The following is a 112,092-nucleotide window of genomic DNA, read 5'->3' on the forward strand; positions in this document are numbered from 1 at the left end:
GGTCAAGAGCGGTTCGACGCCGCCCTTGGTCTCGGTATACGCGGCGGCATAGGCGGACGAACCGAGGAAGGCGAATTCGATCTGGTTTGCCGCAAGCGCCTGGATCACGCCGTCATAGCTGCCGGCGGTGAAGATCTCGACATCGACGCCAAGCGTGCGCTTCAGGTAGTCCTTGAACGGCTGGTAACGGGCGAGGCGGTCCTTTTCGTTCTCGGCCGAGGTGACGCCGAAGCGGACGACCTTGTAGTCGGTCTTCCAGTCGGCGGCGATCGCGGGAACGGATACGAGGGCGAGAAGCGCGGTGGCGGCAAGAAATCGCATGGGTTTCTCCATTGGGGTAAGGGTCAGGCGTCAACCGCCGGGCGGATTGCCGTCGAGGTTACGGATTCGTTGAATTCGCCGAGATCGTCGCTGCCATAGATATCGCGGACGACCTCGCCGGTGAGTTGGTGGGCGCCGCCGTCGAAGATGACGCGACCGGCGCGCATGCCGATGATGCGGTCGCAATAGGCCCGCGCCGTATCCAGCGTGTGCAGGTTGACGAGGACGGTGATGCCGTCCTCGTTGTTGATCGAACGCAGCGCGTCCATCACGCGGGTCGCATTGCCGGGATCGAGGCTGGCGATGGGCTCATCTGCCAGGAGGATGCGGGGGTTCTGCACCAGGGCGCGGGCAATCGCCACGCGCTGCTGCTGTCCGCCAGAGAGCGTGCCCGCCTTCTGGAGCGCCTGGGGTGCGAGATCCAGGCGATCAAGTGCCCGGATCGCCAGTGCCCGTTCCGCATCGGTGAAATGCATGGCCATCGAGCTGGCGAAGCCATGTGCGGCAAGCCGGCCGACCAGCACATTGGTGAGGACGTCGAGGCGGTCGATCAGGTTGAACTGCTGGAAGATCATCGCGCACTGGCGCCGCCATTCGCGCAAGGACCGGCCCTTGAGCGCCGTAACTTCCTGGCCGCCAAAAGTGATGCGGCCATCGGTCGGTTCGACCAGTCGATTGACCAGCCGCAAAAGGCTGGATTTGCCCGCACCGGAGCGGCCGATGATCCCGACAAATTCGCCGGGACCGATGTCGAGGCTGACGCCGTCCACCGCGCGGGTGGAGCCAAAGCTGCGGCCAAGGCCGCTCAGGGTGAGATTGTGCTTTTCCATGGGGCCAATGCTGGCCCTCGTCTGTGACAGCGCGATATCATTCGAATGAATTTATTCTTGCGGATTTGTGACGCCGCCATGAAGCCAAGGAGACAGTGGTCGGGCCAAGGGTTACAGTGCGCCAGACAGGCGCCACAAGAAGGGCCGGCAGCTTTCGCCGCCGGCCCGAGCCTGGTCAGATGACGTGCGATCAGGCCGCACGGGTGCGGGTGATCGATCCGTCGGAATAGATCTTGCCGCCACTGCGGATCGTCGCGCGCACATGGCCGATTCCGCTGTCGTCGGCGATGACGAAATCGGCCTGTTTGCCAAGCGCGATCTCTCCTCGATCCGACAGACCGAGTGCTTTTGCAGGGTTGAGCGTTGCAAGGCGGGTGGCACCGGCAAGACCGGCCTGATCGGCCTTTGCCAGTTCCAGGATCGCCGGCAGGATCGCAGACGGGTGATAGTCGGAAGCGAGGATATCCAGCACGCCCTCGGCATGCGCCTGCCGTGCAGAAAGGTTGCCGGAATAGGACTGCCCGCGCAACGCATTCGGCGCACCCATGGCCGTCGCGAGCCCTCTGGCGCGGGCTTCGCACGCGGCTTCCAGCGTCACCGGAAATTCGCTGATTGCGGCACCCAGATCCTGCATCAGCGCGACCTTTGCGGGCGTGTCATCGTCGTGGCTGGCAAGCGCCACGCCATGGGCACGGCAGGTTTCGGAGATCGCGCTCAAAGTTTGCGCCATGATTTCGGCGGGCTGGGTGCGCTCCTCGATACGCTTGGCGATCGACTGGGAAGCTTCCTCCCGGCTCAGACCCCGCTCGCGGACCATCTTTTCGACATGCCGTTCTATGTCGCGGTACTGGCCCTGTCCGGGTGTGTGGTCGGTCAGCGAGATCAGGTCCACCGCACCTTCGGCAATGAGTGCCTCGATAACGCTCAAGGCCTTCGGAAAGGTGATCTCGAAGCGGGCGTGAACCCGGTGATCGACAAGCAGTTGCGGCCCCATCGATTTCAGCGCGCGGATGATGGCGCTGGTGTGCTCGTAGCTGCGCAGATGGCCGTAGGTGGAGGAGGGGCTGAAGGAAACGGCCGCATAGGCGGTCGTGATGCCGGCCACCGCCAGCCGCCGATCGAGGTCGCGCAGGCCCAGTTCCAGGGGCATCGGCACATTCGGCCGCGGCTCCACCTCGCGCTCCACCATGTCACCATGCATGTCAACGAAGCCGGGAAGAAGCAGAAGGCCATCGCCGAAGAGTTCGGCGCCGACCACCGGCGTATCGGCAATCTCCGCTATTTTGCCGGCCTCGACCCGGATGGAGCCGCGCTCGATGACGCGGTCTGCCAGTACGACGCGAAAATCAGATATCCACATGGCCGTCTATCTCCTCGGCTTTCAGTTCAATGTCGCGGTCGACGAGGCCTGCCACGTCGCCGGGATGATGGAAGACGCCGATCATGGCAACACCTAGTGCCTTCAGATCGGCAAGCCGGCGCACCAGCGCGGCGCGGGCATTGACGTCGAGCGAGGCTGTCGGCTCGTCGAGCAGCAGCAGGCGTTGCGGCAGGATCAGCGCACGGGCCAGGTTCACCTTCTGTTGTTCGCCACCGGAAAAGGTGGTGGGGTAGGCGCGCCAGAGATCACGTTTGACGCCGAATGCTTCGAGCCAGCGGCGCGCTTCGTTCAGCGCCTCTGCCGGTGCAATGCCTGCCTGACGGAGCGGTTCGGCAACGATGTCTTCAGCTGCGACGCGCGGGCGAGCGATGAGGAACTGCGTGACGAAACCGATCTCGCGGCGTCTGAGCAGGGCGATATCGACATCGGCTGCGCAGGCGAGATCGATCCGCCCCTCTGCCGTGTGATACCAGACATGGCCGGAGCGCGGCAGATAGCTGCGATAGAGCGTGCGCAGCAGCGTCGATTTGCCCACACCATTCGCCCCCTTGAGGAGCAGGAACTCGCCGGCGTGAAGCGTGAAACCGATGCCGGAAAAGGCGTGCAGGCGCTGGTCCAGATGATGCATGTGAAAGGTCTTGGCGAGACCTTCGACTTCGAGAACGGGCTGCATCACCACCTCACAGTTTCGCGTGGACAAGTTGCTGGGTATATTCGTGCTGCGGGTCCTGGAAGACCTGGTCGACCAGCCCTTCCTCCACAACACGGCCGCGCCGCATGACCATAACCCGGTCCGCCATCGTTCGTATGACGCCAAGGTCATGGCTGACGATTACCATGGTGATCGCCCGGTCACGCTGCAGCCGTTTCAGGGTATCGAGCACCAGTGCCTGGACGCTGACGTCGAGACCGGTCGTCGGCTCATCCAGCAACAGAAGCGCGGGCTCGAGCGCGATGGCCTTGGCAAGCTGCACGCGCTGCTGCATGCCGCCCGAAAGCTCCATCGGCCGCGCATCCATGCGGGAAAGAGGGAATTCGGAAGCGTCGAGGGCCTCGCGCGCCCGTCCGCGCAGGGCCTCGAAACTGCGCTCGCCGGCAATCAGCAGCCGTTCCGCCACATTGCCGGAACTGGTATAGGTCATCAGCAGGCCGAGATGCGGGTTCTGATAGACGATCCCGATCCGGCGGGCGCAGAGCATGCGGCGCTCGAAGCGGTCAAGGTGAAAGAGATTGCCGCTCAGGCCCGGAAGGTCGAGCCTGTAGTCTCCGCTGTCGGGCGTATCCTCCAGGTTCATCATCCGCAGTAGCGTGGATTTTCCCGAGCCGCTCTCGCCCACGATACCCAGCACCTCGCCCGGATAGACCTTGGCCGACACATCCTGAAGGGCGACGACGTCGCCGTAGCGTTTGCCGATATCGGTCATCGAGAGCAGCGGCGGCGTGGTCATCAGCTGCGGCGGCAATTGCTGCAGGGAAGCAGCGGTCATGTGCGTGTCCTGAAGCGTCATGGGGTGAGCTTTCCATTCGTGTACCAGGTGTCGCCTGTCGCAACCGTCTCGCCCTCGGCGCGGCGGATCGCCTTGACGCCGAACTGGCTGTCCGACAGTTCGTGCGCCGACGTCCCGTCGTCCTTCGGGATCTCGTTCATGAAGTAGCCTTTCACACCGGAGCGGTCGCAGGTGAGGCTTGCGTGGTCCTCCACCTTGTAAGGCACGTCGGAGAAGACCAGCGGTTCCACGCGGGTAAACGGTGGCACGGCAAACAGCCGCTTCTCACGACCGGCGGAGAGGAAGGTGAGGTGCCGCGCCATGTGGAGCTTTGGTACGTCCCAGCGGGGGATCGGTGATGGTGTCATCACATGCCGACCATTGACCAGCGCCGGATAGGCGGCGCCCTGCATGATGCGGCCGGAGCGCACGATCTGCTCGTAGAGGGTCAGCCACAGCCGGCTGTAATCGGCATCTGCATGCATTTCGCGTGCCGTCGACATGTTGGGCTCCACCGGGCGCAACGGTTCCGGGTTTGGAACCTGCAGCACCAGGATCTGGTCGTCCCGCAGTTTTTCCTCGGGAATACGGTGACGGCTCTGTAGAATGGAGGCTTCCAGCGTATCCATCGTCTCGGAGGCGCCAGAGACGCGGGCGATGAAACGGCGGATCGAGGCGGCATTGACGCCGTCATCGGCGCCCTGATCAATGACCTTGATCGACGACGACGGCTTGATCAGTGTCAGCGTTACCTGCAATCCGCCGGTTCCCCAGCCTCGGGCGATGGGTACTTCGCGGCTGGCATAGGGCATTTGGCAGCCGGGAACCGCAATCGCCTTCAGCATCTTGCGACGCATTTCGCGTTTGGCGGACGCGTCGAGGAAGCCGTAGCTGAAGGCTTCCCATGGCCTGGTGAGGTTTGAAAGACTCATGCCGGCTCCTCCTGGCGCTGGATGGTTGAGGATGTGGCAGGCGCAGCCGTCCCGGCCTTGGCGTCGCGCAGCGCATCCAGCGAGGACTGGAAGGTGACGTAATGCGGCAGCTTGAAGTGGATGCAGAAGCCCGAGGCCTCTACCGGCTCTGTGTGGTAGAGGAAGAACTCCTCGTTGACCGGCGAGTTTTTTGGCGCGGCCGGCGCGTTAAGATCCAGCGTTGCGCCGGCAATAACCTTGACCTCGTTCCAACCGAGCGTCGCGCAGAAGCCGAGTTCGAGCTTGCCCGACTTCCCCTTGTTGGTGACCTCAGCTTGGGAAACTTTCACGCGCCCGGCAGAGAACACCGTGCCGCGCGGGTGGCGTACCCTTAGCTCTGCCTCGGCGAGGCGCAGTTCATTGACGGTCGGATGGGCATTGCCGTAACCGCGCATGGCCGAATAACCGAGCGCCAACACCCCGCCGGTATCGGCCCTTGCCAGGCTCTGCAGCGTATGCGCCCGCTTTGCGGGGAAAAGCAGCGGTTGCCGGGTCAGGTCCGGAATGTCTTCCGGGGCTACGGGCGTGGCGGAAACATCGGCAACCAATCCGACGGCCTTCTGCCAGGCCGCAAGAGACGGCTGATGGGCCGGCGCGGGACTGGCGGCGGGTTCCACCGGAGTTGGAACAAACGGCTGCCCCTCCAACACGCTGGTTGCCAGCAGGCGGTGGGAATAATCAAGCGTCGGACCTAGGATCTGACCACCCGGAATGTCCTTGAAGGCGGCAGAGATCCGCCGCACGGTAAACAGGCTCTCCTGCGTGACCGGCTCTGCGATCGCAAGCCGCGGCTGGGTGGTGCGCCAGGCGCGCAGCAAAAGAACCGTCTCGTACAGATCGCCGCCGGACTGTGCCAGCGCAAGCGCTGCCAGATCCGGCTCATAGAGCGAGGCTTCGCCCATCACCCGGTCGATCAGCCAGGGCAGCGCCTGGCGGATGGCCGCCACACGCTGTGCATCGATGTCGCCGAGACCGGCACGATAAAGCCTCTCGGACTGTTCTATGGCGCGCTCACCGCCACGGGTCGCCACATAGGCCATCACAGCACCTCAATCGTTGCGGATCGCGGCAGGCCGAGCACTCTGTCGCCGTCGATCAAGAAGAGTTCGAAGCCAATCGGATATTCGCAGCGGGCACTCCGGATCGTCCAGACTTCGTCCGGGATGCCGCCGATCCAGATCTCCACGGCGCCTTCGATGCCGGGGCCTGACAGCCGGAGACCCCGACCGCTTCCGATATCGGCTGGAGCGAAAACGGTTGCCCCTTCATCCGGATAGAGATGCGAACCGGTCGGCACGTCGCGCAGTGCAGCGAGACCGTCTGGCGTATCGAGCGCAAGGAAGGCGTGATCTGCCTCAGCCGCGGGCGTGAGATAGGCGCCGGTTGCGGCAATCCTTTCGGAGAGACTGTCATCACAGGCGAAGACCCGGCATTCCCGATCGACAAGGGTTTCTGCAAGCGCGTAAGGATCGCTACCCGGCAACGACCGGATCTCGCCAGGCCGCGCGAGCGCCCACATCAGGGCTTCATAGGTGGCGTTTGCGCGTGCCTCGGACAGATTTCGAACTGGCACGAAAAGATCAGGGTGCGTTTTGGGACTTTGGATCGTCATCAGAACGTCTCCATCTCGACGCGTGTCGCTTCAACTGCACGCAGACGCTGTTCGTCGGCCGTCAAAATGCGCGTAGCTTGCGCCTCGACGAAGTGCGCGAGACGCTCTTTGTCCGCTCCCGCCATCGCTGCGGCGTCGATCACGGCCATAGCCATGGCGCGCTCAAGATCGCGGCCGATGACCATGCCATAGCCTTCGGTCTCCCCGCCTTTGACCCGGATATGGGCTTCCGCGACAAGCACCTCACCGAGATGAAAATCGGTGCCGGCAACGGTGTCGCGCATGGGGAGCATGACAAGCCCGGTGCGGCTTTGAACCACTTCGATCTCGCCAAGCAGGGGAAGCACGTCCTCGGCGAAGGTCTTCAGCGCGCCGTCATCGGCACGCGCCAGAGTGTCGAGAAGATGGGCATGGCAAGGCATTCCAGTGTTGGCGACGCCGGTCATTTCATCAATCATCATTATTCCTTTCGCGGACCGAACCTAGTCGCGGGAGGACGGGGAGGGGTCTGGGTCGTCGAGGGTATCAAAACTGAACTGCACGCGGTCTCCGGCCCAGACTGCTTCCGAGTAACCGATCGCTCGGCCGTCGGCGGTTACGTCCGTCTTAGTCAGCACAATAACGGGATGATCGACATGCTGGCTGAGCAGTCTTGCCTCATCGGGTTCCGGCCGCCTTGTGAAGATGGTCGTGCGCTTGCGGAAATAGTCGGTAATCCCGTGATCGCGATAGATTTCAGTTACGGAGGTGCCCGCAGCGCGTCGGGCGCCGAGGTCGGCGAAAAGTGCCGCTTCGTGAAAGGCCATTCCCAGACTGATCGGCACTCCGTCCGCAAAGCCGCGGCGCATGATGCGGTGAACGAGCGTATCCTCGGCAAGACCAAGCGCCTGAGCCACCCTTGCCGGTGCCGGTATGATCTCGGCCGAAAGATGTTCGCCTGCGGGCGCAATACCCTGTTCCAGAAGGTTCTGGCGAAAGCGGGTGCGCCGGCTGATGTTATAGATGATGAGCGGCGCCGCTTCAACGAAGGTCCCACGTCCCTGCTCGACCCGGAGCTTGCCCTCCACCGCGAGAGAGGCAACAGCCCGCCGCACCGAATGCCGGCCAACACCAAATGCCACGCAGAGCTCCGGTTCTGTCGGCAGGCGCGCGCCAGGAGCAAGCTTGCCCGAGGTGATGTCGCCGGCCAAGCGGTCTCGAATGATCTGCCAACTGTCTCTTTGCATGCACGTCGTCCGATTCATTCGAATGAATCGTGTGTAGCGCATGCGTATGACGTGGCGATGACGCTATCGGGTTGAGAGCGTTCTGATCCAGCCTAAGTCGCTTCCAATTGGTTGTCTGGGGCGAAGGGAATCGCTTCAGGTTAATTTTCCGTCTGGGCTATGAGCTTTTGGAGGTATTCGTCATTCGGGTTGGCCTTTTTGCGCCTGACCTTGAGGCTGTGCTTGTCGTTCGGGTTTCGGACAAGGGCCATGGCTATGTGTTTGATGAGAGCCATGTTCTGCGGCCCTACCCCGGTTCGCAGGCGAGTTCAAATAGCTGGTTGGTCGCCTTGATATGACTGTTGCGGCGGCCGCTACGAAAACTTCAGCCGCGAAGACGACGTCAGGATCAAGATCAAATGGATCGGAGGAAAGGAGCGGTAAGGTGCAATTGCAGGCCTAGATGAAGTCACGCCGCCCTTGGGGCACAAGGAAAAGCAATGACGCTTCATATCGGAGAAATCCTCCATCGCCAGCAGTCCCGGATATTGATCGGAATTGCCGCAATGGGGTTGTTGGTCGGTGGCTTGCTGTACTGGTTTGCCCAGCCAGTGGAGGCTGGCTGGGTCTGGTCCGCAGCGACCGCACCTGTCCTGCTGGGATTGTTCGCCCAGATCGTCATCTCTCTGCGAAAGGGTGATATCGGGCTTGATATCGTGGCTGCGCTTTCGATGTCCGCAGCCTTGGCGTTTGGTGAACCCCTGGCGGCGAATGTCGTGGCAATGATGTATGCGGGCGGGCAGCTTCTCGAGGATTTTGCGCAGGGTCGGGCAAAGAGGGAGATGACGGCGCTGATGGGCCGCGTCGCGCAAACCGCCATGCGGTTTGCTGGTGACGCGCTGGAACAGGTGCCGATCGCTGATATCAAACCGGGAGACCGGCTTCTCATTCGCCAGGGTGATGTCCTGCCGGTCGATGGTCGCGTGGCAAGCGATGTTGCCGTACTCGATCTGTCGGCTCTCACGGGCGAATCTCTTCCGCAGACCATTCTGAAAGGCAGCGAAGCGCTGAGCGGTTCAGCCTCTGCCGGCGCTGCGTTCGAGCTTGTTGCAATCCGCCCGGCTGCCGAGAGCACGTATGCGGGCATCGTGCGACTGGTCGAGGCAGCTCAATCCGGCAAGGCGCCAATGGTGCGCATGGCAGACCGCTACGCGATCGGTTTTCTGGCGCTGACGGTCGCGATCGCTGCAATCACCTGGTTTCTCACGCAGGACACGATCCGCGTACTCTCCGTGCTTGTTGTCGCGACACCCTGTCCGCTTATCCTCGCCGTTCCGGTTGCGCTCATCTCGGGAATGTCGCGCACGGCCCGTATGGGGGTTCTGGTCAAGGGTGGTGGTGTGCTGGAGGCGCTGTCGCGGGTGCGGACCGTGATCCTCGATAAGACCGGAACAGTCACGCACGGGCAGGCGGTCATCACCGAGATCAGGACGCGCGCTGGCTTTGCAGAGGCGGATGTCCTCAAAGCCGCAGCCAGTCTCGATCAGGCATCGGGCCATGTCGTTGCAACGGCCCTGATCAAGGCCGCACAGGCAGGTGGGCTGATTCTGTCCGTCCCGGTTGCGGTGGTGGAAACACCCGGAACTGGTATCGAGGGACTTGTGGATGGTCGCCAGATCCTTGTTGGCGGGAATGGTTTCGTTGCGGGTAAGAGCGGCAATATTCGGGCGGATGATCTGCTGCAGGATATGGATCCTGCTGCGATGACCGTGGCGGTTGGCATCGATGGCAAGGTGGCAGGCATCATCGTGCTGCAGGATCAGGTCCGTGCCGACGCGAAGCCGATGTTGGATGAATTGCGACGGGCCGGGGTCCGGCGGCTGGTGCTGGCATCCGGGGACCGCAGTGACATCGCCTCGAAAGTGGGCAAGCAACTTGGCTTCGACCTCGTTCTGGGCGATCTGTCGCCGGACGCCAAGGTTGCCGCAGTGCGCAACGAGATCGTCAACGGCCCGGTCATGATGGTGGGGGACGGCGTCAACGATGCTCCGGCGCTTGCCGCCGCCGATGTTGGCGTTGCGATGGGCGCACACGGAACCGCTTCGTCCTCTGAAGCGGCCGGTGTGGTTCTGCTGGTGGATGAACTCGCGCCGCTGGTGAAGGCCATGGCGGTCGCGCGCCGCAGCCGTGCGATCGCCCTACAAAGTGTCGTAGCGGGTCTCGGACTATCGCTTTGCGCCATGGCGTTCGCCAGCCTCGGCTATCTGCCGCCGGTTCAGGGGGCGTTGACGCAGGAAGTGATCGACGTCGCGGTTATTCTGAACGCCTTGAGAGCGCTTCGATAGATATTGTTGTCCAAGACTGTGGGGCTATTGTACCGTTGCCCTGGTGTGATTTGTTGATCCCAATCGAGCGACACACCAACGGTTTGAATGCACTTGAGGCGTGGCAAGCTCAAAATTCGCACGGGAGCAGAGAGGAGATTTACAAGTCTCCGCGCCATCAGGCCCGAGACCGCAGCGATTCAGGTTTCGTGCGCCAGCGGGAGGAGCTGCTCGAGCTTTTTGGATTGCATTGAAATGGGATAGCAGTGAAAGAAGTAATCGCAGTCTGTGGCTGCGCTTTTTTTGCTCGATTTTGGGTGGTGGTAATCAAGGTGAGCCTCCCCACTGTGGCGGCTATTTCTACATGGCGCCTATACCGGACAGTCGGCAATCGTGAAGAGTTTCGGGCGCCGGCAGGCGTACGAAAGTCCCCGAGGAAGGAACCCGCGGACCACAGGCGGATGCTATGGAGATTTCGCTTTTCGGCTGAGGCGCGGGGTGGCGAGACTACAGCCAGGAAGTTGATCGATGGCTACGGACAGGCCGCTTGGTTTCGCACCCGTGCGTCTTTGACAGCCCGGCGCCCGGCTCGCCGCAACACTGTCGACGGCGTTGATCCCCACGGACGCATGTCGGTTTGTCGCCGGAGGCGTGATGCCTGCGGCTGAGGTTTTAGCCATTTCATGGCGGGTCATGAAGCTGCCTCCCGGGTCGTCTTTGTTGCTTGTGGTGGTCCTCGCGGTTGCTTCCAGCGTGCAAAAACCTCGACGACGATCATTCGCCCGCCACAGCAGAAGCATGGCGGGCGGAAGTCATCGTGTTCGCCTGGATCGGCCTCATCGGCAGGTGCGGCGACGTGCAGGAGTTCGCGCGCAAGCGCAAGGCTGGTCTTTCGGGCAGAGCCTGCGAGAAGGCCGTAGTGCCGGATGCGGTGGAAGCCGCGCGGCAAGACATGGAGCAGGAAGCGGCGGATGAACTCATCGACGGCGAGCGTCATGACCTGCTGCCGATCGCGACCGTCGCGACGGTAGTCTTTGTAGCGGAAGGTGACGCCAGTGTCGTTAAAGGCGATCAGTCGGCGGTTCGAGATTGCGACCCGATGGGTGTAGCGTGACAGGTAGGCGAGCACTGCTTCCGGTCCTGCGAAGGGCGCCTTGGCATAGACCACCCAGCGCTTTTTCCGAACTGGCGATAGATGTCGCAAGAAGGCCTGCCGCTCGGCGAGATGGGCAAGAGCACCGAAGAAGCCAAGCCGCCCGGCATCGTGCAGAGCGACCAGTCGGGCAAGGAACAATCGTCGGAACAGTTTGCCGAGTACCCGTACGGGAAGCAGGAAAGTCGGGCGCGATGATATCCATCGGCTTCCGTCTGGCGTGATCCCGCCACCCGGAACGATCATGTGAACATGCGGGTGATGCGTCATCGCCGATCCCCATGTGTGGAGCACGGCGGTGATGCCAATTCGCGCGCCGAGATGTTTGCGATCGGCCGCGATGGTCAGCATCGTCTCCGACGCCGCCTTGAACAGCAGGTCATAGACGAGCGCTTTGTTCTGGAACGCTATATCGGCAACCTCTGCAGGCAGCGTAAACACGACGTGGAAGTAGCCCACCGGAAGAAGATCGGCCTCACGTTCGGCGAGCCATGTTCGCGCAGCGGCACCCTGGCACTTCGGACAGTGCCGGTTGCGGCAGGAGTTGTAGGCGATCCGCCACTGGCCGCAATCCTCGCAGGCCTCGACGTGACCACCAAGGGCAGCGGTGCGGCAGTTCTCGATCGCCGACATTACCTTCAGTTGCGGCAGGCTCAGATGTCCTGCATGCGCGCGCCGATACGCAGCCCCGGCGACACGGAAGATGTCGGCGACCTCGATCGAGGCACGCAAGGCTCAACCGTCGGGGAAGGCTTCCTCCGGCTTGAACAGGCCGAGCTTGTCGAACGGGCTGGTAACCGTCCGAACAGTCTTGGTCGCCACCTTGGCGTAGAGGGCGGTGTTGTTGAGTTTTGCGTGTCCGAGAAGGACCTGGATGATCCTGATGTCTGTGCCGTCCTCCAGCAGGTGAGTGGCGAAGCTATGGCGCAACGTATGCGGTCCGACCCGCTTGGCAATGTCGGCGGCCCGTGCCGCTTCCACGACAACACGATAGAGCTGCCGCGTACTGATAGGCTTCATCGCGTGCTGTCCTGGGAATAACCAACCGTTGCGATGCATCACACCCTGCTGACGCCCCACCTTCCACCACTCGCGCAACAAGGTAAGCAGATCCTCAGAAAGCATGGCATTGCGATAGCGCCCGCCCTTGCCGCGCTCGACCCGCAGGACCATCCGCTCACTGTCGACATCGGTGACCTTCAGCATGGAGACCTCAGCGACACGAAGGCCGGCGCCATAGGCGACCGACAATGCGGCCTGATGCTTGAGGCAAGTGGTGGCATTGAGCAACCGGGCAACCTCGTCGCGGCTCAGTACCACAGGCAGGTTTCGAGGATGCGCCAGCCGGACAAGCCTGCGCGCCAGGTCCGGACGGTCGAGGGTCTGGGTAAAGAGGAAGCGCAACGCCGACACGATGCTGTTCATTGTCGGAACGGGTACGCCATCGTTCTGCTGCTCGATCTGGAACCGACGCAGATCATCGGCAGTCGCCGTGTCTGGTGACCGCCCGAGGAAGGCTGCGAGGCGTCCAATATCGCGAAGATAGTTGCGCTGCGTTTCGCGTGAGAAACGCCGCATGTTCATATCGTCGATCAACCGCTGGCGCAGCGGGCTGATAGGTGTGTCGAGATCGGGGTACTGCATGATCAGGCTCCTTTGTTGAAGAAGCTCGTCATGCTCTGCCCTTGCCGGGCGACGTTCAATCCAGGCGCCGACTCCAGCCTGCGCCCGCTACCTCAACCGCAGACGCCCTCCCGCGCAGCGGGTTCGTTCTCCGGCCCCATATAAGCCATTCCCGAGGGCAAGTAGTTGCCCCTATACTGAAATTCAACGCGAACTTATCGGCCAAATAACGGGGTCGGCGGTTCGATTCCGTTCAAGGCGTAGTAACGTCATTGAGGAATTCATAGCCAGTCCAGATTAAGCTCATGTAGAATTTCAAATACGGTCAGCAGAAACCGTTGAGCTTCAGGATCCTATGCGCCTCTATGGAAGCTCGCAGCTCTGCTTCGGCGTTGCGGTCTCCTTGATTGACGTCAGGATGGTACATCATGAGCCTTTGCTTGTAGCGCTGCTTGATTTCATCGGCAGCCGCATCCGATGGGAGACCAAGTGTTTCAAACGCCTTCGCTTCAAGAACCTTCAGCTTTCGGGTTTGAGCGGCGACCTTTTCGGTCTGACGTTGTGCGGCCGTCTTGCGGGCGTTCCAAACCTTGGCCGATCCGGAGCGCGCCGTGGAGGGAAGCGGCATCTCACGCGCTTGCGGTGCCTCGCTGCCACCAGTCGCACGTAGCCCAGTCGCTGCCTCTCTTTGATATCGGGCAACTTCAGGCGTCGAAAGGCTGGCCGAATAATTGTAGCCGCTATTGTATTGTTTCACATGCTCGAGGCAAAACTGGAGAAAGAGGCCTTCGGCCTCTTGCCCAACGGGAGCTCGATGGCTGCCGGTCTTGCCGCAACCTTCCCACTGACATTTAGGGCCACTGATGTCATTTCTGGTGACGGGTGCTTTACGCGTGGATCTTAGACCGACGAATATTTTGGTGTCTTTCATGATCGCGCCTGTATGGCGCCCCAGTTACGGAACCGCAAGACGCTCGGGGGGTATTCAAGCTATTATAACCCTTGCGGGAACGCTCAGTGGCTTGACAAGGGCCTTCCTTGACCGTTTAGCGGTATGTCAGGATGTTAAGTTTGAGCAAGATTTAACCCGATTTTCCATTTCGCGCTGTCCCACCAGATCCGGTGCGGTCGATTGTCCGGCAACAATTTTATCTTGCGCGAGCGGAACGCAACAAAATTGGAAAATGAATCAAACTGGCGCGAAAACCGGCACATAGACAGAGGGATTAGGTGTGTTTCCTTCGGCGTGCCTGGTTCGTTGACGCAATGGGGAACGATCTGCAGACCTGATCAGCAGGCAGGCTGGATTCGATTTTGCACAGGCCGATGTCGCAGACTGGTGCAGATTTCTTCGGTCAGGTGCTGGACGAAGGCTGTCTGTCCATGGCGCTTACTCTTCATCAAGGCGAGATCAATCCCCTTCAGCTCTGGAAGAGTTCTGTCGAACTCAACGATTTCCAAATCGTCGGGCACCGAGCATTGGGCAATTGCTGCGATCGCAAGACCCGCACGCACGGGAGAGAGGATGCCTGCCAAGCTGTGGCTGGTATAGGCAATGCGGTATTCCCGGTTAGCCGTCGCGCAGGCTTCAATTGCCTGCGTTCTCGTGACACATCCTGGCTGAAACACAGCAAGCGGTAGTGGCTGGGTGAGGTCGATCGGCTTTCCCTTTGCTTTCGCCCAAACGACCGGCTCCATTCGGACCACCTGTGAAACATCATCATGGGGTCGTCTGGTCACGACGGCGAGATCAATCTCGTGGCGCGCTATCCGTTCTGCAAGCTCCTCACTCGGCTCGCATGTTAATTCGACCTGAACCTGCGGGAAGCGCTGTCCGAACCGTTCGAGAATGTTGGGAAGCAGGGCGTAAGCATAGTCATCAGGTGCACCAAGCCGGACCGTTCCTGGTCCGTGTGCCTGAGCCATCTTCTGCCATAGCGTGTCATTTAGCTGAAGGATCGCCCTGGAGTGGACTAAAAGTTGCTCTCCTTTTTCTGTAAGGCGCTTCGTCCGACCATTGAATTCGAAGATCGGCGTGTGCTCGAACAAAGCTTCCAGACGCTTCATTTGCATGCTGACTGCGGACTTGGTGCGTCCTACTTTTTCTGCAGCGGCAGAGAAACTGCCGCTATCTGAAATTGCAACAAAGACTTGGAGCAGAAACGGATCGATATTGCGTAGGTTCGCCATCGGAATAGTTCATCCTAATTGACCTAACAGTTAAATAAAATTCTATTGTTCTTGTTAAGTCAAGGCGATAGCAATTCTATACACGGCTTGGGAAGCCGTGAAACATCAACCTGAAATCACAATGGACACAAGAAGCTGCTGCACGCTTGAACGCGACCAGCATCCGTTGGCGCGTGTCGCACACAACCAAGGGGATTATCCATGTCGAATAGCTTTCCTTTCAAGGCCAACGTCTTCAAGTCATTTCCTGCTGGTGATTTCTATCGGGCAAATGCCAAGAACTTCCCTGTGTTGAAGGGGCTTGCCGTTCAAGCCCTCGAGATCCAGCCGGGCGGCGTGCGCGAACCGCATATCCATCCCAACGCCAACCAGTTGGACTACTGCATCTCTGGAAAGGGGCTGGTCGGTATCGTTGGTCCGGAAGGTGAAACGCATTACCTCGAGCTCGATCCTGGCGACATTTCCTTCGTGCCGCAGGGATATCTGCACTGGATCGAAAACCTTGCCGACGAACCGCTCTCGTTCCTCGTCGTTCTTTCTCACGAAGAACCCCAGACCATCGAGTTCTCGGAGATGTTCTCCGGGGTGCCCAACGCGACGCTGGCCAAGATGTACGAGATCCCGGAAACGTCCTTCGACAAAATTCCGCAGCGGACGGTCGTCATCGGCGGCGCGCCGGTAAACGATCATCTGCGCGAAGCGGCTGAGTAACATCAATGCCTCAGCGGATCACGCCTATGCGTCTCAAAGATATTGCCTTGCTTTGCCTGGTTTCGTTCTTGTGGGGCTTCAACTTCATTGTGATCCGCTGGGGCCTCGACGAGTTCCCGCCCTTGCTGTTTTCGGCATTGCGCTTTACGGCCTGCGCCGCTCCAATCGCCCTTGGAATACCGAGGCCCAGGATCCCTTGGTCGGCATTGATTTTGCTCGGGATTACGCTTGGAATTATGGTTTTCGGTCTTCTTTACCTTGGTATCTATTTTGGTCTCGGTGCTGGCCTCGCTTCCGTACTGATGCAGACGCAAGTGTTTTTCACGGTCCTATTGGCATCCTTGTTCCTTGGCGAACACATTGACCGGCGGGGAATAGGCTGCATTTCGGGAGGTCTTGTGGGGATCTTGCTGATCGCGTTGGGTGGCGGTTCTTCCTTTACGGTCGTGGGATTTGCGCTCACGCTCGGGGGTGCATTCGCCTGGGGGATATCCAACATTCTGCTCAAGCGCCTGCCACCGGTCAATTCACTGCATCTGATGGTATGGCTAAGTCTCGTGCCGCCACTCCCGTTGTTTGTCGCATCAGCGTTTTTCGAGGGAAGTGACACCTTCATCGCTGCCCTTCGATCAATTTCTGCGGGCGGATTGGCGGCAATTTTATACACATCGGCCATCTCGACGATTTTCGCATATGGCGTTTGGGGCAGCATGTTGCGCAGGTACCGGACATCTCAGGTCTCGCAGTTCGCCCTATTGGTGCCGGTCGTCGGGCTGGTATCCGCCTGGTACTGTTTCGGAACGTCACCGACGGCGGTCCAAATGCTTGGGATTGTGGCCATTGTCTTCGCTCTTGGTGCAAATCAGCGCGCACGCCCAAGCGAGATGGGCGCTGTTTATCCATCAAGGCGATAGTGCAGCCTGATGTCACATGTAGAACTTCGGCTTTAGAAGAGGGGGGAATTCCAATGATCCAGCGACTAAATGATCGCCCTATCAATCTTTTTGGCATGGGGCTGAAACTACTCGCGCTGAGGCACAACGCGATCGATATCGGTGACGAGGCTTTGCACAAAGCCATTGAAGCCGCGATTGCTGAAGTTGACCATCTGCTTCTCGACCATATGGAGAAGTGCTCCAGCAAAGATGGAGCAGCTCGGGCATCTTAGGTTCTACCCCGGTTGACAGAGCAAGGCTGGATGCCGTCCCGCGGCCGCCATCAGGTCGGGTATTGTGCTTGATCACCTGCGTGGCGGCATGCGTCTCGCTGTTGGTTTCCACGCAGAACTGAGCCGGTTAGGCGGATAAGGGGCTGCGGATAAAAAGTTGGACAGCTTTATATGATCAGGCCGAGGCTTTTACGATATCGCATCATCTTGCCATTTATATACCCGGCCTGATTATCGTGGGTGTCCGTCAATATGGATGAATTCAACGACTTTCGACGAGCCTGGATCCATCCTTACCCCTGAGCCTGGGTTTGTCCGCAAGAAATCGGCGACGTCGTCTAAGGTGACGAAAGCAATCTTGGTCATATTAGAACCCTGCGGGTGACAAACGTATTTGCCCTTGTGCATTCCCCGTTTTGCCATTGCAGCACGTTGCACGACGAGGCCTCCGACGATTTTCTCAATACGTGTAACCATATTCTAATCCCTGTCGGCTCTTGGCGAACAAATTGTCTTGCTCATGGAACAGCAGCAATATTTGCTACCCCCGATAGACCTCCCATATTCGGGCCATGGAAACCCCATTTTGGAAGCCGGTCACGGTTCGCGAGTAGATCGAGCATGAACGCCTTCAATTCCTCCGCATTTTCAAATCCCAGCAAAACCTTGATCCGCTCAAAGTATTTTGCGGATTTTGCCCGGGCAAACATTTCGAGCGGCCCGCCGGAGCGCTCCGCGTAGAGGAGTGTTTCCGGCCACCAAGTCTGCCAGCCTTCCTGCTTACGGCTGCGAAGGAACAACACAAAATCCGCCGCCATTAGGTGGTGAAACGCAATTCCCGTGCCTCGGTTTCGGTCCTTGAGCATGTCAGCTCGCAGCGAATATCGGCGAAGCTCCAAGCGCTTATTGCGGAATTCGAGGGAGGAAAGATTCTCATCAATTATAGAGAAAGAGTGCATCGCTGACTCCTCGCGGAACCGATTATAACGATAGTACTCCGTGTTCACGAAATAGGCGGCGGCCTCGAACCGCTCAAAGCGTATGAAGGCGGCGATGCAATAAATGAACAGCTCATGGACAATGAAGCGATAGTTATCAAAGTCCCATTCGCTGTAGCTGGTGATGCTCTCAGGCACATTGTAATAGGGTAGGCACCGTTCGAAGAAGCGGTGGATGACTTCGGCCATTGCTTCTGACGGAATGTGTTGTGCGATCGCCATGAAGATATCGATCAGCTCATTCCTGTAGGGGGTGAAGTCGGCAATACTCTCAACTACAAGCTCATCAAAGGTATCGCGCGCGCTCCCTTCCGCCTTTAAACGGAAGTTCTCGAGACCGATGGTAATCGTCTCCAGATATTCCCCTACCAGGGCAATCGCATTTGTCGCCCCATTTCGAACAGCCTCTACAGCGCGTCGATGGGCCACTGAGCTCGCAATCTTTCCAGTGGCGCCGTCCTTGCTCAAGAAACCCGGCCTCTGGCCAGGCGTCGGCCGCACATAAAGGGGCTTGTTCCATGCCCACCGGACGATTTTATCAAATTCCTCGGCATAACTGGATGGATCGGAAAGATCGAAATAGATCCTACCTTTGTAGTAGGTGGGAAGGAAAGGCTTGCCGTCAGCGTCACGCTCGCGCACTATCGCTACGAACTTATCTTGCCGGGTTTCTGCATAAATCTCCGGCGTGATAATCTGAGCCTCGGTCCCGGCGCCACCTTTACGGCTGTCGGATTTGCGGGCGTAGACTTCGTCGCAAACCATGATGACCTTGGTCACCGTTTTATCCTTGACCATACCTTCCATAAAATCGTTCGCATCGTGACCGGGCTGGAGATCCCACTTGTCGAGGATGACATGGATACCTTGACTGACAAGTTCTTCAGCGAGCTTCACCACCCAAGACTCATGATCCTGGTTGCTCCAGCTATATGAGATGAACAGTTTCGGATCGGCCGCTTCTTCTGACATTCAACTTCCATAACGCTAATTTCAAAATCTAGTCGTCGACAGAACGAAATACGAACATTGGCGACTTGGCAAGATGTGCCGACCCATTCACTGCAACCGTCCAGCGATCTTCATCAGCTCTCCGGTCAGTAGGTCCACGTCAGTATAAGGCTGATCACCGGCGAACTTTGAATATCGCGCCCTGAGGGTAACTGCCCTTTCCGTTGCCACCGGAATCCGATCTTTGGTGTCTTGATAAACAACCTCGCTGTTTTTGGCGTAGCCCGGATAGTTTTCGGCCTTACGTAGTTCCGCATACACCTGATTGCGGTGCATAAACTCGAACGCATTGCGGAAGTGCAACAGTATCCACAGCTCGAAATTGGGTACGGACGGCACCGCCTCGAACGGGACTTTGGTGCCTTCGTCGTTCTTCAGGGTTTTGTCGGTCGCCTCGGCCTTGGACAGGGCATTATGATAGGTGTCGTGGTCATCCCGATCAAACACGGCGTAGACCCGGTCGAACGATTTCAACTCCGTAAAACGGTCAATGGCATACTGGACGATCTGCAGCGGCGCCGTGCCATAGTCCGCCGGCACTATCTCGATGTCGGCATTCGGGAGGCGCTTTTCACGGCGGATCGCTTCGAAGTAATTGACCTCGGTCTTTTCGCCCTCGCACACGATCAACATGCGGTCGTAGGGACGCTTGCGACCCTGCCGCCTGCTCAGACGGCTCTCATTCCGTTCATAAGGGTGCTTTTTCGTCACGGGCTAATGTTCCATTGATCCAAGAATCGGGATGCCACCATACCGCCCCCCCAGATATCCCTTTTCCAACGCCTCGCCTTTGCGGGGCGAGAACTCCAGCAAGGGGAAGAGGTGCGATATCTGGTCGTTATCCTTCTCCGTGAACCAGACCTGGTCGCGGCGGAGTTTTTGGCCATCTAGCAGCGACACGTCGTGGGTCGAGAATATCAGCTGGGCGCCACGCGTGTTTATCTTAGGATCGTTGAACATCGCGACGATCTTATGCACCAGCAACGGATGCAGGCTTCCGTCTAATTCATCGACGATCAGCAACCGGCCTTTTTCCAAAATGTCGAGGATCGGCCCAGACAGATTAAAAAAGGTCTGCGTACCGGCCGACTCCTCGCCGATCTCGAAATCATAGGTGACGCCATCCGCGACGTGCCCGAATTCAGGGATTTGAACTTCCATGTCCTGCACTTCGGGTATGCCGGACGCGAAATTGACATGCACTTGCTTTCCCTGCTTTTTCGTCAGCGAAAGGCTCGAAATCCCAGTATCAGCGGCGGCGATCAGTGACACCATGCGGCGCTCGTTCTTCGGGTTCTGGGCATAGTTGGCCGAGAAGTCAAAACCGATGCGGCCACCTTCCGGAAAGATTGCGATGTCTTCGGAAAACAGTTGATAGAGCGGCTTGAGCTGGCTGTTGTTGAGCTGGATGGCCGTAGTTAGATACAGCACTTCCTTGCGGGTCGCTGCTTCCCAAACCTTCTTCGAGCCGGTGAAATAATCACTATACGTGTACTCATACGCCTTCTTCTTGGCGTCAAATGTGCGGGAGAACCAGACCTGAGGTTTGGTTTTCTCGTAGACCAGCAGCCATTCGCTGAGGATCTGCCGCTTGGTCATTTCAAAACCGTACTGGAACCGCTTCCGGTCAATGATGAACGTCACCTCGAACAGCGTCGGATGGTCGGCGAAGTCCGGACGCATCCGGAACGGGGTCAGGTTGTTCTCCTGGTCGGGCTGGATCTGGTTCGAGGTCGTCACCATCAGCTGCATGTACTGCAGGGCGCGAATGAGGTTGGACTTGCCGCTGGCGTTGGCGCCGAAGATCGCAGCCGCATTGACCACGCGCTTGACCTTGTCGAGGCCTGTAACGCGGGTATGGGTATCTTCAAACAGCGTGTCCGGACTAGCGGCGAGGCTGAACACCGCTTCCTCGCGAAAGGAGCGGAAATTTTTGACGCGAAATTCCAGTAACATTGGGGGAAATCCTGTTATGAGTGGAATATGCGCATAAAAAATGCAATAATGCAATTTATTTCGGTTGACTGTCCGGAATCGTTTTAAGGTCGAATGGGTGCGGTGGGCATCTGCAGGCCGTATCTTCTAACCGCATAATCGCTTCAACCCTCTGGGCGTAATCAAGCATTTCTTTTCGGCCCTGCCCGGCGCGGTCGGTTACAGTGGCAAACGGGTGGTCAAGAAGACCTCTATGAGACTACGGGGTCGACGGTTCAGATCCCTTCAAGGCCTCCGTGTGCTACCAAGCTTGCCGAAGCCGATGCATTCCGGCCGGCTCTCAAACTTGAACGACGCGATGCGTTCTGGGCGATCAAAGCCTTGCGCGACGAACCACTCCCATTGTTTGTCGCGGCTGCCGACCGCGAGCGGGCGGTGATTGCCGAACAGCAGGAACCGGATGTCGCACTTCGGCAGATGACCGAGGGTGCAATCTCGTCGAAGACTATGGCCATACGGGGATCACTCTGCGTGCCCATCCGGTCAGCTTCCTGCGCGACAATCTCGCCCGCCGAAACATCGTCACCTGCGTCGAGGCAGCCTCTGCGCGCGATGGTCGCTGGTTGATGACGGCGGGGCTGGTTCTGGTCCGCCAAAAGCCGGGCAGTGCCAAGGGCGTCATGTTCATGACCGTCGAGGATGAGACAGGCGTTGCCAATATTGTCGTCTGGCCAAGCCTGTTCGAAAAACAGCGCCGGATCGTGCTCGGATCCTCGATGATGGCGATCAACGGCAAGATCCAGCGGGAAGGGGGCGTCGTACATCTGGTGGCGCAACGGATGTTCGACCTGACCGGCGATCTGGCGAGCCTGGGCGAGCGGGACACATTCCGTGTGCCGACAGGCCGTGGCGACGAGTTTGCCCATGGGTCACCGGGAAGTCCGGATAGCCGGGAGCGGCCGTCTATGGGGTTGAAGTCGAGGGATTTGTTCGTCCCCGATCTCCATATCGGCACGTTGAAGGTGAAGAGCCGGAATTTTCAGTAAGTTCGGTGGCCGGCTACAGAGGAGATGCGGTCAAAAGCAAGGCGACAGGGACACTCAGCGCTGACGCGGTCAATGCCCACGCAGACACCAACTTGATCATGCGCATTTTTCGTGCGCGGCTTTCGTCCCACTCATATGCCATGCTCAGTCCTCCGAGCGGCAATGAAGCATTCCGAGGGATTCGAGTCGAGTCCAGAAAAATGGAGGACAGCGGTTCGTACCCCATCAAGGCGAAAACACAACATCTCGTCGCAGTTCGCCAGGCTCATCCGTGGTTTTGCTCCAGAGAGAACAGCGCCGGCACTATGCCTTGCGACGAGGTCATAGGTCGGATTGCCGTCATAGGCGCCATCGGCCGTGAACTGCCCGATTGGCGTCTTGATCTGGTCAAGCAGCGGCTTCACCTGTGAAGTGTCGCCGACATCCTGTTCCGTCACGATGTGAGCGATGATGTCACCGCTGTCGGCATCCAGTGCAAGGTGTAGTTTGCGCCAGTTGCGACGGGATTTGGTGCCGTGTTTTTCTTCCAACCACTGGCCCGCGCCGTAGATCTGTAACCCTGTGCTGTCGATGAGGACGTGGACGGGCTCGTTCTGCGGGAGACGATCACGCTCACCTTGCCGTTTGTCTGGCGATCACCGCTTGCTTGCCCGACGGCTCAAAGTCGTATGATCGGGAACGGCCAGAGCCAGGCCCATCAGCTTCAGCACCTCCCTCGCTCAAGAGCCTGCGCCACCGGTAAAGCAGATTGGGCGCAACGCCATGGCGGCGAGCGGCCGAAGACACCGTCTCGCCTGGTTCGAAACTCTGCTCGATGATTGTCAGCTTCTGCTCGGTTGTCCAGCGCCTGCGCCGGACATCACCCGTCAGCAATTCAACGTGTCGATACTCGTTAGACATAAGCCTGTCCTCAAGCCTGTGCTTGAGCCTTTCTGCTTATGCCGACTGTCCGGTCGAAATGGGGGGCAGTTCACGATGGCAGCGGGAGGTATTGTGCTTGAAAGGCATGATAGCAAACCTGGGCTGTTTCGATCAAAGCCGCCTACCTCACACTGGTGAAAGATCCATGCGCCAATGCTAATCATCATTGTAAGGGTTGGGGGCCGTGCCATTTAGCGTTTTCCCGACACATAGTCCCGCATGACATCGCCAAGCTTGGAGAGGTTTGCCTTGAGGTCATCGTATCCGGACGTCTTGGCGCGCGTTTCCTCATCCATGTAGAGCTTACGGTTCAGCTCGATCTGGATGCTGTGCCGGCCTTTTGCGGGGTCGCAATAGGCGGAGACGAGTTCGGCGCCGCGGAACGGCACGTTGAGCGAGACCGAATAACCGAAGCCGTTGAGCGTTTCGGCGACGAGGTTGACGAAGTCGGGTTCGCTCGCCTGTCCGTCATAATCGCCGACGACCACATCCTTGCGCAACGTGCCGGCCGGATCGGGCGACAGCGCATGACCAACTGCCGGCATCGAATGGCAGTTGACGTGATAGACCTTGCCAAAGGCGTGATGAGTTTCGTCGAGCAGCCGAATGAGCGTGCTATGATAGGGGCGCCAATAGGTGTCGATGCGGTCTTCCAACTCCTTGACCGTCAGCTTGCGGTCATGCATCGGCGTGTCGCCCCAGGCATAGCGCCAGGTCAGCCCCATGCCGCGGCGGGCCGATGCATTGTCGCGGACCGGATGGGGCCAGTCGCCCTCGACCATCTCCAGGTCGACATCCATCAGCGAGCGGTTGAGGTCAAGGAAGCTGCGCGGAAATTCGGCGACCAGCAACGGTGCGCCGATCGACGGGGCAAAGTCGAAGAGATCATCGACATAGGTGTCGGAGGCGAGACGGATCAGATCGTCCGAGATGCTGCGGTCGAAATCCGGGATCGTCAGGCCACTATGGGGTGAATCGAACACCATGGGAATGGCGGCGGCCGTCGGCGGGATGAGTTTCAGAACGCCGTCGATGTCGACGGGGGCAAATGTCAGGTCGGTCATAGGAACCCTGTTCAGGCTGTGGCGGCAAAAGCGGCCGGATAGGTGATGTCGGGCATGCCGACGAAGGCGTCGCCGCGCCGGCCGATCATGCCGGGGGCGGCAAAGGGGCGGGGAAAGACGACGGCGGCGGCCGGCCGGACCTTGGCGATGGCTTCAAGTGCGGCGATCTGGTCTGCCGGCATGTCGACATTGACGATGATGTCGTCACGCGGCCCCGTGGTCATGCGCGGCGTGTTCATCGCCTCTTCCACGTCGAGGCCGGCATGCAGGATCATGCCCGTCAACTGCGCCAGCGATGGCACGATCTGGTTGCCGCCGGCCGCGCCATAGACGGCAAAAACGCCCTGGTCGTCGGTGATCGCCACGGGGCACATATTGCTCGGCGCATAGGCCTTGGGCCTCAGCGAATTGGCGCGGCCGGGCGTCGGGTCGAACCAGGACATGCCATTGTTGAGCAGGATGCCGGTCGAGGGTGACAGGGCACGGGCGCCGAACCGGTTGAGCAGCGTGAAGGTGATCGCCACCATGCGGCCTTCGCCATCGACGGCGTTGACCTGGGTCGTGCTGGTCTTGTTGGTGGTCTCGGCAGGGTTCAACCGGCGTCGATGCGCGCCGAAACTGTCCCACAGCGCCTGCGCCATGGCGGTGAAGAAGCCGGCATCGACCGGACCCTTGCCGCGCGCCGCATCGAAATGGCCAAGCGCATCGAGCAGGCGTTGTCCGGCGCTGGTCTCACCGGCGACATGCACCGTCTTGCCCTGCAGCGCCATCTGCCGCGCCGGATAGACAAGGGGCGCGTAATCCGCCAGGTCGTCGAGCGTGATCGGGCTGCCGCCCGCTTTCAGGTCGGCGACCAGTTTTTCACCGATGGCGCCGCCATAGAGCGCATCCGGCCCTTCCTCGGCCAGTTGCTCGAGTGTCCTTGCCAGTTGCGGCAAGGCCAAAGTGACGCCCGGTTCCGGGACGTGGCCACCGGGCAGGAAGATCGCGTTTGTGGCGGGATCCATGGCCAGGTCGCGTTCGGCGAGCGCAATCGCCAGCGTGGTGTGCCAGTCAACCTTCAGGCCGGCGCGGGCGCGGGTTATGGCAGGTTCGAGCGCCCGATCGAAGCCGATGGTGCCGTGACGCGTCAGCGCCTCGGCAAATCCGCGTACGCAGCCGGGCACACAGGCCGCCGTGAACCCCTGGACATTGCGGTTGCCGATCGAGGCGGGGTGGCCGATGAAGGTCTTGATCTGCGGATCCGGCCGGTAGAAGTCCGGGTCGAAGGACGAGGGGACGCGGCCGGTGAATTCCACCACCTCCACTGTCCCATTGGGCTGGGCGATCAGCATGTAGCCGCAGGCGGCAAGGCTGGTCATCCACGGCTCGACGGTCTGCAGGGTGAAGGCGGCGGTCACCGCAGCATCGACGGCATTGCCGCCGCCGGCCAGGACAGCTGCGCCGGCCTCGGCCGCCGCGTAGTGCTGCGAGGTGACGACGCCGTTGCGGCTGACGCCGGCCACCTTGCGGGAGATGCTGCGCTCGACGCGCAGGTGATCGAAGTTGGAGCTCTGCATCATTTCGTCTCCAGGGCGGCAGCGACCATGCGGCTTGCCCCCGACAGATCGCCCAGCTTTTCCCCGGCTTCGATCTTGTGCTTGTTGCGGCCGGCACGCGCCTGGCGTGCCATCGCTTCGACCACGACCTCCTCGGCCTCATCGACGGGGATGACGACGATGCCGCTGGCGTCGGCGACGATCAGATCGCCCGGAAGCACCGGCACGTTGCCGCAGGCGACCGGCAGGTTCAGCGAACCGCCGAGATCGTTGAGCCGCGTCGTGATGCCCGAGACGCCGGAGGCCCAGAACGGCATGCCAAGTTCGATGATTTCCTCCACGTCAGTGCAGGGTCCGTCGACCGCCACGCCGATGGCGCCGGCCGTCTTGATGGCAAAGGCAACGCCGCCGCCGATGCAGGCATGGCGCTTATCGCCCAACCGATCGACGATCAGGAAGTCACCGGGACGAATAACGCTGACGGCATGGTGGAGCAGGGTGGAATCGGTTGCCGGGATCGCGACCGTCACGGCCGTGCCGACCAGCGTCCTACCGGGTTCGACCACCGGCGTAATGGCGTGATGGATGAAGCCGCGATGGCGGAAATGGCCGATGGTCGCGACTTCGACACCCTCGAACCGGCGGATCAGGTCCGGATCGACCTGGCTGGGCGTTGCGCCGATCTGATATTTCTTCATTCCATTACCTCCCGGGGTGTGACGGGCCCGGCCTCCGTTGTCATTGCCGCATGCTGCCATCCCTTGCCGGGGACGGCGGCGAGCAGTTCGCGCGTATAGGTTTCCTTCGGGTCACCAAAGAGCGAGGCTGGGTCGCCTCTCTCGATGATCCTGCCGTTCTTCATCACGGCGATGGTGTCGCAGATCTGGCTCGCGACGCGCAGGTCATGGGTGATGAACAGGATGCCGAAGCCGAGACGCTTCTGCATGCTGGCCAAGAGGTCGAGGACCTGCGCCTGGACCGAGACATCGAGCGCCGAGACGGATTCGTCGGCGATCAGCAGGTCCGGTTCCACCGCGAGTGCTCTGGCAATGCAGATCCGCTGACGCTGGCCGCCGGAAAACTCGTGGGGGAAGCGCGTCGCGGACGCACGGTCGAGCCCGCAGGCTTCGAGCAGGTCGAGCGCCCGTGCCATGGCCGCCTTGCGGTCAAGGCCGTGGGCGCTCGGCCCCTCGGCGATGGCGTCGCCGACCTTCTGACGCGGATCGAGCGCCGTATAGGGGTCCTGGAAGACAATCTGGACCTTGCGGCGCGCTTCGCGCAGCGCCTTGCCGCTCAACCGCGTGAAATCGCCACCGGCAATGACGATGTCGCCGCTTTCAGGCTGCACGAGCCGGATGACGCATTGCGCCAGGGTCGACTTGCCGGATCCGGATTCGCCGACCAGCCCCAGCGTCTCGCCGGTTCGAATGGTGATGTCGACATTGTCGACCGCCTTGACCGTCCGCCCGCCGCCAAGCACGCCCGAGCGTGTAAAGGTCTTGACGATGTTGCTGGCGACGAGGACCGGATTGCCGAGCCCTTCACGCGCCTTGCGGGGCGAAAGCGTCGGCACGGCTGCGAGAAGCCGGCGCGTATAGGCCTCTTGCGGGTTGTTGAGGATCTCGTCGCGGGTGCCGACCTCGATCAGCCTGCCCATCTGCATGACGGCCACCCGATCGGCGATCTCGGCTACCACGCCGAAATCGTGGGTGATGAAGATGATGCCGGTGCCGTGCCGGGCGCGCAGTTCCAGCATCAATTTCAGGATCTGCGCCTGGGTGGTGACGTCGAGCGCCGTGGTCGGCTCGTCGGCAATCAACACGGAAGGATCCAGCGCCAGTGCCGTGGCGATCATCACACGCTGGCATTGTCCGCCGGACAGCTGATGCGGGTAGGAATGGTAGATCTGTTCGGGATGGGGCAGGTGCACCTCGGTGAACCGATCGATGACCTTCGCCTTGATCTCCTCCTGCGACAGCGAGGTGTGGATGCGAAACGTCTCGGACACCTGTTCGCCGATCCGGTAGACGGGATTGAGCGCTGCGGTGGGCTCCTGGAAGATCATCGCGATGCGTCGGCCGGTGATGCCGCGGCGGGTTTTTTCGTCGAGCGTCAGCAGGTCCATGCCCTCGAACATGACGCTGCCGCTCGGCCGCCCGAGATTGCCGGGAAGCAGCCCCATGGCAGCCAGCGCGGTCAGCGACTTGCCGGAACCGGATTCGCCGACAATGCAGAGGATTTCGCCCTTGCTCACCGTCAAGGACAGGTCTTCCACGGCGAACCGGCGATCGGCGCTGCTCGGCAGCGGTACGTTCAGATGATCGATTGAAAGGCGCTCGGTGCTCATGATGCAGCCTTTGCTTGCTGAGGGGAAAAGGCGTCCACCGATCGCATGTCGCAGTGGCGCAGGTGCTCGACGAAACGGGCGCAGAAGCCGACAAGATGCTCGACCATCTTCTGGCCCTTCTCGGCACTGGCAAGTGCGGTATCGCCGCCCAGCATGCCGTCGGCATTCACCTCGTGGCAGTTCAGCGGCACATGCACCGGCATGCCTTCGAACTGCACGTTGTTGACGCCGCCGGTGGCAAGACCGAATGCCCGGGCGCGCACCGAGGGTTTTGCGAGATCCATGCGCATCAGGTCGGGAAACAGATACAGGTAGATGGAGGTCAGCGGATCACCGCCATGACCGCGGGCTGCGGCTGCGGAGGCGCCGTGCAGGTCCTTCCACAGCGTATCGGGGATCGATTGCCATAGATTGATGAAGGCAATCGAGACGCCGCGCTCCGCCCGGATGCGGCGCAGCGTCTGGTCGAGTAGCGGCGCATTGCTGGTATGGCCGTTGAGGATCAGGATGCGCTCTATACCGTGATCGAGGAACGAGGTCACCATGTCCTCGACAACCGCGGAGAATGTCGCCGGCCGGAACTGGATGCCGCCCGGAATGGTCTTGAAGAAGTCCGCGTAGCCGAACGCCATGGTCGGCGCGACGATGGCGTCGGACGCTTGCGCAACCCTGGCCGCAACCGCCTCGGTCAGCATGAAGTCGCCCATCGGGGCGTGCGGTCCCTGTTCTTCGTGACTGCCGAAGGGCAGGAGGATGACGGGCTGTTCGGGCAGACGTTCGCGGAATTCCGCGAACGTCATGTCCTTCAGCGCATGCTTGCGTGTCGGGCTCATCATACGAACTTGAAGTAATCGCCGTAGATGCGCATTTCACCGTTCGGCTTGTATTTGAACTGAATGCCGGCGCGATGGGCGCAATTGTAGACGCTCTTCCAGAGATAGTAGCCGGGCGTGACCCGCTGCCATTCTTCGGACAGGGCCAGATAGGCTTTCTTGCGCGCTTCGAAATCGGTCTCTGCTTCGAATTTTTTGCCGAGTTCGATGAATTCCGGCGTCGGGTCCCAGGTTTTCCAGGTAGCGGTCGAGCGTGATGCCGTCGGACCCCAATCGAGCCACAGCGGCTGGTAGGGGTCGCCCGGAATGAAATCGGAACTCATCGACATGTTCATCATGTGATAGGGGCGGCGGTAGACCAGCTCGAAATTGTCGAGGATCTGCGCCTCGACATTGACGCCGATCTCGCGCCACTGCTCGACCATGATTTCGGCTGCGGCTTCGTAGTTCGGGTAGAAACCCCGGGTGATGTGCCAGATCAGCTTCTCGCCCTTGTACTTGGTCTTGGCGACCAGCGCCTTTGCTGCGGCCACGTCATAGGGAAGCTTCACGGGCAGGTCGGGATCGTAGAACTTGCCGTATTCTTTGAAATTGAAGGGCACGGGCGGGTGTTCGGTCGTGCCGCTGAACAGCGCCTGGACGATGGCATTCATGTCGATGGCCTGGACCATGGCATAGCGCAGGTTCGGATCGACGAGCGGGTTGTCTTCCGGATCGGGCCGCGTGTTGAAGGCAAGCGCCGGGTAGTTGTCGGCCAGGACACGCTTCAGCGTCACGCCTTCGTAGGTCTGAAGGGATGCTTCCTGGTCGGTGGGAATGTTGACGATGAAGTCGAATTCCTTGGAGATGAGGCCGGCCATGCGGGCGGCAAACTCGGGCACGATCTTCCACGAGATCTGCTGGACCGGCGGCGGGCCGGCCCAGTAGTCGTCGAAGGCATCGAGAACCATGATTTCGCCGGACCGGAAGGTCGTCACCTTGTAGGGACCGGTGCCGATCGGCTTCTGGCCAAAGGCGTCGACGCCGACCTCCAGGTAATATTTCTTCGGCACGACGAAACCGATATAGCCGGTCAGCTTGCTGGGAATGTTGGGATCGGGCCGCTCGGTCTCGATCTCGAACGTGTATTTTCCGGTCGCTTCGACCCGCTTGAAACCGGCGGTGAAGGTCTTGCCGCGGGGCTCGAAGGGCTTCTCCCCCCACAGGCGCTCCGGTGACAGGGTGAACACCGCGTCCTCCGCCGTCATTTCCGTGCCGTCGTGGAATTTCACGCCTTCGCGCAGCGTGAAGGTCCAGAGATTGCCCGCCTGCTCCCATTTGGTGGCGAGTTTCGGCGCGAAGATCAGGCCGTTTTCGTCATTGATATAGTCGCGATCGACAAGAGTGTCGTAAAAGTTCGGGAAGATGCGGCGTGACGTGGTCGAGATGCCGTTGACGGTCGCCATATTGGCCCAGAGATTGTCGACGGCGATGTTCAGCGACGGCCGTTCTTGCGCATGCGCTGCTTTCGGCAGGCTGCCCACCATGGACAGGGCTCCGGCTCCTAGCATCAGATTTCCAATTTCACGCCTGGTAAACATTGTTCCACCTTCCTTTTTTTGAACTTTTGAATTCCGTATTCGAGCAGCGATGTTTTTCCCTGTTGTTCATGCGGCGCGGGCGCGCAGCATGGGGTCGAGCCTGTCACGCAGCCAATCGCCGACGATGCTCATCGACAACGTGACGAGGAAGATGACCAGGCCGGGCCAGACCGAGATCCACCAGGCGGTCGACAGATAGTCGCGGCCGTCGCCGAGGATCTGGCCAAGGCTGGTCTGCGGCGCCTGGATGCCGAGGCCGAGAAAGCTCAGCGAGGTTTCGAGAAGAATGATCTGCGGGAATGTCAGGGTGACCTGAACGATGAGCGCACTCGCCACATTCGGCAGCACATGTTTCAGGTACAGCCGGGTGTTACCGGCCCCGAGGGCTACGATCGCCTGGGCATAGGGCTGGCTGACGGCCGACAGCACGACGCCGCGGGATAGGCGCGCATATTTCTCCCAGCCGTAAAGCCCCATCAGGATGACGAACAGGGGCATGCTGTTGCCGAAGAAGGCGAGCAGCGTCAACGCGATGAGGATGAAGGGCAGGGAGGCCTGGAAGTCGACCAGCATCATCAGCACTTCCTCGACCCAGCCGCGGAAATGGGCGGCGAGAAAGCCGATCAGCGAGCCAAACACCGCGCCGATAATCGTGCCGGCCATCGCCACGGAGAGCGACATCTGCAGACCGGCGATCACGCGGGCGACCATGTCGCGACCGATGCGGTCGGTCCCCAGCGGGAAATCGGGATTGCCGCCGAGGAAGGCCGGTGGCTTCAATCGGGCGAGAAGATTCTGCTGGGACATGCCATGGGCGGTGAAGACGTTGCCGACGATGGCAACCAGCACGGCGACGGCAAGGACGACCACCGCAAAGGCGAGGACGGGGGACATGCGTTTCATTGTCTTGTCCCTTAGTTCTGCACGCGAATGCGCGGGTCGAGCAGGCCGTACAGCAGGTCGACTACGAGATTGGCCAGTACCATGGTGACCGCCATGATCAGGGCCAGTCCCTGAACCACGGCCAGATCGCGTGATGATACCGCTGTCACCATCAGGCGGCCGACGCCCGGCCAGGCAAAGACAGTTTCGACCACGATGGCGCCGCCGATCAGTTCGCCGAGATTGAGGCCGATGATGGTCACCAGCGGAATGCTGGCATTCGGCAGCGCATGGAAGACGATGCGCTTCCAGTAGCCGACGCCCTTGGCGGCGGCGGCGCGGATATAGAGCTTGTCGAGCACTTCCAGCATGGCAGAGCGTGTGAAGCGGGCGAGCGTACCTGCGGTAAAGGTGGTAAGCGTCAGCGCCGGCATGATCAAGTGCCAGATGGTGCCCGTACCGGAACTCGGCAACCATTGCAGGGTCAGCGAAAACAGTAGGATCAGCAGGATTCCGAGGAAGAAGTTCGGAAGCGCGAAACCGAAGACGGCGGTCGCCATGATCAGGTTATCGAAGGCCGAGCCGCGCTTGATGGCGGCGAATATTCCTGCCGGGACGCCGATCAGGATGGCGCCGACATAGGCAAACAGCCCGAGCATCAGCGTCCATGGCACACGCTCGGCGATGATGTCGATGACCTCCCGGCCGTCCCGATAGGATATGCCGAACTGGCCCGTCGCCATCTGGAAGATGTAGCGGATATATTGCATCCAGAGCGGATCGTTGAGGCTCCACAATTCGCGGAACTGTTCGATTTCCTCCGTTGTCGCGTCGGCGCCGACAAGCGCAACCACGGGGTCACCCGATGTCCGCAAAACGACGAATGTGAACGTCACGACGAACCAAAGAGTGAGAACGGTCCGCAATGTCTTAAGCAACCAGAAACGCGTCATAAACGCCCCGTTTTTTTGGGAGCCGAAGCTCCATCTGTTCCCATTTTCTTGACTTTTTCTGAAACTAACCACAGGAATAGATTATTATCTATTACAAAATAACTGCCTCATTGATATGTGTGAGATATGAAATACGGCATCGAGTTCCGGCACCTTCAGTATTTCACCTGCGTCGCGGAGGAGTTGCATTTCAGCCGCGCCGCCGACAGGCTTGGCATGGCGCAGGCGCCGCTCAGCCAGCAGATCCGTCAGCTCGAGGAGCGCCTCGGCACGCCGCTGTTTCGCCGCACCACCCGGCGGGTGGAGCTCACGCCTGCCGGCGAGATTTTCCTGCGCCACGCCCAGGAGATCCTGGGTGGCATCGACCGGGCGGTAACCCATACCCGATCGATTTCCGGCGAACACAGCGGGACGATGTCGGTCGGCGGCGTGCATGTGGCGCTCTCCCATGTCCTGCCGCCGATCATCGGGGAATTCCGCAAGCACTATCCGGCCATGACGGTGGATGTGCAGGTGCTCGGCACGGCAAAACAGCTGGAACTGCTGCAAAGCGGCAAGATACAGGTCGCCTTCATCCGCCCCACCAACCCGGCCGGTTTCCTAAAGACCGAACATATCCTGCACGAGGGATTCGTCGCCGTCTTGCCGGGTGGGCATCGGCTGGCGCAGATGAGCAGCCTGACGGTCAAGGATTTTGCCGGCGAGCCGCTGATCACTTATGCACCGCTGGTCGGTGCGAGCTATTATCACGCGATCATGGATGCGTTGCGTCGCGCCGGTGTCTATCCGGTCATCGTGCAGGAGGTATCACACACGCTGGCGATCGGAACGCTGGTCGCAGCCGGCGTCGGCGTCGCGATCGCGCCGGCCTGGCTTGCGCACAACTCAAGCCCCTATCTCGTATACCGCCCACTCGATGACATTCCACCGGAGGTCGAACTGCTGGTCGCCTGGCATGCCGAGGAGAAGTCGAAGATTGTTTTAGATTTTATTGAGACAACGCTCGGAGTGTCTGTAGTGAAAAACTTGCCCAAACCCTTAGACCGCTTGTGAACCAAGTCCGACCAACGGTTCGATACCGTTCAAGGCGTGAACAGCTCGCCTGTAATCCCTGGGGACACCGGCAGCTACTGACCGGCTGGCCACCGCGCCCTTCGGGCACAACTTGCACCGATAGTCGCCAAGCCCCAACACACTTCGATCGCGACCGAAGCTTTGCTTCCCGGATGCTGCCATAAGAGCCCGTCACCAACGGAGCCCAGGTCATGACATCTTGCCCACCATCCAGGACAACACCCTTTTTCGGCTGGCATGTGGTCGCCGCGACCTTCGTGCTGGCAGTCTTTGGCTGGGGTGTCGGTTTTTACGGACCACCGATCTACCTGCAGATGGTGGTCCAGCGAACGGGATGGTCCGTCGCGCTCGTCTCGAGTGCTGTTACGCTGCACTTTCTGGTCGGTGCGGTCGTCGTGGCAAATCTTCCGCGACTGTACCGGCTGGCGGGTGTTCCCGTGATCACAGTCACGGGCGCGGTACTTCTCGCAGTCGGCGTCGTCGGTTGGTCTGTGGCCGATCAGCCGTGGTACCTGTTCGCCGCCGCTCTCATGAGCGGAACAGGCTGGGTTGCGATGGGCGCTGCGGCAGTGAATGCCATTATCGCGCCCTGGTTTGTGAAGGCCCGCCCGGCGGCACTGTCCATGGCGTACAACGGAGCAAGTGTGGGCGGCGTGATTTTCTCGCCTCTGTGGGTCATGCTCATCGCCTCAAGCGGGTTTGCACAGGCAGCCGTCATCGTCGGCGCTTCCATGATCATCACCGTGGCCGCCCTGTCTGTTGTGGCTTTTTCCAAATCTCCCGATGGCCTCGGGCAATTTCCAGACGGAGCATGGCAAGGCCACGGGGTGCCTCCGACGGCTCCGTCGCTCGCTGAGCCCATGGTAGGCGCTTACCTGTGGCGCGACCGCCGCTTCATAACGCTGGCGGTGGGTATGGCTGCGGGGCTGTTTGCGCAGATCGGACTGCTGGCCCATCTGTTCTCGATCATGGTTCCTGTCCTCGAATCACAGACGGCGGGCCTGTTGCTGGGAGGGGCTACCGTTGCGGCAATCCTCGGGCGCACGGGCATCGGTTGGCTGATGCCGGTTTCGGCGGACCGCCGTCTGATCGCGTCTGCAAGCTACGGCGTTCAGGTCATCGGCACCCTGATGCTTTTGGCGACGGGTGGAGAAAACGCCGCCGCGGTGGTTCTCGGGGTCCTGCTGTTCGGCCTCGGCATCGGAAACGCCACGTCGCTCCCGCCTCTCATCGCACAGGTGGAATTTGCGAGGAGTGACGTCTCCCGTGTGGTGCCGCTGATCGTGGCTCTGAGCCAGGCCACCTATGCCCTCGCGCCCGCGCTGTTCGGCATCGCCCGGACGATCTCTGACTCCGCCGTTTTCATACTGGCGGTGGCGACCCAGTTTCTGGCGGTTATAGCGTTTTTAGCCGGACGGCATAAATGACCGCCAATCGGCGATCCCGGATTGCCGGACTGGTGCGTCCGCGCTGGCGGTTGGCTCAGAGGGGGAGAGCACACAGACAGCCCCAGATCGTTGTTCCCGGCAGCCCAAGTTGCTTACGCTTCCGTTTGTGGCGTGAGCAACTGTTCGTTACAACAGGCGAGAGACCGAAACGTGCGCCGCGCCACCGTATTCCAGGATCGGGGGGCGTGACTGGGATCCGGGAGGACTGGTTCCAGAGCTTGATCTTCGGTTTGAGCCAGGTGCTGACGCGTAGCGCGGCACCTACTGCGGTTGCAGATGTTCTGCCATGAAATCGACGAACGCCCTCAGTTTGGGCGTGATCTGACGGCTGGCCGGCCAGAGAATGCTGAACTGATCGGTTTCTTCCATCCACTCGTCCAACATCGAGACGAGACGGCCATCAGCGATCTCGCTCCGGATCGCAAAGGGTGGCAGACACGCAATGCCCAGCCCCTCGATCGCCAACTCGATAAGAGGGTCGACCGCTGTCGCGCTCATCCGTTCGGGCAGGACAATCTTGCCCTGCCGTTCCCCGCGAGCAAACGGCCAGGGTCGGATCTTGCCGGTGCTGGGCGACCGTTGGTGGAGACACTGGTGATCTGCGAGATCGCCGGGGGTTGCCGGGACGCCGCACCGCGCCAGATAGTCGGGCGAGGCGACGATCTTCAGTTTGAAGCGGCCTACATTGCGGCTCATCAACCGGCTATCCGATGGTTGCCCGGTGCGAATGACGACATCGAACCCTTCCTCAACCACGTCCACCAGCCGATCGCTGAAGTCCAGGTCGAGTTGCACTTCTGGCCAGGCGCGCATGAACTTGGCCATCACCGGCGTCAACAGCATGCCAACCAGCGGCAGACTGACACGTAGCCGGCCTTTCGGCGCTCGATTGGATCGGGCAAGCTCGGCTTCCGCTGCCTCGACCTCCTCGAAGATGCGGCGGCAGCGTTCAAGGAACAACCGCCCTTCTTCGGTCAGCGTCATGTTGCGCGTGTTGCGACGGAACAGGCGCACGTCCAGCCGTTGTTCCAGCCGGATCACCGCCTTGCCGACGGCGGAGGCAGAAAGGCCGAGCTTGCGGCCGGCCGCGACGAAGCTGCCGGTTTCAGCCGATTGCACGAAGGCGTCGAACGCTGTGAGTTTGTCCATGCACTGACTGCTACAGGAATTTAATTCCGTAGTCATCGGAATATCGGCCTGTTTATCCGCAACGAACCGACAGCTATCCCTTGGTCTTCCGAAACCAAGGAGACGACCATGATCCCCACCTTCACGATCCAGCCCGCCCCAACGACATTTATCGTCAACGTCATTCACGTTCACCCCGGCAAGCAGGAGGAAGCGTTCCAACTGATCCAGGATGTCGTCCATTATGTCGCCGAGCGGAAGCCTGGTTTTCTGTGGAGCAACCTTGCCAAGAGCACCGATGGGCTAACCGTCGTGAACATCGAGGCGATTTCCGATCCGGGCGACGTCGAGATCTTCTTTTCCGATCCAGTCTTCCTCGAAAAGTTCCGCAAGCTCGACACCGTCTCGTCGAGCGAGTTTCACACCTACACCGTCGGCGACCTGGTGCTGCCGAATGCCCCAGCATGACGGCCCAGATCGAACGGCTGCCAGTAGAGGGGCTATGTGCACTAGCGATTGCCGGTTTCGTCACCATCCTGACGGAGGCCCTACCGGCCGGTCTGCTTCCGCAGATCGGGCGATCTCTGGGTGTGAGCGAGGCCCTGGCCGGACAATGGATTAGCATCTATGCCTTGGGATCGCTGCTCGCAGCGATCCCGCTGACGGCGGCGACACGAAGCTGGCGCAGACGACCGCTTCTGGTTGGCGCCATCATCGGTTTCGCCATCGCCAACCTGGTGACGGCAATGACCGCGAGCTTTAGCGTTGCCATGGTGGCACGTTTTGTAGGTGGTGTATCGGCCGGCCTGCTCTGGGCGTTGCTGGCCGGCTATGCGGTTCGCATGGCGCCATCTCATTTGGCGGGCCGGGCAATGGCCATCGCCATGGCAGGGACGCCCCTTGCGCTCTCCATCGGCATTCCGGCTGGCACGTATCTGGGAATCTACGCTGGTTGGCGGCTGACCTTCGGTCTGCTCAGCGTCGTCGCGCTGCTGCTGGTGGGCTGGATCATCGCCAAGGTGCCGGATTTCGCCGGCGAACCTGAAAGGCAACGCCCTTCCTTGGCCCAGGTCTTTGTGGTTCCGGGCGTGCGCCCGGTATTGGCGGTGACACTTTCCTTTGTGTTGGCTCACAACCTCCTCTACACCTACATCGCGCCCCTGCTCACCGGCCACCACATGGTCGACCAGATAGACAGTGTCTTGTTGGTGTTTGGGTGTTCTGCACTTGTCAGTATCGGTGTGACGGGCGTGTTGATCGACAAATGGTTGCGACCATTGACCTTCACCGGCATCGGTCTGTTTCTTATGGCGGTCTTGATAGTTGCGGCGACGAGCGGATCACCGTTGACGATCTACGGGGCCGCACTGATCTGGGGACTGGCTTTTGGCGGGTCGGCGACAGTGTTTCAGACGGCCTCGGCTCGCGTGGCCGGTCCTTCGGCCGACGTGGCCCAGGCGATGATCGTCACGGCATGGAACATCGCCATTTTTTGCGGAGCCGTCATGGGCGGTATCGTTCTCGAAACCGCAGGACCAGGCGGGTTGTCGTGGGCAGGTATCGCGCTGTTGGCGGGCGCTGCCGGATCGGCACTTCGGATGAAGCGCTGATCCAGCGGGTCGGTCTGCCGCCAATATGTGCTGCAGATCAATCCGACTGTTGCTCCACTTACTGAGCTGCTTCGACTGGCGAAGCGTCACTCCGTTTTGCCAGTGCCGCTAATATGAGAGAGCTGGCGCCAGCGACAAAGAAACCGATCGTGAAATTCACAACTGACCCGTCATGGAAACTCCCGGCGCCAATGGCGTATAGGATGGCGACCAAGCTTGACCCCGAAGCGATCAGCGATGCCCCCAGGCCAGCGACCTGGCCAAGAGAGCGCATCGCCATAGCGTTGAGATTGCCGAACAGTATCCCGATGCAAAAGAAAGCCAAAAACTGAACACCATCAGAGTGACGAGAGGCAATCGGCACTTGGCAGATACCGATGCCAAAGGCCGCCCGGATCGCCGCAAGCTGAGCGACATCGCTGTCGACGCGCAGCGCAAAGGCACTTCGGCTTATGGCCGGGTAGCGTTGCGTAATTGCCCGGATCGCCGGCGTCTCGGTATCGAAGCCAGTCAGATCGTGATCCGCGAGTGCCTCCATGCTGTTGGGAACGCCCCGGCGCTCTAGGTATCGGTGCATGCAAACCGATGGGTATAATGCCGATCCTTTTCGCCACCAAGGCCTGCTGCTCGGGTTGGACCATGCGGATCGCGATGTCTGCCTTACGTTGTAGGAGGTCATCCACCGAATTCGAAAGCGAGAGTTCGATCGCAAGGTTAGGATGGCTTTCGCGCAGCCGCGTCAGGATCGAGGGAAGATGTTCTATGCCCACGACTTCGCTTGCACTGACCCGCACCCTGCCGCGGACTTCAGCGGTTTGCCCATCGGCCATGCGAAGGAAAGCCGCCGACACGGAGGCCAGTGATTCTGCGAGCGGTCTCAGCTCCCGCGCGGCGTCGGTCGGCGACAGACCGCGCTGCGTCCGGACGAACAGCGCCTTTCCGACAGCTTGCTCAAGCGCATCGATGTGACGCGCAAAGCGCCATGCATCGATTTTACGCTGGTCCCGTGGCGACCGGTGATTGACCGCCAGCTTGGGCGGGAGGTGACAGGCATCGTTCAGGGCGGATCGGTCTCGTGGCAATTGGGGGGCAGAAGGGGCCTGGATTGTGACGGATCCAGAGGTCGCCTTCAAAGCGTTGGATTTGACGGTTGCACCTCCTTGAGAAGCCAATTTGAGAAAACCTGTATTGGACCGTCGCTCAGTCGGATCGGCTCCGGCAGGATGAGGCAGAAGGTCTTGGAGATCGACTGACCGTCGGGCCAGGGCGCGACCAGGCGACCTTCCGCTAACTCGGTCTCTATGTAGAGGCGCGGCACTAGCGCGACGCCGAGACCGGCCAACGCGGCTTCGATTTGCATGGAGTGAAGATCATAGCGGGGACCAATCGCAGGATTGGTCAGCACGACCCCTGCCTCTTGCGCATAGCGATGCCAGGCGTCCGGGTTCTGGCGGCGATGGAGCCGCGGCAGCGCATCGAGGGCTGTGACAGGGTCTCGGCCCCTGATCAGCGCCGGATGGCAGACCGGAACCAGCACCTCATGCAGCAAGCGGTGCGTGCGCATTCCCGTCCAGGCAGGATGCTCAAAATGGATAGCAGCGTCGAACCCACTGCCGGTGAGAACGAATGGCTCCATCCGTTCGGCAAGATGCAGGGTGATATGCGGATGCCGCTCCTGGAACGGCTTCAGACGCGGGATGAGCCAGCGCGTGGCGAACGTAGGCAAGATTGCGATGTCGAGGCTCGCGCCGTCGCCGGGCTGCCCCATCAGATATTGACTGTCACGCTCCAACCGGTCGAGTGTCTCGCGAACCTGCGCCGCATAACGTTCTCCATTCGGCAAAAGCCGGACGCGATTGCCGACTCTCTCGAACAGCGTGACGCCGAGAAAGGCTTCCAGCCGGCCGATCTGGCGGCTGATCGCCCCTTCGGTCAGGGCCAGTTCGTCGGCTGCGCGAGCGAAGCTCCCATGACGAGCCGACGCCTCGAACGCCATGAGTGCGGAATTGCTGGGAATCTTGCGGCGCATGATGGTTCCTCACGGGATGGTTCGGCCTTCGATCTGCCATCACCTTGATATTAGATCACTGAAGCTTGATCCATTGTCGATATATGGGAGGATATCACCAGTCTATCATGAGAAAATATCAACGATAGACGAGGCCCGAAGCTACGCGCTTTCGGTCGAAGGTGGTACAATGATCTATACGGTGGAATGCAGCTTTGCCGATCCGGGCAGCGAAGCGGAATGGAACGACTTTTACAGCCTGGACAAGCTGCCAGCCCTCATTTCGGTGACTGGCTTCCACACCTCGCAGCGTTTCAAGGCGCTGAGCCGTGGCTGCCCCGTCTATCTCGCTCTACACTCGATTGACGGCCTCGACATCCTGACGGGTGAGGAATACCGCCATAAGGGTGGCGGCAATTTCGCACGCTGGCAACAGCACATCACCGACTGGCACCGGAACCTCTATGGCGGCATCGACCGCGCGCCGGGTATTGGGGATGGCGAATATCTGGCGTTGAGCGCAACAGGCCCCGAACCTCTGATCCGGCTGGGCCTCACCCCCTATGCGATGCAGGCGGTCGCACTGGAGAAGTTCCCGGAACACCGCTGGCTCGCCAAGGTGGAACGCGGCAGCGTGTCTGACATTGAGCATCTATCTGAAGGCGTCCATGTCTATGTGCCGATGACGGCGCAGTTGACGAATGACGTTGACGCCGCTGTCGGGAAGGCGCGGTAGCGCCGATGCCGAATGTTACGATCTATATTCCCGCAGACAGGATGCCGCCGGACGAAGCTCTGGCTGACCTCACGGAGCAATGCACAGACCTTTGCACCGACATTCTCCGGGCCGTATTGGCGAACGTGCATATTGTCTATGTCGCTGTCCGGCATGGCCGGGGGCACCCCGCTTTCGCAGAGGTCCAATATCGCCTTGAGCCATTTCGGACGCCGCCAGTCATGGATCGGTTCATGGAAGAACTGGACGAGGCCATCACGGGCAATATCGGCCTCAGCGCGCGCATCCGTTGCTTTGGCTATGAAGCGTCGAGCATTCACGCGCGACATTGAGCGGATGCCAGGAGAAAACCAATGTCTAGTTTCGCATTACCCAACCAACAGATCGGTGATTTAACAATCACCGCAGTCAGCGATGGCTATCTCCACGCCAGTTTCGACTTTCTTGCAAACATCGACCCGGCCGATGCCGCCCGTATGCAGGAAAATGCGGGGATAACGGATCATACATCGATCCATATCAACTGCTACCTTGTCCGAGGAGGCGGTCGCACGGTCCTGATCGATGCAGGAGCAGGTGGTTTCAAGCAGTGGGGCGGTCGACTGAAAAATAATCTGCTACTGGCTGGCATCCAGCCTTCCGAGATCGATACGATTCTGTTGACGCACGCCCATCCCGATCATGTCGGGGGGCTGATGGACGCTTCAGGCGAAGCCGTCTTCCCGAGCGCCGAGCTTGTCGCCCACCATCGGGAATTCGCGTTCTGGCAGGATGATGGCAATCTGAGCCGTGCGCCCGAGCGCGCCCGTGGCAACTTCCTCGTGGCGCGTCAGGCGTTCGATGGCTATCGCGACAGACTGCATACTATTGAGGGCGGCGAGGTGCTGTCCGGTATCACAGCGATGCCGCTGCCGGGACATACAGCCGGACACACCGGCTATCGTCTCGATTCAGGGGATAAGAGCCTGCTGGTCTGGGGCGACATCGTTCATTTCCCCCAGATCCAGGTTCCGCGCCCGGAGGTGTCGATCGCGTTCGATCAGGATGCGTCGCTCTCAGCCGCGACACGATCAAGGCTTTTGAACTGCGTGGCCGCCGAGCAACTGCTGATCGCCGGCATTCACCTGGGCGAACCCGGCTTCGCGCGGATCGAGCGAAAAAAGCTGGCCTACGGTGTCGCATATGAGGAATGAGCGAGTGCCGCTGTCGGCGCGAGCTACGTTCGAAACCACAGAGCATCCGCCGCGGCGTGCTGGCCCACGGCCCTTCGCTGCTATCGAGGGCTATTATGGAAGCGGCAGCCGTTCATCCACGCTTACGCGCTCAAACCGCACGCAGCAGAAAATCTCTTACATGCAAAACACGAGGATGGCGGAGTGCCGTCTTATTCCAGACGAGCTAGAGCGCGTTGTCCGGCCCCAGGCGCGCCGTCGGCAGTTCCATGAGTTGCCCGGTGGCCAGAGCTTCGGCGCACAGATAGTCCAGCAGCACAGCCCATCCCGTTCCTGCCTGCACCATGCCGATCAGGATTCGCACGAAGGTTCGTATTGGTTCAACGCATTGGACCGAGATATAAAGATAGGGCGAATTCCGGAATCCCACCCGCGAAGTTCATGTATTCGACGTTCCGGAATACTTGATCGGTCACATGGCCATTACCGCACTCACCCTTCGTTAAGTGCTAATTCCGGTGGTCTTTCAGGCTGCTTAGAGCTGATCGGGCGGCGCCTCCCGCACTGCAAAAACTATTTTGCTTTACAAAATGAAATAAATTTGTGAAGTAACCCTATCGCATCATTTCCGATAGGGACGAAGACATTGTCGAACCTCCGTTTTGCCACCCGCCTCAACTCATTCGCATCGAACCCCGCCAGCGAATGGCCTGACATGAAAGGCAAGCCAACGGTTCTGCAGATGGCGGCGCGCGCGGCAAAGGTCGTTGGTCTGACAGATCTCGACCTTAATTACCCTGATCATGTCGGAGAAAAGCCAAGCGAGTTAAAGCGCAAGCTGGAAGATATGGGCCTGGCAATCAACGGTTTTGCCATGCGCTACTACACCAACCCGGCTTTTAAGCTCGGCGCCTTCACTCATCCCGACGAATCCGTTCGCCGGGAAGCGATCGACCTCACCAAGGCTGGCATTGATGCCGCCCGCGAAGCCGGTTCCAATCTTATGACCATCTGGCTTGGCCAAGACGGTTTTGATTACGCTTTCCAGGCGGACTATGATCGCATCTGGCAACACGAAATCGACGGAATCCGTGAAGTTTGCGAGCATGATGCCGACTGCCAGATCTCTATAGAGTACAAGCCTAATGAGCCTCGCTCCTACAGCTTGATGCCTGATTGCGCCACTACGCTCCTCGCCATCAAGGAAGCCGGTTGTGCGAACCTTGGTGTGACGCTCGATTTTGCCCACGTGCTTTATGCCGACGAACAGCCGGCTTTCGCAGCCGCAATGATCGCGCGCCACAGCCGCCTGTTGGGCGTTCATCTCAACGACGGCTATGCCAAGCGCGATGACGGCCTGATGGTCGGCGCGGTTCACTCGATCCAGACAATCGAACTGCTGCGTCAGATCCGTCGCGACGGCTACGAAGGCGCCATCTATTTCGACACATTCCCTGACATGACTGGTCTCGATCCGGTTCATGAATGCGAGGTCAATATCCAGACGGTTAAACGCATGCTGAAGGTCGTCGATCGCCTTGAAGGCGACAACCGCCTCGGCAGCGCAATCGAACGTCAGGATGCCGTTACCGCACAGTCCATCATTCAGGAGGCAATGCTCGGCGACGTCGCTTGAGGAGGCTCCAAGAGACATCTTTTTTCCAATAACCAACTGGGAGGATACCATGAACAGACACCTGAAATCCGCGATTGCCGGCCTGGCGCTGGCGCTTATGGCGAGCGCCAGCTTTGCGCAGGAGCTCGCACCGCTTAACTCGGATACCGAAAAAGACCGTATTGACTGGTCGCAGCTTGAATCCAAGTACGGCGTGTTTCCAAAGATTCCGCAAGGCACCCGTGCCGGCGGCGTTTCCAAAACTCTCACCAACGAATACTGGCGCTCGCTTGGTGAAGGTTACGAGAAATTTGCCACAAAAGCTGGTGCTAAGGTTGCCTATCAGGCTGCGCAGAGCGAGGGCGATCAGCTGGGCCAGCTTACGATCGCAGAAGGCATGGTCACCACCGGCGTAAACGTACTTCTTGTGTCGCCGCAGACGGATGCCAACCTGCAGCCGGTGATGGAGCAGGCCAAAGAGGCCAAGATTCCGGTCGTGAACGTCAACGATGCCGTGATCCCACAGGCGGAACATTATGTCGGTAACGTTCAGCGCGACAACGGCGTGCGTGTTGCCAAATGGTTCATTGAAAACCGTCCCAACGGTGGCAAGGTCGCTATCATCGAAGGCCAGGCTGGCGTGTTTGCAGCCGTCCAGCGCACAGCGGGCTTCAAGGCAACCATCGGCGAGAACTCCAAGTTCAAGGTCGTTGCCAGCGTTCCCGGCAACTGGGACCGTCAACAGTCCTACGATGCAGCCACCAACATTCTGCAGCAGAACCCGGATCTCGTCGGCTTCTACTGCAACAATGACGGAATGGCGCTTGGTGTCATTGAAGCTGTGAAGGCCGCCGGCCTGCTTGGCAAGGTGGCTGTGTTCGGCACTGATGGCATTTCCGACGCCTACAAGTCCATCGAGGCTGGTGATCTGACCGGCACCGTCGATAGCTTCCCGGTTCTCACCGGTGAAGTGGCTATGGAAACCGCATTGCGTTTGGTCGCAGGCCAGAAATTGGCGCGTGTTGTTGCCACCCCTCAGGCGCTGATCACCAAGGAAAACCTCTCCAAATACAAGGGTGATGGCGTCGATGTGCGCGCCGTTTTGATGAAAGATGCTGCGTCCGCGCAGTAATGACAACAGGAGCCGGTTCTTTCGGGGCCGGCTCCCTCGTTTGATGAAAGCATCAAGATGACCACAACGGCTCGCCTCCAATTCGAGGGTATCACCAAGACATTTCCAAGCGTCAAGGCGCTATCCGATGCGACCTTTTCCGTAAACCCCGGTGAAGTTCACGCTCTTCTCGGCGAAAACGGCGCGGGCAAGTCTACCCTGCTACGCATTTTGTCAGGTGTATCGCGCCAGACCAGCGGCGAGTTTTACGTCGATGGCACCCTCGCCACGTTTAAGAGCCCAGAGGATGCCCGCCGCGCCGGCATCGCGATGATCCATCAGGAACTGCAGCAGATTCCCAATCTGACGGTTGCGCAGAACATGTTTCTGGGCCATCCGCTGAAGACTGCTGGCGGCTTGTTAGTCAATCGCCGCGAGCAGGAAAAGCGCGCCGCTGCAGCGCTGGCCATGATCGATCCGTCGATCGATCCATCGACACCAATCAAGAACCTGAAAGTGGCGCAGCGGCAGATCGTCGAGATCGCCCGTGCCTTGCTCGAAAATGCCAAGATCGTCGCTATGGACGAGCCGACGTCGAGCCTGACCCCTGCCGAGTTCGAGAGCCTTGCCGTCATTATCGAGAAGATGGCGGCCTCTGGTGTTGCTGTTATTTATGTCTCGCACAAGATGGATGAGGTTTTTCGGATCTGCCATCAGGGCACTGTCATGCGTGATGGCAAGGTGGTGGGATCGGTCGATCTGCGTACCGCCGTGCAATCAGACGTAATTGCGATGATGGTCGGCCGCGAGCTTATGCAGGAAGAACACAATTCGTTTGTGAAGGAGGACGTTCGCGTCGAAGTGCGGGGCGTCTCCTCCGCCGTTACGCATGTCCGCGACGTCTCCTTCACGGTAAGACGCGGTGAGGTTGTTGGCATTGCAGGTCTGGTTGGCTCCGGGCGGACCGAGCTGCTGCGTCTCATGGCTGGCGTCGACAAGATCGCGTCCGGCGAGGTCTTCATTGACGGACATGCGCTGAAACTCACGAACCCGCGCTCCGCTATCACCGCCGGGATCGGTCTTTTGCCGGAAGAACGCAAGCGCGAAGGCATCATCCCCATGCGCCCGGTGTCACTTAACATGGCGCTGCCGTCGCTGCGAAAATTCGCGCAGGCCGGCGTCGTGCGCCATTCCGCCCTCAACAATGCCGCCGAAACACTGCTGAAGCGGGTCAATCTGCGGCCTTTTCAGATCGATCGCCCGATCAGATTATTTAGCGGTGGCAACCAGCAGAAGGCGATCATAGCGCGCTGGCTGGCAGCCGGTTCGGAAATTCTTCTGTTCGATGAACCGACTCGCGGCATCGATGTCGGCGCAAAGTCCGAGATCTATCATTTGATCGAAAATCTCGCTGCCGAGGGCAAGTCCGTTATCGTTGTGTCTTCGGAACTTCCCGAGGTCATACGGCTGTCGGATCGGGTCATCGTCATGCGCAACGGGCGCGTCGCCGCGCAACTGCAACGACATGAGCTGACGGAACAGGCCATCGTCTCTCACGCCGTCGGCGATGCTGAGCCAACTAAAAATTCCTCGACGCAGGAGCACATCCATGTCTGATATCGCCGCCGAAACGCCCAAGCGTTCTTCGAAACTCTTCAGCGCGTTTTCGCTGCGGGATGCCGGAACGCTCATCGGCCTGATCATCATCATGGCCGTGTTTGCCGTACTGGTGCCGGGCTTCGTTTCTGAACGCAACCTCATCAACATCTTGCAGCAATCAAGCATCAATGCCTGCATCGCGCTCGGCATGACGCTGGTCATCATTTCCGGCGGGATCGATCTTTCGGTCGGCCCGACGGCGGCAATCTCCGCCGTGCTGACCGCTACGCTACTCGTCACGGGTGTTCCGGTGCCGGTTGCGCTTCTCGCCGGTCTCGGCATTGGTGCCGTGTGCGGCCTCGTAAACGGCGTGCTGGTTGCCTATGTCGGTCTTCAACCTTTCATTGTCACGCTTGGGACGCTCAGCACCTATCGCGCCATCGCGCTGATCTATACGGGCGGCAATCCGGTTCTCGGTGTGCCGCAAGGCTTCCGGTCGCTGTTCAACGGGAGTGCGGCTGGTATCCCGAATTCTGTTATCATCGTTACGGTTGTCGCCTTCTGTGCCTGGGTCCTGCTCAAGAAAACGCCTATTGGTGAATACCTGCTCGCAGTCGGCGGCAATGAAGAAGCTTCTTATGTCGCCGGAGTGCCAATCGCGCTCACAAAGATCATCGCCTATGTCATCTCCGGTGTTTTGGCGGCACTTGCGTCCTTCATTCTGATCGGTCGCCTGGGTGCGGCGGAGCCTATCCTCGGTAATCTTTGGGAACTCGACGCCATTGCGGCTGCCGCCATCGGTGGAGCGTCGCTGATGGGCGGCAAGGGCTCCATTGTCGGCACGATCCTTGGCGCAATCATTCTCGGCGCCATGCGCAATGGTTTGACGTTGATGAATGTTCAGGCTTTCTATCAACTTCTGGCAACAGGCCTTATAATTCTTGTCGCAATGATGATCGATCGCGCGACAAGGGGACGGGGATGAATTCCGACAACATGGATCCGAAGGCCGTGGGCCCACGCATTCGCATGCGCTTGCCACTGCTGACGCCACTGGAAGCAAGGGTGGTCGAAACCGTGTTCGCGCTGCGCAGCTTCAATGACGACACGTCGCTGAAGGAAATCGCAACCGATGCTGGCGTTTCGGAGGCCATGGTTGTCAAGATTACCAAGAAATTGGGGTTCGCGGGCTATCGCGAATTCCGCAATGCAGTTTCCCAGTACAACCGTTTGCCGACAGCCGAAATGCACCAGGAACTGTCCTTGGAAGACACATCCCAGGAAATCATCCAGAAAGTGTTCCGGACCTCCATTCAGGCACTGGAAGAAACCCTGTCGATCATGGATGTCAAAGCGTTCGATCGCGCGGCTGACCTGATCCATGGTGCCCGTCAGCGTGACTTCTATGGTGTGGGTGGCTCGGCGCAGATCGCCCGCGATGCGGCCCACAAGTTTCTGCGGATCGGCGTGCGCGCCAGCGTCTATGACGATTCCCACATGATGCTCATGTCCGCTTCACTCTTGGGCAATGACGATATCGCGGTCGGCTTCTCGCACTCCGGCAACACTATGGCGGTGATTGAGGCAATGCAGATCGCAAGACGAAACGGTGCCCGCACCATCGCCATAACGAACTATAATGAGTCGCCGCTGGCGCAGCATGCCGACGTCGTTCTCTGTTCGACAGCGCAGGGTTCGCCGCTGATGGGAGAGAATGCCGCCGCCCGCATTGCGCAGCTCAATATTCTCGACGCAGTGTTCGTCGCCGTCGCACAACGCGACTACAGCGCCGCCGAAAACCATCTTGAAAAAACCATGGCGGCTGTCGCCTCCAAACGAAAAGACAAGTTCCTATGACTGCATCCCGCCCCGCTGTCGTCGTCTTCGGAAGTCTGCATTACGACATCATTGTCAAAGGCCCGGCGCGCCCGCGCAAGGGCGAGACGCTGACCGGCTCTGCGTGGAATCCGGCATGCGGCGGCAAGGGCGGAAATCAAGCGGTGTCTGCCGCGAAAGCCGGTGTGCGATCGGCAATGATCGGTGCGGTTGGCGACGACGAATTCGGGGGAGCGCTTCTTGCTAATCTCTCCGCAAACAGGGTCGAGTTGGATCATGTCAGGGTGATCGAAGGTGCTGCTTCCGGCATGAGCGTAGCCATCTTCGATTCCGAAGGCGACTATGGTGCAGTCATTGTGTCTGGCAGCAATCTTCAGCTCGGGCAGGCAGATGTGCAGCAGGCGGTATCGCTGTTTCAAGCAGGGAATATCCTGGTCCTGCAGAACGAAGTGCCGGATCCTGCAAATGTGCTGGCTGCTTCAGCGATGAAAAAAGCGGGCGGCAAGGTTGTTCTGAATGCGGCGCCGGTGAGAGATCTGTCGCCTGAACTGGCAGGGTTGATCGACGTTCTGGTTGTCAACGCGGTCGAGGCGGAAGCGCTGGCCGGTGGTGCTGCGGTCGATACGCTAGAAGGCGCGATTACCGCAGCACGCGTTCTTGCAAAATTCTTCCCGGTTGCTGTCGTTACCGCTGGCGGAGCGGGTGTGGCCTATGCGCAGCATGACGGCGAGGAGGCGACTATACCCGCCATCAAAATCAAACTCGTCAGCACGCATGGCGCAGGTGATGAGTTTATCGGCGTATTGGCGGCGCAATTGCTCCAGGGCGATGATATGAAGGCGGCACTTTCTGCCGCCAATCATGCAGCTGCGACCCTTGTTAGCTCGCAGCGCTGATTTCATCAGCCTTAATATCTGGTGCATCGACTACCTGCTATAGGGGTGACATCGTAGCTGTTACTTCAGTTGCCTGTGGCCAAAATTGCCCGTTTCTGAATAGATCAATGACTTGGATCACGTGGCCTCGCGGATGTCGGTTCATATCCCTTCAAGGCGTAGAACTGGCGTCCGAGCTAGGTCAGCGCTCGCTCGACGCTGCTTGGACGGCTGATTTCCCTCCAGAGGGGCGATTCACCCCCGCGAACATCAAGGGACGCAAGTATTGGTATTTCGACATCCCGGATGGACACGGTGGTACCAAACGTCGATATGTTGGTCCTGCTGACGATCCGGATATAGCACAACGCGTATCTGATCATAAGCGGGACAAGGACGACCTGCGCGCTCGCAGGCGGTTGGTAAATACCCTGACGCGCGAAGGTGGGATGATATCCCCCGACGCCATGTCGGGCGACATTGTCGAAGCTCTTGCCGATGGGGGGCTGTTTCGACTCCGTGGCGTTCTCATCGGCACGGTGGCCTTTCAATGCTATTCAGGGCTGCTAGGCGTGCGCCTTCCAATGGCTGCCATACTGACCGGCGATGCGGACATCGCACAGGATTATGCCATCAGTCGAGAGGTTGAAGATAGTCTGCCTCCGATCGTGGAGTTGCTGCAGCACGTCGACGCCAGTTTCCGGCCCGTTCCACATAGATCGGTATCAGGGGCCTCGTCAGCGTTTCAGAATGCCGACGGCTACAGAGTTGAATTCCTGACATCGAACCGTGGCTTGGATGACTACGTCGATCAGCCGGCGAAGATGCCTGCTCTTGGCGGTGCTAGCGCGGAGCCACTACGCTTTCTCGACTTTCTCATCAGGGAACCGGTCAGGACAATCCTGCTCCACCGAAGCGGCATCCCGGTCGTTGTCCCTGATCCGGTTCGGTATGCCGTCCATAAGCTCATAGTCGCAAGCCGTCGGCACACCGACGGGCAATGGCCAGCGAAGCGCGAGAAGGACATTCGCCAGGCAGCGCTGCTTTTTGAGGCGCTGCAGCAGACAAGGCGATCCGCCGACTTGGCCCTCGTCTGCAACGAGGCATGGGAGCGCGGCCCTGCGTGGCAAGACGCTATCCGAATTGGGGCGGGGATGCTGCCGGCACCAGATGCAGACCGGTTCAAAACGATCCTGATCGACGGCGCAAAGAAAAACCGCGAAGAAATTGAACTTCCGTTTCGCGAATAGACGTACTTGAATTGAATGCCAAGCTGCTGATCTCGTAGGAAGTGGCTCAGACAAATAGGGTGCCGAGAGTCCGATTCTGCTCAAGACCGAGCCTATGACCGCTTCGCGCCGTCCATGCACGAACCCGCTACGCGGGAGGGCGTGCGCGGCGAGTTTCGCATGATTATCTGAGGTTTTAGGCAGGCTGTTGGTGTTGCCTGACCATGACGTTCCCTTCAACGAGAGGAACGTTCAATGGCCAGCTTTCAACACGATGCCCCGACCACACCGCTCCGCCAGCGCATGCAGGAAGACATGCTGATGCGAGGGTTGGGATCCCACACTCGGCAGGACTACATCCGTCACGTTCGGCGCTTCGCTACGTTTCTTGGGCGCGCCCCGGACACCGCGACGGTCGAGGACATACGACGTTTCCAGTTGCATCAGCATGAGAACGGCGTAGGTCCTGCGACGATCAACAGCACGGTTTCGGCGCTACGCTTTCTGTTCACGGTGACGCTGAAGCGGCGGGATCTGGCCCGGGCGCTGGTGATAACGCGCAATCCGCGCAAGCTACCGGACGTGCTCAGTATTGAGGAAGCTGCCCGCTTACGGGAGGCGGCACCTGGCATCAAATACAAGGCCGCCCTCGGTGTGGCCTATGGTGCGGGCTTGCGCGTCTCCGAGGTCGCCCATCTCAAGGTCGATGACATCGACTCCAAACGCATGCTGATCCGGGTTGAACAAGGCAAGGGACGCAAGGATCGCAATGCCATGCTGTCTCCGCAGCTCCTCGAACTGCTGCGGCTTTGGTGGCGTGAAGGAAAGCGGCGCGGTGTGATGCTGCCTCACGGCTGGCTGTTTCCGGGGCGTAGCCGCACCGATCCGATCTCGTCGCGGCAACTTCATCGCGCGGTTCAGGAAGCTGCCGATGTTGCCGGCATCCACAAGCGCGTCAGCCCGCATACCTTGAGGCACAGCTTTGCCACCCATCTTCTGGAGGATGGCACCGATATCCGTGTCATCCAGGTTCTGCTCGGTCATAGCAAGCTGGAGACGACGGCTCTCTATGCGAAGGTCTCCACCCGAACCATTCATGCGGCCGCCGGACCTCTTGATCGGTTGATGGCGCTGATGGAAGGCAAAACGCCCTACGGCTGAACCATGCGTACCTCGATCGAGGTCGCCGATATCTTCCGTGCTGCAGGGCCGAACTATCGCAAAGTCCATACGGGACATCTCAGCTTGAGCCAGCTCAAGGTTATGTCGGCGGTCGAGCACTGCCGCACAGCGGCACTGGGCGGACATGTCGAGGCCTGCGAGGATTGTGGAGAGTGGCGCATCGCCTACAATTCCTGCCGCAACCGGCACTGCCCGAAGTGCCAGGGCGCCGCTGCACGCACATGGCTTGCCGAACGGGAGGCCGATCTCCTGCCTGTCGGATACTTCCACGTCGTCTTCACATTGCCAGCCGAGGTCGCCGCCATTGCCTTCCACAACAAGGCGCTGGTTTACGATCTGCTCTTTAAGGCCGCATCCGAGACGATGCTGACAATCGCTGCCGATCCGAAGCATATCGGCGCGCGCATCGGCATCACTGCCGTCCTGCACACATGGGGATCGGCCATGACCCATCATCCCCATGTTCACATGATCGTGCCAGGTGGTGGCATCGCGCTCGATGGATCACGCTGGATATCGTCACGTCCGGCATTCCTCCTGCCGGTTCGTGTGCTCGGCAAGCTATTCCGGCGCTTGTTCCTGACACGGCTGCTCCAATTCCACGATGCCGGGCGGCTCGCCTTCTTCGGTTCGGCTACGCCTCTGGCTGATCGCCGGGCATTTGTAAGATACCTGTCGCCAGTCCGCAGGAAGCGCTGGATCGTCTATGCCAAGCCGCCCTTTGCGGGGCCGGAAGCAGTGCTTGCCTATCTGTCGCGCTACACGCACCGGGTCGCCATCTCGAACAGTCGCCTGATCGCGTTCGATAAAACGGACGTCACCTTCCGCTACAAGAATTACCGCCGTGACGGCTGCGATCGGCAGCAGGTTATGACGCTCGCGGTCGACGAGTTCATCCGCCGTTTCCTGCTCCATGTCTTGCCGCGCGGCTTCCACCGCATCCGGCATTACGGTCTGCTCGCCGGCAGTTCTCGAAAGACCAGCATCGCTCGTGCCCGCGAGCTCCTCAATGCTGCCCCGCCGCCCCCTGATGAGGCGAACGACGAACCGACCGACATCCGGCCGCCATGCCAATGCTGCGGTGGACGGATGGTCGTCATCGAAGTGCTCAAGCGCTGGCGGCAACCACGTGGACCACCAGACGAGCCAGCAACGAACCGGGAGAGTGCGTCATGACCCGGCATGGCCGGATCCATTCATATGGTCTACTCACCGCAGAGCTGGCCAACGGGTAGGGCTGTGCCAGCCCCTATGGCGAGGGCATTCAGCACGGCAAACATGCGCTCATTCACTCCGAAAATCCGGAGAACTATACATGCAATCCTCGCCCTCGAAGCGCCGGTACTGGCAACTGCCGCTGCGATTGGCCGCCCGCTGGAAGCGACAATCCACAAAACCCCATAGCGCAGAGAATGCCGACCGCGGGTTCCTGCATGAGAGGCTTTCGTACGCCTGACGGCACCCGAAACCCTTCACCCGTTCAGACGTTGGGACCCGCAGCCTCTGCGCCAAAAGCGGCCATTTAGAAATGAGCGTCTCCGGCATCATTGCAAGCCAACGGACTACATCTTGACCCACACGCCGCCTTCAGCCGACTGCGCCATCGCGTGCACCACACGTTCGATGTCCAGGCCCCGTTCAAAGTCAATCACATGAGCGTCGCGCTTGCCGGAGATCGCCTGCAGGAGCTCATGACATTCGATCACCTTTAAATCGTTGAACCCCAAGCCGTGACCCGGTGCAGGAATGAACTGACGATAGGGCGGGTGGGTCGGTGCCGCTAGAAGCGTGCGATAACCCTGAAGACCCGCCGCATCGTCCGTCGAATAGATCTGCAACTCGTTCATTCGTTCCTGGTCGAAAAGAACTGATCCGTTCGAACCAAAGACCTGCAGCGCGATCCGACCCTTTCTGCCCCAAGCGGCACGATTGACCATCAGCACACCGGATGCGCCAGTCTCCGTCCGAAAGAGCGCCTGGGCGATATCGTCGTTCTCGACGAGCCGGAATCCTCCATCTGTCGTTGGTCTTTCCGGGTAGGGTTTGGCCATATCGGCGATCACCGCGGTTATGCACCCGTGGAGAACGGCCAGCAGCGAGAGCGGGTGAACCGCGAAGTCATCGAGTGCGCCGTATCCCGATCTCTTCTCGCTCTTCCAGTAGAAAGACTTGGAGGGGTCCGCCATGAAGTCCTCGTCCATCTCCAGCCGGATATGGTTGACGATCCCAATTCTGCCTTCGGTAATCAGTGTGCGGGCGAGCCGGATCATGGGATTCTGGATGTAGTTGTATCCCAAGATTGCCGTTCGACCCGAGCGTCTCGCAGCATCCCGCATGCGCGTGGCATCCTCCAGGGACGTGGCCATCGGCTTTTCGCACCAGACATGCTTGCCAGATTCCAGAGCCGCTACAGCCATTTCCGCGTGGAGCTGGTTGGGGGCTGCGATCGAGATCACATCGATCGTTGGATCGGCCACGAGATCGCGCCAGTCTCCCGTGCCTCTGCCGAAACCGAAGGCCAGCGCCTGCTGTTGCGCGAGCTCCGGCATCGCATCGGCGAGCGCGACAAGCCGTGGTCTCTCCACATCCGGAAAAACCGTTGCCACGGAGGTCCAGGCCAGGGCATGGCACTTGCCCATATAGCCAGAACCGATCAGCCCCACACCCAGTCCCATCGCGCCCTCCTTGAGGCTAAGGTTTCAGTTTTACGCTATCAGAAGCTCGGCGCTACGAGACCGGCCCTGCGATGAGCAGCAATCACTGTGTTGGCCATCAGCATGGCAATCGTCATGGGACCGACGCCGCCCGGAACCGGTGAGATCGCCTTGGCGACCCGCTGACATTCGGAAAAGGCGACGTCGCCTACAAGCTTGAATTTGCCCTCGCCCTTTTCAGGCGCGGCAACGCGGTTGATGCCGACATCAATGACGGTGGCACCTGGCTTCAGCCAGTCGGCCTTGACCATTTCGGCACGCCCGACGGCGGCAACTAGGATATCCGCCTGACGGGCGAGTTCCGGCAGATCGCAGCTACGCGAATGGCCGATCGTGACCGTCGCATCGGCATTGAGCAGGAGCTGCGCCATCGGCTTGCCGAACAGGTTGGAACGGCCGATGACGAGGGCGTTGAGGCCAGAGAGGTCTTTGCCGTGGATCTGGCGCACGAGGATCATCGCGCCTGCCGGCGTACAGGAGAGAAGGCCGGTCTTCGGGTCGCCCGTTGCCAGCTTGCCGGCATTGACGATATGCAATCCATCGACATCCTTCTCTGGCAGGATCGACTGGATGACAGGCTCGCTGTCGAGATGCTTGGGGAGCGGCAATTGCACGAGGATGCCGTCGATATCAGGATCGGCATTGAGGGACGCGACCAGCGCCATCAGATCGCCTTGAGCGGTGTCTCCAGACAGAGTGTGCTGGATGGAGTTGAAGCCGCACTGCTTGGCCATGCGGCTCTTCGCGCCGACATAGGCATGGCTTGCCGGATCCTCGCCGACAATGACGACCGCGAGACCTGGTTTGCGATGGCCGGAGGCTTCCAGCTTCGTTGCCCACGACGTTACCGCTTCAATCACCGAAGCGGCGGCGGCCTTTCCGTCGATGATAACAGTCATGAGTCACCCCATGCGCTCGGAGGCGTATGAGCCTGGGCTTGCCGGGAAGACGACCGTACGATTGCCGTTGATGAAGGTGCGGTGGTGGATATGGGCGTGGATGGCGCGTGCCAGCACCTGGCTTTCAACGTCACGGCCGATCGAGACATAATCGTCGGCCGATTGCGCATGGGTGATGCGGGCGACGTCTTGCTCGATGATCGGACCTTCGTCGAGATCGACCGTAACGTAATGCGCGGTTGCCCCGATCAGCTTCACGCCGCGCTCGAAGGCCTGCTTGTAGGGGTTGGCACCCTTGAAGGACGGCAGGAAGGAGTGGTGGATGTTGATGATCTTGCCGGACATTTTCTGGCACATCTGGTCGGACAGGATCTGCATGTAGCGGGCAAGGACAATCAGTTCCGTTCCGGTCTGCTCGACGAGGTCCATGATGCGGGCCTCAGCCTCAAGCTTGTTGGCTTTGGTCACCGGAATATGGTGGAAGGGGATGTCGTGGTTCACGACGACCTTCTGGTAGTCGAAGTGGTTGGAGACCACGCCGACGATCTCGATCGGAAGCGCGCCGATTTTCCAGCGATAGAGAAGGTCGTTCAGGCAGTGACCGAAGCGCGAGACCATCAGCAGCACCTTCATGCGCTTGGCGGCGTCATGCAGGTTCCAGCTCATGCCAAACTGCTCGGCCACGGGCAGAAAGCCCTTTTCGAGCTTGGCTTCATTGGCGCCGTCCTCCGAGATGAAAGAGACGCGCATGAAGAACTGGCCGGTGTGGAGGTCGTCGAACTGGGAACTATCGACGATGTTGCAGCCCTGCTCGGCGAGGTAGCCGGAAATCGCGGCCACGATGCCGCGGGTCGATGGGCAGGATACGGTGAGCACATAGGTCTTCATGGGAGGCGAATTCTCCGAATGTCGGTCTGGAAGTAGGTCACGTTGAAAAGAGAGGCGATGCGGATCTTTTCATGCCCGCATCGCCTCAGGTCGCCCGGGAGGCTCAGGCGCGGGATTTCTTCTTCTGGCGGTGTACGTCGATGACGACGGCCGCGACGATGATCGCACCCTTGACGATCTCCTGATAGTAAGCGCCGACCTTGAGGAAGGTGAACCCGGACGTGACGACGCCCAGGATGATGGTGCCAATGACAGTTCCCGTGATGCGCCCAATGCCGCCTGTCAGCGAGGTGCCGCCGATGACGGCTGCGGCGATCGCGTCGAGCTCGAACGAAATGCCCATGTTTGGCTGACCGGACTGTGCTCGCGCTGCCAGCATCACCCCGGCAAGACCCGACAGCATACCCGCAACAGCATAGACCTTGATGAGATGCTTGCCGATGTCGATGCCGGAGACACGGGCCGCCTGCGGGTTGGCGCCAATGGCATAAGTGAACTTGCCGTAGCGGGTGTAGCAGAGCGCGATATGACAGATCGTGGCTACGATGAAGAAGACGATCACTGTGCGCGGAACCGGAAAGCCCCAGAGATCGAAGCTCTGTCCCAGCCAGGTAAAGTTCTTGTTGAGCAGAGCGACAGGCTGCCCCTCAGTGTACCATTTGGCGAGGCCGCGTGCAGTCACCATCATGCCGAGCGTGGCGATGAAGGGCGGAATGCCAGTTTTTGCAATGATGAGGCCGTTGATGTAGCCGAGCAACGCGCCGAGCAGGATGCCGGCCAGAAGCGGCCATAACGGGCTGGAATCGATAAACCAGTCCATGCCAAAGGCGGCGTATTCGGGTTGCAGAAACACGGCTCGCGCGTTCATCGACGTTTGGGCGAAACTGGCTACGACCATGGCGATGAAGCCGACCATTGAACCCGACGACAGATCAATGCCGCCCGTGATGATCACCTGGGTGACCCCGACCGCGATAATGCCGGTGACGGCGACCTGCAGCACGATAATCGACAGACGCTGCTTGTTGCCGAGGAAGCTCTCGCCGACAACATACCAGCCGATGATTTCAAAAACGAGAGCGATCCCGATCAGGACGGCCAGGATTGAGACTTCAGGTGGCAGCCGTCGGACCTTCTTGAGGCCCGTCTTGGACGTCTCGCCGAGTTCGTTGGTGGCATCTGGCATGATTTCCTCCCCGCTGGTCGTTAACGCGACGCCAGCTCCATTATTTTCACTTGGTCGGCTTCCGCCCGGTCTAAAATCCCCGTGACCCGGCCCTCATGCAGCACGACGATGCGGTCGCTCATCCCAAGCACTTCGGGCATTTCCGATGAGATCATGATGATCGCCACACCCTGGCCTGCGAGCTGTGAGATCAGGCGATGTATTTCCGCCTTGGCACCTACATCGATGCCGCGGGTCGGTTCATCCAGGATCAGGATCTTTGGATTGGTCATCAGCCACCGACAGATTAAAACCTTCTGCTGGTTGCCGCCGGAGAGATTGATGATCGGCTCGTTCATATCCGGCGTGCGCACTCGCAGCCTGTTGGCCATCTCGGCCGCCGCTTTGTTGAGCTTCTCCTGCTGGACGAAACCGAGATTGACGTAGCGCTGCTGAAGGACGGCCATCTGGCTGTTTTCCTGGATGTCGAGCAACAGGAAGCAGCCGGTTTCCTTGCGGTCTTCCGTCAGGAAAGCCATGCCATGAGCCATCGCGATGGATGGCGACGAGACGTCTACTCGCTTCCCGAACAGCTCGATTGTCCCCGCATCGGCGGGCGTGACGCCAAAGACGGTTTCCGCTACATTCGAGCGGCCCGAACCCACAAGTCCCGCAAAGCCAAGAATTTCGCCCGCGCGGAGGTCAAAAGACACGTCACGGAAGACGCCGTTTAGCGTCAGGCCTTTCGCCGACAAGACAACATCCCCGATCTGGGCGGGCTCCTTCGGGAACATCTGGTTGATTTCGCGCCCCACCATCATCCGGATGATGTCGTCGCGCGTCACGTCAGCGGAATTGCAGGTCGCAATGTATTTGCCGTCACGAAAAACGGAGAACTCGTCGGCGATCTCGAAGAGTTCGTTCATCTTGTGCGTGATGTAGATGATACCCTTTCCGTCCTCGCGCAGCGATCGAATGATCCGGAAGAGGTGGTTGACCTCCGTTTCCGCAAGGGCGGAGGTGGGTTCGTCCATGATCAGGACGTCGGAATTGAAAGAGACAGCCTTGGCGATTTCGACCATCTGGCGATTGGCAACGCTAAGCTTGCCGACCGTGATCTCCGGGTCGATGTCGATGCCAAGGCGCTTGAACAGCGCTTCTGTGCGTCGATTCATTTCAGCATGGTTGACCAGCCTGAGACGTCCAAGAGGTTCGCGTCCGATCCAGATGTTTTCCGACACTGTCATCGGTGCCATCAGGTTCAGTTCCTGATGGATCATCGCAATTCCGTTTTGCAGCGCATCGAGCGGATTATTGAGACGGATATCTACTCCGCGCAATTTGAAGGAGCCGCTGTCGGGCGTATAAATGCCAGCAAGGATCTTCATCAGCGTCGATTTGCCGGCACCGTTCTCTCCCATCAGGGCGTGTACGGTTCCGCGCTTCAGCTTCAGTTGGACGTTGTCGAGCGCAACTACGCCCGGAAATTCCTTGCGAACATCTTCGACTTCAAGAAGGTATTCGCTGCCCGGCACAGCGCCGCTCCTGCGCACGGCCTCCATCGTCTGTGGACTGATAACGCGTTCAGCCGACATGGTACTCCTCCTCCCCAGAGTGGTCCGCCGCTCAGCCTTAGGAGCAGCGGACCGGCCTGTCTTTTGTCAGTTCTTGGTTGTGAACTTGTCGATGTTTGCTGGCGTCACAAGCTGGAACGGGATCCACACCTTGGCATCGACCTTATCGCCCTTGGCAAGCTTAACGGCTGCGGCCACCGCCCCGGAGCCTTGACCAAAGGCATCCTGAAAGACCGTCACATCCAGATCGCCTGCCTTCATGTAGGCAAGCGCTTCCTGCGTGGCGTCGATGCCGGCCACGACCACATCCTTCATGTCCCAACCTGCTGACTTCATCGCATTGATGGCGCCGATCGCCATGTTGTCATTGTTGGCGATAACCGCTGCTGGCTTGTGACCGGCAGCAATCCAGTTCGTCATCAGGTCCTGCGCTTTGACCGGATCCCAGGCGGCAGTCTGCTCGTCAAGGATCTTAATGCCTTTACAGTCTGGCGTGGCGATCACATCGTGAATGTCCTTGGTGCGCTGGATAGCGGCCTGGTTTGCCAGGTCGCCGACCATGACAAGAACATCGCCCTTGCCGCCGAGAATGCGACACACTTCTTTCGTCTGCAAGGTGCCGGACTGAACCTCGTCGGATGCGACGAACGCGCCTTTCGGGCCGAGCTTTTCGACATCTGCCGGCATGCGGTTCACGTAGACAATCGGGATGCCTGCATCATTGGCAAGCTTGGTCATTGGTGCCGTCGCCGTTGTATCGACTGCATTGACGATGATCGCATCGACCTTGGAGGCGATGAAGTTCTGGATCTGCGAAAGCTGTTTCTGGACATCGTCGTCGGCAATCTCGATCTGAACCGGCTGCTTCGCATCGCCAGCAGATTTTTCAATGCCCTTGCGCAGCACGGTTAGGAAGGTGTCGGAGTTCGCCATGGAAACACCGATGTTGCCCGCATAGGCGCTTGAAGCCATCAAAAGACCGAGCATTGCGCCCGCCAAAATTTTCTTCATCTCTTCCTCCTCTAAAAGGGTGCCCGGCGAACACCCTGAATTGGCCGGTCGCCTCCTCCCAGAAGGCAATCTTATTAGCTGAGCCCGGCATTATGCTGGCCCATCCGAGGCATCAGATTCCGGCGAGCACTACATCCATGCTGGCCCGGATCAGTGTTTGCGGATCGCTCGAACTATGGACGGAGGCCGCGAACGGCTCGAATGAGAACGGCCCTGTGTAGCCGGCAGCGAGGAGAGCCTTGATCTGCCCCGCATTGTCCAGACGGTCGTGCTGTGTCACCATCACCCGGTGCGGGTCGCGCATGTCATCAACACTGACCTGGGCATCATCGACGCCAGAGATATGGACGAGACCTGTCATTGTAGCAAAGAGATCAGATTCACCGGCCAGCACATGGTGGAAGGTGTCATGGACCAGCTTGAAGCGCTCTTCCCCATTGATGGCCTGGATTGCTTCGATCGCTTCCTTCTTGGAGCGCAACGAACAGATCTGGAAACCCAGCGGTTCGACTAGGCCAATAATCCCGGCCTTTTCGAGGATCGGCTGCAGCCCCTCGAGCGCCAGACGAAGATTGCCCTGACGTTCACCTTCCAGCTTGCCGGAACCGTCATTGACGGGCACCAGCACAAGGGCCTTTGCACCGCAGGCGGCAGCGTATTCCGCCAGATTGCGCGCTTCGTCTTCACGCGCCGGTGTCCATTCATTGAAGCGCTGAAGCGCATTGATCGAAATGATCTCCACGCCCTCGACGGCGGCCAGTTCGCGCACTGCCTCAGGCTTCGTACCGTCAAGGATGGCGTTTCCGGACAGATCGTTGCGGATCTCGAATTGCTGAATGCCGAGCATCTTGCCCAGCTTGAAAAAAGCGCCAAGCGGCATCTGTGGCGCAACCATGTGGTTGAGCGCGAAAGTAGGCGCAGTCATGAAAATCTCCCGAAACCTCTGGCGAGCCGACAGTTCCTCCCCGGCTTGCTAAATCGAAATCATCAGGTTTCAGGACGTTCGTCAAAGCAGAATTGCGCCACTTATCTTTCATTTGTGATAGAATTTATACATTCAAATGATGTAATCATATCTTTTCTTCAGATGTTTTCCGGCACATGCATCTCCAACGGAAGAAATGTCTGACCTGGTGCTGTTGCCGGACCGCTATCAACCGCTTCCACCATCAACCGGACCAGTTCCCGGCACAGATTTGCAAGGGGCGTTGCAATGGCCAGCGTGACGATCTCATCTGCAAGAGCCGTTCGCGAAATCGGCGTCAGTTCGTTAACGACTACGATATGCTTGCCGCCGAACTTTTCCTCCCGGATTGCGGAAATTGCACCTTCCATGCCACCGCCTGCCACATAAAATCCAATCAGGTCCGGGTGCCGCAGCAGCAGATCAACCGTTGCCTCGTGAGTGAGTTCCACCGTCTCAAGGTTGACGAGCGTGTCCAGAACTTCGAAATCGGGAGCATGCTCTCGGAAATATGAGCGAAAGCCAATTTCTCGCAATTCATGTCCATGAAAGCGGTGACTTCCTACAAAAACCGCGACCTTTCCCGGCTTCTTCGCGGTTTTCGCGATCATCCAGGCCGCTGTACGACCGGCCTTGCGGTTATTGAGGCCCACATAACCTTCCCGTATGCCAGGCGCAAAATCCGACAGCATTGAGAAGACCGGCACTCCCTTGGCCTTCAACTCTTCCGCAACGACGGACAAAGCGGGATAGTCTGGTGCTGTCATGGCAACAGCCTGATTCCGTCCGCCGATCTCGCGCAACTTGTCGGAAAGAGCCGACGGTGTCTGCGTAGTACAGAAGTCGATCTGTGCATTGCCGCGAATGCCGGGATGGTTCTGGACCGCAGTTTCAATTTCCCGCGCGAATGCCTGATAAAAATGATGGTCCGGTTTCTGCAGAACAAAGCCCAGTCTGTATTGCGGCAGCCCCTCGAAAACACGCTGCCTGAGAAGCCCTACAGCGTGGTAGCCAATTTCGTTTGCTGCATCATAGACGCGCCTTGCCGTATCTTCCCGCACTTTGTGCCGTCCATTCAGGACGCGGTCGACAGTTGCCACGCTGACATTGGCTGCCTTGGCGAGGTCGGTAATTGTGGGACGCGCGGCCATGGCTTCTCCTGTTGAGAGTATTCAATCACCAATGAAGTTAAATATGATGTGAAATGATAGAATATATCAAGGCCCTATTGAGCAGATTGAAATCCACGATATTCCTTCTTGTATCCATCAAGAGGATTGGTCCGGCCTGACCCGGACAGGCAGGAGGGTATCGTGGCGCGGGTAGCGAGCAAGAGAGATTACAGTCTATTGGGACGGGATGCCCAGGCGGCCGTCGCCAACGGCCTGTCGGCGGCGAAGTGGTATCACTCCGATGTTCCGCGCAAGCAGATGAAGGAACTGATGAAGCGGGAGGATGGTCCGGCCATTCGCGATACGATCATTTGGCTGGGGTCGATGATCGTGTTTGCGGGCTTTGGCGCCTACTTCTGGGGCAGTCTGTGGGCGATCCCGTTTTTTCTCGCCTATGGCGTGCTTTACGGTTCAGCCTCTGACAGCCGCTGGCATGAATGCAGTCACGGCACGGCGTTCAAGACCATGTGGATGAACACGGTGGTCTATCAGATCGCCTGCTTCATGATCATGCGCAATCCCGTCACCTGGCGCTGGAGCCACACCCGCCACCACACCGATACGGTCATTGTCGGCCGCGATCCGGAAATTGCCGTGATGCGTCCGCCGGATCTGCTGCGTCTCGTTCTGAACTTCTTTGGCCTGCTTGATGCATGGCATGCGCTGGTCGACATGGTGCGCAATGCCTTTGGCGTCATCAGCGCCGAGGAGAAGACTTTTGTTCCCGAGACGGAGCAGCCCAAGGCAATCTTCGCGGCGCGGGTATGGCTTGCGATCTATGTCGCGACGGTCTTGCTTGCGTTTTACCTCGGTTCAATCCTGCCGCTGATGCTGGTCGGCCTGCCTCGTCTTTACGGCGCCTGGCACCATGTGATGACCGGCCTGCTGCAGCATGGTGGTCTGGCGGACAACGTCATCGATCACCGCCTCAACAGCCGCACCGTTTACATGAACCCGATCAGCCGGTTCATCTACTGGAACATGAACTATCACGTCGAGCACCACATGTTCCCGATGGTGCCCTATCATGCGCTTCCGAAACTGCACGCCATGATCAAGGACGATCTGCCGGAGCCCAATCCGTCGATCCTTCACGGCTATCGCGAGATGATCCCAGCCTTTCTGCGCCAGCTCCGCAATGAGGACTACTTTCTCAAGCGCGAACTGCCTGCGACGGCAAAGCCCTACCGCGAAGACTTCCATAGCGAAGCAATGGCACCGGCGGCGGAGTAACGCCGGTTGCCGAGACAACAATGAATTTGGGGAGGAGAACCCGATGAGCACCTGGATCGACGTCTGCGAAAAGGACGAGATCGACGAAGAGGATGTTATCCGCTTCGATCATGACGGCAAGAGCTTCGCTATCTATCGGAGCCCGGAGAATAGCTACTACGCGACTGCTGGCCACTGCACCCATGAGAACGTGCATCTGGCAGACGGTCTTGTCATGGACGACATTATCGAATGTCCAAAGCACAACGGCCGCTTCAACTACAAAACGGGCGAGGCCAAGGGTGCTCCTGTTTGCATCAACCTGAAGACCTATCCGGTTAAGGTCGAAGGCGGCCGCGTTTTCATCCAGGTCGGCTGAGATGAGCATCTCTGGCATGGTCATCGTCGGTGCTGGCGAGGCGGGAGTGCGCGCATCCTTCGCATTGCGAGAGCAGGGCTATACAGGCACCGTCACCCTCATCGGTGACGAGCCTCATCTGCCATATGAACGGCCGCCTCTATCCAAGGCAGGTGCTGAGGCCGAGACTGTCCGGGTGATTGCCGCCGAAGCTCGCTTCGCCGAGGCTGGCGTAACCCATCTTCGAGGCCGGCGTGTCCAATCCATCGACACTGTCGGTCACATGATTGTGGTGGATGGCGAAGATCCGCTTTCTTATGAACGGCTGCTGCTGGCAACAGGTGCATCGCCTCGTCAGGTTCCCGGCCTTCAATACGGTGAACGCGTCCACTTGCTCAGAACCGTTGAGCAGGCCGCAGCGATCCGCCAGGTCATGCGAGAAGGCCAGCACCTTGCCATTCTCGGCGGCGGCTTCATCGGCCTGGAGCTCGCGGCCATGGGGCGCAAGCTCGGGGCTGCCGTCACACTGATCGAGGTGCAGCCGCGGGTCTTGATGCGCGGGGTTCCGGAGCAGTTGGCGCTCACGCTTCAGGCGCGACATCAGCGCGAAGGGGTCAGCATCATCTGCGGCGTGGGGATCGAGGTAATTGCCGAGAGGGACACGTCGGTCAGTATCGCGCTCGCCGATGGTCGCCGGATCGACGCGGATGCTCTGGTTGTGGGCATCGGCGCTGAACCCAACACCGCGCTTGCGGCAGAGGCGGGTCTGGCGCTCGAAAACGGGATTGCTCTCGATGGCTATCTTCAGACAAGCGATCCTGACATTTTCGCCGCTGGCGACTGCTGTTCCTATCCGGTTGCAGTCTATGGAGGGCGGCGGGTGCGGCTCGAATCCTGGCGCAACGCCCAGGAACAGGGCAATGTCGCGGCCGCCAACATGCTGGGCAAGGCACAAGCCTTCGATGCGGTTCCCTGGTTCTGGTCCGATCAATACGACCAGACGCTGCAGGTGGCCGGACTGTCGGATGGCGCGACCTCTATCGTCTCACGCCCGATATCCAGCGAGGCCGATATCCTCTTCCATCTTGATCCCGACGGACGCCTCCTGGCCGCGAGCGGGCTTGGCCCCGGCGGCGCGGTCGCACGCGACATTCGCCTTGCGGAAATGCTGATTGCACGGCGGGCGCATCCGGATCCTGCAGCGCTTGCTGACCCCTCCGTCAAACTGAAATCTCTTTTGTAGGCGCAAGGCGCCAGAGGAAGATCCGATGAAATCCAATCGTCCCACCGTCGCCGACATTCTGGCGCTCAAGGGCAAGCGACAACTGAGCATGCTGCGTGTCGCCACGCTTGAGGAGGCAGAAGCCGCCGAGATGGCCGGCATTGAAATGGTCTCCGTCCCCCCGGCCTTGCTCGGCCCCGCCTTCCGCGAAGCGGCGCCCACAGTCTTTGCCGTCCCCGGCCTGGAATATGGTGACTTCGTCACCGCGGAAGAGTATCTCCGGGCCGCCTTCCAGGCGATACGGGCAGGTGGCGATGCCGTTTATTGCGCGGCCAGTCTCGGCATCATTCGCAGGCTGCGCGACGAAGGGATTCCGGTCTGCAGCCATGTCGGTCTCATCCCTTCCAAGGCCACATGGACCGGCGGCTTCAGGGCCGTCGGCAAGACGGCCGACAGCGCACTGTCCATCTGGATGGCGGTGCAAGCACTGGAAGAAGCTGGTGCTTTCGCCGCAGAGATCGAAGTTGTCCCCGCTGAGGTCGCCGCACTCATCAGCGCGAAGACCTCACTCTTCATGATCTCGATGGGCGCGGGCGCCGGCTGTGACGCGCAGTACCTCTTTGCTGACGACGTGCTCGGTCAGACCCGTGGCCACGTTCCCCGCCACGCCAAGACCTACCGCAACTTCGCTGCCGAGTATGACCGCCTCCAGCAAGAGCGGATCGCCGCCTTCCGGGAATTCCGCCAGGAAGTCGAAAGCGGCGCATATCCGGCGGATCGACACAATGTCGGTGTGCCAGCGGACGAGCTTGCCCGCTTCACAACCATGATCAACGGCTGATTGAGTCGATAGGAGGCAAGAAGATGACAGTGAATTTCGCCCTACTCGGCGCGGGCCGGATCGGCCGCGTCCACGCCAAGGCGGTGAGTAGCAATCCCGATGCGAAGCTGGTCGCAGTCGCCGATGCATTTCCGGCGGCCGCCCAATCGATTGCCGCTCAATACGGTGCTGAGGTTCGTACAATCGATGACATTGAAGCAGCCCTCGACATTCATGCTGTCATCATCTGCACACCGACAGATACCCATGCCGACCTGATCGAGCGCTTTGCTCGGGCGGGCAAAGCGATCTTCTGTGAGAAGCCCGTCGATCTCGACGTTGTCAGGGTCAAGGCCTGCATCGACGTGGTAAAGCAGACGAAAGACAAGCTGATGGTCGGCTTCAACCGACGCTTCGACCCGCATTTCATGGCGGTCAAGCAGGCGATCGACGATGGCCGCATCGGCAAGGTGGAGATGATCACGATCACCTCGCGCGATCCCGGTCCGCCGCCGCTCGATTACATCTCCCGCTCCGGCGGGATCTTCCGCGACATGACGATCCACGATTTCGACATGGCGCGGTTCCTGTTGGACGGCGAAGCGATCTCGTCCGTTTCCGCCCACGCCGCGGTCCTCGTCGATCCAGAGATAGGGACCGCCGGCGACTTTGACAGCGTGACCGTCATCCTAGAAACGGCAACGGGTCGCCAGGCGGTGATCTCCAATTCCCGTCGCGCCACTTACGGCTATGACCAGCGCATCGAAGTCCATGGCTCGAAAGGCTCGGCCTCTGCCGAAAACCAACGGCCCGTTTCAATCGAGGTCGCTACGGCCGAGGGCTACACTCGCCCGCCGCTACATGACTTCTTTATGACCAGATATACCGAAGCCTATGCCAACGAAATCGCTAGTTTCATTGCAGCGATTGAAAGCGGTGTTCCTATCTCGCCCAGTGGCGAAGATGGCCTGCTTGCTCTGGAATTGGCAGATGCAGCGCTTGAGAGTGTCCGCACAGGTCGACGGGTCATCCTAGCTTAGCATCTTCCGTGGCGCGCGCTCGATCGTGGCCCTGCTTCTGCGGGGCCGCACATTCAAATTCGGGATGTCCGCTCGCTTTCACCCTGCACTAAATGCGGACTGTTAGCTTCGGTCCCCTTCCGAACATTCCAACTACACCAGATGCTTGATCTGCCTCGTTTATCTGCCAGCATGCATCCGACGTGGTGACGGGTCGGCGGTTCGAACCCTCTCAAGAGCACGATGCTGGCAACGCGATGAGCCACTCGCGGCCCGCACGCAATGACCGCTTTGCGCCGTCATGCACGAACCCGCTACGCGGGAGGGCGTGCGCGGCGAGTTTCGCATGATTATCTGAGGTTCTAGGCAGGCTGTTGGTGTTGCCTGACCATGACGTTCCCTTTAACGAGAGGAACGTTCAATGGCCAGCTTTCAACACGATGCCCCGACCACACCGCTCCGCCAGCGCATGCAGGAAGACATGCTGATGCGAGGGTTGGGATCCCACACTCGGCAGGACTACATCCGTCACGTTCGGCGCTTCGCTACGTTTCTTGGGCGCGCCCCGGACACCGCGACGGTCGAGGACATACGACGTTTCCAGTTGCATCAGCATGAGAACGGCGTAGGTCCTGCGACGATCAACAGCACGGTTTCGGCGCTACGCTTTCTGTTCACGGTGACGCTGAAGCGGCGGGATCTGGCCCGGGCGCTGGTGATAACGCGCAATCCGCGCAAGCTACCGGACGTGCTCAGTATTGAGGAAGCTGCCCGCTTACTGGAGGCGGCACCTGGCATCAAATACAAGGCCGCCCTCGGTGTGGCCTATGGTGCGGGCTTGCGCGTCTCCGAGGTCGCCCATCTCAAGGTCGATGACATCGACTCCAAACGCATGCTGATCCGGGTTGAACAAGGCAAGGGACGCAAGGATCGCAATGCCATGCTGTCTCCGCAGCTCCTCGAACTGCTGCGGCTTTGGTGGCGTGAAGGAAAGCGGCGCGGTGTGATGCTGCCTCACGGCTGGCTGTTTCCGGGGCGTAGCCGCACCGATCCGATCTCGTCGCGGCAACTTCATCGCGCGGTTCAGGAAGCTGCCGATGTTGCCGGCATCCACAAGCGCGTCAGCCCGCATACCTTGAGGCACAGCTTTGCCACCCATCTTCTGGAGGATGGCACCGATATCCGTGTCATCCAGGTTCTGCTCGGTCATAGCAAGCTGGAGACGACGGCTCTCTATGCGAAGGTCTCCACCCGAACCATTCATGCGGCCGCCGGACCTCTTGATCGGTTGATGGCGCTGATGGAAGGCAAAATGGACTTGCCTCGGAAAAGTGGAGAGGTTTTCTTGAGTTGAAAGGAAACCGGAATGCCGAAGCAGAAGAATTTTACGAAGGAATTTGAGACCGAAGCGGTGCGGCTGGCGCAGACGAGCGGGCGGACTCAGCGTGAGATCGCACAGGACCTGGGCGTCGGCCTATCGACGCTGGTGCGCTGGATTGGCCGTAGCCGTGATCGGGCGATGGATGCGCCGGCGGTATCCGCTGCCACCGAGGACATGGCGGCCGAGTTGAAACGGTTGCGCAGGGAGAACGAAATCCTTCGGCAGGAACGTGAGATACTGAAGCGTGCCGCGACTTTTTTCGCCAAGGAGGGAAGTCGATGAAGTTCCGTTTCATCGACGAGGCGAAAGATGAATTCCCCGCACACCGCCTCTGCAAAGTTTTGGGCGTCAGCCAGAGTGACTATTTCGCTTGGAAAGACCGGCCAGCAAGTCGTCGGCAGCGCGAGGACATGGTGATGCTCGCGCATCTGCGCTCGGCCTATGCGCTGTCTCACGAGACCTATGGCAGCCCACGCATGACGCGGGAATTGCAGGACAGTGGCTTTGCCATTGGTCGGAGGCGCACAGCACGGCTGATGCGAGACAATGGCCTGCATGCCCGGCAGAAGCGTCGGTTCAAGCGCACGACCGACAGCCAGCATGCTTTCCCGATTGCACCCAACATCATCGATCAGGACTTCGCCGCAATCGGCCCCAATCAGAAATGGGGTGTTGATATTTCCTACGGTGCGCCTCGCCCCAATCGGGGAGGCATATGACTGGAATGCAAAGAGAAAGGAGGATTTGAAGACTTGCCTGCCCCCTGCTGCGAGGGGGCATGAGCCCACGCGGCGGTGACCTGCTGTCAACTGGTAGGGTGACGGAGCCCGCAGGTAAAGGGGATTGAGGCGAAGCCGTTACGCCAAGATGGTTCCCGAGGCTGAAGTATTGGAAGGTTGAGGAACACGAACCGGTTAACCCCCATCTGAGGGCTGAAATGTCGCCTCCGCCTACACGGCTTAACAGGCGGAATGCTGATGAAGCTGCCGGACACGTAAGTCGGCGGCATCCGAATACGGTCGTATATGTAGGTCGCCCGTATGGGGTGTCAATCGGCGTCGTAACGGGACCCCTTATCGGCTCCCAAAATTGGCTCTGACTCACTTTTGATGAATTCTGTGCGTCGGCTGGCGTTGGTTTTGCAAAAGGAATCAGCGCCATGGTTCATTCGCTTCGCCCCTCCGCACTCGTGCCCCGAGGCTTTGTCATCGATGAGACAGCTTCTGCTGGCGACGCGATCATACTCACTGTCCGTTCGACAGATATATCCAGCGGTTGTCCAGGCTGCGGAACAAGATCGGAGCGGATACACAGTCGTTATCATCGACGCCTGACGGATCTGCCCATCGCGGGAAGTCTGTGCGATTGGTTATTGCCGCGCGCCGGTTCTACTGCGACGCGGTGCTTTGCGGCCGAAGGATTTTTACCGAGCGCTTCGAGACAGATGTCCTGGCGCCGTGGGCGCGGCGTACGGCGCGGCTTGATCATATCGTCCATCATCTCGGGCTTGCTTTGGGTGGGCGACCGGCGGCGGCTTTCGCCCGCAGACTAATGGTGCCGGTCAGCAACGACACCTTGTTGCGCGTCGTCCGACGGCGCGGCACGCCGCGTTTCGTCCCGCCGACGGTGATCGGCATCGACGATTGGGCGTGGCGGCGCAACCAGCGTTACGGGACGATCATCTGCGATCTCGAACGGCATAAAACCATTGCACTTCTGCCGGACCGAGAGCCGGCAACCGCTCAGGCCTTGCTTTCGGATCAGCAACAGATCAGTATTGTCGCCCGCGACCGCGGTGGCGCCTACGCCCTTGCTGCAGCAAAGGCACTGCCTGAGGCAACCCAAGTGGCCGATCGATGGCATTTGATGGAGAACGCCAGTCGGGCATTCCTCGACGCCGTCCGCAAATCCATGCGCCAGGTCAGAACAGCGATCGGGTCCGCAACGATCAATCCGGATCTGCTGACGGCCGCTGAGCGGATCCAATATCAGGGATATCTTCATCGAGAAGATACGAACGCCGTCATTCTGGACTTGGCCAAGTCCGGTGTTTCAATCAAAGAAATCGTTCGTCGCACCGGTCACAGTCGTGGCCTCGTCAGGCGAGTGCTACGCGGTCAGCGATCCGACGTGTTCCGCGTGCGGGAGAACTCGCTTGAAGTTTATCTCCCATGGCTCGATGCTCAATGGAGCGCCGGTCACCGCAATGGCACACAGTTGTGGCGAGAGCTGACGCGCCAGGGGCCATGGCTGCCTTCGCGTCGTAACCGAATGGGCGACGCGTCGACGAAAGGCAGAAAAGATGGATTGCGAGGCGTTGAGCCGTACACCGTCGGCACGGGCTGTCGCACGCCTCATGACCATCGGTCGCGACGATCTCTCCAAGTCTCAGACCGTTACGGTTGCCGCGATTGAAGGCGGCGTGCCGCAACTCGTGGAAGCGCGGGAAGTCGTCGCCGCTTTCCAAGCCATGATCCGCAAGAAATCTCTCGCCGATCTCGAACCATGGCTGGAACGCGCCCGATCAAGCTTGGTCGCGGCCTTCGCCAAGGGTGTCGCCAAAGACTGGGCAGCCGTGAGTGCCGCGATCAGTTCGCCTTGGTCAAATGGACAGACAGAGGGGCAGATTACCCAGCTCAAGTTTGTAAAACGCCAGATGTACGGCCGAGGGAAAATCGACCTCCTTCAGGCCCGCGTCATTGGCGCCGGATAGGCATCTGACCACCAAAACTGCGTCAGAGCCCTTATTCCATGCCTAATCACACGCAAACCGGTCTGCGTGTTCCCCGCATGCGCGAGGATGAACCGCTTTTGCGAATAAGAGGCGAGGACGTGGAGAGGTGTCCCCGCATGCGCGGGGATAAACCGGGTGACCTGTTCACGCAATGCGTGCGCGTTGAGCGTTTTCCACATATGCAGGGTCAAATCTTAGGCGGCGCCTATATGGTTCTGGTGATTTCAATCCCACAGGCACGATAAAGGCGCTGCTGCTAGCCTATCACCAAAGGGGACTGTATCAGTATTGTCATAAAGCACCACGCCAAAGGCGAAACGTTTGCCGGCCGCCTCAGCCAAGGCCTTTAGGCCGGAAAAATCTCCTGCCTTGACCGTGGCGCTTGCTTTGACTTCTATACCGACAAGCATTCCGTCGTCGCGTTCCACAACAATATCCACCTCGTGGCCATCTCTATCCCGGAAGTGATGCGCCGTTGCCCTAATGTCAGATGCTGTCATGAGCTTCTGGACTTCGGAAAATACGAAACTTTCTAAGAGCGCGCCGAAGATCCCGCGGTCGGCCTTCACCCGGTCAAATGTGAGCCCGCGTACGGTTGCTAGCAAGCCTGAGTCGACAAAATGCAGCTTTGGTGTCTTTACCATTCGCTTCAGCGCGTTGGTAAACCAAGGTTGTACGGTTGTTATCAAGAAAACCTGTTCGAGCAACCCCACGTAGCGTTGACCTGTTTTATGACTGACATTGATGCCAGCGCCAAACTGGGAATAATTGACCAACTGGCCGGAATGCTCGGCCAGTAACCGAACGAATTTCGGCAGTTCAGTCAGTTTTTCTACGTCTGCAATATCCCGCAAATCCCTGGTGAGGATGGACGTGAGATAAGATCGAGCCCAATCCTGACGGCGGCGCTCACTCTCTCGGCTAAGGGCTTCCGGAAAACCGCCAAGCAAGACGGTCCTAATCAGATCATCTCCAAGAATCGCGTTTTGCTGGCTTTTCAATTTGCCATCAAACAATCGTTCAAGGAAGCTGGGATGCTGCCCAACAATCTCCGCTCTTGCCAAAGGAAGCATTTGAATGGTTTCCATTCGGCCTGCCAAGCTGTCAGCAAGTTTTGGAAGGGTTAGTACATTCGCCGATCCGGTGAGCAGGAAGCGGCCCGGCCTATAATCTTCATCAATGGACTTCTTGATCGCGAGCAGTAGGTCCGGTGCGCGTTGCACCTCATCGATAATCGCTTGATCAAGGCCTCTAATAAAGCCGATCGGGTCCGTTCTAGCGGCCTCCAGAACCGTTTGATCATCCAGCGTTACATATATGCGCTCGGGATTTCTCATCTTTCTGACGAGGGTTGTTTTGCCTGCCCGGCGGGGTCCAATAATTAAAACAACGGGCGTGTCGGAGAGAGCCTCCTCTGCCCGGCGTTCAACAAATCGTCCAAACATGCCATTCCTCGAATCTTCGCTGATTGGTACTATTGGCTTCGGCTAATTGGAAGTCAACTATCCGCTAATTGGGAGTGGTTGGTTTGAGTCACGAGCCGGGGAGCGGTCTATGATGCCTCATCTCAATCAGTATTAGTCTTTTCGATAGGAGAGTGTGGCTGTGCAATTCTTAAAGTCTAAATCTTGGTCGGGATCGCGCGGCTAAACCATCGGATTCCGGTCCAGCTTGCCCTGATATGCCGGATGCAGGTGCGACACGATCGCGTCGATGAGCGATGGCGGTTTCGATCCTGCGAGCAGCAGCATTTTGCCCGTCTTCATCTCCAAAATCTGATCAACGGTCATGAGTTTTTGTCGTTGCTCGGCCGTGGACGTCTTACGGCTCTCGCCAAACTTCGCGGCTGATTGTTTGGTACGGGTCAACACCGTCTGATCGCCGAGCGCGTTCGCGGCCCAATTTGCGGTTTCGAACTCGGCGCGGCCCAGACCGAAAATGCGGGTTGTGACGCAGGAGCCGAGAATGCTGGCGGTGTCGCCCTTGCCATAGACGCTTTCGATCTGGCCCTTGTCCTGGGTGATGAACAGCGCCTCAATGCCGCAGCCGGCGGCGACGTTGGCGATGTTGATCAGCTTTTCCATGCGGCCGAGACGAACAAACTCGTCCAAGACCAGCAGCACATTCCCTTTCGGCTTCCTGGTTCCTTCAAGACGAACGGCCATGCCGAGAATGATGTTCGTCAGCAGCCGGAGAAATACGGCCTGGGCGTCCACCTGATCGAGCGGCACGACCATGAAGAGGTCAGCGCGGCCCTCGAAAAGGTTTTCGAGCGAGCATGTGGAGGCGCTGAGGAAACTGCGGAGTTCGTCGGAACGCGCCCAATCGAAGGCCTTCTTGATGGTCGTCTTGATTGCGCCGCGCTCATTCTCGCCGGCTGCTAGGAAGGTGGCTGCGGCGGCGGCTGGGCGGGTACCGAAGGTCTCCGGCGCTCCGGCCCATTCCGTCAGCGTCTTTTCAAGGCCGGCGGAAAACAGCAGGTCCATGACGGTGATCAGGTTGCGATCGGCTTCCGCGCGCCTGACCATGACGACCTCGATCACGGCGGCAATCATGGATTTTGCCATTTCGGCGAAGTGTGCGCCGTTTCCGCCTTACGGTCGCACAAGCCCTTCGGCTATGACCTCGATGTCGCGGACCAGGTGCGCTTGCCGGATGTAGTTGAGTGGGTTGAAACTATCCTTCGATGGCTCAATGACGCCGAAAGGATTGAGAACCACGACCTGACGCCCGAGCGATCGGCGATAGCGGCGCGTTACGGCGAAGTTTTCACCCTTGATGTCGAGGACGGCGACCGGCCCGTCATGGTCGATGATGGCGGGAATGACGACGGACACGCCTTTCCCGGCGCGTGTGCCGGCGATGGCGACATGGTGGCCGGCGCGCCATCCGGTTTTCGGATTGGGGCGGTACCCCTGTTCTGCAGGCATCCCGCAAATCCTTCCCCTTCGTGGAGAAGGCGTTCGCCGACATGGGATATTCAGGCGACCGGCCGCAGAATGCGACGCTTGTCGATGTCGAGATCGTCCGCAAGCCAAAGGACCAGGTCGACTTTGCCGTTCATCCAAAGCGCTGGGTCGTCGAGCGTTTCTTCGCCTGGATCAGTCGAAATCGGCGGCTGTGGAAAGACCCGGAGGCGACCATAAAGTCCGCTGAGGCCTTTCTATATGTCGCATCCATCATGACCCTCATCAGGCGGATCGCACGATCAAAATGAATTCTCGGACAGACTCTAAGCGGAGAATTCTGCTTTTGATTTTGAGTTTACGGTTTCAACCTCAAGCAGGGAGGGAAACCAGTCCGGTTGAGATTGCTGTCGGCACGAATGCAATTTACCAACGCGGATCCGGCCACTCGGCATTTTCCCATGCCGCGAACTCTGTTGGAGAGATCAGGTTCTTTTCGCCGTTCTTCAAACGCATAGGGTAGAAGCGTTCATACATCGGATCGAAACTCGAAAGGAGCTGTGCAAAGCTGGCCTTCCTTTGCGCTTTCGTCCATGAGCAAAAGATTGCCCCTCGACTGTCGATCATGTCGAACACTTCAGGTTGTGCCGGATCAAGGCGCTGCCAGAGATCGATAATATGCCCCGCCTGCACACCAAAATCCTCGCGCAACGCATCTTCGATGACGGCCTCCAATGCGTAGGTGATGGATTGCGTTTTGGCCGTATGGCTGAGGAAGGCGAGGGATTGCCTCAGTAGCCTCTGCTGAAGAAGAAGGACGGGCCAGACGATCTGGACACCATATCGGACGCCGATTTCTTCAATATGTTTTGGCGGCTGAATAACCTCGCGCTGCCTTTCAAACGCCTTGCGCACATCGTAGGCCAAGCCAAGAAACGAGCCTTCCTTGTCGATGACAAGCGGCGAGCGGTCATTCACGTCATGGACGACCTCATGCAGCCAAGTCAGGGACGTGTGGTCTCCGATGAGCAGGATGCCGGCGTGGTTTCTGAGCAAGCTGTAGGAGAGCATCCAGGGAAATCCTTTCCATCACATCCAAGGGCCTTATCAGCCCGCCCACGGGTCAAAAATATCTATTCCGAAGCCTTCGAAATCCTTGGTGTTGCGCGTCGCAAGCGTTAGCTGATGAGCGACGGCAGTGGCGGCAATCAGACCGTCCATTGATGCGAGTCCCCGACCACTTCGCTTGGCAAGTGCCATGAGATCGCCCCAGGCCAGGGCGACAGGCCCTTCCACCGGCAAAATCCTGCTTTCGAAGCGTTGAGACAGATCATGCGAGAGCCATTCGTCCAGGGCATCGCGTTTTCGCCCGGTATCCATCAACGCAATGCCGCGACGAATTTCAGCAATCGATACGATGCTGATGAACGTGCGGTCTTCGTCCAACCCGTGAAGCCATCGCAGAACACCTTCGTCTGGGCTAGGTTTTGTAACTTCCGACAGCACACTCGTATCGAGCAGCAGTCTCATAACGACAAGTCACGCGGCTCGTCATGTTGACGTTGAAGATCCAGATCCGCACCGCGCAGAGGCGATGCCAACAGAAATTCCGCAAGCGATCCCCGGCGCCCAGTTTTCTTCTGCCACTCATCTGCAGAAACGACGACCACGCTCGGCTTTCCGTTGCGTGTAATCGTCTGAGGGGCCAATTGCGCGCGCTCCATGACTTCCGAGAGCTTTGCCTTCGCGCCGGCAACCGTCCAGCTCCTATCGTCGTGCGTTGATGTTTTCATCGCTTCACCTATAACCAAAATGACTATAGTGACTATAATGCGTCAGCAGTTTTTCTGCAAGCGCTTGAACGGTAGGGGAGGGGATAGCAATCTGGCGCGTTTATCTGCCAGTTCGCATTTGAAGTAATGGCAGGTCGGCGGTTCGGTTCTGTTCAAGAGCATTTGGGACTTGTTCAGGACTCAATTATTTTTTTCAGAACAAGGCAGAAAGATCCCGCCGTCAATCCACAACTTGGATGATCTCAACTGTATGAACAGGTCCGTCCTGAGTGTCAGGCTTTATTTCATAAAGAATAACGTAGGGCGCCTCCAATAACATCCGGGCAGTGCGGAACACTTCCGGGTGACGCTCTCCCAGACGAGGATGCTCGATCAGCATTTCCGCCTTTTTTTCGGAATTTGGAAAAGTAACGTTCCGCGCTCCGAGGTTGCTCTTTAGCGATGTCGGTGTAGATCTTCTTAACGTCGGCTCGAGCCTTTGGTGTCCAGAGAAGCTTAACGGGCATGATGGTTGGCGGCCGCCATTTCCTGACGCGCTTCATCCAACACCGCGTCAAAATCGACCTCGACCGCGGGGCCACTGGCCTTGCCTTCTTCCCACATCGCGCGCAACTTTGCGATATCGTCGCGCTTCTGGATCCACTTGGCCGACCAATCACGCATTGCTTCGCGGACAACTTCGCTTCCGCTGGCATAGGCGCCGCTGCTTACAGCATCGCGCAACAGCTATGCATGTTGTGGCGTCATCGAGACGCTTACTTTCTCAACATTGGGCATGGTGACCTCCGTATGTGGTGGTAGCAATTATTACCACTGCCCTGCCTTTGCACCAATGCCGATGTTTCGACTTGCACCGTGGAAACTCTTGATCGATCTAGCGCGCCTTGATTGCGCGAGAGGTCCATCCCTTTAAGAACTTAACATCTTCGTAATGTTAAAGGCGCTTTGAGACTGCATCTCCGGGCTCGTGTTCGAGGTCATGACCGTCGCAAAGGTTAATGGCGATGCCTTGGAGCGCGCCATAATCAAGCCGTTCCCGAAGGGTAACCATCGTCATCAGGTCCGATGAAAGATGGTTGTCGAAGCGTGCGATGTTTGGCCGGGCCACCCCCGTCATCAGGGCTTTGATCGCTGGCAGATTGCCCGCCGCCCACCGCGCGAGGCATTGGTTGACGCCATCGGGATCACAGTCTTGTAGTTCGAGGGAGTGTTGATACTGGGCTGTCCGGAAATCGCGGGCGAGGAAAGCAAGGTCGAGGGTGGTCAGCTTCCTGGTCCAGATCCAGGGGAGAACCAGAGCACCATCGGCGTAGGGCAGCATCGATCGCGTTGCCAGCCCGAGCCCTCCGAAGCAGTGTCGTGCATCGGAGAGCATCTCTCAGCCACGCGATCAACGTAGGCATACTGTTCGCTGCCTTTGAGCACGCGGTTCATTTCCAGCGCGATGCGATCGTGCAGCCCATCGCCATTTCCGCTGAAGCGTTGCGGCTTTCCACCACGGGTCGGCTTCACGGTGATGACCCGAGTGGCGTCGTCCACCTCGAGGACCTGCCAGCGCCGCCCGGCGAATATCAGTGTCTCGCCCGACCTGATCGCCGAATCCAGCGGGTAGGTGGCCTGCGTTTTTGCGTCGTGCATGATCCGATACTCCCGCTCCGTCGAAAAGACCGGGTAGAAGTCGTGCGCTTCTGTGATCCTCTCCCCGAATGCGGGTTTCACAAAGTCGCGGACAGGGATTTTAGTAAGTCGGGGACACCGATTTCAGTAAATACGGGACAGTGATTTCAGTAAGTCGCGGACAGTTGTCGCGGCGGATTTAGATCGATTTTCGTGAGCGCCGATCTGGCACTTTGCCCTCGTGGTTTGAGCGAGGACATGATGCCCAGGCGGAAGCAAGCGAGACATACTGACGTGAAGGATACGCGATCGATCCGCTCCCGCCCGCACTCGATCTCGATGCGGTTGAGGATGGACTGTAGCTGCGTGCCCCGCTCGGTCCCGATCAACGCGTGAAGTGAGCCGATGACCACGGCTTCCAGCGACGAGAACAGAAAGCGTATCTCCTTGCCGCGGCGGACGAGGAGGGCCTCCAGCGATTCCGGTGTGATGAGCACCACTCCGCTCGGGTTCTTGCGCGCCCGCGACTTGGCATCGGAAGATACGTCACCGTGCCATTTATGGAGCGGGATGTCGCAGGACTCGCAAAGCGACTCGAGCCGACGGTACTGGTCGTTGATGAGAGCCTTGAGCGGACTGACATATAGGATGCGGAAGCCGTCACGCGCATTGGCGTCGAGGACGTGGGTCAACAGCGGAAGGATCGCCGCTTCCGTCTTTCCCGCAGCTGTCCTAGCGGATACGACGACGTCGCCGCCCGCGAGGATGGCGGGGATCGCCTTTTCCTGAACGTCCCTCAGCCGCTGCCATTTCCGCGCCCAGATCCAGCGCCGGATCGGTTGGCCGAGGCGCTCAAAGGCGGAGGGTTGCAAGCTCGTCGTCCCCGTCGTCCGCGTCTGCAGGGATTTCCGCCTCGTCTGCGCGCTGACGATCCTCGCTCACTTCGATATGGGTCAGCAGGTCGTTCCACTTGACCTCGGGATTCTGCTCTATGTCAATCGGCGCTCACCGCCCAAAAACGACATCTGCGACGATGACTTTCCTTATGAAGTTGAAATCAAGTGCCCTCGCATCCGAACAAAAAAGTCCCTCTCCTTGGTTCGAATTGTGGTTTCTTACCCTCTCGATTGAGCGTCGCCAGTACGGTTTATCGACACGGCGGCTACCGCCTGTTTTAGTCCCGGTACAAGCGAAAAGCCTTGTGCGTTGGCCAGTTCGTCTACGAAACGATCCATAAAGATGGCCACACGGCGGCTCTTGCCCAGTGTGCCGGGCGCACGCACGAGGAATAGCTGCTTGGTGGCGAGTGGATGGGCCGGCAGCACCTCTTCGACAATTCCTGCCTCAAGTTGCGAGCTGACAAAGAACCGGGGAAGTGCTGCGATCCCGAGGTGGTTTTGTACGGCATGAAGCATCAGATCTGGCATTTGCGCTGCAAATGCTATCGTGATGGGCGCTTGGGCTCCATCGGCGAGTGGCAGGAACTTTTCATCAGGATCATCCTTGAACTGAATGTAGTCGAGCTTTGACAGGCCATCCAAACTCTCTGGACGACCCACTCGATCCAGGTAGCCTGGCGAGGCAATAAGCACTTGCTCAATGTCTGCAAGCTTTCGAATTGATCCCTCGGCAGGGCCAATACGGCAGGCTCGTAGCTCCAAGTCATAGGGATTCTGGATGGGATCTTGCGATTGGTCAGTTGCCTTCAGATCAATCTTGATTTTGGGATAACTGCGTCGCAGGTCCGCGAGAACCGGTACCAGTACCGTTTTTGCGATCAATGAAGGGCATGCCACGCTGAGGCGACCCTCTTCCGACGACTGCAGGGCAAACATGGCATCGTCCATGCGAGCCAATTGCGCAAGTACCTGCTCTGCGTGGGTCACCGCGACCTGTCCTGCTTCGGTCAGTCTGACACCATTGCGTCCTCGCACAACAAGTTCAACCCCATAGAGCTGTTCCAATGCGGCGATCTGTTGGCTGACAGCGGGCTGCGTGATTTTCAGGCGGCGCGCAGCAGCAGAAAGTGAGCCGTCTCGTGCAGCCGCCATAAGTGAACGCAACCCAGCGACGTTATCCATAAGCTACTCTTATGCTATCCATAAATAGATCTGGAATGTTCATCCGCATTTCATAATCCTACTTATGGCTGGACGCATGGCCAGACAAGGTGCTTAGACCAATGACAGTCAACCGCAGAAGATTTCTCAGTGTGACAGCAATGCTTCCGGCAGCGCTGGCGGCGCCCGCCGTGCTACGAGTGAGCAGCCCCGCACATGCCCAGGAGATAGCTCCAGGCATCACCCGGGGCCCTTTGGCGATGCGGCGTAAAATCGGTGAAGTCGAGGTTTTTGCGCTGATGGATGGGTACGGAACCTTCCCAAACGGGATGTTTCCATCTTTCGAAGTGACTACGGGTGAAACTGCAGCCAAGCAGGCGCACAAACCTTTCGACCCTGCCACGTTTAATATCGGCATAAACGCCTATCTCATCCGGACAAGGGACCGCATTGTCGCCGTGGACGCCGGCGCTCCGGCTGCGGTAGGTCCAAACGTTGGCAACTGGGGGCGAGCCCTTGCCGCGATCGGCGTTGCGCCAGAACAAATCGATACGATGTTTGCAACCCATATCCACGTCGATCATGTCGGAGGACTGACGAACCCGCAAACCGGCATGCGAGTATTGCCAAATGCATCCTTCGTCGCATCGGAAGCCGAATGGACGTTTGTCCATGACGAAGCGATCTATGCGAAACAGCCGAAGGACTTCCAAGCCTACTGGGATGTCTCGCGTGCGATGGTGAAGCCCTATGACAGCGTCAAAGCGCTGATACAACCGGGGTCGGAGATCGCACCAGGGCTGACAACGGTTGCCTTACCTGGCCATACGCCGGGTCAGCTTGGCCTTCGCATCGACAGTGGCAATGAAAGCCTACTGATCTGGGGCGATCTCATTCACAGCACAGCCTTCCAGTTCACCCAGCCGGATTGGTCTTTTGTCCTTGATGCCGATCAGGAAAAGGCGGCGCAAACCCGCAAGGCAATCCTCGACATGGCTGCAACGGATGAGATCATGGTTGCCGGAATGCATCTTGACTTCCCCGGCTTCGGCTTCGTCGAGCGCGCCGGTGGCGCATATCGCTTCATCGGGGCCCCCTATGACTATCGCTCATAATCTCGGGTCCGCTCAGCACATGACGTGCTCCCTATATTTTCATCTCGTTACGAAGCATTGGAACGCACAATGACAGCCCTTCAACAGACCTTTCCTCTCAACGGTGACATGACAATTCCGGCTGTTGGATTTGGCACCTACCTGATCACCCAGGAGGATGCCCGGGAGGCCGTGCGCGTCGCCATCTTGAACGGGTATCGTCACATCGATACAGCAGAAGTCTATGACAACGAAGAAGCCGTTGGCGCTGGAATCCGTGCCGGCATCGCCGAGGCCGGTCTTACCCGCGAAGACATATTCGTTACCACCAAACTCTGGCAAGGCCACGCAGCTTGGGGTCAGAAGTTGAAAAACGAGGAAGAGACCGTGGCCGCCATCAATGGCAGCTTGGAACGACTTGGCCTGGACTATGTCGATCTCTACCTCATCCATGCACCTCACGGTGGCTCCGAGCGTTTGAACCAGTGGCGTGGGCTGCTCGAAATCAAGCGCCTTGGAAAGGCGCGAAGCATTGGTGTCAGCAACTACAGCGAAAAGCATATCGAGGAGATCAGGGTCGCAGGACTTCCTCTGCCCGATGCCAACCAGATCGAGCTCCATCCTTGGTCGCAAAAGCCTGAACTCCTTGCCTACATGAAGGCAAAGGGGATCGCACCGATTGCCTACAGTAGCCTTGCGCCTCTCTCGACCTGGCGAGCCGAGCCAGGTCAGGACAGCGCCAAGACCGAAACGATGAAGACCAGCGATGGCGTACTTGCTGGAATGGCTGCAAAGTATGGCGTGACCGAAGCGCAGCTACTTTTGCGTTGGGGAGTCCAGAACGGTTACGCCATTCTGCCGAAGAGCCTAAATCCTGAGCGGATGCGCCAGAACATCAACCTTGGCGGCTTTGCCATCGATGCGGCCGATATGGCCTCGATGAGGGAGATGGATCGGGGCGACGGCATAGCGTGGTCGATTGGCGATCCCACACATGCCGACTAGTTCAGTAGTGCACAGCTGCGTGCAGACTTGGGTTGCTATGGCAATGACAGCAGATGATCTACGCGCACAAACAGGCCTTACGGGCATATGCCCGTAGGCCACTCCTTTAATAGCAGCACCTCTAAGCTGCTTAAGAGGGGGCGCAGGTTGGACTCGCACACGGTGTTGGCTGCAACGGTGCCACCCAATTCATGCGGTTTGTCGATTCGCCACTGCGAAATTGATCGATGTGGCGCATAAACCCCAGTGACACTACGGGACTAATTCTGCGGATAAAAATGCTCACTTAATTGACCTGAAGTGAACTCAATCCGGAGCCCGGCATCATGGACAACACTCTATCCGCACCGACGCACAAGAAGGATCAACTGGACCTCGCCCGCCGCGACCTTTTGAAGGTCGCAGGCGCAGGCGCAGGTGCAATCGCAACCGGCCTTCTTTCCTATACGCCGACCGCCTCAGCGATGACCGATGAGGCGTGGGACAAAGTCTTTGCCAAGAGCGACAAGGTCGACCATCAGAAAGTGCGTTTCACCAACCGTTACGGCATCGAGCTGGCGGGTGACCTCTACATGCCGAAGAATCGCGCAGCGAGCCTTCCGGCGATTGTCGTGAGTGGACCTTTTGGCGCGGTCAAAGAACAATCGTCTGGATTGTATGCGCAGATTATGGCAGAGCGCGGCTTCGTAACGGTTGCATTTGACGGATCGTTCACGGGCGAGAGTGGCGGCCAACCGCGCAACATCGCGTCCCCGGATATCAACACGGAAGATTTCAGCGCCGCAGTCGACTTCATTGGCCTCCTGCCCGAGGTCGATCAGGAACGTATCGGTATGATCGGTGTGTGCGGCTGGGGCGGAATGGCACTCAACGCAGCAGCAGTCGACAAACGCGTCAAAGCCGTGGTTGCCAGCACAATGTATGATATGACCCGCGTACTTTCGAAGGGCTACAATGATACTGTCACTCTGGAACAGAGGACCCAGAGCCTGGAGCAGTTAAGCCGTCAGCGCTGGGCTGATGCGGAGGCGGGAACCCCCGGATACATGAAGGACTTCAACGTCCTCAGAGGCGGCGAACCTCAGTTCCTAGTCGACTACCACGACTATTACATGACGCCTCGCGGTTATCACAAACGCGCCGTGAACTCGGGCAATGGCTGGTCTTTGACCACGCCTCTGTCCTTCATGAATATGCCGATCTTGTCCTACATCGCCGAAATCTCTCCGCGCCCGCTACTGCTCATCCATGGCGAGAAGGCACATTCACGGTACTTCAGCGAGACGGCCTTTTCTGCAGCAGCGGAGCCGAAGGAACTGATGATCATCCCGGACGCGAGCCACACCGATCTCTACGATCGCCTGGACAAGATCCCGTTCGACCGGATCGCCGACTTCTTCAGCCAGCATCTGGCCTAGGCTACGCCATTTGCGACGCGGCGGGTGCTGGTAGCGCTAGCTGCCCGTAACGCCGCGCGCGTATTTGAATATCCTAAAGGACATTTAAAATGACCGACAACATTGCCGGAAAAACCATCGTCATCACCGGCGCCTCGAGCGGAATGGGTGCTGCCGCTGCACGCCATCTTGCCGCCAAGGGTGCAAGTATCGTACTCGGCGCCCGCCGTGCCGATCGCATCGATGCTCTTGCCAGCGAAATCAACAATGCCGACGGTCAAGCTACGGCTGTTGTGACCGACGTGACGAAGCAGGAAGACCTGCAAAAGCTGGTAGACACCGCTGTCGAGGCCTATGGCCGGATCGACGTTCTGATCAACAATGCCGGCGTTATGCCGCTTTCGCCGATGGAGAGACTAAAGGTCGCCGAATGGGACCAGATGATCGACGTGAACCTCAAGGGCGTACTCTATGGAATTGCCGCGGCGCTCCCTTACATGAGATCTCAGAAATCCGGCCATATCATCAATCTCTCCTCCGTAGCAGGTCATAAGCTCTTCGGCGGCTCAGCTGTGTATTCCGCGACCAAGTTCGCGGTGAGGGCCCTGTCCGAAGGGCTGCGCCAGGAAATGGCGGCCTACAACATTCGCACCACGATCATTTCTCCGGGAGCCGTCAAGACAGAACTCCTCAAACACATCAGTGAGAAGGACGTGCGGGAGGCAAACCAGGACTATGTCGGACAGGTCGGCGTTCCCGCTGAGACCTTCGCCCGAATGGTCGCTTTTGCGATCAACGAACCAGACGACGTTGCGATCAACGAAATCCTCTTCCGGCCGACGGTTCAGGAGCTCTGACGCAAGCAGATGTACCGGTTTTGAATCCGCAATGCGGAAAGACATCGGCGGGGCCATCGTCGATATGGCCCCGCTCGTCCCGAATGTATTCCAGAGGAGTTATAGATGAAGTCGATTGCCGCAAGCATTGCAATCTCTGCCATTGCCGTGACAAGTGTTGAAGCTCAGGATGACCGGCGTAGGTTTGCTCCACCAGCCGCTTACGACGTTGCCCCGGGGCTCGGGCAGTTCACCGATAGCATTTTGTTCGGAGAAGTATGGCAAAGAAGCGAACTCACACCTCGGGATCGCAGCCTGGTTACCCTTTCTGCAATCATTTCCACCGGCAAAACAGCGCAGATTGCAGAGCACGTTAGCCGAGCACTGGACAATGACGTAAGCCCGTCTGAGATCGGTGAACTCATCACACATCTTGCGTTTTACTCGGGCTGGCCAAATGCTGTTTCCGCCGTGGCGGAGACTAAGGCGGTCTTTGATCAGCGCGGGCTCGCGTCCGTCACGAACAGCAATGCCCCGCGGGTCGAATTCGATCCGACCGCCGAGGCTGCTCGGAGAGCGACGATTGAGGCCACGGTTGCACCGACAGCTGCCGCGCTGGCCGATTTCACCAACAGAGTGCTCTACGAAGATCTGTGGCAGCGGCCTGATCTTGTCGCTCGCGATCGGAGTTTGGTGACGATGGCCTCCCTGATCGCGATAGGGCAGCCGGAACAATTTCCGTTTCACGCCAACCGCGCCATGGACAGTGGGCTGAAGCCGTCAGAAGCTTCAGAGGTGCTAGCACAAGTCGCCTTCTATGCAGGCTGGCCGAGGGCCATGTCCGCCGTGCCCGTGCTCAAGCAGGTTCTCGAAAACAGGAAAGGAACTTCAGTGACCTCGCCTCAGGCAGACCTTACAATCACGCCCGCAGGAACCGGGGCTGCATCAGCTCCGGAGGAATACTTCACGGGCAGTGTTCAAATTTCGGGCCGGTATCAAGCCGATGCACCCGCCCGCATTGGTGGTGCAACAGTCTCCTTCTCGGCGGGTGCTCGAACCGCTTGGCATACCCATCCCCTTGGGCAGACACTGTTCATCGTGAGCGGACGCGGCTGGGTCCAGAAGGAAGGTGAGCCAGTCCAGGAGGTCGGTCCGGGGGACGTGGTGTGGATCCCCCCGCTGATCCGGCATTGGCACGGTGCCTCGCGCACCGAAGCGATGACCCATTTCGCGGTGGCTGAATCGCTTGACGGCAGCGCGGTCACCTGGATGGAGAAGGTGGCCGACGAGGATTACAGCCTGGGTCTAGGAGAATGATGACAGCGGGGACGCGTGTCTGCGCCCCCCTTTCACGGAGCCAACAAGGAGACGACCACATGCTCAAGACAATTATAGCCGCGGTCGTTTTCGCAACAGGAGCGACCGGACCTGCCATGTCCCAAGAAGCGATTCGAATTTCTTCTGAATGGGGCGAAGTCACTGCTACCCTCGCTGACAATGAAGCCGCGAGATCTCTAGCACGGATACTGCCACTGAAGATCGAGATGTCAGACCATCTCCGTCAGGAAAAGACGGGAAATCTGCCCGCAGCGCTCCCTGAGCAGGCAAGGCAGAGAGACTTCTCGGTCGGCACCCTCGGCCTGTGGGGTGGTGGTGATTTTGTGATCTACTATCGCAGCGGCCGCGTTCCATCTCCCGGCATCATCATCCTGGGGCAAGTGACAGGCGATGTTTCGATCTTCGACCGCCCTGGCTCCATCACCGTAACAATTCAGTCTGCCGACTGAGTCATGCATGGAGCCATACTCTGTGGGAACGTGTTGATTGACGCAAACAAGTGGTCTCCGGTAAAGCTCAGGCGGCTTAAGTTCCATAATTAACGATTGCGCTGCAGCCCACGCGCGCTTGCATAAAGCTATTGGAGTTCAATTGCTTAGCGGACCACCGCGCGGGCCGACGGTTAGAATTCCTTCAAGGCGCCGATCTTGGCAATAGTTTTGGTCGGTGTACCTTCGAACTCGTCACTCGACATGGCAGCCCGCGATTGTGCTTGAACGGTGCCTGGGCGCCCGGTTCCAATTTCGTTGCAGTTTCGGCACGGCCACCTATAACTGCCGAGCGGCTCTTCTATGGCGAAGCGCGCTGTCGATTTAAAATGCGCCGATCATCAAAGTGGAAGATCATCATGCCCAAACAAAGAAAGCCTGCGGTCGTCAGCACCGGTATCGTGGGCCTTGACGAAATCCTGCGCGGTGGGCTCCCGGCGTCAAACCTTTACATGCTGCAGGGCGCTCCTGGCTCAGGCAAGACCACGGCCGCCCTCCAGTTCTTGCGCGCCGGTGTCGAGGCTGGTGAGAACTGCATATATGTGACTCTCTCGCAGACGGCGGCCGAATTGAAAGCTATCGCCATTTCGCACGGCTGGACGCTTGACGGCATCCGGGTGGAAGAGCTGGCAACGTCTGGTACGGTCAACGAGGCCGATGACCAGAGCATATTCCTGACCTCCGATCTTCGCCTGGATGAAACACGCAAAGCAATTGAAGCCGCGATCGAGGAACATAAACCCCGCCGCCTCGTCTACGATTCACTGTTAGAGATCCGTCTGATTACCGGCGACAGCCCCCGTTTTCGGCGAGAGTTGATCGGCTTCAAATCGTTCCTCGCCAAAAGAAATGTCGTTGCGTTGTTGTTGGACACCCAGACAGCGGGATCCGAGCGCAGCGGAGAGGAAGTCGAGGGTCTCGCCCATGGTGTCATTCGTTTTGACAAATCTCTGGAAGAATACGGTGGGGTGCGTCGTCGTATCGAGGTTTCGAAGATGCGCGGCGTACCCATCGCCGATGGTTATCACGATATGGCCATCCGCGAAGGGGAGGGTGTTGTGGTATTTCCTCGCATCATGCCGAGCGCGGCGGCAGAGGGCACAAAGCCGCAACTGATAAAATCTGGTGTTGCCGAGCTCGATGAGATGTTTGGCGGTGGCCAGGAATCCGGGACAACAACCCTCGTTATCGGCCAGTCGGGCACCGGCAAGTCGACAATGTCGTCACTATACGCAACAGCAGCACTCGAACGCGGGGAAAACGTCGCGCTTTTCCTGTTCGAGGAGCGGCTTGAGACGTTCTTCCGGCGGTCGGAAGGCCTGGGTATGAACCTGAGGCAGTTTCACAAGGACGGCAGACTTATTCTGCGCGATTTCAATCCCAATGAAATTTCACCCGGTGAGTTCGGGCAGATCGTTCAGGACGCCGTGACGCAGAACAAATCGCGCGTCGTCGTGATCGACAGTCTGACCGGGTATTTGAATTCCTTACCGCATCGCGAGAAAGCCGTCCGGGATATACAGTCGCTGCTGAAATACCTAGCACGCTCAGGCGTGCTCACGATGCTGATCGTTGCGCAGCATGGTCTGATCGGCCAGAATGTCGGCATTGATGTCGATGTCAGCTTCCTCGGTGATACCGTCCTGCTTTTGCGCATCATGGAGCACGAGGGACGACTTCGTCGGAACATTACCGTCGTCAAGAAGCGTCATGGACCACACGATCTCAATATCCGGGAGCTTGTCATCGAAAGCGGAGGTGTCAGCGTGATAGCGTACAATCCTCTCCCCGATTCAAAGGGATGACCGTTCTCCCCGAAAGTGAGTTGGACTGGGTGCTGGTGCTTGCTCCTTTTCGCAAGGATGCCGATTACATCGCGACCTTTCTCCAGGAACAGCAGATCGAGGTTACGGCGGCCAAGCCCGATGCAGATCTGGTCGACCATCTGGCCAAGTCGCCGGGCATGATCGTGATCACGCACGAGGCGCTCAATCCGTCTGTTGTCGAAACAGTTGCTGCGCACCTTTCCGAGCAGCCCGACTGGTCGGAAGTCCCAATCATCGTCCTTCTGGAGCGAGCGGCACCAATTGCTCGCATTCGAAGCCATCTGCAAGATTTCTGGCCGGGCGCACGCGTGCTGTTTTACACACGCCCCATCACGCCACTGGAATTCGTAAACGGCATCCAGTCCAATCTTTTGGTGCGTCTGCGCCAGCGGGAGGTCCGCAATTCCATCGAGCGAGAAAAGGAGCAGCGCCTCGAGCTAAACCACCGAGTTAAAAATATTCTTGCGAGTGTTCAGTCAATTTTTCAGATGACAAAACGGGGGGCTGCAACCGTGGAAGATCTGGCCATTGATTTTTCCGGTCGCCTACAGGCTCTGTCCAAGGTGCATGCCGCCGTTTTTGAAGCTGGTGGTGAGGAGGTCCCGCTAACGGCCGTCGTTGAACTGACAGTTTCTCCTTACAATGGTGACGGCGCCACCCGTATCGATGTCACCGGAGCTGAAATCGTCGTCAGCCGGGACGCGGGCACCACAATAGCGCTGTGCCTGCATGAACTGGTTACGAACGCCATTAAATATGGCGCGCTTTCGCAACCGGAAGGACATGTCGAAATCGCATGGACTATAGCGGCAAACGATCGAAGCGAGTTCTCGCTGACTTGGGTCGAGGTCGGTGGGCCAATTGTCCGTGAGCCGACGCGGCAGGGATATGGCACGCGCTATGTGCGCTCTGCGCTGGGTTCCTTGTTCGGCAACGTCCCCGAGATCGTGTTTGCTCCGGAGGGGTTTCGCTGCAACGTCCGGGGGCCTGCCGAAAGAATTGGCGCACGTTGACCAGTTTTGAAAAAGCGAATGATACCGCCATTTTAAATATAAGTGAAACGCGCCATTAAAGGCGGATCTATTCGGTTGGGCGCGCGTTCTAAAGGCTAACGCAGTCAGTAGACATATCTGTAGCGTCGCTGACGGAAAGTATCAGGAATGACGCATCAAGGGGCTACAGTCATCGTCGTGGAGGACGAAACGCTTGTTCGCATGCATATCGCGATGTCGCTTGAGGACGAGGGCTTCATCGTGCTCGAAGCGGCAAATGCCGACGACGCGATGGAACTTCTGGATCAGCATGCTGAGATAAGCCTGATGTTTACGGACATCGATATGCCCGGCAGCATGGACGGCTTGAAGCTGGCTGAGGCCGTGCGTGACAGGTGGCCTCCCATCAAGATCATCATTGCGTCAGGCCATCGCCATTTGCGCGGCGATCTTCTTCCTATAGAAGGCAAGTTTTTCAGCAAGCCGTATGATCATGCGCAAATCATATCCGCTATGAAAAAAATGCTTGTTGCAGTATAGGCGTCGCCTGAAGCGGTGGCCTTTCAGCAGAGCCGAGCCTTCACTTTTGAAAATGCTCATACTCTGCAGGCCCGAAAGCGTTGTGAAATCGGGGCTCAGTGTATCCTCACATCTTGTCGTAGGTGAACGACGTCAAAAGCGTGGTCACGAAGTTGCTGGCCTTCTCCTTGACGAGGACTTGCGTCCACTCGTCGGTGCCACGCAGAACCAAGCCTGAGTAGATGTTGTCGACGGCCGTCTCCTCAATACGCTTGACCTGCGACCTGAAGGCCGGCTCGTCGCCGGTCATGTACACATCGCGCACGACCACTCTCAGGATCTCCTGGATGGCGATCTGCCAAGCCGTGTTGATCGCCTGAAGTTCTGCTGTTGCTTGGTAATCCCCCCGTTTTTAACGGGTCCGATCAGTAGAATTTACGCTGCCATTTTCAGTTTCTGCCTCGGCGTGATGCCGCCGATAGCCATATTGGGTCGGTCATTGTTGTATGTCCAGAGCCAGCGTGTGGCGTGATCCTGCACCTCCTTGATGGTATCGAATATCAAGCATCCCAGCCATTCATGCCGAACCGTGCGGTTGTAGCGCTCGATGTAGGCGTTTTGCTGCGGCTTGCCCGGCTGGATATGGGCGATGGTGATGTTTCGCTTCTCGGCCCACGCCAAAAGCGTGCCGCTGATATATTCCGGGCCGTTATCGACACGAATTATATCCGGCTTGCCACGCCACTCGATGATCCGGTTGAGGGATCGAACGACCCGCTCGGCTGGCAACGAGAAATCGACCTCGATGCCAAGCCCCTCACGGTTGAAGTCATCGATGACATTCAAGGTCCGGAACGAGCGGCCGTCGGCAAGCTGATCGGCCATGAAATCCATCGACCAGGTCCGGTTCGGGTGTTCCGGCACGGCCAGCGGTTCGGGACACTCTCGAACCAAACGCTTCCTGGGCTTGATCCGAAGGTTCAATTCCAGTTCGCGATAGATGCGGTAAACCCGCTTGTGATTCCAGGTGAAGCCCTTGATGTTACGAAGATAAAGGAAACAAAGGCCGAAACCCCATGTCTTCCTGGCTGTCGTCAGACGCAGCAACCAGTCGGCAATGCCTTCGTTCTCGTTGTCGAGCTTGCGTCCATATCGATAGCATGTCTCGCTGATCGAGAACGTCCGGCACGCGAGGGCCACTTTGATATTATGCTTCTGGACCGCTTGCATGGCCATCTCCTTGCGTTGAGACGGCCTCAGCGCTTTTTTCCGAGAGCTTCCTTCAAAAGATCGTTCTGCATGCTCAGTTCCGCATACATCTTCTTCAGGCGCCGGTTCTCCTCTTCCATGCTCCTCATTTGGCTGACCATGGACGCATCCATGCCGCCTAACCGGGCCCGCCACTTGTAAAAACTCGCATCGCTCATGCCATGCTCCCGGCAAAGCTGTGCAACCGGAATGCCGTCCTCTGCCTGCTTCAGGATTGCCATGATTTGCGCGTCGCTGAATCGTGATATCTTCATCGGAATCTTCTCCAAAATCTTGTGAGAAAATTCTACTTTTAAGCCCGTTTAGTTTGCGGGGGGATTACCGCTTCTTGCGTCATGAAGTCTCCCGTCTGCAGTCCGGTAGCGGCTGCGGGTGAGGCATAAAAAAGGCCAGGCAAATTGCCTGACCTTCATTGGTCTCACGCTCTCACACAGCCAGACATCCGTGGCCAGAGGAAAGCAGATCTTGGATCAGGCTGCTTGAAGATTGCAGGCCGACATCTTGCCCGACTTGTTGTCGCGCTCCATGTCGTAGCCGATCTTCTGGCCTTCAACGATTTCGCGCATGCCGGCGCGTTCAACGGCCGAGATGTGGACGAATGCGTCCGGGCCGCCGTTGTCAGGCTGAATGAAGCCGAAGCCCTTGGTGGAATTGAACCATTTAACTGTGCCAGTGGTCATGATGAACCCTCTCGTAGCAATAGGTGATACCACTGCGCATTGCGCAGCGGACTGTGATAGCGATGCTTTAAAGGGAGGGTTCGTTCAGGGAGCGGTGCCAAACGCGCGATAACCAAAGCTCAGCAGCAAAATATCGATGACTTCTCGTATTAGTCTTTGAGAAGGCTGTCAATCATTGGTTATTCACGACTGCATTCAATTGCCGGTGGTTCGGGGTCGGAAAGGGAGTGCCCTTCGTTGAACCGCGAGGCTTCGGAAGAGTGACTATCAGTATCGGGACCGTCCATTCACCAGCGATCTTGTGCAGCACCTGACGAACCTGCGCAGCACCACTCATGTGCAGCTCACCGAAGCCGCTAGGCAAGCACCAGGATCCGTTCTATTTCGCGAGCTTGTCGTCGTTCAACCTTAGCGTCACGATCACTCCGTCTCCTGCCCACTCAAAACCAATCGACCCGCCAAGTTGACCGGACACGCTTCGATTGACCAGAATGCCTGATCATCCATCGCGAAACGGTCGTCATCCACGCTCCAGGACCAAAGGGCAACGCCGGCCGCGTGGATTGCTCTTCGCAAATTGTCAGGGCGTGCGAGCGGGTGGTTTGGATCGCGAAATGGCATGGACGAGCCCCCGTGAGGATTGTGGGTCAAAGCAAACCAGCTGACAGCGTCCTATAACACTCATGAACCTTGTATCAGCCAGAAAAACAGCGATGTCTGGATATGTATGGCGTTGGTGCAACGTTCAGCGACAGTTCATCATTCGGTCTTTGATGCGCCGGCTTATTTGGTTGCTCCCACTGAGGCTCGGCAATGAACGGAATTCGGGCGTCCACAGGCGAACATTCGGTTAAGAATGGCCACACCGATCGCAGCCTCTGTCTGTTGAGCAAGGAATGAACGAGCCCGTAGCCGCGGGCAGATGACGCCTTTGTATCGACCCATCGCGGTTTCAACCAAAGCTCGTTTGCCATAACCGGTGGACGGCTGCCATTTCAGCCGACCATCTGCCTGCATGGTTGCTATGTGGTCGTCTCTCTGGCAGCATGCTTGGGCGTTGGGCCGTTCAACCGCCTTCAAGCGCGGTGGAATAACGACCCTTGCGCCTGGACTGTGAGGCAGGACAGCTTCGTAGGTTGGAGTGCCATCATAAGCTCCATCGGCGGTGAACTGGTCGATCTCATCGTCGATCTGATCCAGCAACGGCTCCAGCTCCGAGGCATCGCCGGTTTCCTGATCTGTCGGACTAAGTGCAATGATCTCGCCACTGTCGGCATCAACCGCCAGGTGCAGCTTGCGCCAGCCACGCCGGGACTTTGCCCCATGTTTTTCTTCCAGCCATTGGCGAGCGCCATAGATCTTCAGCCCGGTGCTGTCGACCAGAACGTGAATGGCGCCGTCCGCCACATGCTGTCGGCCGTTGCCTCCGGCCGATGGTTTCCAGGTTCTGGCCCGTCGGCTCAGCGTGGAGTGATCGGGCACAGGCAAGTCCAATTCCATCATGTCAAGCACCGAACTCAGAAGCCCTTCGCTCTGGCGCAACAGCAATCCGAATACCATGCCCAGCATCAGCGTAGTTTCGATCGCCAGATCCGAATAGAGAGGCTGGCCACCACGCGTCTTACGCCGCGGAGCGGCCCAGCCCACCAGCGCTTCTGGCGTTACCCGAAGAGTTAAACTGCCACGGCGGCGAAGGCCCGCCTCATACTCCGCCCAGTTCGTCACTTTGAACTTCATCTTACCGATGTGATGTCGGCGGGCGGCGTTATGTTTGTGCGGCATGCTGGATCAATCAACCTATTTTCGATCCCGGCCGCATAGCCGCAAAATGTTGAAATTTGATCCTTGCACCAATTCCGATCAGAATGCAAAGTTATCACATATATCCAGTACCTTGCGTCAATTATCCATATTCGTCGCAGGTTCGGGTCCTTTCAAGGCGAAGGAACGCGCGCAAGCACCGGCTTCTTTCTCATAGTGCGACTTGAAAATGCTATCACTTCTGTGGTAGTGATATCACAACGAAAATATAGATAGGATCGTATAAATGGCGGCGGTGACCATACGAAACCTCTCGGATGAAACTCATCGGGCTTTACGCGCAAGAGCAGCTCACCACGGTCGTAGTACCGAGGCTGAAATTCGTGATATTCTCGAAGCCGCTGTTCATCCATCTGGACGCGTGAAACTCGGCTCGCTTCTCGCGGCCATTGGCCGTGACGCCGAAATGTCAAAAAGTGACGTCGAAGCGCTGCAACAACAGCGCGACAGGACCCCGGCGGTACCGATGACTTTCGAATGATCTTGCTAGACACTAATGTAATATCTGAGCCTTGGAAGCCGGATCCTGATACTGCTGTGCTGACTTGGCTGGATGCACAGGCCATCGAAACGCTATTCATTTCCGCTATTTCAATCGCCGAACTTCGTTTCGGCATTGCCTCAATGCCGTCGGGGAAGCGTCAGACAATTCTCCACGATCGCCTTGAAGGTGAAGTTCTACCGATTTTTGACGGGCGCATTTTGACCTTTAACGTCGGTACCTCCCGATTCTACGCGGACCTGATGGCCAGCGGCCGAACATCCGCAAAGGCGATCGGGAAGGCTGATGGATACATTGCTGCTACGGCTGCAGAAAACCATCTCGCGGTCGCAACGCGAGATACAAGCCCATTTGAAGCAGCCGGATTGAGAGTTATTAATCCCTGGGCCGCCTAAGCCTTTAGAATTACAGGTCGCTGGTTCGTTCTCATCAAGGCGAAACACCATAGCGCCCCGGACCCAGCTCCTGAGAGCTAGGGCGGATCGACATTGACCACATCCAGATCATTGCTGCGGCGAGGCAGATGAAGCCTTTGAAGTGCATAGTTGTGCGGTCGTAGCGGGTGGCGAAGCGGCGCGGTTTCCGCTCAGTTTTCGTGATGTTGTAGACCTGCTTGCCGAGCGCGGCATTGACGTCTCGTTTCAGACTGTCTCGGAATGGGCGGGGAAATTCGGGCCCAAATTCGCCCGACAGCTCAGACGGCGCTCCCGAGGCCAATTTGCGGATAAATGGCAGCTTGATGAGATGGTGGTCTCCATCAATGGAAAGAAATACTGGCTCTGGCGCGCCGTCGATGCCAACGGCTACATGCTCGATGCACTGCTGCAAAGCAGAAGAAATAAGCGCGCAGCTCTTCGCCTGATGCGCAAGCTGCTTAAGGGGCAGGGTACCGCTCCTCGGGTGTTGGTCACCGACAAGCTGCGGTCCTATTCGGCTGCCAAGGCCGACTTGATGCCGGGCGTCGAGCATCGCTTGCATAAAGAGCTCAACAACCGCGCTGAAAATTCGCACCTTCCCGTACGACGACGGGAACGACGTATGATGCGCTTTAAGTCGGCTCGGCAATGCCAGCGGTTCGTCTCAACCCATGGCCAGATCGCCAATCTCTTCCTCCTTCACCGGAAACATCTGTCATCTGCAGATCATCGCCAGCTTCGCTCCAACGCCATCAGCATCTGGAGGGAAATCGCTTTGTGGATTGAGGCGTGAAATTCAGGCCGAGACGACTATCGCGTCTTATGCCTGGTTAAGGCGACGCCCCCCTCAACAGGCCCGTGCCGGCAATCGCTTCAAGCGGCCTCTAAGTCGAACTGGGGTTACGGGATATCGAACCGACCTGTTTCCAAGCGGGCCGGTTTACATCTCGTCACTTTTCAGCTGCAGGAGCGACCTTCGCTCATGACCGTCCGCAGGACGTGTTGTTTACTGATTGTGCGCAAACTGCTAGACGCACCGGTGCTGACCGGTGCCGCCCCAAGCTATCTTGACCGTCACGGAGTTCCAGCCACGCCCCACGACCTGATGCACCACGATTGCATCCTCTTTCGCGACCCATAGCTTCTATCGCGACCTCTCGTCGGCGTCGGCGTGTTTCGTGCCGCTAGTAACGCTTACAGGCCGCCTTTAAACAACGACTTGGGAGGAAATCTTTCGGCGCCCGTGCAGCACGCGGATGATTTCGATTGCGCCGCCGGTGAGTCGATAAAGAGTTAGATACTCGCCTGAGATTAGATGCCGAATACCCGGTGCAATGTCATCGCGCGCCACTCCCGAGTACGGGTGTCGTGCGAGATGCTGCCAGCGCGCCTCAATCGCATCCAGAACTCGATCAGCTGCGACTATGTTTTCAATGGCAATGTAGGACCATATCTCGATCAGATCCTCATCGGCACGATCCGTGCGGACAACGGAAAGCATAGTTAGCTTTCGCGTCGTGAAGATTCAATGCGATGGCGCGCGGCAGCTTTCACCTCTGCCATCGTCGAACGCGAACTCGGACCGCTGTCGATGCCCTCCTGAACAAGCGCTCGCAGATCCTCGACTGTGTAACCAAGCAAATCCCGTCTTTCCTTCCACTCACGCACGGCGTCGCGGATGGCTTCGCTAGTCGACGCATACTCGCCAGCATCAACCGCGCTTCGCACAAATCCGGCCATCTCAGGTGTCAGTGCAATTGTAATCTTCTCAACCGTCGTCATCGCAGGAAGCCTTCTTCTCGTCACATCTATGGTATGCGATGAGCATACCGAAGGCAAGATGCCGATATGTCGGTCTCGGCAACTACTTGATTCCCTTCCGCGTCGGCTTGCCGGCCTAGGTGGTCCGCGGTTCGGATCCCATCAAGCCGAAGGCGCTGGTTGCAGCACTGATCGCATATTCGTACGCCGGACCATCATGTATATCCCATCGACATATCCCAGTCGGCGATCTAAGTTGTTGTCTACGCAATTCGGAGTGATGCAGATGGAGCAGTATTCCAGAGCAATCGTAGCCAAGCAATCCGTTTGCCAAAGGCGGTTGCTTTGCCTGATGATGTAAAGCGTGTCGACATCGTTGCGGTGGGACGCACTCGCATCATTGCACCAGCTGGAGAGATCTGGGACAGCTGGTTTGATGAAGCGGACGCGACATCCGACTTCATGAGTGAGCGTGATCAAGCTGCTTCGCAGGAGCGCGAGGCATTTTAATGCTGAAGTACATGCTGGACACCAATATCTGCATTTTTACGATCAAGAAGCGCCCGCAGCAGGTGAGAGACGCGTTCAATCGCTCCCATGATCGGCTTTGCATCAGCTCGGTTAGCCTAATGGAATTGATCTACGGAGCGGAAAAGTCAGCCAGTCCTGAAAAGAACCTTTCCGTCGTGGAGGGCTTCGTGGCACGCCTCGATGTATTACAGTACGACGAAGTGGCCGCAAGCCATACCGGTCAATTGCGGGCCGAACTGGCGCGTAGCGGAACTCCGATAGGTCCATATGATCAATTGATCGCGGGACACGCGCGCTCGCGTGGACTGATTATGGTTAGCAACAATCGCCGGGAGTTTGATCGCTTACCCGGCTTACGAATGGAAGATTGGACTGCTTAATTAGTTTCAATATTCAATCGCCTAGCCCCGAGTTCGGCGGAGTTCCCTAAGCATTTAAGCACAGGGTCGTCGGACCGTATACCATCAAGATCAGAAAGAGCTTTTGGGCTTTCACTGCGGCAGATATGCCTCTGCTCCTGCGGTTATGATTTCTTCTTCGCTGAGATGCCTGTGCCAGTGAGAGTAGAGCACGAGGCGATCGCGGGAAAGCCCGATATTCTTCTTCAGGTGCCGATAAATAGCACTGAACGCTCGGTGCTCGCATCCGCCCCAGACAAAAACCGTATCGAGCTTCTCAGGCCATTTCACTGAGCGTACGGCATCCACCAGCAACGTCGTCGCGCCGGCGTCGGCGCCGTTTCGATGAAGCCAAGCGACCACCATGCCTGCGGGACAGCGAAGTGGCAACTCGTCTGCTTTGGTGTCCACCTCGATAAACACATGGCCGGTCGCGGTGGAGGGCAGGTTTTCGAGGACTCGTGCGATACCCGGCAAAGCGGTTTCATCTCCGACCAAAACTTGGAATTCTCCGTGTTTGGGACCATTGGCGGCGGGGCCGAGGATGCCAGCAAGATCACCGGCTCGCGCATCCATGGCCCACCGGGTTGCAGGACCGGGGTTCGCGTGAAGTGCAAAGTCGATCGTGATGTCTTGGGCTGACGCGTCGATATGCCGGATCGTATAGACGCGTGTCGGAACAGCCTGGTCATCCGGCCACACGACATGGCCGCGGTGGTCGAGCATCGGCCATCGTGGTTCGGCTGTGCCACGCGGCTGGAAGATGAGCCGACAGTGGAACTGGTCGTTGCGATCGTATCGTTCGAGATTTTCCCCTTGGAACACGATGCGGCGGAGGCGCGGCGCAATGTCCTCGACGGATTTGACATGCAGGATGCGCAAATCGGCGGGCAGGGCCGGTTCGGCATGATCGCCTAGCCACTGGATTTCCAGCTTTTCACGGGCGGCGATGAAGCCGATTGGCCCGACGAGCGCGTGCTTCAGCCGATTGAGACCACCGGCGTCCGGGGCTTCCGCCGTCAGCCGGAAGCCGTTTCCGGTCGCTTCGAGCGTGGCAGTGCCGAACGGTGAGCGGATATGATGAATGCCATCGGCTTCTTCAACAGTCATGTCGTGGGTCGCGATCGATTCAACGATCGGCCCCACGTAGTCCCTGATGTTTGCAAACTGCACCATGGCGCTTGCGCGATATCGTTTGTTACTGATCAGTGACATCCGGATTTCTCCTTGAACTCAGATTGAGGCCCACAACGGTCCCTCGATGGGGAATGCCGCGAAATCGCGATTGATGCGATCGAGGATGGTCGCAGGGTCGAGATCGACGCATTGCTCGGGGTGCAGCCATTCTGCGGCTTGGGCTATGAACAGGATGTTGAGCGGAAGATTGGTGATCAGCCCGGTCCATATCCCATGAACGCGCTTCGCGCGAACGCTTGGCAAATGGTCGAAGGCAGGCCTTCCGTCGATCAAACGCTGCAGTCCTTGCCGGCCCAAAGTGGGGTCGATACCAGGCCCGATCGCGGGCCGGCTTCCCGAGGCCCAACCGCCGCCGGAGGCTATGTAAACGTCGTGGGGCGCGGACAGCAGATATTCGAGCGAGAGCTTTTCGAACCAGGGCGCGGTCACGCCTGGCAAGGGTTGTCCACCGGCAAGCGCCAGAAGATCGCCCCAGACCTTTCGCCCTGCCGCCCAGCAGCAATCGTCGAGGGTGGACTGGACCTCCAGATAGGTGGTGACCGGTGCCGTGCCTTCAAGGCGTGCCGTTATCCCTGCCAACTCTCGTTCATAAAAGGCGATGAACGCATTGGCCTTTACTGATGCGCCGAGGAGTGCACCCCACATTTTCATCGAATTCTTGAGTTCGGAAACAGGATCGGCGGCCTGTGCGCCGGCAATGGCATTGCTCGATGCGTCGCTGTAGACCACCGGGATGCCGAATTGCGTCAGCCTTTCCACCATTGGGTCGGTGTCACCCTGCGGCGTCATGAAGGCGGTCGTGACAACGAGATCTGGCGCGAGGCCGATCAATCCTTCCAGTGAAACGGTATCGGGAGACTGCTTGCCGACGGTGCTGACCGGATGGCCGTTGAGCAGGCGCTTCTGCAGGTGCTCGCTATCGATCCGATCGACAGCCGCCCAGCCGACGACGAGCGAGGCGGGATCGGTATGCAGGAGGGACATGGTCAGGAGATCGTGTGCCTCAAGAAGTATGATTCGTTTAGGCAGCGCGGGAAGTCGCACCTCGCGCCCGGCCATATCCGTCACTGTCAGTGGTTGCGCCTCCGCCGCCACGGGCGGGATCCCTGAGAGGATGCCGGCGGCGGCAATGGAGGTGCAAAAGAGACGTCTTGTCAGAGTCACTGCCGCCTCACCACTTGTATCTCAGTCCGGCAAGTACCGTGCGACCGTTCCCGTACTGGCAATAATATTCGGAACTGCAGGAGGAATAATATTCTTTATCGAGCAGGTTAGTGACATTGAGCGTTGCCTGAAGCCCTTTCAGGCTTGGGTTTCTCGCTCCAAAATCGTAGCGGAGCGCTGCGTCGAGCAGCGTGTAGCCATCCGCCTTCACCGTATTTGCGTCATTGCTGTAGCTGGAGCCGACGAAGCGTGCGCCCCCGCCAATGCTCAAACCTTCCAGCGCGCCGGTGTCGATGGTGTAATTTGCCCAGAGCGAACCGTAGTAGCGCGGCACGGCCTGTGGACGGTTGCCAATGATCGACGCGATGCCGGATTCGGAAACTTCCGTGTCGAGCAGAGACACTGCAGCAATCAGTTCAAGATTGCTGGTCAGGTTGCCTCTGGCTTCAAATTCCACACCGCGCGAATGGATCTCGCCCTGCTGTTCGTTGAAGCCGGTTGAAGCATTGTAATAAACGACGTTCTGTTGGCGGATGTCGAAGGCAGATAGGGTAAAGACGGCGTCCAACCCTGCTGGCTGATATTTGATACCCACCTCGTACTGTTCCGCTTCCGTTGGTTTCAGCGGACTGCCGCCGGCTCCCACGCTGGTCGACGGCTCGAATGAGGTGGAGTAGCTGACATAGGGCGCTATGCCGTTATCGAATAGATAGAGCAAGCCCGCTCGATAGCTCGTCGCGCTGTCGGATCGCTCGGTTGACGTGCCGGTGAGGCGATTATCCGTATCCTGGTTTGCCCAGTCGTGCCGGACGCCGAAGACACCGCGCAGGCTGCCGATTTCTATCTGGTCCTGAACGTAGATACCCGTCTGGTGAAGCGTTTGGTCGCTATCGATCGCAGTCATGAACGGGCCGACTGGCTGACCATAAACGGGGTTGGTGACATCAAGCGATGTTGCGCCGCCGAGCAGATACTCCCAACTGCTGCTGGAGCGCTGGATGTCGAGTCCTGCAAGAAGCGTATGACGTACGACGCCAGTGTCGACGTTGAACTCCGCCTGATTATCGAACGAAAAACCACGCGCGTCTTCAATGGAATGCACAGCCCAGCGAGGGATCAGACCGGCTGCCGACATCGGGCCGTTCATCTGGAGCGATTGCATGTCTGTTTCAACGCCGGAATACCGGAAGTTCGAACGTACAGTCACCTGTTCATCAAAACGGTGCTCGAACCTATAGCCAACGCCGTATTGGGTGCGCTCGAAAGCGTCGTAGTTTGGATCTCCAACATTGAGGTCGTGCGCCAAAAAACCGGCATAGCCTGAAGGTGCCAGAAACTTCGGATACAGGGAATTAAAATATCCGCCTTCCGGATCCCGTTGATAATAGCCGGAGATCACTAGCGATGTGTCTGCGTCCGGCTCCCACTTCAGCGATGGCATCACGCCAAGGCGCTGCTCATCGACGTCGTCGTAGCGCGTGCCCGAGGACCGGCCGATGACCCCAAGCCCGTACTGCACAGTGCCAGCCGAGGTGAGAGGCCCGGTGGAATAAAGTCCGCTCTGAATCCGCCCGTCCGATCCGACCTCAAGCCGCACCTCGTTTGATTGAACTTCGGACGGCTCCCGGCTAACCTGATTGACGAGGCCGCCGGGGCTGATCTGGCCATAGAGAAGGGCAGACGGCCCCTTCAGGACCTCCACATGATCCAGGAAGAACGGATCGATGGACGGCGTGGCGAAGGCCTGTCCTCGCTGCAGCTTGAGGCCATCGAGATAGCTGACATAGTTCGTGGCAGTACCGAATGCGCCGAAGCCACGGAGAAACACGGAATCGTAGCGGGAATTCGAATCCCGATCGGAAAGGACGCCGGCCGTATAACGCAGCGCCTCACTGACTGTTTGGGGGTTCTGGTCCTCGATCTGCTTGCGCGTGATGGTCGTTATGGATTGCGGCGTCTCTGCGACGGGCGTCACGGTCTTGGTCGCGGACCGAGCCGACTTGACGACAATGCTACCGGACGTGTCGTCAATGGTGCCGTCGCCATACACGAGGATAGGCGCCAACTGTGTGCTCTGATCCTGAGCCCAGGCTTGGTTGACGACGAGAAGAAAGGTCGATGCCGTCAGTATCTGTTTTAAAGAAATGCTGTGCTTCACGAAACGCCCCCATGGTCGCGGCTTGCGGTATCTGCTAGGCTATTAAATCAAACGGGACCGTCCTGTCCAGTAAATATGAGCTTGTTAGTCAGCTTTCGCGTTGGCAAATTAACACTCGGCTTTGAGACGGGACGAGCCTAGGACAATCGGAGAGAAAGATGGCATCTGAAAACATACGTACGATGGCCCGAGTGGGCCGGCCGCCGAAAGCGAAACAGGATGCAGCGGCAATGCGAATTATAGAGGCGGCTACCGCGCTTTTTGCCAGCAGGGGATTTGCAGGCACGTCGATGGAACAGGTCGCCTCGCATTGCGGAGCCGGCAAGGACACCGTTTATCGCCGCTACCCGTCGAAAGTGGCCCTGTTCGAAGCGGTCGTCGAACACGCACATCAGTGCGCGACTGCCAAGCTCGAGAAGATGCCCGCGGCAAGCGGGAACGCACTTGAGCGGCTCCGATCACTGGTGCTTGAGCTCTTGCATTTGAACATGGAGCCGGAACTCATCGCATTGAAGCGTATCACCTTCAGTGAAGCCGTTGTTTTCGAGAAGAACGGGCCGATACCGCCGCAGCCGGATCCAATCATGGTGAAGCTGATTGAGGCGGTTGGCGAGGCGCAAGACTTCGGTGCCATCGGCGCTGGCGATGCTACCGAGATCGCTCATCATCTCATTCACTGTATGGTCGCGTTGCCGACGACCGCGGCAATGATGGGGAGCAATGAGTTTGACTCGCGCCGGAATATTGACGCACATTTTGACAAGACTTGGCATTGGCTCATCAATGGCGTGGGTGGGGGCAATATGTAGTAGCCCTACCGAATACAGCTCGGTGGCAATATGCCGTTTATTGCTTCGGTATCCGATCGTTGAGTTAAACCGAGCGCTCTCTTGGACCTCATCTGCCTGATTCCCAATCTTTTTTGACCGGGCAGCCGTGTGTTTTCCTCGGCGAGATCGCCATATTGAGCGAGAGGGCAGATGAGTTTGTCAAACTGGAAGTACACTACGCGGTTGATATATTCCCAATAAGAAATGACGGGTTTTGCTATCTGGGAGCCTGGCTTGTCGGCGGGATCTTCAAGCTCGCTGTTTATCGCGGTCGTCGCTGCAGACTATACCCTGCATGCCGGGATACGCCCGCTGGATTTAGCGGTCGCGTATGGTGAAGAACGCCCGGAATCACTTGGGAAGGCCGATCTGTCGGGTTCTTCTACAATCAGCGCATGCTTGCCGAATGGCGTGAGGCTGACGCTGGAATACGGCGGCGTTCATTTCGTCGACGGCGATCATTGGAGTGCTTTGCCATGTTCAGACTGGGCGCTGATCTAAGGTCTATGCCCCCGCGCTACAAACCTTCGACCCTCGCTTGCCGGAGCCCGTCGAGCAGTTGTCGGAGCATGACCTGCCAACCCTGACAGTGGTAATGGCGATGAATGTAACCTGGAGCGGGGTCGATCACACACGCGATTATCAACCGCCGGCGCCTTCCAGTTCAATCGCCAGCCTTCGCATGTGCTCGGTGCAAACAACTTTTACGGCTTCAAGCAGGGTCGCGGTGCGATCGGCCAACCAAAGCAATGCCTCTTCGCTGATCTCGAAGTGCTTGGAGTACCGGGCTTTTACATAGGCCTCGTTCAGTGTGTTGAACCAGGCGCGTTCGCGATGCTGGTCGCGCGGAAAAGCGTCAGCCAGACGCCGATCCTGCTCTTCGGCAAGAGAACGGAGGAATTTCAGATTGTGCGATGGCTGGCCATAGTTGGTGAGCGTCAGTAGGACGCAAGCGTAGGCCTGCTCAAGCGACTGGTGCAACAAAAACGCAGCCTCTTTGGAACGCCCTCGGCCGAGCGCATAGTTTGACGTGTCCAAGAAACCCGACGCGGTTGGATAACGGTCGTCAAAAAATTCTTTGGCCACCCGCAGCCGCTCCTCTGGCGCAAGCGCCTCCGGTTCCGCCAGCGGCTCGTCATCGAGCTCGTAGAGGACGATGCCTTCCTTGCGGATGTCGGAGAAGAAGTACTGCCCTTTTTTCAGATAGGTGTTCACCTCGCGCAGCGAATGAACAATGAAGCTAACGGGCGTTTCGATGGCCTTGTCGCGGATTAGCCGGTCGACCGCTTTGTGCCAGAAAGTGGCGTAGTCGCAGAGCTTGCGGTTGTTGACGATGATGAGGAGGTCGAAGTCTGAGCGGTAGCCCTTCATCGTAAACGGCTCGTCCACCCAGCCGCCTTTGGCATAGGATCCGAAGAGAATGACTTTGAGAACGCGCCCGCGCTTCTTGAAGTCTGCCGTCCCTTGCCCGAGAGCGTCGGCGAACTCCTCATGCAGGATCTCAACAACGCGCGCCAGTTCCCGTTGCTTGCGAGGAGGCATATGGTCGATGGAGGACTTCATCATGACGGTAAAACATTCCGTGTGCGGGTTTCCGGATACCTTCAAACCGGGTTTGCGGATATTGTGCCGAGCTTGCACAAGACATCCTCAACCGCAAGCAAAGATAGACTTGGCCTACTGTGAACCGCAAGGCTGAACCTGGCCGAGTTCACCCCTTCCGCTCATTTGCGAACGTCCATTGACGAAGGCTTATACGTTCACCCGGCCAATCTTTACGGGTCGGCACATGTGACCACCTTCCTTATGAACGGCGCGCAGTGCTGGCTAATATTTCTCCTTCGACGACTGGTGGTCAATTTTCCCAAACAAAAAAACTTGACGCGACTCTGTGCGTGCATCAATCCTGTAACGGCTGAGGTGTGGATATGGGGTTGTTAGGCGTTAGTCGGCTTCCCCTCTGTTAGCAATTGCATCCGGCGTATAAGATCAGTCGAGAGAATCGTCTCCGCCTGATGCGGTGACGCGCCATCACCCTGTAGCAGAGCTTGGGCAGTGTGTTGTGGAATGATGGCAAAGGCCGCCGGGAAAGCCGGTCGGATTGACGGAGAAGAAACATGGCGTCCACGGCGCGCGGAGCGGCACAAAACAAGACGGCAGGCGGTTCGCAAGACACGCGCCAGCCGGCTGACGTCACCATTGCCGCCGATGCGCAGGCACTGTCCGAGCAATTGAAGGCCATGCGCGAGCGGTTGTTTCCGCCGGCAGCCTCCAAGACGCTGCGCGCCTTTTCCTCCGGCGAAGCTGCAAAGCTGATCGGGGTCTCTGACGGGTATCTTCGCCAGCTATCGCTGGCCGGCGAGGGGCCACAGCCGGAAACCGGGGCGGGCGGGCGTCGTTTCTACTCGCTATCCGATATCAATGCGCTGCGCGTCTATCTGTCGGATCAGGCGATTTCCAAGGGCAATCAAGCCAAGGCACGCAGCTATCTGCCCAAGCGCGATGCTGAGCGCGGCGAGCATATGCAGGTGATTTCAGTCACCAATTTCAAGGGCGGTTCGGGCAAGACTACGTCTGCGGTGCATCTGGCTCAGTATCTGGCGCTATCCGGCCACCGGGTTCTCGCGATCGATCTTGATCCGCAGGCCTCGCTTTCGGCACTGTTCGGTTACCAGCCGGAACTGGATCTCACTGGTAATGACACGCTTTACGGGGCCATCCGCTACGATAGCGATGTCCGGCCGCTGACGGATGTCATCCGCAACACCTATTTTCCGGGGCTGGATCTGGTGCCCGGCAATATCGAACTGCAGGAATTCGAGCACGAGACGCCACAGGCGCTGTTACGCCGCCAAAGCGGTGAGGAACACGGTCCGCTATTTTTCGCCCGCATCCAGGCGGCGCTGAAAACGGTGGAAGAGAATTACGACGTTGTCGTTATCGATTGCCCGCCGCAGCTTGGATACCTGACGCTGTCGGCGCTCTGCGCCTCCTCTTCGGTTCTCGTCACCGTGCATCCGCAGATGCTGGATGTGGCCTCGATGAACCAGTTCCTGTTCATGACCTCGGATCTGTTGTCCGTGGTGCGCGAGGCGGGCGGCGCGCTGAATTTCGATTTTCTGCGCTATCTCGTGACGCGCTTTGAGCCCAATGACGGGCCGCAGGCGCAGATCGTCGGCTTCATGCGCTCGCTGTTTGGAGACCGGGTGCTGACCTCGCCGATGCTAAAATCCACCGCCGTCTCCGACGCGGGTCTGACCAAGCAGACGCTCTACGAAGTCGGCCGCGAAAACTTTACTCGCGCCACCTACGACCGGGCGCTGGAGGCCATGAACGCCGTTAATGGCGAAGTCGAGGCACTGATCCATTCGTCCTGGGGCTGGTGACCTTGGGCAAAGCAGACGGAAAGGCATGATGTGATGGCTGGGAGCCGAAAGAACGAGTTGAAGGCCCTGTTCGGGGGCACACTTGCGCCCGTAGCGCAGGCAGCACCTCAGCCCGACGCCCCGGCATCCGGGGAGGCACAAGGCAAATCACCCGCCAAGGGTGATGCATCGCCGGCGGTTGCCGCAACGGCGAGCACGGATACCCAAAAGCCGGTGGCTCAGCCGTCCGTGCCGCGCAGCGCATCGGGCGCGGTCAAGGCCATGGGGCTTTCGCTCGGCTCGATGTCGCGCGATGCAGACGAGGTGCGCGCCCTTCGCCAGGCGCTGTCGGACGGTGAGCGGGTGATTTCGGTCGCAACCGACCGCATTGAAGCCTCTTTCGTTGAGGACCGGCTGCGGCTGGAAGACCGTGACGACGAGGATTTTGCAAACCTTGTGGAGAGCATGCGCGACAGCGGCCAGCAGGTGCCGGTGCTGCTTCGCCCGCATCCGACCCGCGAAGGCCGCTACCAGACCGCCTATGGTCACCGCCGCATTCGCGCGGCCGCTCGCCTGGGCATCGAGGTAAAGGCGGTGGTGCGGGCGCTCAGCGACGATGAGCTGGTGTTGGCGCAGGGCAAGGAAAATGCCGAGCGCCGTAATCTCTCCTTCATCGAACGCGCCGTCTTTGCCCGCAATCTGTCCGCCCGCGGTTTTGATCGCAAGGTGATCGGCGAGGCACTGTCGGTCCAGAAAAGCGAGCTTTCGCGCCTGATGCAGGTGGTCGAAAGCGTGCCGGAAAAATACATCCGCCTGATTGGTGCGGCGCCTAAGGCCGGACGTGACCGCTGGATGAAGCTGGGCGAACTGCTGCGCGAACCCGAGCGCCAGAAGGCCGCGGACGGGGAAGTTGCAGACCGCGAATTCTTGTCCGGTGACAGCGACCAGAGATTTCAGACCCTCTTTGCAGCGCTTGTGGCAAGCCCGCGCAAGGCCGCGTCACCAGCCGTTGCGGCAATTGACCTGACAGATGGTCAAGGCGTTGTTTTTGCGAGGCTTCGCCGTGATGGAAAAGTGCCGAGGATCGAGTTTCAAAGCGGTGTGGACGAGGCTTTCCTTGAGGAAGCCGCCATGCTGTTGAGTAAACGATATCAAGAATTTCTGGCGTCCCGAAAGGCCGGTTAACCGGCGCAGACGACAGAAGACATCCCCAGATGCTGATCTGGCGGCAACTAACCGATGAGACTGTCCGTCTGGCTTTTCGTCAGCGTGGACTTGTCGTGCTGTGGTGAGAGCGTGAAGGCAGCAATTAAGCGTCAGAAGAACGTGGTGCTGTCAAAAGTCCGGCCTTGTCGCCGGCAGATCAACGAACCTTGAAAGGACGACGCGAGAGCAAGAAAAAAAGGCCCCCAAAACGTTACCGTTTCGGAAGCCCTCTTCAATGTAGCAATTTAAGAGAATCACTTCCACGCTTCAAAGTCAAGAGTCGGCGGCTGCATTGCTGTTTCCGGCTGTGGATTCTGTTGTCTTCGGTGTCGTTTTAGGCCGCTTGCCTCCTGACGGAGAGGGACATGGCCGAAAGATTGGCAACGACGCCGTTTGGCGGCGCGCCTTTGCGCGCGAAAAATTTCGCCCGGATGACGAAGGTCGAAGGGCAACAGAAGAGGCTGCGCGATGGCGACGGCGGCAACGAAACGGGCACGGCTGAAAAGTGGCAACTGATCCGCGCGCTGACAGAAGCCCGCGATATCTATGGCCTCTCCGACCGCTCGATTGCGGTTCTGGAGGCGCTTTTGAGCTTTCACCCCGAGCGTCAGCTGGATGGACGCGCGCCGATCATCGTTTTTCCCTCAAATGCGGAGCTTTCGCTGCGCTGCCGGGGCATGTCTGCGGCAACACTTCGCCGGCATCTGGCAGCGCTTGTCGATGCCGGCCTGATCTTTCGCCGTGACAGCCCGAACGGCAAGCGCTTTTGCCAGCGCGACGAGCGCGGCGTCGTGGAAAACGCCTTCGGCTTTGATCTGGCGCCGCTGGTGCTCGCAAGCGATGAGATTGCAGCCCATGCGGAGGCCGCGCGCGATCTTGCACGGCGCATCTCGCGCGTGCGGGCCGAAATCAGCCTGCACCTGCGCGACATCGCAAAGACGATCGAAGCGGCGCTGTCGGAGGCGCGGCGCGGCGATTGGGCGGATTTCGTACTGAGGCTGCAAAGCCTGTCCGGACGCGTTGCCCGAAACGGCGAACTTGCAGACCATATGGCAAGGGCGTCGGAGCTTCTTCGGTTGCGGGCAGAGGTGGAGAAAGCCTATCTCGACAGTCTTTCAGAACGAGAAATGAGCGGCAATGAACTTGTTTTTGAGCGCCATATTCAGAATTCAAATACAGACACATTACTTGAAAAATATGGCCAAAGAGTAATACAAAGGGCAGAACCGGCAGCGAACACCACCAGGGCGGTCTCCGGAGCAGGCGATGCCGGCATGAGCGACGGCGACAAGGGTGGGCCGCCCAAGCTCGAGCGGAAGTCGGTTGGTATCAGCCTCAAACAATTCCTCTCCTCATGCCCGCAGATTATAGATTACGCCCGAGACGGTATTCGAAGCTGGAAGGATGTGGTGGCAGCCGCCGAAATTGTCCGCTCCATGCTGGGCGTCAGCCCAAGCGCCTGGGCGGAGGCGCGCGCCGCTATGGGTGAAATCGAGGCGGCGATCACGCTATCTGCGATTTTCGAGCGGGCAGAGGCCATTCGCTCGCCCGGCGGTTACCTGCGCGATCTGACGCGCAAGGCCGAGCTTGGCCGGTTTTCGGTGCGGCCGATGCTGAAGGCGCTGGAATGAGGCAGGGTGCGGTAAAGATCTGCGCCGACGCTGATAGGGGCGGGGTCAGGGAGAGCCACAGGTCCAGAAAGCTCTGAGAGACAGAAGGGGATGGGCAGGCCGTTCCCAGGCGAGAGAACGGTCTGCCACCCGTCAGGCCCGCTTGCGCGGACGCTGATCCTGATCCCGGTGCTGCTGCGTGGAACCGCTGGTGCGAAAACGCGACAGCAGTTCGAAGAGGCCGGAGGAAATGCCGACGAGATTTTGCGTCGAGGCGTTGGTTTCTTCCATCAGCGCGGCGTTGCGCTGGGTGATCTGGTCCATGCTGCGCATCGCCGCGTTGATTTCATCGATGCCCGACGCTTGCTCCTTGGCCGATCGGGCAATCAGGTCGATATGCCCGCTGATGGCATTAACGCCATCGCCGATACTGACCAACGCCTCGCCGGTCTTGTTGACAAGGCTGACGCCGCGGGTGACGTCGTTGGAAGATTGGTCGATCAGCGCCTTGATCTCGCGGGCAGCGGCTGCCGATCGCTGGGCCAGCTCGCGCACCTCCTGCGCTACGACGGCAAAGCCCTTGCCTTGTTCGCCGGCGCGGGCTGCTTCGACACCGGCATTCAGCGCCAGAAGATTGGTCTGGAAGGCGATATCGTCGATGACGCCGATGATCTGCGTCATCTTGCGCGACGAGGTTTCGATTTCGCCCATGGCGCTGATCGCCTGCTGCACCACTTCGCCGGAGCGCACGGTTTCGGCAGCCGATACCTTGACGATGGCCTGTACCTCGTTGGTGCGCTGCGCCGAACTGGCGGAAATGGTGGTTATTTCCTCAAGCGCTGCGGCCGTCTGTTCCAGCGCAGAGGCCTGCTGCTCGGTGCGTTTGGCCATGTCGTCGGTGGAGGACGAAATGCCGCTCACTTCGGCGCGCACCTGTTCGACGGCATCGCGGATCTCGCGCATGGCGCCATCAAGTTCCGATACCGAACGATTGTAGTTGGTCTTGATCTTTTCGAATTCCGGAGACAGCGTCTGGCGCACTTCGGCCGTGAGGTCGCGCGCGGCAAGTTCTCGAAGGGCGGTATCAAGCGCGCCGAGCGCCGTCTGCTGCTCCTGCGTCGCCTTTGCCTTTTCCGATTCCACCTGTGCGCGCTCGGAGGCGAGCACGTCAAGATAAACGGAGATGGCATAATCCATGTCGAGAAGGGCAGCCTTCACCACAACACAAAGCTGCTCCTCCACGGCCTTTGCCTTCTTCTCCACGAAGAAGCCTTTCAGCTCGGATGCGATCACCGCCTTGATGATGCCTTCGACGATCAGCGCATAACCGCCGATATACCAGCGCGGCTCCAGCCCGAGACGGGCATGGGTGCGCCCGACGGTCGATACCGCATCAACGTAGTGTTCATTGAACTCGGCGGATGCGATGGCATCCCAGTGTTTTTCCTGGCGTGCCTTTGCATGGGCGATGTGGGCCGGGTTGTCGAAGAAGGCGGCGGTATGCGGATGTTTCCGCGCCTTGTCATAGAACGCATCAAGCGCTGGCCCGATGGAGCGGGCAACCAGTGGGCGCATGGAGGACAGGGTGCGGCGCTGGCCTTCGTCGAGGCCCATGAAATCGAGCCGGTCCTTCAGATCCTGAGTTTTTGCGTTCGTCGACATCGATTTCTCCAGGGGCGAGCTGGATCACCAGCATTGATGTATTTTAGCGTTCAATGCTTAATGCAGACTTAGCGTTGTCTCCTGCTTTCTTGTGAACGCAACCGCGGCACAACCGAGATTTGTACGGTTCTCGTCTCCCTTAAAATCTGTGCATGTGTCAGAATGGCGAATCGAAGTTTCGCCCTGCTTCGCTTCCTTTTTGTTCATGTCCTCCCCCCTACAGTCGAAGAAACCCCGATAGACCCATGCTGACCAGCCCCATGTTCCGACGTCCCGACCATCTCGACCAGTATGTCGATCTTGCTTCCGTGCCGCGCCATCGTTTCATTCACAACCATCCGTTCATCGAGCGGTTGCGGCGGGCCGTGCCGTTCGATTTCGTGATGGTGAGTGGACTCGATCTCGACAAGTTCCGCTTTGGGACGGCGCAATCCATCGATACGGATTTTCCGCCGGCCTTTCTCGAAGCCTATTACGAGGGGCGATACCACCTGACCGATCCCTTTGTGAAACTGTCGAGCATTTCCGAGGGCGTGGTGATCGAGGGCGACGTGCTGAAGGATGTCGTCCTGCCGGAACGTCTCTCCTATCTGCTCGACACGTTTAAGGTGAAAAACCGCACGTTGTTTCCCATCCGGCGCGGCACGCTGATCTATGGATGTGTCGGCTTTACCCGAACGACGCCGTTTCTGGCTGAAGAAATCAGCTTTTTTGCCGCCATTGCAGAGGCAACCCATCGGGAAATCACCCGTCCGCTGGTGGAACGTTTTGCCGCTGTCGAGTTGAAACTTTCGGCAGGTGAACTGATCTGTCTTCGGCTTGCGTCCAAGGGTATGACCAGCGATCAGATCGCCAACGAGAGCGGCTACCAGGTGGACACCGTCAACACCTACATCAAACACGCCACCCGCAAGATCGGCGCCACCAACCGCACGCAGGCGATTGCCGAGGGGATCAGGCGTCGGTTGATCGAATGAAAATGCGAACATTCGTCATGTTCCTGGGCAAAAACCTGGAAATGGACAAGTCGAACATACGGATTTACTAATCCTCAATGAGATGAGCCTAATTTTTGGCAGTGTCGCGGCGGTTTTGCCGAACATATGGGCAAAATGTCCATGTCCCGTCCGTTTTGTCAGTTCCGGATTTCGTGCCGCTTGTGGCGCGCCAGGTAGGGCGCGGCCTTGATCGATCGATAGGCCGGTTGGAGCTCGTAATGCCGCTTTCCGCCGTTTTTTCTTCCGATGCTGAACGCATTGTTGCTGCGATGAACCGCTCGTTTGCGGTGATCGAATTTGATCCGTCCGGCAGAATTCTCAATGCGAACGAGAACTTCTGTGCCGCTATCGGCTACAGGCCGGAAGAAATCAGAGGGCAGCATCACCGCATGTTCGTGGCGCCTGAAGAGGCGATGAGCGCTGGATATACGGAGTTCTGGTCGAAGCTTGCGGGTGGTGAATTCGACCGCCGTCAATACAAGCGCATCGCAAAAGGCGGACGCGAGATCTGGATCGAGGCCTCCTACAACCCGATCCTGAGAAACGGGCGTGTCTACAAGGTGGTGGAGTTTGCAACGGACATTACCGCCATCAAGCTGGAAGCGACCGAAAACGCCGGCAAGATCTCTGCGCTGTCGCGGGCCCAGGCCATCATCGAATTCACGCCTGAAGGCGACATCCTCAACGCCAATGAAAATTTCCTGTCCACGATGGGATACCGCCTGGACGAAATCGTTGGGCGCCACCATTCGATTTTCTGTGAACCGCAATTTGTATCGGCGCCGGACTATGCCCGGCTGTGGCAGGATCTGAAGCGCGGCCAATTCGTGGGCGGCGAGTTCATGCGGCTCGGGCGCGGCGGACGCCAAGTGTTCATCCAGGCATCCTATAACCCGATTATCGACATGGACGGCAAGGTCTTCAAGGTCGTCAAGTTCGCGACCGACGTGACGGAGCGGGTCAGCAATGTCAAGACGCTTGGCTCAGGCCTGAAGGGAATGGCCGCCGGTGATCTCTCCGGCAATATCTATCAGCCGTTCATCCCGTCGCTGGAGCCGCTGCGAACCGATTATAACGAGGCATCCGCAAAACTTCGTGATGCGTTGTCGGCAGTGTCGCGCAATGCGGCTGCCATTGCTTCCGGTTCCGACGAGGTGCGCGGAGCAGCCGACGCGCTGTCGCGCCGCACCGAACAACAGGCGGCATCCGTCGAGGAGACGGCGGCAGCACTTGAAGAAATCACCACCACCGTCCGCGATGCCAGCCAGCGCGCGCAGGAAGCGGGAAGTCTTGTGGAGACAACCCGCAGCGGCGCTGAAAAATCCGGCTTCGTGGTGCGCCAGGCCATTGCAGCCATGGGCGAGATCGAGGCGTCCTCGCGCGAGATTTCCTCGATCATCGGCGTCATCGACGAGATCGCCTTCCAGACGAACCTGCTGGCGCTGAACGCCGGCGTTGAAGCCGCGCGCGCCGGTGAAGCCGGCAAGGGTTTTGCCGTCGTTGCCCAGGAAGTGCGCGAACTTGCCCAGCGTTCGGCAAAGGCTGCCAAGGAAATCAAAGGCTTGATCAACGCATCTGCCGGACAGGTGAAAAAGGGCGTCGAACTGGTGGCGGAAACGGGCGTGGCGCTGGAGGAGATCGTTGCACGCGTGCGCGATATCTCCACCAATGTTGCGGCCATCGTCGAAGCCTCGCGCGAACAGTCGATCGGGCTGCAGGAGATCAACCAGGCGGTCAATACGATCGACATGGGCACGCAGCAGAATGCCGCCATGGTGGAAGAATCCAACGCCGCCAGCCATGCCTTGGCAACGGAAGCGAGCGAGCTTTTTCAACTCACCTCGAGCTTCCGGCTTGGCGAGAGCAAAAGAAACGACGCCACGCGCCACCGTGAAACGATCACTGCACCGGATTACACCGATGATCGCCCGGCCGCGCGGCCTGTGTCCATATCCCGACGCGCGGCTTCCATAACGCCTGGCGCTGCGGCACGTTCTGTCAAAGCCGAGTGGCAGGATTTTTGATCCGTCCGCCCGTATTTCAAGAGTTTGGCACCCGCCTGGGTCACAATCCGTGCCCGCTTCGTCTTCTGGTCGCGCACTGCAAGGCCGCGGCCGGGATATATCCCAAACTAAATCGTTATCCGGCGTTTACATTCGCCGGCTAGCGACTATCTCCCCCGATGAAACGCGGCCCCTGAGGTCACGCGCCGCCCTCTGCTTTGTCCATGCCTTTGGATGGAACGATATGCAGCGCGGAGCTTGACCCGCATTACCGTCGGAGACGTCTTTTGACTGGAACGGACCTGGATCTGGAAGCCTGTGCGCGCGAGCCGATCCGCGTGCCGGGCGCCATTCAGCCCCATGGTGCGCTGTTTGTGCTGCGCCCGCACGACCAGGTGGTCGTTCAGGCGAGCGCCAACCTTTCCGATTACCTTGGGGATGTCGTGGCACTTGGCAAACCGCCCTCCGGAGCACTTGACGCGGTGATGGCGGCGCTGATGCAGTGGCACGCCGGGAGCAAAGCCTTCTTTCAGACGTACATTTTGGAGCGCAACCTGACGCTTGTCGCTCACCACGCCGGTTCCTTGATCGTCGTGGAAGTGGAACCCGCCGGGAGCGAGCAGCTGGACGCCGTGTTCGGTCGCCTGCGCGGTTTTACCCAAAGGCTCTCTGCCGAAAACGATATCACCCGGTCGCTGTCCATCGTCACGCAGTTCATCGCAGACCTGACCGGTTTCGACCGGGTGCTGCTGTACCGGTTCGATGCGGAATGGAACGGGCAGGTGGTGGCCGAAAGCGGCAATGGCAAGC

Annotated in this window: 105 protein-coding genes and 10 pseudogenes (2 of these 115 only partly in view); 53 read left to right on the plus strand and 62 right to left on the minus strand. The window is 58.8% G+C overall.

Annotation, left to right across the window (positions count from 1 at the left end; genetic code table 11):
• From phnD to phnF, 10 genes are all read right to left on the minus strand, one after another.
• Positions 1-321, minus strand: partial view of a phosphonate ABC transporter substrate-binding protein gene (phnD, locus tag AC4CWH_RS20150; RefSeq protein WP_491287051.1) — the 5' end (the start) only. Its footprint begins 582 nt before the window's first position; the window shows 321 of its 903 coding nt (coding positions 1-321); the start codon lies at positions 319-321; the stop codon falls past the left edge of the window.
• A 23-nt stretch (positions 322-344) separates the two neighbouring features.
• A complete protein-coding gene (phnC, locus tag AC4CWH_RS20155; protein ID WP_491322074.1) occupies positions 345-1,151 on the minus strand; it encodes a phosphonate ABC transporter ATP-binding protein in 807 nt (268 codons plus the stop codon).
• A gap of 190 nt (positions 1,152-1,341) precedes the next feature.
• Entirely contained in the window at positions 1,342-2,511 is a 1,170-nt protein-coding gene (locus AC4CWH_RS20160) for an alpha-D-ribose 1-methylphosphonate 5-triphosphate diphosphatase (protein ID WP_491322075.1), read from the minus strand.
• The gene (locus AC4CWH_RS20165) at positions 2,498-3,205 is read right to left on the minus strand and encodes a phosphonate C-P lyase system protein PhnL (protein WP_491322076.1); all 708 of its coding nucleotides are present in this window, start codon (positions 3,203-3,205) and stop codon (positions 2,498-2,500) included. The genes AC4CWH_RS20160 and AC4CWH_RS20165 overlap by 14 nt, the downstream gene beginning before the upstream one ends.
• 7 nt (positions 3,206-3,212) lie before the next feature.
• On the minus strand, positions 3,213-4,019 hold the full coding sequence (locus AC4CWH_RS20170; protein WP_491322077.1) for an ATP-binding cassette domain-containing protein: 807 nt from the start codon (positions 4,017-4,019) through the stop codon (positions 3,213-3,215).
• A gap of 17 nt (positions 4,020-4,036) precedes the next feature.
• The gene (locus AC4CWH_RS20175; protein WP_491287042.1) at positions 4,037-4,951 is read right to left on the minus strand and encodes an alpha-D-ribose 1-methylphosphonate 5-phosphate C-P-lyase PhnJ; all 915 of its coding nucleotides are present in this window, start codon (positions 4,949-4,951) and stop codon (positions 4,037-4,039) included.
• A complete protein-coding gene (locus AC4CWH_RS20180; RefSeq protein WP_491287041.1) occupies positions 4,948-6,030 on the minus strand; it encodes a carbon-phosphorus lyase complex subunit PhnI in 1,083 nt (360 codons plus the stop codon). The genes AC4CWH_RS20175 and AC4CWH_RS20180 overlap by 4 nt, the downstream gene beginning before the upstream one ends.
• On the minus strand, positions 6,030-6,602 hold the full coding sequence (phnH, locus tag AC4CWH_RS20185; RefSeq protein WP_491322078.1) for a phosphonate C-P lyase system protein PhnH: 573 nt from the start codon (positions 6,600-6,602) through the stop codon (positions 6,030-6,032). Before phnH ends, AC4CWH_RS20180 begins: the two co-directional genes overlap by 1 nt.
• On the minus strand, positions 6,602-7,063 hold the full coding sequence (phnG, locus tag AC4CWH_RS20190; RefSeq protein ID WP_491322079.1) for a phosphonate C-P lyase system protein PhnG: 462 nt from the start codon (positions 7,061-7,063) through the stop codon (positions 6,602-6,604). The genes phnH and phnG overlap by 1 nt, the downstream gene beginning before the upstream one ends.
• A 21-nt stretch (positions 7,064-7,084) precedes the next feature.
• Entirely contained in the window at positions 7,085-7,828 is a 744-nt protein-coding gene (phnF, locus tag AC4CWH_RS20195; RefSeq protein WP_491322080.1) for a phosphonate metabolism transcriptional regulator PhnF, read from the minus strand.
• A 479-nt stretch (positions 7,829-8,307) separates the two neighbouring features.
• Between phnF and AC4CWH_RS20200 the strand changes: the two genes are divergently transcribed.
• Entirely contained in the window at positions 8,308-10,152 is a 1,845-nt protein-coding gene (locus tag AC4CWH_RS20200; protein ID WP_491322081.1) for a heavy metal translocating P-type ATPase, read from the plus strand.
• 670 nt (positions 10,153-10,822) lie between these two features.
• On the opposite strand, the gene AC4CWH_RS20205 is transcribed toward AC4CWH_RS20200, so the two are convergent.
• The 4 genes from AC4CWH_RS20205 to AC4CWH_RS20220 all read right to left on the minus strand — a co-directional run bounded on the left by AC4CWH_RS20205 (position 10,823) and on the right by AC4CWH_RS20220 (position 15,097).
• On the minus strand, positions 10,823-12,016 hold the full coding sequence (locus AC4CWH_RS20205) for an IS91 family transposase (RefSeq protein WP_491318938.1): 1,194 nt from the start codon (positions 12,014-12,016) through the stop codon (positions 10,823-10,825).
• Positions 12,017-12,019: 3 nt separating this feature from the next.
• Complete coding sequence (locus AC4CWH_RS20210) at positions 12,020-12,928, minus strand: tyrosine-type recombinase/integrase (RefSeq protein WP_491318939.1); 909 nt, start codon at positions 12,926-12,928, stop codon at positions 12,020-12,022.
• Between the two features lie 304 nt (positions 12,929-13,232).
• Positions 13,233-13,841: a J domain-containing protein gene (locus tag AC4CWH_RS20215; protein ID WP_491287707.1), complete on the minus strand. Its 609-nt coding sequence runs from the start codon at positions 13,839-13,841 to the stop codon at positions 13,233-13,235.
• A 356-nt stretch (positions 13,842-14,197) separates the two neighbouring features.
• Complete coding sequence (locus AC4CWH_RS20220; RefSeq protein WP_491322082.1) at positions 14,198-15,097, minus strand: LysR substrate-binding domain-containing protein; 900 nt, start codon at positions 15,095-15,097, stop codon at positions 14,198-14,200.
• A 201-nt stretch (positions 15,098-15,298) separates the two neighbouring features.
• Here AC4CWH_RS20220 and AC4CWH_RS20225 point away from each other — a divergent pair, with 201 nt between their 5' ends.
• Genes AC4CWH_RS20225 through AC4CWH_RS20235 form a run of 3 tightly spaced genes read left to right on the plus strand, consistent with a single transcriptional unit; the run spans position 15,299 to position 16,976 of the window.
• Complete coding sequence (locus AC4CWH_RS20225; RefSeq protein ID WP_491322083.1) at positions 15,299-15,808, plus strand: cupin domain-containing protein; 510 nt, start codon at positions 15,299-15,301, stop codon at positions 15,806-15,808.
• Positions 15,809-15,834: 26 nt separating this feature from the next.
• Positions 15,835-16,722: an EamA family transporter gene (locus tag AC4CWH_RS20230; RefSeq protein ID WP_491322084.1), complete on the plus strand. Its 888-nt coding sequence runs from the start codon at positions 15,835-15,837 to the stop codon at positions 16,720-16,722.
• 53 nt (positions 16,723-16,775) lie between these two features.
• Entirely contained in the window at positions 16,776-16,976 is a 201-nt protein-coding gene (locus AC4CWH_RS20235; RefSeq protein ID WP_491287177.1) for a hypothetical protein, read from the plus strand.
• 518 nt (positions 16,977-17,494) lie between these two features.
• On the opposite strand, the gene AC4CWH_RS20240 is transcribed toward AC4CWH_RS20235, so the two are convergent.
• From AC4CWH_RS20240 to AC4CWH_RS20250, 3 genes are all read right to left on the minus strand, one after another.
• Complete coding sequence (locus AC4CWH_RS20240) at positions 17,495-18,946, minus strand: SEFIR domain-containing protein (RefSeq protein ID WP_491322085.1); 1,452 nt, start codon at positions 18,944-18,946, stop codon at positions 17,495-17,497.
• A gap of 87 nt (positions 18,947-19,033) precedes the next feature.
• Positions 19,034-19,696 carry an RloB family protein gene (locus tag AC4CWH_RS20245; RefSeq protein WP_491322086.1) on the minus strand — a complete coding sequence of 221 codons (663 nt, stop codon included), beginning with the start codon at positions 19,694-19,696 and terminating at the stop codon, positions 19,034-19,036.
• A 3-nt stretch (positions 19,697-19,699) separates the two neighbouring features.
• Positions 19,700-20,941, minus strand: a complete 1,242-nt coding sequence (locus AC4CWH_RS20250; RefSeq protein WP_491322087.1) for an AAA family ATPase — start codon at positions 20,939-20,941, stop codon at positions 19,700-19,702.
• 285 nt (positions 20,942-21,226) lie between these two features.
• On the opposite strand from AC4CWH_RS20250, the pseudogene AC4CWH_RS20255 reads away from it, so the two are divergent.
• Positions 21,227-21,966 (plus strand): annotated as a pseudogene (locus tag AC4CWH_RS20255) (OB-fold nucleic acid binding domain-containing protein); the annotation flags it as partial.
• A gap of 293 nt (positions 21,967-22,259) precedes the next feature.
• Here the strand turns inward: AC4CWH_RS20255 and AC4CWH_RS20260 are convergent.
• The 10 genes and pseudogenes from AC4CWH_RS20260 to AC4CWH_RS20305 form a co-directional block, all read right to left on the minus strand.
• Positions 22,260-22,676, minus strand: a pseudogene (locus AC4CWH_RS20260) (transposase); the annotation flags it as partial.
• Positions 22,642-22,866 (minus strand): annotated as a pseudogene (locus AC4CWH_RS20265) (transposase); the annotation flags it as partial. The pseudogenes AC4CWH_RS20265 and AC4CWH_RS20260, both read right to left, overlap by 35 nt.
• 212 nt (positions 22,867-23,078) lie before the next feature.
• Positions 23,079-23,951 carry an N-formylglutamate amidohydrolase gene (locus AC4CWH_RS20270; RefSeq protein WP_491287019.1) on the minus strand — a complete coding sequence of 291 codons (873 nt, stop codon included), beginning with the start codon at positions 23,949-23,951 and terminating at the stop codon, positions 23,079-23,081.
• A gap of 11 nt (positions 23,952-23,962) precedes the next feature.
• The gene (locus AC4CWH_RS20275; protein WP_491322088.1) at positions 23,963-25,510 is read right to left on the minus strand and encodes a gamma-glutamyltransferase; all 1,548 of its coding nucleotides are present in this window, start codon (positions 25,508-25,510) and stop codon (positions 23,963-23,965) included.
• Entirely contained in the window at positions 25,510-26,187 is a 678-nt protein-coding gene (locus AC4CWH_RS20280; protein WP_491322089.1) for an RraA family protein, read from the minus strand. The genes AC4CWH_RS20275 and AC4CWH_RS20280 overlap by 1 nt, the downstream gene beginning before the upstream one ends.
• Positions 26,184-27,836 (minus strand): ABC transporter ATP-binding protein, encoded by a 1,653-nt coding sequence (locus tag AC4CWH_RS20285; protein WP_491322090.1) that lies wholly within the window; start codon positions 27,834-27,836, stop codon positions 26,184-26,186. The genes AC4CWH_RS20280 and AC4CWH_RS20285 overlap by 4 nt, the downstream gene beginning before the upstream one ends.
• Positions 27,833-28,669: a creatininase family protein gene (locus AC4CWH_RS20290; protein WP_491322091.1), complete on the minus strand. Its 837-nt coding sequence runs from the start codon at positions 28,667-28,669 to the stop codon at positions 27,833-27,835. The genes AC4CWH_RS20285 and AC4CWH_RS20290 overlap by 4 nt, the downstream gene beginning before the upstream one ends.
• A complete protein-coding gene (locus tag AC4CWH_RS20295; protein WP_491322092.1) occupies positions 28,669-30,219 on the minus strand; it encodes an ABC transporter substrate-binding protein in 1,551 nt (516 codons plus the stop codon). The genes AC4CWH_RS20290 and AC4CWH_RS20295 overlap by 1 nt, the downstream gene beginning before the upstream one ends.
• A 96-nt stretch (positions 30,220-30,315) precedes the next feature.
• Complete coding sequence (locus AC4CWH_RS20300; protein ID WP_491287008.1) at positions 30,316-31,152, minus strand: ABC transporter permease; 837 nt, start codon at positions 31,150-31,152, stop codon at positions 30,316-30,318.
• An 11-nt stretch (positions 31,153-31,163) separates the two neighbouring features.
• Positions 31,164-32,084: an ABC transporter permease gene (locus tag AC4CWH_RS20305; RefSeq protein ID WP_491322093.1), complete on the minus strand. Its 921-nt coding sequence runs from the start codon at positions 32,082-32,084 to the stop codon at positions 31,164-31,166.
• 126 nt (positions 32,085-32,210) lie between these two features.
• Here AC4CWH_RS20305 and AC4CWH_RS20310 point away from each other — a divergent pair, with 126 nt between their 5' ends.
• Positions 32,211-33,137 carry a LysR substrate-binding domain-containing protein gene (locus AC4CWH_RS20310; protein ID WP_491287004.1) on the plus strand — a complete coding sequence of 309 codons (927 nt, stop codon included), beginning with the start codon at positions 32,211-32,213 and terminating at the stop codon, positions 33,135-33,137.
• Positions 33,138-33,349: 212 nt separating this feature from the next.
• Positions 33,350-34,585: an MFS transporter gene (locus AC4CWH_RS20315; protein ID WP_491322094.1), complete on the plus strand. Its 1,236-nt coding sequence runs from the start codon at positions 33,350-33,352 to the stop codon at positions 34,583-34,585.
• Positions 34,586-34,867: 282 nt separating this feature from the next.
• Here the strand turns inward: AC4CWH_RS20315 and AC4CWH_RS20320 are convergent, their stop codons facing one another.
• Positions 34,868-35,755, minus strand: coding sequence for a LysR family transcriptional regulator (locus AC4CWH_RS20320; RefSeq protein WP_491287000.1), 888 nt, complete (start codon positions 35,753-35,755; stop codon positions 34,868-34,870).
• A gap of 108 nt (positions 35,756-35,863) precedes the next feature.
• Here AC4CWH_RS20320 and AC4CWH_RS20325 point away from each other — a divergent pair, with 108 nt between their 5' ends.
• Entirely contained in the window at positions 35,864-36,202 is a 339-nt protein-coding gene (locus tag AC4CWH_RS20325) for an antibiotic biosynthesis monooxygenase (RefSeq protein ID WP_491322095.1), read from the plus strand.
• Positions 36,199-37,344: an MFS transporter gene (locus tag AC4CWH_RS20330; RefSeq protein ID WP_491322096.1), complete on the plus strand. Its 1,146-nt coding sequence runs from the start codon at positions 36,199-36,201 to the stop codon at positions 37,342-37,344. Before AC4CWH_RS20325 ends, AC4CWH_RS20330 begins: the two co-directional genes overlap by 4 nt.
• Positions 37,345-37,402: 58 nt before the next feature.
• Here the strand turns inward: AC4CWH_RS20330 and AC4CWH_RS20335 are convergent, their stop codons facing one another.
• Complete coding sequence (locus AC4CWH_RS20335; protein WP_491287832.1) at positions 37,403-37,882, minus strand: hypothetical protein; 480 nt, start codon at positions 37,880-37,882, stop codon at positions 37,403-37,405.
• 100 nt (positions 37,883-37,982) lie between these two features.
• A pseudogene (locus AC4CWH_RS20340) lies at positions 37,983-38,174 on the minus strand (LysR substrate-binding domain-containing protein); the annotation flags it as partial.
• Between the two features lie 159 nt (positions 38,175-38,333).
• Here AC4CWH_RS20340 and AC4CWH_RS20345 point away from each other — a divergent pair.
• A pseudogene (locus tag AC4CWH_RS20345) lies at positions 38,334-38,450 on the plus strand (DUF3363 domain-containing protein); the annotation flags it as partial.
• Positions 38,451-38,473: 23 nt separating this feature from the next.
• On the opposite strand, the gene AC4CWH_RS20350 reads toward AC4CWH_RS20345, so the two are convergent.
• The gene (locus AC4CWH_RS20350) at positions 38,474-39,373 is read right to left on the minus strand and encodes a LysR substrate-binding domain-containing protein (RefSeq protein WP_491286995.1); all 900 of its coding nucleotides are present in this window, start codon (positions 39,371-39,373) and stop codon (positions 38,474-38,476) included.
• Positions 39,374-39,542: 169 nt separating this feature from the next.
• Between AC4CWH_RS20350 and AC4CWH_RS20355 the strand changes: the two genes are divergently transcribed.
• The 3 genes from AC4CWH_RS20355 to AC4CWH_RS20365 are packed head-to-tail and all read left to right on the plus strand — an operon-like array spanning position 39,543 to position 41,281.
• A complete protein-coding gene (locus AC4CWH_RS20355; protein WP_491322097.1) occupies positions 39,543-40,088 on the plus strand; it encodes a sugar ABC transporter in 546 nt (181 codons plus the stop codon).
• A gap of 5 nt (positions 40,089-40,093) precedes the next feature.
• Positions 40,094-40,420 carry a hypothetical protein gene (locus AC4CWH_RS20360; protein ID WP_491286993.1) on the plus strand — a complete coding sequence of 109 codons (327 nt, stop codon included), beginning with the start codon at positions 40,094-40,096 and terminating at the stop codon, positions 40,418-40,420.
• A gap of 21 nt (positions 40,421-40,441) precedes the next feature.
• On the plus strand, positions 40,442-41,281 hold the full coding sequence (locus AC4CWH_RS20365; protein ID WP_491322098.1) for an MBL fold metallo-hydrolase: 840 nt from the start codon (positions 40,442-40,444) through the stop codon (positions 41,279-41,281).
• A 205-nt stretch (positions 41,282-41,486) separates the two neighbouring features.
• Here the strand turns inward: AC4CWH_RS20365 and AC4CWH_RS20370 are convergent, their stop codons facing one another.
• The gene (locus AC4CWH_RS20370; RefSeq protein ID WP_491322099.1) at positions 41,487-41,624 is read right to left on the minus strand and encodes a hypothetical protein; all 138 of its coding nucleotides are present in this window, start codon (positions 41,622-41,624) and stop codon (positions 41,487-41,489) included.
• A 351-nt stretch (positions 41,625-41,975) separates the two neighbouring features.
• Here AC4CWH_RS20370 and AC4CWH_RS20375 point away from each other — a divergent pair, with 351 nt between their 5' ends.
• The 9 genes from AC4CWH_RS20375 to AC4CWH_RS20415 all read left to right on the plus strand — a co-directional run bounded on the left by AC4CWH_RS20375 (position 41,976) and on the right by AC4CWH_RS20415 (position 51,883).
• Positions 41,976-42,896 (plus strand): sugar phosphate isomerase/epimerase family protein, encoded by a 921-nt coding sequence (locus AC4CWH_RS20375; protein WP_491322300.1) that lies wholly within the window; start codon positions 41,976-41,978, stop codon positions 42,894-42,896.
• Positions 42,897-42,945: 49 nt separating this feature from the next.
• Positions 42,946-44,007 (plus strand): sugar ABC transporter substrate-binding protein, encoded by a 1,062-nt coding sequence (locus AC4CWH_RS20380; RefSeq protein WP_491322301.1) that lies wholly within the window; start codon positions 42,946-42,948, stop codon positions 44,005-44,007.
• 57 nt (positions 44,008-44,064) lie between these two features.
• Positions 44,065-45,603, plus strand: coding sequence for a sugar ABC transporter ATP-binding protein (locus AC4CWH_RS20385; RefSeq protein ID WP_491322100.1), 1,539 nt, complete (start codon positions 44,065-44,067; stop codon positions 45,601-45,603).
• A complete protein-coding gene (locus AC4CWH_RS20390) occupies positions 45,596-46,570 on the plus strand; it encodes an ABC transporter permease (RefSeq protein ID WP_491322101.1) in 975 nt (324 codons plus the stop codon). The genes AC4CWH_RS20385 and AC4CWH_RS20390 overlap by 8 nt, the downstream gene beginning before the upstream one ends.
• A complete protein-coding gene (locus tag AC4CWH_RS20395) occupies positions 46,567-47,442 on the plus strand; it encodes a MurR/RpiR family transcriptional regulator (protein WP_491322102.1) in 876 nt (291 codons plus the stop codon). The genes AC4CWH_RS20390 and AC4CWH_RS20395 overlap by 4 nt, the downstream gene beginning before the upstream one ends.
• The gene (locus AC4CWH_RS20400) at positions 47,439-48,317 is read left to right on the plus strand and encodes a ribokinase (RefSeq protein WP_491322103.1); all 879 of its coding nucleotides are present in this window, start codon (positions 47,439-47,441) and stop codon (positions 48,315-48,317) included. The genes AC4CWH_RS20395 and AC4CWH_RS20400 overlap by 4 nt, the downstream gene beginning before the upstream one ends.
• Positions 48,318-48,424: 107 nt before the next feature.
• Entirely contained in the window at positions 48,425-49,546 is a 1,122-nt protein-coding gene (locus AC4CWH_RS20405; protein WP_491322104.1) for a nucleotidyltransferase family protein, read from the plus strand.
• A gap of 234 nt (positions 49,547-49,780) precedes the next feature.
• Positions 49,781-50,686: a tyrosine-type recombinase/integrase gene (locus AC4CWH_RS20410; RefSeq protein WP_491322105.1), complete on the plus strand. Its 906-nt coding sequence runs from the start codon at positions 49,781-49,783 to the stop codon at positions 50,684-50,686.
• 3 nt (positions 50,687-50,689) lie between these two features.
• The gene (locus tag AC4CWH_RS20415) at positions 50,690-51,883 is read left to right on the plus strand and encodes an IS91 family transposase (RefSeq protein WP_491322106.1); all 1,194 of its coding nucleotides are present in this window, start codon (positions 50,690-50,692) and stop codon (positions 51,881-51,883) included.
• Between the two features lie 386 nt (positions 51,884-52,269).
• Here the strand turns inward: AC4CWH_RS20415 and AC4CWH_RS20420 are convergent, their stop codons facing one another.
• From AC4CWH_RS20420 to AC4CWH_RS20455, 8 genes are all read right to left on the minus strand, one after another.
• Positions 52,270-53,382, minus strand: a complete 1,113-nt coding sequence (locus AC4CWH_RS20420; protein WP_491322107.1) for a Gfo/Idh/MocA family protein — start codon at positions 53,380-53,382, stop codon at positions 52,270-52,272.
• A gap of 38 nt (positions 53,383-53,420) precedes the next feature.
• Positions 53,421-54,320: a bifunctional methylenetetrahydrofolate dehydrogenase/methenyltetrahydrofolate cyclohydrolase FolD gene (gene folD / locus AC4CWH_RS20425; RefSeq protein ID WP_491322108.1), complete on the minus strand. Its 900-nt coding sequence runs from the start codon at positions 54,318-54,320 to the stop codon at positions 53,421-53,423.
• 3 nt (positions 54,321-54,323) lie between these two features.
• Complete coding sequence (purU, locus tag AC4CWH_RS20430; RefSeq protein WP_491322109.1) at positions 54,324-55,208, minus strand: formyltetrahydrofolate deformylase; 885 nt, start codon at positions 55,206-55,208, stop codon at positions 54,324-54,326.
• 103 nt (positions 55,209-55,311) lie between these two features.
• On the minus strand, positions 55,312-56,394 hold the full coding sequence (locus AC4CWH_RS20435) for an ABC transporter permease (RefSeq protein ID WP_491322110.1): 1,083 nt from the start codon (positions 56,392-56,394) through the stop codon (positions 55,312-55,314).
• Between the two features lie 20 nt (positions 56,395-56,414).
• Entirely contained in the window at positions 56,415-57,968 is a 1,554-nt protein-coding gene (locus AC4CWH_RS20440; RefSeq protein ID WP_491322111.1) for a sugar ABC transporter ATP-binding protein, read from the minus strand.
• 66 nt (positions 57,969-58,034) lie between these two features.
• On the minus strand, positions 58,035-58,958 hold the full coding sequence (locus tag AC4CWH_RS20445) for a substrate-binding domain-containing protein (protein ID WP_491322112.1): 924 nt from the start codon (positions 58,956-58,958) through the stop codon (positions 58,035-58,037).
• 112 nt (positions 58,959-59,070) lie between these two features.
• The gene (locus AC4CWH_RS20450) at positions 59,071-59,883 is read right to left on the minus strand and encodes a TIM barrel protein (RefSeq protein WP_491322113.1); all 813 of its coding nucleotides are present in this window, start codon (positions 59,881-59,883) and stop codon (positions 59,071-59,073) included.
• A gap of 158 nt (positions 59,884-60,041) precedes the next feature.
• Entirely contained in the window at positions 60,042-61,073 is a 1,032-nt protein-coding gene (locus AC4CWH_RS20455) for a LacI family DNA-binding transcriptional regulator (RefSeq protein ID WP_491322114.1), read from the minus strand.
• Between the two features lie 162 nt (positions 61,074-61,235).
• On the opposite strand from AC4CWH_RS20455, the gene AC4CWH_RS20460 reads away from it, so the two are divergent.
• From AC4CWH_RS20460 to AC4CWH_RS20495, 8 genes and pseudogenes are all read left to right on the plus strand, one after another.
• Positions 61,236-62,327, plus strand: a complete 1,092-nt coding sequence (locus tag AC4CWH_RS20460) for a fatty acid desaturase family protein (protein WP_491322115.1) — start codon at positions 61,236-61,238, stop codon at positions 62,325-62,327.
• 43 nt (positions 62,328-62,370) lie between these two features.
• Positions 62,371-62,685: a MocE family 2Fe-2S type ferredoxin gene (locus AC4CWH_RS20465; RefSeq protein ID WP_491322116.1), complete on the plus strand. Its 315-nt coding sequence runs from the start codon at positions 62,371-62,373 to the stop codon at positions 62,683-62,685.
• A 7-nt stretch (positions 62,686-62,692) separates the two neighbouring features.
• Positions 62,693-63,907 (plus strand): NAD(P)/FAD-dependent oxidoreductase, encoded by a 1,215-nt coding sequence (locus tag AC4CWH_RS20470; RefSeq protein WP_491322302.1) that lies wholly within the window; start codon positions 62,693-62,695, stop codon positions 63,905-63,907.
• Between the two features lie 25 nt (positions 63,908-63,932).
• Positions 63,933-64,727 carry a 3-methyl-2-oxobutanoate hydroxymethyltransferase gene (locus tag AC4CWH_RS20475; protein ID WP_491322117.1) on the plus strand — a complete coding sequence of 265 codons (795 nt, stop codon included), beginning with the start codon at positions 63,933-63,935 and terminating at the stop codon, positions 64,725-64,727.
• Between the two features lie 23 nt (positions 64,728-64,750).
• Positions 64,751-65,746 carry an inositol 2-dehydrogenase gene (gene iolG, locus AC4CWH_RS20480; RefSeq protein ID WP_491322118.1) on the plus strand — a complete coding sequence of 332 codons (996 nt, stop codon included), beginning with the start codon at positions 64,751-64,753 and terminating at the stop codon, positions 65,744-65,746.
• A gap of 400 nt (positions 65,747-66,146) precedes the next feature.
• The gene (locus AC4CWH_RS20485; protein ID WP_491322119.1) at positions 66,147-67,079 is read left to right on the plus strand and encodes a tyrosine-type recombinase/integrase; all 933 of its coding nucleotides are present in this window, start codon (positions 66,147-66,149) and stop codon (positions 67,077-67,079) included.
• Between the two features lie 12 nt (positions 67,080-67,091).
• Positions 67,092-67,792, plus strand: a pseudogene (locus AC4CWH_RS20490) (IS3 family transposase); the annotation flags it as partial.
• Between the two features lie 473 nt (positions 67,793-68,265).
• Positions 68,266-69,819, plus strand: a pseudogene (locus AC4CWH_RS20495) (ISL3 family transposase).
• 245 nt (positions 69,820-70,064) lie between these two features.
• Here AC4CWH_RS20495 and AC4CWH_RS20500 read toward each other — a convergent pair.
• Both AC4CWH_RS20500 and AC4CWH_RS20505 read right to left on the minus strand, forming a co-directional pair.
• The gene (locus AC4CWH_RS20500) at positions 70,065-71,285 is read right to left on the minus strand and encodes an ATP-binding protein (protein ID WP_491322120.1); all 1,221 of its coding nucleotides are present in this window, start codon (positions 71,283-71,285) and stop codon (positions 70,065-70,067) included.
• 201 nt (positions 71,286-71,486) lie between these two features.
• Positions 71,487-72,770: pseudogene (locus AC4CWH_RS20505) on the minus strand (type IV secretory system conjugative DNA transfer family protein).
• Between AC4CWH_RS20505 and AC4CWH_RS20510 the strand changes: the two are divergent.
• A pseudogene (locus AC4CWH_RS20510) lies at positions 72,746-73,057 on the plus strand (transposase family protein); the annotation flags it as partial. The pseudogenes AC4CWH_RS20505 and AC4CWH_RS20510 overlap by 25 nt on opposite strands.
• Positions 73,058-73,172: 115 nt before the next feature.
• Here AC4CWH_RS20510 and AC4CWH_RS20515 read toward each other — a convergent pair.
• From AC4CWH_RS20515 to AC4CWH_RS20555, 9 genes are all read right to left on the minus strand, one after another.
• Complete coding sequence (locus AC4CWH_RS20515; protein ID WP_491322121.1) at positions 73,173-73,817, minus strand: DUF6904 family protein; 645 nt, start codon at positions 73,815-73,817, stop codon at positions 73,173-73,175.
• A 36-nt stretch (positions 73,818-73,853) separates the two neighbouring features.
• Positions 73,854-74,276, minus strand: a complete 423-nt coding sequence (locus AC4CWH_RS20520) for a type II toxin-antitoxin system VapC family toxin (protein WP_491322122.1) — start codon at positions 74,274-74,276, stop codon at positions 73,854-73,856.
• Complete coding sequence (locus AC4CWH_RS20525; RefSeq protein WP_491286960.1) at positions 74,273-74,539, minus strand: type II toxin-antitoxin system Phd/YefM family antitoxin; 267 nt, start codon at positions 74,537-74,539, stop codon at positions 74,273-74,275. Before AC4CWH_RS20525 ends, AC4CWH_RS20520 begins: the two co-directional genes overlap by 4 nt.
• Positions 74,540-74,823: 284 nt before the next feature.
• On the minus strand, positions 74,824-75,081 hold the full coding sequence (locus AC4CWH_RS20530) for a type II toxin-antitoxin system RelE/ParE family toxin (protein WP_491322123.1): 258 nt from the start codon (positions 75,079-75,081) through the stop codon (positions 74,824-74,826).
• Entirely contained in the window at positions 75,035-75,265 is a 231-nt protein-coding gene (locus AC4CWH_RS20535) for a ribbon-helix-helix domain-containing protein (RefSeq protein ID WP_491322303.1), read from the minus strand. The genes AC4CWH_RS20530 and AC4CWH_RS20535 overlap by 47 nt, the downstream gene beginning before the upstream one ends.
• A 208-nt stretch (positions 75,266-75,473) precedes the next feature.
• On the minus strand, positions 75,474-75,860 hold the full coding sequence (locus AC4CWH_RS20540; RefSeq protein ID WP_491322124.1) for a hypothetical protein: 387 nt from the start codon (positions 75,858-75,860) through the stop codon (positions 75,474-75,476).
• The gene (locus tag AC4CWH_RS20545) at positions 75,803-76,177 is read right to left on the minus strand and encodes a hypothetical protein (protein ID WP_491322125.1); all 375 of its coding nucleotides are present in this window, start codon (positions 76,175-76,177) and stop codon (positions 75,803-75,805) included. Before AC4CWH_RS20545 ends, AC4CWH_RS20540 begins: the two co-directional genes overlap by 58 nt.
• Before the next feature lie 146 nt (positions 76,178-76,323).
• Positions 76,324-77,028 carry a DEAD/DEAH box helicase gene (locus AC4CWH_RS20550; protein ID WP_491322126.1) on the minus strand — a complete coding sequence of 235 codons (705 nt, stop codon included), beginning with the start codon at positions 77,026-77,028 and terminating at the stop codon, positions 76,324-76,326.
• Between the two features lie 243 nt (positions 77,029-77,271).
• Positions 77,272-78,237: a LysR family transcriptional regulator gene (locus tag AC4CWH_RS20555; protein WP_491286954.1), complete on the minus strand. Its 966-nt coding sequence runs from the start codon at positions 78,235-78,237 to the stop codon at positions 77,272-77,274.
• 101 nt (positions 78,238-78,338) lie between these two features.
• Here AC4CWH_RS20555 and AC4CWH_RS20560 point away from each other — a divergent pair, with 101 nt between their 5' ends.
• The 9 genes from AC4CWH_RS20560 (at position 78,339) to AC4CWH_RS20600 (ending at position 87,732) form a co-directional block, all read left to right on the plus strand.
• Positions 78,339-79,331 carry an MBL fold metallo-hydrolase gene (locus AC4CWH_RS20560; RefSeq protein ID WP_491286952.1) on the plus strand — a complete coding sequence of 331 codons (993 nt, stop codon included), beginning with the start codon at positions 78,339-78,341 and terminating at the stop codon, positions 79,329-79,331.
• A 69-nt stretch (positions 79,332-79,400) separates the two neighbouring features.
• The gene (locus AC4CWH_RS20565) at positions 79,401-80,315 is read left to right on the plus strand and encodes an aldo/keto reductase (protein ID WP_491322127.1); all 915 of its coding nucleotides are present in this window, start codon (positions 79,401-79,403) and stop codon (positions 80,313-80,315) included.
• Positions 80,316-80,641: 326 nt separating this feature from the next.
• Entirely contained in the window at positions 80,642-81,733 is a 1,092-nt protein-coding gene (locus AC4CWH_RS20570) for an alpha/beta hydrolase (protein ID WP_491322128.1), read from the plus strand.
• Between the two features lie 89 nt (positions 81,734-81,822).
• Positions 81,823-82,569, plus strand: coding sequence for an SDR family oxidoreductase (locus AC4CWH_RS20575; RefSeq protein ID WP_491322129.1), 747 nt, complete (start codon positions 81,823-81,825; stop codon positions 82,567-82,569).
• A 105-nt stretch (positions 82,570-82,674) separates the two neighbouring features.
• Complete coding sequence (locus tag AC4CWH_RS20580) at positions 82,675-83,865, plus strand: (R)-mandelonitrile lyase (RefSeq protein WP_491322130.1); 1,191 nt, start codon at positions 82,675-82,677, stop codon at positions 83,863-83,865.
• Between the two features lie 59 nt (positions 83,866-83,924).
• Complete coding sequence (locus AC4CWH_RS20585) at positions 83,925-84,335, plus strand: cyclophilin-like fold protein (RefSeq protein ID WP_491322131.1); 411 nt, start codon at positions 83,925-83,927, stop codon at positions 84,333-84,335.
• Positions 84,336-84,733: 398 nt separating this feature from the next.
• Complete coding sequence (locus tag AC4CWH_RS20590) at positions 84,734-86,179, plus strand: DUF7125 family protein (protein WP_491286940.1); 1,446 nt, start codon at positions 84,734-84,736, stop codon at positions 86,177-86,179.
• Positions 86,176-87,213, plus strand: coding sequence for a sensor histidine kinase (locus tag AC4CWH_RS20595; RefSeq protein WP_491322132.1), 1,038 nt, complete (start codon positions 86,176-86,178; stop codon positions 87,211-87,213). Before AC4CWH_RS20590 ends, AC4CWH_RS20595 begins: the two co-directional genes overlap by 4 nt.
• A gap of 147 nt (positions 87,214-87,360) precedes the next feature.
• Positions 87,361-87,732 (plus strand): response regulator, encoded by a 372-nt coding sequence (locus tag AC4CWH_RS20600; protein WP_491322133.1) that lies wholly within the window; start codon positions 87,361-87,363, stop codon positions 87,730-87,732.
• Between the two features lie 106 nt (positions 87,733-87,838).
• Here AC4CWH_RS20600 and AC4CWH_RS20605 read toward each other — a convergent pair whose 3' ends face one another.
• The 4 genes from AC4CWH_RS20605 to AC4CWH_RS20620 form a co-directional block, all read right to left on the minus strand.
• Positions 87,839-88,084, minus strand: coding sequence for a hypothetical protein (locus tag AC4CWH_RS20605; protein ID WP_491322304.1), 246 nt, complete (start codon positions 88,082-88,084; stop codon positions 87,839-87,841).
• 62 nt (positions 88,085-88,146) lie between these two features.
• Positions 88,147-89,234 (minus strand): IS3 family transposase gene (locus tag AC4CWH_RS20610; protein WP_491321446.1). Its coding sequence is split into 2 segments (ribosomal slippage): positions 88,147-88,973 and positions 88,973-89,234, totalling 1,089 coding nucleotides; the frame shifts between segments, so codons are not numbered across the junction.
• 216 nt (positions 89,235-89,450) lie between these two features.
• Positions 89,451-89,660: a cold-shock protein gene (locus tag AC4CWH_RS20615; RefSeq protein ID WP_007605510.1), complete on the minus strand. Its 210-nt coding sequence runs from the start codon at positions 89,658-89,660 to the stop codon at positions 89,451-89,453.
• Positions 89,661-90,443: 783 nt separating this feature from the next.
• The gene (locus tag AC4CWH_RS20620; RefSeq protein ID WP_491322134.1) at positions 90,444-91,442 is read right to left on the minus strand and encodes an IS5 family transposase; all 999 of its coding nucleotides are present in this window, start codon (positions 91,440-91,442) and stop codon (positions 90,444-90,446) included.
• A gap of 265 nt (positions 91,443-91,707) precedes the next feature.
• Between AC4CWH_RS20620 and AC4CWH_RS20625 the strand changes: the two genes are divergently transcribed.
• From AC4CWH_RS20625 to AC4CWH_RS20635, 3 genes and pseudogenes are all read left to right on the plus strand, one after another.
• A complete protein-coding gene (locus AC4CWH_RS20625; protein WP_491286927.1) occupies positions 91,708-91,962 on the plus strand; it encodes a FitA-like ribbon-helix-helix domain-containing protein in 255 nt (84 codons plus the stop codon).
• Complete coding sequence (locus AC4CWH_RS20630; RefSeq protein ID WP_491322135.1) at positions 91,959-92,378, plus strand: type II toxin-antitoxin system VapC family toxin; 420 nt, start codon at positions 91,959-91,961, stop codon at positions 92,376-92,378. Before AC4CWH_RS20625 ends, AC4CWH_RS20630 begins: the two co-directional genes overlap by 4 nt.
• Positions 92,379-92,559: 181 nt before the next feature.
• Positions 92,560-93,192: pseudogene (locus tag AC4CWH_RS20635) on the plus strand (IS6 family transposase); the annotation flags it as partial.
• Between the two features lie 414 nt (positions 93,193-93,606).
• Here AC4CWH_RS20635 and AC4CWH_RS20640 read toward each other — a convergent pair.
• Complete coding sequence (locus AC4CWH_RS20640; protein WP_491322136.1) at positions 93,607-93,900, minus strand: type II toxin-antitoxin system RelE/ParE family toxin; 294 nt, start codon at positions 93,898-93,900, stop codon at positions 93,607-93,609.
• A gap of 2 nt (positions 93,901-93,902) precedes the next feature.
• Entirely contained in the window at positions 93,903-94,181 is a 279-nt protein-coding gene (locus tag AC4CWH_RS20645; RefSeq protein ID WP_132442741.1) for a type II toxin-antitoxin system ParD family antitoxin, read from the minus strand.
• A 249-nt stretch (positions 94,182-94,430) separates the two neighbouring features.
• On the opposite strand from AC4CWH_RS20645, the gene vapB reads away from it, so the two are divergent.
• Together vapB and vapC are read left to right on the plus strand one after the other, a co-directional pair.
• The gene (gene vapB, locus AC4CWH_RS20650; protein ID WP_491287700.1) at positions 94,431-94,670 is read left to right on the plus strand and encodes a type II toxin-antitoxin system VapB family antitoxin; all 240 of its coding nucleotides are present in this window, start codon (positions 94,431-94,433) and stop codon (positions 94,668-94,670) included.
• A complete protein-coding gene (vapC, locus tag AC4CWH_RS20655) occupies positions 94,670-95,071 on the plus strand; it encodes a type II toxin-antitoxin system tRNA(fMet)-specific endonuclease VapC (RefSeq protein ID WP_491322137.1) in 402 nt (133 codons plus the stop codon). The genes vapB and vapC overlap by 1 nt, the downstream gene beginning before the upstream one ends.
• 111 nt (positions 95,072-95,182) lie before the next feature.
• On the opposite strand, the gene AC4CWH_RS20660 is transcribed toward vapC, so the two are convergent.
• Genes AC4CWH_RS20660 through AC4CWH_RS20670 form a run of 3 tightly spaced genes read right to left on the minus strand, consistent with a single transcriptional unit; the run spans position 95,183 to position 99,608 of the window.
• Positions 95,183-96,304 (minus strand): DUF2218 domain-containing protein, encoded by a 1,122-nt coding sequence (locus tag AC4CWH_RS20660; protein WP_491322138.1) that lies wholly within the window; start codon positions 96,302-96,304, stop codon positions 95,183-95,185.
• An 18-nt stretch (positions 96,305-96,322) separates the two neighbouring features.
• Entirely contained in the window at positions 96,323-97,450 is a 1,128-nt protein-coding gene (locus tag AC4CWH_RS20665) for an ABC transporter substrate-binding protein (RefSeq protein ID WP_491322139.1), read from the minus strand.
• A gap of 7 nt (positions 97,451-97,457) precedes the next feature.
• Positions 97,458-99,608: a TonB-dependent siderophore receptor gene (locus AC4CWH_RS20670; RefSeq protein WP_491322140.1), complete on the minus strand. Its 2,151-nt coding sequence runs from the start codon at positions 99,606-99,608 to the stop codon at positions 97,458-97,460.
• A gap of 158 nt (positions 99,609-99,766) precedes the next feature.
• On the opposite strand from AC4CWH_RS20670, the gene AC4CWH_RS20675 reads away from it, so the two are divergent.
• Positions 99,767-100,417: a TetR/AcrR family transcriptional regulator gene (locus AC4CWH_RS20675; protein ID WP_491322141.1), complete on the plus strand. Its 651-nt coding sequence runs from the start codon at positions 99,767-99,769 to the stop codon at positions 100,415-100,417.
• A gap of 255 nt (positions 100,418-100,672) precedes the next feature.
• A complete protein-coding gene (locus AC4CWH_RS20680; RefSeq protein WP_491322142.1) occupies positions 100,673-100,939 on the plus strand; it encodes a hypothetical protein in 267 nt (88 codons plus the stop codon).
• 141 nt (positions 100,940-101,080) lie between these two features.
• Here the strand turns inward: AC4CWH_RS20680 and AC4CWH_RS20685 are convergent, their stop codons facing one another.
• Positions 101,081-102,001: a nucleotidyltransferase and HEPN domain-containing protein gene (locus AC4CWH_RS20685; protein ID WP_491322305.1), complete on the minus strand. Its 921-nt coding sequence runs from the start codon at positions 101,999-102,001 to the stop codon at positions 101,081-101,083.
• 554 nt (positions 102,002-102,555) lie between these two features.
• On the opposite strand from AC4CWH_RS20685, the gene repA reads away from it, so the two are divergent.
• The 3 genes from repA to repC all read left to right on the plus strand — a co-directional run bounded on the left by repA (position 102,556) and on the right by repC (position 106,640).
• The gene (gene repA / locus AC4CWH_RS20690) at positions 102,556-103,824 is read left to right on the plus strand and encodes a plasmid partitioning protein RepA (RefSeq protein WP_491322143.1); all 1,269 of its coding nucleotides are present in this window, start codon (positions 102,556-102,558) and stop codon (positions 103,822-103,824) included.
• A gap of 33 nt (positions 103,825-103,857) precedes the next feature.
• Entirely contained in the window at positions 103,858-104,988 is a 1,131-nt protein-coding gene (gene repB, locus AC4CWH_RS20695) for a plasmid partitioning protein RepB (RefSeq protein WP_491322144.1), read from the plus strand.
• Between the two features lie 386 nt (positions 104,989-105,374).
• Positions 105,375-106,640, plus strand: coding sequence for a plasmid replication protein RepC (gene repC / locus AC4CWH_RS20700; protein WP_491322145.1), 1,266 nt, complete (start codon positions 105,375-105,377; stop codon positions 106,638-106,640).
• Positions 106,641-106,772: 132 nt separating this feature from the next.
• On the opposite strand, the gene AC4CWH_RS20705 is transcribed toward repC, so the two are convergent.
• Entirely contained in the window at positions 106,773-108,281 is a 1,509-nt protein-coding gene (locus AC4CWH_RS20705; protein ID WP_491286907.1) for a methyl-accepting chemotaxis protein, read from the minus strand.
• A 245-nt stretch (positions 108,282-108,526) separates the two neighbouring features.
• Here AC4CWH_RS20705 and AC4CWH_RS20710 point away from each other — a divergent pair, with 245 nt between their 5' ends.
• The 3 genes from AC4CWH_RS20710 to AC4CWH_RS20720 form a co-directional block, all read left to right on the plus strand.
• Positions 108,527-109,258 (plus strand): LuxR C-terminal-related transcriptional regulator, encoded by a 732-nt coding sequence (locus tag AC4CWH_RS20710; protein WP_491322146.1) that lies wholly within the window; start codon positions 108,527-108,529, stop codon positions 109,256-109,258.
• A gap of 239 nt (positions 109,259-109,497) precedes the next feature.
• Positions 109,498-111,303, plus strand: coding sequence for a methyl-accepting chemotaxis protein (locus AC4CWH_RS20715; protein ID WP_491322147.1), 1,806 nt, complete (start codon positions 109,498-109,500; stop codon positions 111,301-111,303).
• 266 nt (positions 111,304-111,569) lie between these two features.
• Positions 111,570-112,092, plus strand: the 5' portion of a protein-coding gene (locus AC4CWH_RS20720; RefSeq protein WP_491322148.1) for an ATP-binding protein. The gene runs 1,679 nt beyond the window's last position; only the first 523 of its 2,202 coding nucleotides appear in the window; the start codon lies at positions 111,570-111,572; its stop codon lies off the right edge, out of view.

This window comes from Neorhizobium sp. PAMB6716, assembly GCF_058242805.1.

What these genes read in the sequence shown, in the direction of transcription:
- phnC (WP_491322074.1), bottom strand. Translation starts at nt 1,151, where the DNA reads ATGGAAAAGCACAATCTCACCCTGAGCGGCCTTGGCCGCAGCTTTGGC.
- AC4CWH_RS20160 (WP_491322075.1), bottom strand. Translation starts at nt 2,511, where the DNA reads ATGTGGATATCTGATTTTCGCGTCGTACTGGCAGACCGCGTCATCGAG.
- AC4CWH_RS20165 (WP_491322076.1), bottom strand. Translation starts at nt 3,205, where the DNA reads ATGCAGCCCGTTCTCGAAGTCGAAGGTCTCGCCAAGACCTTTCACATG.
- AC4CWH_RS20170 (WP_491322077.1), bottom strand. Translation starts at nt 4,019, where the DNA reads ATGACCGCTGCTTCCCTGCAGCAATTGCCGCCGCAGCTGATGACCACG.
- AC4CWH_RS20175 (WP_491287042.1), bottom strand. Translation starts at nt 4,951, where the DNA reads ATGAGTCTTTCAAACCTCACCAGGCCATGGGAAGCCTTCAGCTACGGC.
- AC4CWH_RS20180 (WP_491287041.1), bottom strand. Translation starts at nt 6,030, where the DNA reads ATGGCCTATGTGGCGACCCGTGGCGGTGAGCGCGCCATAGAACAGTCC.
- phnH (WP_491322078.1), bottom strand. Translation starts at nt 6,602, where the DNA reads ATGACGATCCAAAGTCCCAAAACGCACCCTGATCTTTTCGTGCCAGTT.
- phnG (WP_491322079.1), bottom strand. Translation starts at nt 7,063, where the DNA reads ATGATGATTGATGAAATGACCGGCGTCGCCAACACTGGAATGCCTTGC.
- phnF (WP_491322080.1), bottom strand. Translation starts at nt 7,828, where the DNA reads ATGCAAAGAGACAGTTGGCAGATCATTCGAGACCGCTTGGCCGGCGAC.
- AC4CWH_RS20200 (WP_491322081.1), top strand. Translation starts at nt 8,308, where the DNA reads ATGACGCTTCATATCGGAGAAATCCTCCATCGCCAGCAGTCCCGGATA.
- AC4CWH_RS20210 (WP_491318939.1), bottom strand. Translation starts at nt 12,928, where the DNA reads ATGCAGTACCCCGATCTCGACACACCTATCAGCCCGCTGCGCCAGCGG.
- AC4CWH_RS20220 (WP_491322082.1), bottom strand. Translation starts at nt 15,097, where the DNA reads ATGGCGAACCTACGCAATATCGATCCGTTTCTGCTCCAAGTCTTTGTT.
- AC4CWH_RS20225 (WP_491322083.1), top strand. Translation starts at nt 15,299, where the DNA reads ATGTCGAATAGCTTTCCTTTCAAGGCCAACGTCTTCAAGTCATTTCCT.
- AC4CWH_RS20230 (WP_491322084.1), top strand. Translation starts at nt 15,835, where the DNA reads ATGCGTCTCAAAGATATTGCCTTGCTTTGCCTGGTTTCGTTCTTGTGG.
- AC4CWH_RS20235 (WP_491287177.1), top strand. Translation starts at nt 16,776, where the DNA reads ATGATCCAGCGACTAAATGATCGCCCTATCAATCTTTTTGGCATGGGG.
- AC4CWH_RS20240 (WP_491322085.1), bottom strand. Translation starts at nt 18,946, where the DNA reads ATGTCAGAAGAAGCGGCCGATCCGAAACTGTTCATCTCATATAGCTGG.
- AC4CWH_RS20250 (WP_491322087.1), bottom strand. Translation starts at nt 20,941, where the DNA reads ATGTTACTGGAATTTCGCGTCAAAAATTTCCGCTCCTTTCGCGAGGAA.
- AC4CWH_RS20270 (WP_491287019.1), bottom strand. Translation starts at nt 23,951, where the DNA reads ATGACCGACCTGACATTTGCCCCCGTCGACATCGACGGCGTTCTGAAA.
- AC4CWH_RS20275 (WP_491322088.1), bottom strand. Translation starts at nt 25,510, where the DNA reads ATGCAGAGCTCCAACTTCGATCACCTGCGCGTCGAGCGCAGCATCTCC.
- AC4CWH_RS20280 (WP_491322089.1), bottom strand. Translation starts at nt 26,187, where the DNA reads ATGAAGAAATATCAGATCGGCGCAACGCCCAGCCAGGTCGATCCGGAC.
- AC4CWH_RS20285 (WP_491322090.1), bottom strand. Translation starts at nt 27,836, where the DNA reads ATGAGCACCGAGCGCCTTTCAATCGATCATCTGAACGTACCGCTGCCG.
- AC4CWH_RS20290 (WP_491322091.1), bottom strand. Translation starts at nt 28,669, where the DNA reads ATGAGCCCGACACGCAAGCATGCGCTGAAGGACATGACGTTCGCGGAA.
- AC4CWH_RS20295 (WP_491322092.1), bottom strand. Translation starts at nt 30,219, where the DNA reads ATGCTAGGAGCCGGAGCCCTGTCCATGGTGGGCAGCCTGCCGAAAGCA.
- AC4CWH_RS20300 (WP_491287008.1), bottom strand. Translation starts at nt 31,152, where the DNA reads ATGAAACGCATGTCCCCCGTCCTCGCCTTTGCGGTGGTCGTCCTTGCC.
- AC4CWH_RS20305 (WP_491322093.1), bottom strand. Translation starts at nt 32,084, where the DNA reads ATGACGCGTTTCTGGTTGCTTAAGACATTGCGGACCGTTCTCACTCTT.
- AC4CWH_RS20310 (WP_491287004.1), top strand. Translation starts at nt 32,211, where the DNA reads ATGAAATACGGCATCGAGTTCCGGCACCTTCAGTATTTCACCTGCGTC.
- AC4CWH_RS20315 (WP_491322094.1), top strand. Translation starts at nt 33,350, where the DNA reads ATGACATCTTGCCCACCATCCAGGACAACACCCTTTTTCGGCTGGCAT.
- AC4CWH_RS20320 (WP_491287000.1), bottom strand. Translation starts at nt 35,755, where the DNA reads ATGGACAAACTCACAGCGTTCGACGCCTTCGTGCAATCGGCTGAAACC.
- AC4CWH_RS20325 (WP_491322095.1), top strand. Translation starts at nt 35,864, where the DNA reads ATGATCCCCACCTTCACGATCCAGCCCGCCCCAACGACATTTATCGTC.
- AC4CWH_RS20330 (WP_491322096.1), top strand. Translation starts at nt 36,199, where the DNA reads ATGACGGCCCAGATCGAACGGCTGCCAGTAGAGGGGCTATGTGCACTA.
- AC4CWH_RS20335 (WP_491287832.1), bottom strand. Translation starts at nt 37,882, where the DNA reads ATGGAGGCACTCGCGGATCACGATCTGACTGGCTTCGATACCGAGACG.
- AC4CWH_RS20350 (WP_491286995.1), bottom strand. Translation starts at nt 39,373, where the DNA reads ATGCGCCGCAAGATTCCCAGCAATTCCGCACTCATGGCGTTCGAGGCG.
- AC4CWH_RS20355 (WP_491322097.1), top strand. Translation starts at nt 39,543, where the DNA reads ATGATCTATACGGTGGAATGCAGCTTTGCCGATCCGGGCAGCGAAGCG.
- AC4CWH_RS20360 (WP_491286993.1), top strand. Translation starts at nt 40,094, where the DNA reads ATGCCGAATGTTACGATCTATATTCCCGCAGACAGGATGCCGCCGGAC.
- AC4CWH_RS20365 (WP_491322098.1), top strand. Translation starts at nt 40,442, where the DNA reads ATGTCTAGTTTCGCATTACCCAACCAACAGATCGGTGATTTAACAATC.
- AC4CWH_RS20375 (WP_491322300.1), top strand. Translation starts at nt 41,976, where the DNA reads ATGAAAGGCAAGCCAACGGTTCTGCAGATGGCGGCGCGCGCGGCAAAG.
- AC4CWH_RS20380 (WP_491322301.1), top strand. Translation starts at nt 42,946, where the DNA reads ATGAACAGACACCTGAAATCCGCGATTGCCGGCCTGGCGCTGGCGCTT.
- AC4CWH_RS20385 (WP_491322100.1), top strand. Translation starts at nt 44,065, where the DNA reads ATGACCACAACGGCTCGCCTCCAATTCGAGGGTATCACCAAGACATTT.
- AC4CWH_RS20390 (WP_491322101.1), top strand. Translation starts at nt 45,596, where the DNA reads ATGTCTGATATCGCCGCCGAAACGCCCAAGCGTTCTTCGAAACTCTTC.
- AC4CWH_RS20395 (WP_491322102.1), top strand. Translation starts at nt 46,567, where the DNA reads ATGAATTCCGACAACATGGATCCGAAGGCCGTGGGCCCACGCATTCGC.
- AC4CWH_RS20400 (WP_491322103.1), top strand. Translation starts at nt 47,439, where the DNA reads ATGACTGCATCCCGCCCCGCTGTCGTCGTCTTCGGAAGTCTGCATTAC.
- AC4CWH_RS20405 (WP_491322104.1), top strand. Translation starts at nt 48,425, where the DNA reads ATGACTTGGATCACGTGGCCTCGCGGATGTCGGTTCATATCCCTTCAA.
- AC4CWH_RS20410 (WP_491322105.1), top strand. Translation starts at nt 49,781, where the DNA reads ATGGCCAGCTTTCAACACGATGCCCCGACCACACCGCTCCGCCAGCGC.
- AC4CWH_RS20415 (WP_491322106.1), top strand. Translation starts at nt 50,690, where the DNA reads ATGCGTACCTCGATCGAGGTCGCCGATATCTTCCGTGCTGCAGGGCCG.
- AC4CWH_RS20420 (WP_491322107.1), bottom strand. Translation starts at nt 53,382, where the DNA reads ATGGGACTGGGTGTGGGGCTGATCGGTTCTGGCTATATGGGCAAGTGC.
- folD (WP_491322108.1), bottom strand. Translation starts at nt 54,320, where the DNA reads ATGACTGTTATCATCGACGGAAAGGCCGCCGCCGCTTCGGTGATTGAA.
- purU (WP_491322109.1), bottom strand. Translation starts at nt 55,208, where the DNA reads ATGAAGACCTATGTGCTCACCGTATCCTGCCCATCGACCCGCGGCATC.
- AC4CWH_RS20435 (WP_491322110.1), bottom strand. Translation starts at nt 56,394, where the DNA reads ATGCCAGATGCCACCAACGAACTCGGCGAGACGTCCAAGACGGGCCTC.
- AC4CWH_RS20440 (WP_491322111.1), bottom strand. Translation starts at nt 57,968, where the DNA reads ATGTCGGCTGAACGCGTTATCAGTCCACAGACGATGGAGGCCGTGCGC.
- AC4CWH_RS20445 (WP_491322112.1), bottom strand. Translation starts at nt 58,958, where the DNA reads ATGAAGAAAATTTTGGCGGGCGCAATGCTCGGTCTTTTGATGGCTTCA.
- AC4CWH_RS20450 (WP_491322113.1), bottom strand. Translation starts at nt 59,883, where the DNA reads ATGACTGCGCCTACTTTCGCGCTCAACCACATGGTTGCGCCACAGATG.
- AC4CWH_RS20455 (WP_491322114.1), bottom strand. Translation starts at nt 61,073, where the DNA reads ATGGCCGCGCGTCCCACAATTACCGACCTCGCCAAGGCAGCCAATGTC.
- AC4CWH_RS20465 (WP_491322116.1), top strand. Translation starts at nt 62,371, where the DNA reads ATGAGCACCTGGATCGACGTCTGCGAAAAGGACGAGATCGACGAAGAG.
- AC4CWH_RS20475 (WP_491322117.1), top strand. Translation starts at nt 63,933, where the DNA reads ATGAAATCCAATCGTCCCACCGTCGCCGACATTCTGGCGCTCAAGGGC.
- iolG (WP_491322118.1), top strand. Translation starts at nt 64,751, where the DNA reads ATGACAGTGAATTTCGCCCTACTCGGCGCGGGCCGGATCGGCCGCGTC.
- AC4CWH_RS20485 (WP_491322119.1), top strand. Translation starts at nt 66,147, where the DNA reads ATGGCCAGCTTTCAACACGATGCCCCGACCACACCGCTCCGCCAGCGC.
- AC4CWH_RS20500 (WP_491322120.1), bottom strand. Translation starts at nt 71,285, where the DNA reads ATGTTTGGACGATTTGTTGAACGCCGGGCAGAGGAGGCTCTCTCCGAC.
- AC4CWH_RS20515 (WP_491322121.1), bottom strand. Translation starts at nt 73,817, where the DNA reads ATGCTCTCCTACAGCTTGCTCAGAAACCACGCCGGCATCCTGCTCATC.
- AC4CWH_RS20520 (WP_491322122.1), bottom strand. Translation starts at nt 74,276, where the DNA reads ATGAGACTGCTGCTCGATACGAGTGTGCTGTCGGAAGTTACAAAACCT.
- AC4CWH_RS20525 (WP_491286960.1), bottom strand. Translation starts at nt 74,539, where the DNA reads ATGAAAACATCAACGCACGACGATAGGAGCTGGACGGTTGCCGGCGCG.
- AC4CWH_RS20530 (WP_491322123.1), bottom strand. Translation starts at nt 75,081, where the DNA reads ATGAAGCGCGTCAGGAAATGGCGGCCGCCAACCATCATGCCCGTTAAG.
- AC4CWH_RS20540 (WP_491322124.1), bottom strand. Translation starts at nt 75,860, where the DNA reads ATGCTGCCCTACGCCGATGGTGCTCTGGTTCTCCCCTGGATCTGGACC.
- AC4CWH_RS20545 (WP_491322125.1), bottom strand. Translation starts at nt 76,177, where the DNA reads ATGCACGACGCAAAAACGCAGGCCACCTACCCGCTGGATTCGGCGATC.
- AC4CWH_RS20555 (WP_491286954.1), bottom strand. Translation starts at nt 78,237, where the DNA reads ATGGATAACGTCGCTGGGTTGCGTTCACTTATGGCGGCTGCACGAGAC.
- AC4CWH_RS20560 (WP_491286952.1), top strand. Translation starts at nt 78,339, where the DNA reads ATGACAGTCAACCGCAGAAGATTTCTCAGTGTGACAGCAATGCTTCCG.
- AC4CWH_RS20565 (WP_491322127.1), top strand. Translation starts at nt 79,401, where the DNA reads ATGACAGCCCTTCAACAGACCTTTCCTCTCAACGGTGACATGACAATT.
- AC4CWH_RS20570 (WP_491322128.1), top strand. Translation starts at nt 80,642, where the DNA reads ATGGACAACACTCTATCCGCACCGACGCACAAGAAGGATCAACTGGAC.
- AC4CWH_RS20575 (WP_491322129.1), top strand. Translation starts at nt 81,823, where the DNA reads ATGACCGACAACATTGCCGGAAAAACCATCGTCATCACCGGCGCCTCG.
- AC4CWH_RS20580 (WP_491322130.1), top strand. Translation starts at nt 82,675, where the DNA reads ATGAAGTCGATTGCCGCAAGCATTGCAATCTCTGCCATTGCCGTGACA.
- AC4CWH_RS20585 (WP_491322131.1), top strand. Translation starts at nt 83,925, where the DNA reads ATGCTCAAGACAATTATAGCCGCGGTCGTTTTCGCAACAGGAGCGACC.
- AC4CWH_RS20590 (WP_491286940.1), top strand. Translation starts at nt 84,734, where the DNA reads ATGCCCAAACAAAGAAAGCCTGCGGTCGTCAGCACCGGTATCGTGGGC.
- AC4CWH_RS20595 (WP_491322132.1), top strand. Translation starts at nt 86,176, where the DNA reads ATGACCGTTCTCCCCGAAAGTGAGTTGGACTGGGTGCTGGTGCTTGCT.
- AC4CWH_RS20600 (WP_491322133.1), top strand. Translation starts at nt 87,361, where the DNA reads ATGACGCATCAAGGGGCTACAGTCATCGTCGTGGAGGACGAAACGCTT.
- AC4CWH_RS20615 (WP_007605510.1), bottom strand. Translation starts at nt 89,660, where the DNA reads ATGACCACTGGCACAGTTAAATGGTTCAATTCCACCAAGGGCTTCGGC.
- AC4CWH_RS20620 (WP_491322134.1), bottom strand. Translation starts at nt 91,442, where the DNA reads ATGCCGCACAAACATAACGCCGCCCGCCGACATCACATCGGTAAGATG.
- AC4CWH_RS20625 (WP_491286927.1), top strand. Translation starts at nt 91,708, where the DNA reads ATGGCGGCGGTGACCATACGAAACCTCTCGGATGAAACTCATCGGGCT.
- AC4CWH_RS20630 (WP_491322135.1), top strand. Translation starts at nt 91,959, where the DNA reads ATGATCTTGCTAGACACTAATGTAATATCTGAGCCTTGGAAGCCGGAT.
- AC4CWH_RS20640 (WP_491322136.1), bottom strand. Translation starts at nt 93,900, where the DNA reads ATGCTTTCCGTTGTCCGCACGGATCGTGCCGATGAGGATCTGATCGAG.
- AC4CWH_RS20645 (WP_132442741.1), bottom strand. Translation starts at nt 94,181, where the DNA reads ATGACGACGGTTGAGAAGATTACAATTGCACTGACACCTGAGATGGCC.
- vapC (WP_491322137.1), top strand. Translation starts at nt 94,670, where the DNA reads ATGCTGAAGTACATGCTGGACACCAATATCTGCATTTTTACGATCAAG.
- AC4CWH_RS20660 (WP_491322138.1), bottom strand. Translation starts at nt 96,304, where the DNA reads ATGTCACTGATCAGTAACAAACGATATCGCGCAAGCGCCATGGTGCAG.
- AC4CWH_RS20675 (WP_491322141.1), top strand. Translation starts at nt 99,767, where the DNA reads ATGGCATCTGAAAACATACGTACGATGGCCCGAGTGGGCCGGCCGCCG.
- AC4CWH_RS20685 (WP_491322305.1), bottom strand. Translation starts at nt 102,001, where the DNA reads ATGAAGTCCTCCATCGACCATATGCCTCCTCGCAAGCAACGGGAACTG.
- repA (WP_491322143.1), top strand. Translation starts at nt 102,556, where the DNA reads ATGGCGTCCACGGCGCGCGGAGCGGCACAAAACAAGACGGCAGGCGGT.
- repB (WP_491322144.1), top strand. Translation starts at nt 103,858, where the DNA reads ATGGCTGGGAGCCGAAAGAACGAGTTGAAGGCCCTGTTCGGGGGCACA.
- repC (WP_491322145.1), top strand. Translation starts at nt 105,375, where the DNA reads ATGGCCGAAAGATTGGCAACGACGCCGTTTGGCGGCGCGCCTTTGCGC.
- AC4CWH_RS20705 (WP_491286907.1), bottom strand. Translation starts at nt 108,281, where the DNA reads ATGTCGACGAACGCAAAAACTCAGGATCTGAAGGACCGGCTCGATTTC.
- AC4CWH_RS20710 (WP_491322146.1), top strand. Translation starts at nt 108,527, where the DNA reads ATGCTGACCAGCCCCATGTTCCGACGTCCCGACCATCTCGACCAGTAT.
- AC4CWH_RS20715 (WP_491322147.1), top strand. Translation starts at nt 109,498, where the DNA reads ATGCCGCTTTCCGCCGTTTTTTCTTCCGATGCTGAACGCATTGTTGCT.